Source organism: Pseudomonas putida (genome assembly GCF_050990305.1).
In the GTDB taxonomy this organism is placed as follows: domain Bacteria; phylum Pseudomonadota; class Gammaproteobacteria; order Pseudomonadales; family Pseudomonadaceae; genus Aquipseudomonas; species Aquipseudomonas putida_AH.
In genome coordinates this window covers 230,344-343,733 of the sequence record NZ_CP158817.1, presented here as the reverse complement: position 1 = coordinate 343,733, position 113,390 = coordinate 230,344, and the positions used below count along the sequence as shown (strand labels likewise).

At 58.4% G+C, this 113,390-nt stretch carries 109 protein-coding genes, 2 tRNA genes and 3 pseudogenes (2 of these 114 only partly in view); 66 read left to right on the top strand and 48 right to left on the bottom strand.

The features are described from left to right. The 5 genes from ABTV22_RS01630 to hutC form a co-directional block, all read right to left on the bottom strand. A protein-coding gene (locus tag ABTV22_RS01630) for an ABC transporter substrate-binding protein (RefSeq protein WP_433738253.1) crosses the window boundary here: on the bottom strand, positions 1–21 show its start. The gene continues 948 nt to the left of window position 1, outside the view; 21 of the gene's 969 nt are visible here — the first part of the coding sequence; it begins with the start codon at positions 19–21; its stop codon lies beyond the left edge, outside the window. 69 nt (positions 22–90) lie between these two features. Further along, positions 91–1,563: a purine-cytosine permease family protein gene (locus tag ABTV22_RS01625; protein WP_433738252.1), complete on the bottom strand. Its 1,473-nt coding sequence runs from the start codon at positions 1,561–1,563 to the stop codon at positions 91–93. A 150-nt stretch (positions 1,564–1,713) separates the two neighbouring features. After that, complete coding sequence (hutU, locus tag ABTV22_RS01620; protein WP_433738251.1) at positions 1,714–3,396, bottom strand: urocanate hydratase; 1,683 nt, start codon at positions 3,394–3,396, stop codon at positions 1,714–1,716. 472 nt (positions 3,397–3,868) lie between these two features. Further along, on the bottom strand, positions 3,869–4,438 hold the full coding sequence (locus tag ABTV22_RS01615; RefSeq protein ID WP_433738250.1) for a HutD/Ves family protein: 570 nt from the start codon (positions 4,436–4,438) through the stop codon (positions 3,869–3,871). Further along, positions 4,435–5,145: a histidine utilization repressor gene (hutC, locus tag ABTV22_RS01610; protein ID WP_173677901.1), complete on the bottom strand. Its 711-nt coding sequence runs from the start codon at positions 5,143–5,145 to the stop codon at positions 4,435–4,437. Before hutC ends, ABTV22_RS01615 begins: the two co-directional genes overlap by 4 nt. Positions 5,146–5,291: 146 nt before the next feature. Between hutC and ABTV22_RS01605 the strand changes: the two genes are divergently transcribed. Next, positions 5,292–6,656, top strand: coding sequence for a formimidoylglutamate deiminase (locus tag ABTV22_RS01605; protein ID WP_433738249.1), 1,365 nt, complete (start codon positions 5,292–5,294; stop codon positions 6,654–6,656). Between the two features lie 114 nt (positions 6,657–6,770). Here ABTV22_RS01605 and ABTV22_RS01600 read toward each other — a convergent pair whose 3' ends face one another. Both ABTV22_RS01600 and ABTV22_RS01595 read right to left on the bottom strand, forming a co-directional pair. Next, on the bottom strand, positions 6,771–7,340 hold the full coding sequence (locus ABTV22_RS01600; protein WP_433738248.1) for a lipocalin family protein: 570 nt from the start codon (positions 7,338–7,340) through the stop codon (positions 6,771–6,773). Between the two features lie 31 nt (positions 7,341–7,371). After that, the gene (locus tag ABTV22_RS01595; protein WP_433738247.1) at positions 7,372–7,626 is read right to left on the bottom strand and encodes a hypothetical protein; all 255 of its coding nucleotides are present in this window, start codon (positions 7,624–7,626) and stop codon (positions 7,372–7,374) included. A gap of 221 nt (positions 7,627–7,847) precedes the next feature. Between ABTV22_RS01595 and ABTV22_RS01590 the strand changes: the two are divergent. The 4 genes and pseudogenes from ABTV22_RS01590 to ABTV22_RS01575 form a co-directional block, all read left to right on the top strand. Then, a pseudogene (locus tag ABTV22_RS01590) lies at positions 7,848–8,894 on the top strand (cache domain-containing protein); the annotation flags it as partial. Positions 8,895–9,035: 141 nt separating this feature from the next. Continuing rightward, on the top strand, positions 9,036–9,800 hold the full coding sequence (locus ABTV22_RS01585; protein WP_433741267.1) for a methyl-accepting chemotaxis protein: 765 nt from the start codon (positions 9,036–9,038) through the stop codon (positions 9,798–9,800). 209 nt (positions 9,801–10,009) lie between these two features. Beyond that, the gene (locus ABTV22_RS01580) at positions 10,010–10,282 is read left to right on the top strand and encodes a type II toxin-antitoxin system Phd/YefM family antitoxin (RefSeq protein ID WP_433738246.1); all 273 of its coding nucleotides are present in this window, start codon (positions 10,010–10,012) and stop codon (positions 10,280–10,282) included. Next, positions 10,279–10,611, top strand: coding sequence for a type II toxin-antitoxin system RelE/ParE family toxin (locus tag ABTV22_RS01575; protein ID WP_433738245.1), 333 nt, complete (start codon positions 10,279–10,281; stop codon positions 10,609–10,611). The genes ABTV22_RS01580 and ABTV22_RS01575 overlap by 4 nt, the downstream gene beginning before the upstream one ends. Here ABTV22_RS01575 and ABTV22_RS01570 read toward each other — a convergent pair whose 3' ends face one another. The 5 genes from ABTV22_RS01570 to ABTV22_RS01550 form a co-directional block, all read right to left on the bottom strand. Continuing rightward, positions 10,612–11,214: a DUF924 family protein gene (locus ABTV22_RS01570; RefSeq protein ID WP_433738244.1), complete on the bottom strand. Its 603-nt coding sequence runs from the start codon at positions 11,212–11,214 to the stop codon at positions 10,612–10,614. A 3-nt stretch (positions 11,215–11,217) separates the two neighbouring features. Then, positions 11,218–12,228 carry a class 1 fructose-bisphosphatase gene (locus tag ABTV22_RS01565; RefSeq protein ID WP_433738243.1) on the bottom strand — a complete coding sequence of 337 codons (1,011 nt, stop codon included), beginning with the start codon at positions 12,226–12,228 and terminating at the stop codon, positions 11,218–11,220. Positions 12,229–12,516: 288 nt separating this feature from the next. After that, complete coding sequence (locus ABTV22_RS01560) at positions 12,517–13,887, bottom strand: DUF3999 domain-containing protein (RefSeq protein ID WP_433738242.1); 1,371 nt, start codon at positions 13,885–13,887, stop codon at positions 12,517–12,519. Further along, positions 13,884–17,072, bottom strand: coding sequence for a DUF2339 domain-containing protein (locus ABTV22_RS01555; RefSeq protein WP_433738241.1), 3,189 nt, complete (start codon positions 17,070–17,072; stop codon positions 13,884–13,886). Before ABTV22_RS01555 ends, ABTV22_RS01560 begins: the two co-directional genes overlap by 4 nt. A 159-nt stretch (positions 17,073–17,231) precedes the next feature. Then, a complete protein-coding gene (locus tag ABTV22_RS01550) occupies positions 17,232–19,682 on the bottom strand; it encodes a glycogen/starch/alpha-glucan phosphorylase (protein ID WP_433738240.1) in 2,451 nt (816 codons plus the stop codon). 257 nt (positions 19,683–19,939) lie between these two features. Between ABTV22_RS01550 and ABTV22_RS01545 the strand changes: the two genes are divergently transcribed. Next, the gene (locus tag ABTV22_RS01545; RefSeq protein ID WP_433738239.1) at positions 19,940–20,377 is read left to right on the top strand and encodes a YkgJ family cysteine cluster protein; all 438 of its coding nucleotides are present in this window, start codon (positions 19,940–19,942) and stop codon (positions 20,375–20,377) included. A 186-nt stretch (positions 20,378–20,563) separates the two neighbouring features. Here ABTV22_RS01545 and typA read toward each other — a convergent pair whose 3' ends face one another. Then, complete coding sequence (gene typA, locus ABTV22_RS01540) at positions 20,564–22,384, bottom strand: translational GTPase TypA (protein ID WP_433738238.1); 1,821 nt, start codon at positions 22,382–22,384, stop codon at positions 20,564–20,566. 139 nt (positions 22,385–22,523) lie between these two features. After that, positions 22,524–23,978: a tRNA uracil 4-sulfurtransferase ThiI gene (thiI, locus tag ABTV22_RS01535; RefSeq protein ID WP_433738237.1), complete on the bottom strand. Its 1,455-nt coding sequence runs from the start codon at positions 23,976–23,978 to the stop codon at positions 22,524–22,526. Between the two features lie 329 nt (positions 23,979–24,307). Here thiI and glnA point away from each other — a divergent pair, with 329 nt between their 5' ends. The 5 genes from glnA (at position 24,308) to ntrC (ending at position 29,807) form a co-directional block, all read left to right on the top strand. Continuing rightward, positions 24,308–25,714 (top strand): type I glutamate--ammonia ligase, encoded by a 1,407-nt coding sequence (glnA, locus tag ABTV22_RS01530; protein ID WP_433738236.1) that lies wholly within the window; start codon positions 24,308–24,310, stop codon positions 25,712–25,714. Between the two features lie 233 nt (positions 25,715–25,947). Further along, complete coding sequence (locus ABTV22_RS01525; RefSeq protein WP_433738235.1) at positions 25,948–26,457, top strand: DUF4124 domain-containing protein; 510 nt, start codon at positions 25,948–25,950, stop codon at positions 26,455–26,457. Continuing rightward, positions 26,454–27,068 carry a DUF4124 domain-containing protein gene (locus ABTV22_RS01520; RefSeq protein ID WP_433738234.1) on the top strand — a complete coding sequence of 205 codons (615 nt, stop codon included), beginning with the start codon at positions 26,454–26,456 and terminating at the stop codon, positions 27,066–27,068. The genes ABTV22_RS01525 and ABTV22_RS01520 overlap by 4 nt, the downstream gene beginning before the upstream one ends. 220 nt (positions 27,069–27,288) lie before the next feature. Then, positions 27,289–28,374 (top strand): nitrogen regulation protein NR(II), encoded by a 1,086-nt coding sequence (glnL, locus tag ABTV22_RS01515; protein ID WP_433738233.1) that lies wholly within the window; start codon positions 27,289–27,291, stop codon positions 28,372–28,374. After that, positions 28,371–29,807, top strand: a complete 1,437-nt coding sequence (gene ntrC, locus ABTV22_RS01510) for a nitrogen regulation protein NR(I) (protein WP_433738232.1) — start codon at positions 28,371–28,373, stop codon at positions 29,805–29,807. The genes glnL and ntrC overlap by 4 nt, the downstream gene beginning before the upstream one ends. A 535-nt stretch (positions 29,808–30,342) precedes the next feature. Here ntrC and ABTV22_RS01505 read toward each other — a convergent pair. Next, complete coding sequence (locus ABTV22_RS01505) at positions 30,343–30,783, bottom strand: hypothetical protein (RefSeq protein ID WP_433738231.1); 441 nt, start codon at positions 30,781–30,783, stop codon at positions 30,343–30,345. On the opposite strand from ABTV22_RS01505, the gene trmL reads away from it, so the two are divergent. Then, positions 30,782–31,237, top strand: a complete 456-nt coding sequence (gene trmL / locus ABTV22_RS01500; RefSeq protein WP_433738230.1) for a tRNA (uridine(34)/cytosine(34)/5-carboxymethylaminomethyluridine(34)-2'-O)-methyltransferase TrmL — start codon at positions 30,782–30,784, stop codon at positions 31,235–31,237. The two genes, ABTV22_RS01505 and trmL, sit on opposite strands and share 2 nt — an antisense overlap. A gap of 171 nt (positions 31,238–31,408) precedes the next feature. Here the strand turns inward: trmL and secB are convergent, their stop codons facing one another. From secB to ABTV22_RS01485, 3 genes are read right to left on the bottom strand one after another with little or no spacing between them, the layout of a single operon-like run. Further along, the gene (gene secB / locus ABTV22_RS01495; protein WP_433738229.1) at positions 31,409–31,894 is read right to left on the bottom strand and encodes a protein-export chaperone SecB; all 486 of its coding nucleotides are present in this window, start codon (positions 31,892–31,894) and stop codon (positions 31,409–31,411) included. Positions 31,895–31,936: 42 nt separating this feature from the next. Next, positions 31,937–32,191 (bottom strand): glutaredoxin 3, encoded by a 255-nt coding sequence (gene grxC, locus ABTV22_RS01490; RefSeq protein ID WP_053153180.1) that lies wholly within the window; start codon positions 32,189–32,191, stop codon positions 31,937–31,939. A gap of 1 nt (position 32,192) precedes the next feature. Beyond that, positions 32,193–32,606 (bottom strand): rhodanese-like domain-containing protein, encoded by a 414-nt coding sequence (locus tag ABTV22_RS01485; RefSeq protein WP_110965898.1) that lies wholly within the window; start codon positions 32,604–32,606, stop codon positions 32,193–32,195. 152 nt (positions 32,607–32,758) lie between these two features. On the opposite strand from ABTV22_RS01485, the gene gpmI reads away from it, so the two are divergent. From gpmI to ABTV22_RS01460, 5 genes are all read left to right on the top strand, one after another. Next, positions 32,759–34,288, top strand: coding sequence for a 2,3-bisphosphoglycerate-independent phosphoglycerate mutase (gene gpmI, locus ABTV22_RS01480; protein ID WP_433738228.1), 1,530 nt, complete (start codon positions 32,759–32,761; stop codon positions 34,286–34,288). 288 nt (positions 34,289–34,576) lie between these two features. Further along, positions 34,577–35,872 carry a murein hydrolase activator EnvC family protein gene (locus ABTV22_RS01475; RefSeq protein WP_433738227.1) on the top strand — a complete coding sequence of 432 codons (1,296 nt, stop codon included), beginning with the start codon at positions 34,577–34,579 and terminating at the stop codon, positions 35,870–35,872. Between the two features lie 31 nt (positions 35,873–35,903). After that, positions 35,904–37,223 (top strand): S41 family peptidase, encoded by a 1,320-nt coding sequence (locus ABTV22_RS01470; protein WP_433738226.1) that lies wholly within the window; start codon positions 35,904–35,906, stop codon positions 37,221–37,223. Between the two features lie 2 nt (positions 37,224–37,225). Next, the gene (locus ABTV22_RS01465; protein ID WP_433738225.1) at positions 37,226–38,002 is read left to right on the top strand and encodes a divergent polysaccharide deacetylase family protein; all 777 of its coding nucleotides are present in this window, start codon (positions 37,226–37,228) and stop codon (positions 38,000–38,002) included. Positions 38,003–38,116: 114 nt separating this feature from the next. After that, on the top strand, positions 38,117–39,454 hold the full coding sequence (locus tag ABTV22_RS01460) for a Vps62-related protein (RefSeq protein ID WP_433738224.1): 1,338 nt from the start codon (positions 38,117–38,119) through the stop codon (positions 39,452–39,454). On the opposite strand, the gene ABTV22_RS01455 is transcribed toward ABTV22_RS01460, so the two are convergent. The 7 genes from ABTV22_RS01455 to ABTV22_RS01425 form a co-directional block, all read right to left on the bottom strand. Then, positions 39,435–40,190 (bottom strand): substrate-binding periplasmic protein, encoded by a 756-nt coding sequence (locus tag ABTV22_RS01455; RefSeq protein WP_433738223.1) that lies wholly within the window; start codon positions 40,188–40,190, stop codon positions 39,435–39,437. The genes ABTV22_RS01460 and ABTV22_RS01455 overlap by 20 nt on opposite strands. Positions 40,191–40,268: 78 nt before the next feature. After that, a complete protein-coding gene (gene hisF, locus ABTV22_RS01450; RefSeq protein WP_007897430.1) occupies positions 40,269–41,039 on the bottom strand; it encodes an imidazole glycerol phosphate synthase subunit HisF in 771 nt (256 codons plus the stop codon). 9 nt (positions 41,040–41,048) lie between these two features. Continuing rightward, positions 41,049–41,786: a 1-(5-phosphoribosyl)-5-[(5-phosphoribosylamino)methylideneamino]imidazole-4-carboxamide isomerase gene (gene hisA / locus ABTV22_RS01445; RefSeq protein ID WP_110965891.1), complete on the bottom strand. Its 738-nt coding sequence runs from the start codon at positions 41,784–41,786 to the stop codon at positions 41,049–41,051. Positions 41,787–41,828: 42 nt separating this feature from the next. After that, complete coding sequence (locus ABTV22_RS01440; protein ID WP_433738222.1) at positions 41,829–42,089, bottom strand: DUF2164 domain-containing protein; 261 nt, start codon at positions 42,087–42,089, stop codon at positions 41,829–41,831. Continuing rightward, entirely contained in the window at positions 42,090–42,728 is a 639-nt protein-coding gene (gene hisH, locus ABTV22_RS01435; RefSeq protein WP_433738221.1) for an imidazole glycerol phosphate synthase subunit HisH, read from the bottom strand. After that, complete coding sequence (gene hisB, locus ABTV22_RS01430) at positions 42,728–43,321, bottom strand: imidazoleglycerol-phosphate dehydratase HisB (protein ID WP_024778052.1); 594 nt, start codon at positions 43,319–43,321, stop codon at positions 42,728–42,730. Before hisB ends, hisH begins: the two co-directional genes overlap by 1 nt. 250 nt (positions 43,322–43,571) lie before the next feature. After that, positions 43,572–45,233 carry an OFA family MFS transporter gene (locus tag ABTV22_RS01425; protein ID WP_433738220.1) on the bottom strand — a complete coding sequence of 554 codons (1,662 nt, stop codon included), beginning with the start codon at positions 45,231–45,233 and terminating at the stop codon, positions 43,572–43,574. A 318-nt stretch (positions 45,234–45,551) separates the two neighbouring features. On the opposite strand from ABTV22_RS01425, the gene ABTV22_RS01420 reads away from it, so the two are divergent. The 23 genes from ABTV22_RS01420 (at position 45,552) to ABTV22_RS01310 (ending at position 66,642) form a co-directional block, all read left to right on the top strand. Continuing rightward, positions 45,552–45,956, top strand: a complete 405-nt coding sequence (locus ABTV22_RS01420) for an acetyl-CoA sensor PanZ family protein (RefSeq protein WP_433738219.1) — start codon at positions 45,552–45,554, stop codon at positions 45,954–45,956. A 78-nt stretch (positions 45,957–46,034) separates the two neighbouring features. Further along, a complete protein-coding gene (locus ABTV22_RS01415; RefSeq protein ID WP_433738218.1) occupies positions 46,035–48,263 on the top strand; it encodes an AsmA family protein in 2,229 nt (742 codons plus the stop codon). Next, complete coding sequence (gene mutY / locus ABTV22_RS01410; RefSeq protein ID WP_433738217.1) at positions 48,260–49,327, top strand: A/G-specific adenine glycosylase; 1,068 nt, start codon at positions 48,260–48,262, stop codon at positions 49,325–49,327. The genes ABTV22_RS01415 and mutY overlap by 4 nt, the downstream gene beginning before the upstream one ends. Continuing rightward, the gene (locus tag ABTV22_RS01405) at positions 49,324–49,596 is read left to right on the top strand and encodes an oxidative damage protection protein (protein ID WP_057397205.1); all 273 of its coding nucleotides are present in this window, start codon (positions 49,324–49,326) and stop codon (positions 49,594–49,596) included. The genes mutY and ABTV22_RS01405 overlap by 4 nt, the downstream gene beginning before the upstream one ends. A 102-nt stretch (positions 49,597–49,698) precedes the next feature. Further along, positions 49,699–49,774, top strand: a tRNA-Phe gene (locus ABTV22_RS01400). A gap of 209 nt (positions 49,775–49,983) precedes the next feature. Next, positions 49,984–51,189 carry a tyrosine-type recombinase/integrase gene (locus ABTV22_RS01395; RefSeq protein WP_433738216.1) on the top strand — a complete coding sequence of 402 codons (1,206 nt, stop codon included), beginning with the start codon at positions 49,984–49,986 and terminating at the stop codon, positions 51,187–51,189. After that, positions 51,186–51,743 (top strand): hypothetical protein, encoded by a 558-nt coding sequence (locus tag ABTV22_RS01390; protein WP_433738214.1) that lies wholly within the window; start codon positions 51,186–51,188, stop codon positions 51,741–51,743. Before ABTV22_RS01395 ends, ABTV22_RS01390 begins: the two co-directional genes overlap by 4 nt. Before the next feature lie 137 nt (positions 51,744–51,880). Beyond that, the gene (locus ABTV22_RS01385; RefSeq protein WP_433738213.1) at positions 51,881–52,132 is read left to right on the top strand and encodes a helix-turn-helix transcriptional regulator; all 252 of its coding nucleotides are present in this window, start codon (positions 51,881–51,883) and stop codon (positions 52,130–52,132) included. Position 52,133: 1 nt separating this feature from the next. Continuing rightward, on the top strand, positions 52,134–52,436 hold the full coding sequence (locus ABTV22_RS01380) for a helix-turn-helix domain-containing protein (protein ID WP_433738212.1): 303 nt from the start codon (positions 52,134–52,136) through the stop codon (positions 52,434–52,436). After that, complete coding sequence (locus ABTV22_RS01375) at positions 52,433–52,909, top strand: Rha family transcriptional regulator (protein ID WP_433738211.1); 477 nt, start codon at positions 52,433–52,435, stop codon at positions 52,907–52,909. The genes ABTV22_RS01380 and ABTV22_RS01375 overlap by 4 nt, the downstream gene beginning before the upstream one ends. After that, positions 52,906–53,451: a hypothetical protein gene (locus tag ABTV22_RS01370; RefSeq protein WP_433741551.1), complete on the top strand. Its 546-nt coding sequence runs from the start codon at positions 52,906–52,908 to the stop codon at positions 53,449–53,451. The genes ABTV22_RS01375 and ABTV22_RS01370 overlap by 4 nt, the downstream gene beginning before the upstream one ends. 2 nt (positions 53,452–53,453) lie before the next feature. After that, positions 53,454–53,741 (top strand): hypothetical protein, encoded by a 288-nt coding sequence (locus tag ABTV22_RS01365; protein WP_433738210.1) that lies wholly within the window; start codon positions 53,454–53,456, stop codon positions 53,739–53,741. Continuing rightward, positions 53,734–53,961 (top strand): hypothetical protein, encoded by a 228-nt coding sequence (locus ABTV22_RS01360; protein ID WP_433738209.1) that lies wholly within the window; start codon positions 53,734–53,736, stop codon positions 53,959–53,961. Before ABTV22_RS01365 ends, ABTV22_RS01360 begins: the two co-directional genes overlap by 8 nt. Further along, positions 53,958–54,836 (top strand): toprim domain-containing protein, encoded by an 879-nt coding sequence (locus tag ABTV22_RS01355; protein WP_433738208.1) that lies wholly within the window; start codon positions 53,958–53,960, stop codon positions 54,834–54,836. The genes ABTV22_RS01360 and ABTV22_RS01355 overlap by 4 nt, the downstream gene beginning before the upstream one ends. Next, positions 54,823–56,622, top strand: a complete 1,800-nt coding sequence (locus ABTV22_RS01350; protein ID WP_433738207.1) for a DUF927 domain-containing protein — start codon at positions 54,823–54,825, stop codon at positions 56,620–56,622. The genes ABTV22_RS01355 and ABTV22_RS01350 overlap by 14 nt, the downstream gene beginning before the upstream one ends. Before the next feature lie 336 nt (positions 56,623–56,958). Further along, positions 56,959–57,261 (top strand): hypothetical protein, encoded by a 303-nt coding sequence (locus tag ABTV22_RS01345; RefSeq protein ID WP_433738206.1) that lies wholly within the window; start codon positions 56,959–56,961, stop codon positions 57,259–57,261. A 183-nt stretch (positions 57,262–57,444) separates the two neighbouring features. After that, positions 57,445–60,369: a phage tail tape measure protein gene (locus ABTV22_RS01340; RefSeq protein WP_433738205.1), complete on the top strand. Its 2,925-nt coding sequence runs from the start codon at positions 57,445–57,447 to the stop codon at positions 60,367–60,369. Next, on the top strand, positions 60,366–60,665 hold the full coding sequence (locus ABTV22_RS01335) for a hypothetical protein (protein ID WP_433738204.1): 300 nt from the start codon (positions 60,366–60,368) through the stop codon (positions 60,663–60,665). Before ABTV22_RS01340 ends, ABTV22_RS01335 begins: the two co-directional genes overlap by 4 nt. A gap of 957 nt (positions 60,666–61,622) precedes the next feature. Beyond that, positions 61,623–62,108 carry a hypothetical protein gene (locus ABTV22_RS01330; protein WP_433738203.1) on the top strand — a complete coding sequence of 162 codons (486 nt, stop codon included), beginning with the start codon at positions 61,623–61,625 and terminating at the stop codon, positions 62,106–62,108. Between the two features lie 483 nt (positions 62,109–62,591). Further along, a complete protein-coding gene (locus ABTV22_RS01325; protein WP_433738202.1) occupies positions 62,592–63,011 on the top strand; it encodes a hypothetical protein in 420 nt (139 codons plus the stop codon). 855 nt (positions 63,012–63,866) lie between these two features. Further along, a protein-coding gene (locus ABTV22_RS01320) for an IS3 family transposase (RefSeq protein ID WP_433735520.1) occupies positions 63,867–65,086 on the top strand; the annotation gives its coding sequence in 2 pieces (ribosomal slippage) (positions 63,867–64,212 and positions 64,212–65,086; 1,221 coding nt in all). 349 nt (positions 65,087–65,435) lie between these two features. Continuing rightward, the gene (locus ABTV22_RS01315; protein ID WP_433738201.1) at positions 65,436–66,227 is read left to right on the top strand and encodes a TSUP family transporter; all 792 of its coding nucleotides are present in this window, start codon (positions 65,436–65,438) and stop codon (positions 66,225–66,227) included. Between the two features lie 214 nt (positions 66,228–66,441). After that, positions 66,442–66,642: a PLD nuclease N-terminal domain-containing protein gene (locus tag ABTV22_RS01310; RefSeq protein WP_433738200.1), complete on the top strand. Its 201-nt coding sequence runs from the start codon at positions 66,442–66,444 to the stop codon at positions 66,640–66,642. A 190-nt stretch (positions 66,643–66,832) separates the two neighbouring features. Here ABTV22_RS01310 and ABTV22_RS01305 read toward each other — a convergent pair whose 3' ends face one another. Further along, positions 66,833–67,282, bottom strand: a complete 450-nt coding sequence (locus ABTV22_RS01305) for a carboxypeptidase regulatory-like domain-containing protein (protein ID WP_433738199.1) — start codon at positions 67,280–67,282, stop codon at positions 66,833–66,835. A gap of 262 nt (positions 67,283–67,544) precedes the next feature. Here ABTV22_RS01305 and ABTV22_RS01300 point away from each other — a divergent pair. From ABTV22_RS01300 to ABTV22_RS01285, 4 genes and pseudogenes are all read left to right on the top strand, one after another. Continuing rightward, positions 67,545–68,596 (top strand): annotated as a pseudogene (locus ABTV22_RS01300) (PDDEXK nuclease domain-containing protein). Positions 68,597–68,667: 71 nt separating this feature from the next. After that, complete coding sequence (locus tag ABTV22_RS01295; RefSeq protein ID WP_433738198.1) at positions 68,668–69,642, top strand: alpha/beta hydrolase family protein; 975 nt, start codon at positions 68,668–68,670, stop codon at positions 69,640–69,642. 36 nt (positions 69,643–69,678) lie between these two features. Next, positions 69,679–70,095, top strand: a complete 417-nt coding sequence (locus tag ABTV22_RS01290; RefSeq protein WP_433738197.1) for a hypothetical protein — start codon at positions 69,679–69,681, stop codon at positions 70,093–70,095. 6 nt (positions 70,096–70,101) lie between these two features. Next, complete coding sequence (locus tag ABTV22_RS01285; RefSeq protein ID WP_433738196.1) at positions 70,102–70,551, top strand: hypothetical protein; 450 nt, start codon at positions 70,102–70,104, stop codon at positions 70,549–70,551. A 101-nt stretch (positions 70,552–70,652) separates the two neighbouring features. On the opposite strand, the gene gabP is transcribed toward ABTV22_RS01285, so the two are convergent. Beyond that, complete coding sequence (gene gabP / locus ABTV22_RS01280) at positions 70,653–72,044, bottom strand: GABA permease (RefSeq protein WP_433738195.1); 1,392 nt, start codon at positions 72,042–72,044, stop codon at positions 70,653–70,655. 554 nt (positions 72,045–72,598) lie between these two features. Between gabP and ABTV22_RS01275 the strand changes: the two genes are divergently transcribed. The 6 genes from ABTV22_RS01275 (at position 72,599) to ABTV22_RS01250 (ending at position 77,483) form a co-directional block, all read left to right on the top strand. Then, positions 72,599–73,372 carry an ABC transporter ATP-binding protein gene (locus ABTV22_RS01275; protein WP_007972784.1) on the top strand — a complete coding sequence of 258 codons (774 nt, stop codon included), beginning with the start codon at positions 72,599–72,601 and terminating at the stop codon, positions 73,370–73,372. Between the two features lie 13 nt (positions 73,373–73,385). Beyond that, a complete protein-coding gene (locus tag ABTV22_RS01270; protein ID WP_433738194.1) occupies positions 73,386–74,135 on the top strand; it encodes an ABC transporter substrate-binding protein in 750 nt (249 codons plus the stop codon). Between the two features lie 78 nt (positions 74,136–74,213). Beyond that, complete coding sequence (locus tag ABTV22_RS01265) at positions 74,214–74,909, top strand: ABC transporter permease (RefSeq protein ID WP_433738193.1); 696 nt, start codon at positions 74,214–74,216, stop codon at positions 74,907–74,909. Beyond that, a complete protein-coding gene (locus tag ABTV22_RS01260) occupies positions 74,906–75,595 on the top strand; it encodes an ABC transporter permease (protein WP_433738192.1) in 690 nt (229 codons plus the stop codon). Before ABTV22_RS01265 ends, ABTV22_RS01260 begins: the two co-directional genes overlap by 4 nt. Then, positions 75,576–76,808: a methyltransferase gene (locus ABTV22_RS01255; RefSeq protein ID WP_433738191.1), complete on the top strand. Its 1,233-nt coding sequence runs from the start codon at positions 75,576–75,578 to the stop codon at positions 76,806–76,808. Before ABTV22_RS01260 ends, ABTV22_RS01255 begins: the two co-directional genes overlap by 20 nt. 599 nt (positions 76,809–77,407) lie before the next feature. Next, positions 77,408–77,483, top strand: a tRNA-Thr gene (locus ABTV22_RS01250). A 180-nt stretch (positions 77,484–77,663) separates the two neighbouring features. On the opposite strand, the pseudogene ABTV22_RS01245 reads toward ABTV22_RS01250, so the two are convergent. Beyond that, a pseudogene (locus ABTV22_RS01245) lies at positions 77,664–77,863 on the bottom strand (phage integrase); the annotation flags it as partial. A 443-nt stretch (positions 77,864–78,306) separates the two neighbouring features. Here ABTV22_RS01245 and ABTV22_RS01240 point away from each other — a divergent pair. Next, the gene (locus tag ABTV22_RS01240; RefSeq protein ID WP_433738189.1) at positions 78,307–79,308 is read left to right on the top strand and encodes a hypothetical protein; all 1,002 of its coding nucleotides are present in this window, start codon (positions 78,307–78,309) and stop codon (positions 79,306–79,308) included. 15 nt (positions 79,309–79,323) lie between these two features. Here the strand turns inward: ABTV22_RS01240 and ABTV22_RS01235 are convergent, their stop codons facing one another. The 11 genes from ABTV22_RS01235 to ABTV22_RS01185 form a co-directional block, all read right to left on the bottom strand. Continuing rightward, positions 79,324–79,989, bottom strand: coding sequence for a hypothetical protein (locus ABTV22_RS01235; protein ID WP_433738188.1), 666 nt, complete (start codon positions 79,987–79,989; stop codon positions 79,324–79,326). Positions 79,990–80,242: 253 nt separating this feature from the next. Beyond that, positions 80,243–80,953: an SDR family NAD(P)-dependent oxidoreductase gene (locus ABTV22_RS01230; protein WP_433738187.1), complete on the bottom strand. Its 711-nt coding sequence runs from the start codon at positions 80,951–80,953 to the stop codon at positions 80,243–80,245. Positions 80,954–80,996: 43 nt separating this feature from the next. Continuing rightward, complete coding sequence (locus ABTV22_RS01225) at positions 80,997–81,653, bottom strand: DsbA family oxidoreductase (RefSeq protein ID WP_433738186.1); 657 nt, start codon at positions 81,651–81,653, stop codon at positions 80,997–80,999. Beyond that, complete coding sequence (locus tag ABTV22_RS01220; RefSeq protein WP_433738185.1) at positions 81,650–81,868, bottom strand: tautomerase family protein; 219 nt, start codon at positions 81,866–81,868, stop codon at positions 81,650–81,652. Before ABTV22_RS01220 ends, ABTV22_RS01225 begins: the two co-directional genes overlap by 4 nt. A 259-nt stretch (positions 81,869–82,127) precedes the next feature. Beyond that, on the bottom strand, positions 82,128–82,412 hold the full coding sequence (locus tag ABTV22_RS01215) for a helix-turn-helix domain-containing protein (protein ID WP_433738184.1): 285 nt from the start codon (positions 82,410–82,412) through the stop codon (positions 82,128–82,130). Next, on the bottom strand, positions 82,402–82,719 hold the full coding sequence (locus tag ABTV22_RS01210; RefSeq protein ID WP_433738183.1) for a transcriptional regulator: 318 nt from the start codon (positions 82,717–82,719) through the stop codon (positions 82,402–82,404). Before ABTV22_RS01210 ends, ABTV22_RS01215 begins: the two co-directional genes overlap by 11 nt. A gap of 267 nt (positions 82,720–82,986) precedes the next feature. Further along, positions 82,987–84,273 carry an OprD family porin gene (locus ABTV22_RS01205; RefSeq protein ID WP_433738182.1) on the bottom strand — a complete coding sequence of 429 codons (1,287 nt, stop codon included), beginning with the start codon at positions 84,271–84,273 and terminating at the stop codon, positions 82,987–82,989. Between the two features lie 475 nt (positions 84,274–84,748). Then, positions 84,749–84,961 carry a hypothetical protein gene (locus tag ABTV22_RS01200; protein ID WP_433738181.1) on the bottom strand — a complete coding sequence of 71 codons (213 nt, stop codon included), beginning with the start codon at positions 84,959–84,961 and terminating at the stop codon, positions 84,749–84,751. Positions 84,962–85,207: 246 nt separating this feature from the next. After that, the gene (aguA, locus tag ABTV22_RS01195) at positions 85,208–86,314 is read right to left on the bottom strand and encodes an agmatine deiminase (RefSeq protein ID WP_433738180.1); all 1,107 of its coding nucleotides are present in this window, start codon (positions 86,312–86,314) and stop codon (positions 85,208–85,210) included. A 5-nt stretch (positions 86,315–86,319) separates the two neighbouring features. Beyond that, complete coding sequence (gene aguB / locus ABTV22_RS01190; protein WP_433738178.1) at positions 86,320–87,198, bottom strand: N-carbamoylputrescine amidase; 879 nt, start codon at positions 87,196–87,198, stop codon at positions 86,320–86,322. A gap of 284 nt (positions 87,199–87,482) precedes the next feature. After that, entirely contained in the window at positions 87,483–90,395 is a 2,913-nt protein-coding gene (locus ABTV22_RS01185) for an aminotransferase (RefSeq protein ID WP_433738177.1), read from the bottom strand. A gap of 180 nt (positions 90,396–90,575) precedes the next feature. On the opposite strand from ABTV22_RS01185, the gene ABTV22_RS01180 reads away from it, so the two are divergent. Genes ABTV22_RS01180 through ABTV22_RS01170 form a run of 3 tightly spaced genes read left to right on the top strand, consistent with a single transcriptional unit; the run spans position 90,576 to position 94,271 of the window. After that, positions 90,576–92,384 (top strand): sensor histidine kinase, encoded by a 1,809-nt coding sequence (locus tag ABTV22_RS01180; protein ID WP_433738176.1) that lies wholly within the window; start codon positions 90,576–90,578, stop codon positions 92,382–92,384. Beyond that, positions 92,381–93,775: a sigma-54-dependent transcriptional regulator gene (locus ABTV22_RS01175; protein ID WP_433738175.1), complete on the top strand. Its 1,395-nt coding sequence runs from the start codon at positions 92,381–92,383 to the stop codon at positions 93,773–93,775. Before ABTV22_RS01180 ends, ABTV22_RS01175 begins: the two co-directional genes overlap by 4 nt. A 40-nt stretch (positions 93,776–93,815) precedes the next feature. Continuing rightward, complete coding sequence (locus ABTV22_RS01170; protein WP_433738174.1) at positions 93,816–94,271, top strand: thioesterase domain-containing protein; 456 nt, start codon at positions 93,816–93,818, stop codon at positions 94,269–94,271. A 144-nt stretch (positions 94,272–94,415) separates the two neighbouring features. Here the strand turns inward: ABTV22_RS01170 and cysQ are convergent, their stop codons facing one another. Together cysQ and nudE are read right to left on the bottom strand one after the other, a co-directional pair. Continuing rightward, entirely contained in the window at positions 94,416–95,243 is an 828-nt protein-coding gene (cysQ, locus tag ABTV22_RS01165; RefSeq protein ID WP_433738173.1) for a 3'(2'),5'-bisphosphate nucleotidase CysQ, read from the bottom strand. After that, complete coding sequence (nudE, locus tag ABTV22_RS01160) at positions 95,240–95,806, bottom strand: ADP compounds hydrolase NudE (RefSeq protein ID WP_433738172.1); 567 nt, start codon at positions 95,804–95,806, stop codon at positions 95,240–95,242. Before nudE ends, cysQ begins: the two co-directional genes overlap by 4 nt. A gap of 89 nt (positions 95,807–95,895) precedes the next feature. Between nudE and yrfG the strand changes: the two genes are divergently transcribed. Next, complete coding sequence (yrfG, locus tag ABTV22_RS01155; RefSeq protein WP_433738171.1) at positions 95,896–96,558, top strand: GMP/IMP nucleotidase; 663 nt, start codon at positions 95,896–95,898, stop codon at positions 96,556–96,558. Positions 96,559–96,673: 115 nt separating this feature from the next. Here yrfG and lysM read toward each other — a convergent pair whose 3' ends face one another. After that, entirely contained in the window at positions 96,674–97,114 is a 441-nt protein-coding gene (gene lysM, locus ABTV22_RS01150) for a peptidoglycan-binding protein LysM (protein ID WP_110965836.1), read from the bottom strand. Between the two features lie 147 nt (positions 97,115–97,261). Here lysM and ABTV22_RS01145 point away from each other — a divergent pair, with 147 nt between their 5' ends. The 4 genes from ABTV22_RS01145 (at position 97,262) to ABTV22_RS01130 (ending at position 102,215) form a co-directional block, all read left to right on the top strand. Next, a complete protein-coding gene (locus ABTV22_RS01145) occupies positions 97,262–98,149 on the top strand; it encodes a LysR family transcriptional regulator (protein WP_433738169.1) in 888 nt (295 codons plus the stop codon). A 92-nt stretch (positions 98,150–98,241) separates the two neighbouring features. Then, positions 98,242–99,081, top strand: a complete 840-nt coding sequence (gene fdhD, locus ABTV22_RS01140; protein ID WP_433738168.1) for a formate dehydrogenase accessory sulfurtransferase FdhD — start codon at positions 98,242–98,244, stop codon at positions 99,079–99,081. Further along, positions 99,078–101,426 carry an FdhF/YdeP family oxidoreductase gene (locus ABTV22_RS01135; RefSeq protein WP_433738167.1) on the top strand — a complete coding sequence of 783 codons (2,349 nt, stop codon included), beginning with the start codon at positions 99,078–99,080 and terminating at the stop codon, positions 101,424–101,426. Before fdhD ends, ABTV22_RS01135 begins: the two co-directional genes overlap by 4 nt. Positions 101,427–101,729: 303 nt before the next feature. Next, complete coding sequence (locus ABTV22_RS01130; RefSeq protein ID WP_433738166.1) at positions 101,730–102,215, top strand: glycine zipper domain-containing protein; 486 nt, start codon at positions 101,730–101,732, stop codon at positions 102,213–102,215. A gap of 64 nt (positions 102,216–102,279) precedes the next feature. On the opposite strand, the gene ABTV22_RS01125 is transcribed toward ABTV22_RS01130, so the two are convergent. After that, positions 102,280–102,699, bottom strand: coding sequence for an acyl-CoA thioesterase (locus tag ABTV22_RS01125; RefSeq protein WP_433738165.1), 420 nt, complete (start codon positions 102,697–102,699; stop codon positions 102,280–102,282). Positions 102,700–102,890: 191 nt separating this feature from the next. Further along, positions 102,891–104,819, bottom strand: coding sequence for a RecQ family ATP-dependent DNA helicase (locus tag ABTV22_RS01120; protein ID WP_433738164.1), 1,929 nt, complete (start codon positions 104,817–104,819; stop codon positions 102,891–102,893). 457 nt (positions 104,820–105,276) lie between these two features. On the opposite strand from ABTV22_RS01120, the gene ABTV22_RS01115 reads away from it, so the two are divergent. The 5 genes from ABTV22_RS01115 to ABTV22_RS01095 all read left to right on the top strand — a co-directional run bounded on the left by ABTV22_RS01115 (position 105,277) and on the right by ABTV22_RS01095 (position 107,926). Continuing rightward, a complete protein-coding gene (locus ABTV22_RS01115; protein WP_433738163.1) occupies positions 105,277–105,567 on the top strand; it encodes a hypothetical protein in 291 nt (96 codons plus the stop codon). A gap of 292 nt (positions 105,568–105,859) precedes the next feature. Beyond that, complete coding sequence (locus ABTV22_RS01110) at positions 105,860–106,030, top strand: YhfG family protein (protein WP_433738162.1); 171 nt, start codon at positions 105,860–105,862, stop codon at positions 106,028–106,030. Beyond that, the gene (locus ABTV22_RS01105; RefSeq protein ID WP_433738161.1) at positions 106,030–106,638 is read left to right on the top strand and encodes a Fic/DOC family protein; all 609 of its coding nucleotides are present in this window, start codon (positions 106,030–106,032) and stop codon (positions 106,636–106,638) included. The genes ABTV22_RS01110 and ABTV22_RS01105 overlap by 1 nt, the downstream gene beginning before the upstream one ends. Positions 106,639–106,674: 36 nt before the next feature. After that, complete coding sequence (locus ABTV22_RS01100; RefSeq protein WP_433738160.1) at positions 106,675–107,028, top strand: DUF1493 family protein; 354 nt, start codon at positions 106,675–106,677, stop codon at positions 107,026–107,028. A gap of 43 nt (positions 107,029–107,071) precedes the next feature. Then, positions 107,072–107,926 carry an EamA family transporter gene (locus ABTV22_RS01095; protein ID WP_433741265.1) on the top strand — a complete coding sequence of 285 codons (855 nt, stop codon included), beginning with the start codon at positions 107,072–107,074 and terminating at the stop codon, positions 107,924–107,926. Positions 107,927–107,985: 59 nt separating this feature from the next. Here the strand turns inward: ABTV22_RS01095 and ABTV22_RS01090 are convergent, their stop codons facing one another. From ABTV22_RS01090 to ABTV22_RS01080, 3 genes are all read right to left on the bottom strand, one after another. After that, entirely contained in the window at positions 107,986–109,527 is a 1,542-nt protein-coding gene (locus tag ABTV22_RS01090) for a phosphoenolpyruvate carboxykinase (protein WP_433738159.1), read from the bottom strand. 180 nt (positions 109,528–109,707) lie between these two features. Next, on the bottom strand, positions 109,708–110,610 hold the full coding sequence (hslO, locus tag ABTV22_RS01085) for an Hsp33 family molecular chaperone HslO (protein WP_433738158.1): 903 nt from the start codon (positions 110,608–110,610) through the stop codon (positions 109,708–109,710). A gap of 202 nt (positions 110,611–110,812) precedes the next feature. Further along, the gene (locus ABTV22_RS01080; protein WP_433738156.1) at positions 110,813–111,214 is read right to left on the bottom strand and encodes an RNA-binding S4 domain-containing protein; all 402 of its coding nucleotides are present in this window, start codon (positions 111,212–111,214) and stop codon (positions 110,813–110,815) included. Positions 111,215–111,490: 276 nt separating this feature from the next. Here ABTV22_RS01080 and ABTV22_RS01075 point away from each other — a divergent pair, with 276 nt between their 5' ends. Then, positions 111,491–111,910 carry an ATP-dependent zinc protease family protein gene (locus ABTV22_RS01075; protein ID WP_433741264.1) on the top strand — a complete coding sequence of 140 codons (420 nt, stop codon included), beginning with the start codon at positions 111,491–111,493 and terminating at the stop codon, positions 111,908–111,910. After that, the gene (rimK, locus tag ABTV22_RS01070) at positions 111,907–112,812 is read left to right on the top strand and encodes a 30S ribosomal protein S6--L-glutamate ligase (RefSeq protein WP_433738155.1); all 906 of its coding nucleotides are present in this window, start codon (positions 111,907–111,909) and stop codon (positions 112,810–112,812) included. Before ABTV22_RS01075 ends, rimK begins: the two co-directional genes overlap by 4 nt. An 88-nt stretch (positions 112,813–112,900) precedes the next feature. Here the strand turns inward: rimK and ABTV22_RS01065 are convergent, their stop codons facing one another. Continuing rightward, positions 112,901–113,390, bottom strand: the end of a protein-coding gene (locus tag ABTV22_RS01065) for an ATP-binding protein (protein WP_433738154.1). Its footprint extends 824 nt past the window's final position; only the last 490 of its 1,314 coding nucleotides appear in the window; its start codon lies beyond the right edge, outside the window — the gene reads right to left on this strand; its stop codon occupies positions 112,901–112,903.

Below are 113,390 nucleotides of genomic sequence, written 5' to 3'. Positions count from 1 at the left end.
CAGGGTCTTGTTCGATTTCATTGTTGTGACGCTCCTAATCATGAATTGGCTTACGGCAGTCAAGAGGCATCCAGCCCTGTCCACGTCCAATCAGGCCTGCGCCGCAGCGCGACCGGCCCCGCTTGTTTCTGGTTGTACAGCACTGACCTGCTCGACCGGCAGAATCAATTGATCGGGCACTGCGCTGTGCCATTTTTTTGCGCATACGTAATAGAGGGCGGCGGGAATCACCAGGCCGATGATCCAGGAAATATCCACGTCACCCAGGGAGGCCACCAGCGGACCGGTATAGAACTTAGTAGAGATGAACGGCAACTGCACCAGCACGCCGAAGACATAGACGCTGATACCCAGGACGTTCCAACGGCCGTAGCGACCGTTCGGATCAGCCAGCGCCGGCACGTCATAGCGCTCGCGGGTGATGCAGTAGTAGTCCACCAGGTTGATCGCGCTCCATGGCGTGAAGAACGCCAGCAGGAACAGGATGAAGGACTTGAACGCACCGAGGAACGAGTGCTGGCCGAGCAACGCCATCAGGGTCGCGGCACCAACGATGACCAGCACGAACACCAGACGCTGCAAGCGTGAGACCTTCAGGTCACCCCGGAAGCCGCTGATGATGGTCGCGATGCACATGAAGCTGCCGTAGGAGTTAAGCGTGGAAATGGTGACCTTGCCGAACGCGATGCTGAAGTACAGCAGCGCGGCGGTGGCACCACTGCCGGCGAATCCAACAATGTAGGCGACTTCATGGCCGGCGTATTGGCCATTGGCGGAAGCTGCGGCAAACACGCCGAGGATCATCGCCACCTGCGCGCCGATAACCGAACCTGCGCCGGCGGCGAAAAAGGTTTTCACCGAGGAGGTTTTGCTCGGCAGGTAGCGCGAATAGTCAGCCACGTAAGGGCCGAAGGCGATCTGCCAGGACGCCGCGAGCGACACCGCCAGCAGGAAGCTGCTCCAGCTGAAACTGCGGATTTGCAGCAGCGCGCTGACATCGGTCTGGCTCATCAGGCGGCTGAACAGATACACAAAGGCAATGACACCGATGATGCTGGCGACACGGCCAATCCAGTGAATCACCCGATAGCCAAGCACCGTCACCAGCACGATGACACTGGCGAAAATCAGGATACCGACGGTGTCACTGACGCCAAACAGCTGGCCCAGGGCCTGACCGGACAGCACGGTACCGGTGGCGGTGAAACCCAGGTACATCAGGCAGACCAGCACGATCGGGATCGCCGCGCCGTAAACGCCGAACTGTACCCGGCTGGAAATCATCTGCGGCAGGCCAAGCTTAGGTCCTTGCGCCGCGTGCAGTGCCATCACCCCGCCGCCGAGCAGTTGCCCGATCAGCAGACCGATCAGCGACCAGAACACATCACCGCCCAGCACCACGGCCAGGGCCCCGGTGACAATCGCGGTGATTTGCAGGTTGGCACCCATCCACAACGTGAACTGGCTGAACAGACGACCGTGTCTTTCCGCTTCCGGGATGTAGTCGATCGAGCGTTTCTCGATCAACGGTTTGTTGCCTGCACGTTCGCTGTCAGCAGCCATGGTTCAACCTCTGTGGATTGTTATTCTTGGTTTACGCAATCCCTGTAGGAGCCGGCTTGCTGGCGATGGCGGTTTGCCTGACACCTTGCGGGGTCTGAATCGCCAGCAAGCCGGCTCCTACGGGTTTGCATTGGGCCTGAGCCCGCTTTTTTATTTACCGGTAATCATCGGCAGGTTCAGCCCTTGTTCCTTGGCGCAGTCGATGGCGATCTGGTAACCGGCATCGGCGTGACGCATGACGCCAGTGGCCGGGTCGTTGTGCAGCACGCGTGCGATACGCTCGGCCGCTTCGTCAGTACCGTCGCAGACGATCACCATGCCCGAGTGCTGGGAGAAGCCCATGCCGACGCCGCCGCCGTGGTGCAGGGAGACCCAGGTCGCGCCGCTCGCGGTGTTGAGCAGGGCGTTGAGCAGTGGCCAGTCGGACACGGCGTCGGAACCGTCCTGCATCGATTCGGTTTCGCGGTTCGGGCTGGAAACCGAGCCGGAGTCCAGGTGGTCGCGACCGATCACGATTGGCGCCGACAGTTCGCCGCTGCGGACCATTTCGTTGAACGCCAGGCCGAGCTTGGCGCGCAGGCCCAGGCCAACCCAGCAGATACGTGCCGGCAGACCCTGGAAGCTGATGCGCTCGCGGGCCATGTCCAGCCAGTTGTGCAGGTGGGCGTCGTCCGGGATCAGTTCTTTGACTTTGGCGTCGGTTTTGTAGATGTCTTCAGCGTTGCCCGACAGCGCAGCCCAACGGAACGGGCCGATGCCACGGCAGAACAGCGGACGGATGTAGGCCGGTACGAAGCCTGGGAAGTCGAAAGCGTTTTCCACGCCCTCTTCCTGGGCCATCTGGCGGATGTTGTTGCCGTAGTCGAAGGTCGGCACGCCCATTTTCTGGAAGTCCAACATGGCTTTAACGTGCACGGCCATGGATTGCTTGGCGGCTTTCACCACGGCAGCCGGCTCGGTCTTGGCGCGAGCGCGGTATTCGTCCCAGGTCCAGCCGGCGGGCAGGTAGCCGTTCAATGGGTCGTGGGCGCTGGTCTGGTCGGTGACCATGTCCGGACGCACGCCGCGACGCACCAGTTCCGGCAGGATTTCCGCCGCGTTACCGCACAGGGCGATGGAGATGGCTTTGCCTTCGGCGGTGTACTTGGCGATGCGCGCCAGGGCGTCGTCCAGGTCTTTGGCTTGCTCGTCGACGTAGCGGGTTTTCAGGCGGAAATCGATGCTGATCTGCTGGCATTCGATGTTCAGCGAGCAGGCACCGGCCAGGGTCGCGGCCAGTGGCTGCGCGCCGCCCATGCCACCCAGACCTGCGGTCAGGACCCACTTGCCGGTCAGGTTGTCGTTGTAGTGCTGGCGACCGGCTTCGACGAAGGTTTCGTAGGTGCCCTGGACGATGCCCTGGCTGCCGATGTAGATCCAGCTGCCGGCGGTCATCTGGCCGTACATGGCCAGGCCCTTGGCGTCCAGTTCGTTGAAGTGCTCCCAAGTGGCCCAGTGTGGCACCAGGTTGGAGTTGGCGATCAGTACGCGCGGGGCGTTGCTGTGGGTCTTGAACACGCCGACTGGCTTGCCGGATTGCACCAGCAGGGTCTCGTCGTCATTGAGGTTGGTCAGGCTTTCGACGATCTTGTCGTAGCACTCCCAGTTACGCGCCGCACGACCGATACCACCGTAAACCACCAGTTCTTTTGGGTTCTCGGCCACTTGCGGGTCGAGGTTGTTCATCAGCATGCGCAGCGGCGCTTCGGTCAGCCAGCTCTTGGCGGTCAGCTTGTTGCCGCGTGGTGCGCGGATTTCGACGTCACGGAACTTGGTAATTTTGTTGTCAGTCACGAAAAAGACTCCTCAGCGATCAATCCAAACCAACCCTGGCGGTGGGTAAGCCAGCCTGTGCGCATCGTTGCGCGACAAGCGAATCAGTGGACGTTGCGGAAAGCCTCTCGAGCGACTCATACGCATACGTCTTTACTTGTACATACAAGCATATGCAATCAAGCGGCCAACTTGTTGGATGGGCATTCAAGAAAAATTCTGAAAAGGCTGGAGAGCGCCTGGATCAAGGGGTCTGACGAAGATGAAATTTTTCGCGGGGAATTTTTCGGGGAGGTGGGGATTGTTACTTGGGGGTGGTTTTGCGCTGTGATGGGGCGTTCGGTAACAAAGTGGTGCGCTATGGGGAACGGGTTTGATCGGAACAAAAAGCTTCGCGGGCAAGCCTCGCTCCTACAGGTTCATCGTGCGCGCAGGTGCAGGATGAACCTGTAGGAGCGAGGCTTGCCCGCGAAGGGAACGACTCGGTCTTGGATCAGCGTGCGGTCAGTTCAATCACACAGCAAGCATCGCTGACGGAGATTTCCAGCAAAACACTGTTACCGTCGAGTTGCAGGCAATCATGACGACCCAGCAGCGAAGCACTGTTACCGACCTTCACCTCAAGCTCATCACTGACGCTGAACACCAGCACAGTCCCGGCCTCACTGAAAAACCGCTGCTTGCCATCCAGCCACTGCAAGCGAGCGGCGTAACGTTGGGGCGCATAGATCAGGTTGAAATCGCGAATCGGCCCGCCAAGCAGAGTGCAGGAGACCTTGCTCTCGCCGCTGAAGGCAAACGGGTCCAGCGGTAACAGCGGTCGTGTGTCTTGGCCGTCCACTGTCAGGGTCATACCGTCGCCCTGTAGCACAGTGATGATCCGCTCGTAACCGGCGAAGGTGGAAAACCCGCCCGACTCGCCAATGTCGGCAATCGACAGGCGCCAGCCAAAGCCATCCAGGCCCTCTCCCGCGTCGCGGGTGATTTCTTCGGTGCTGCCGCCGCCGTTTTTCCACGGCATGCGTGGGTAGTCTTTGGCACGTAGAACTTTCATTTCACTCATTTGTGGAACCGACCTTCCAGACGATGACGGGAACCGGGGTGAATCAAACGGGCAGCAGTAACCGGCTGGCGACCGGACCAGGTACGCCGGCGAATCAGCAGGCACGGCTCGCCCTTTTCAATCTGTAGCAACTTGCATTCGGACGACTCGGCCAGAATCGCCTCGACCACATGCTCGCCTTCGGTCAGCGGTGCAACTTGGTTCAGGTAGGCGTAAGGCGTTTGCAGGGTGAAGTCCTGCTTAAGGTAATCCGGGGCCACCAGTGCGTTGACGAAACGGTCTTCAATTTGCACCGGAATATCGTTTTCGAAATGCACGATCAGCGAGTGGAACACCTTCTGCCCTTCGCGCATGTCCAGCGCCAACGCGCGCTCGGAACCGGCGGCCTCTTCTTCGAGGGTGATGACCTTGCAAGTGTGGCGATGGCCACGGGAGGCGATTTCGTCGGCGATGTTGTGCACTTCAAACAGCGCAGACTGGCTTTTCGGCTCGGCGACGAACGTGCCGACGCCCTGCATGCGCACCAACAGGCCGTCGGCAGTCATCTCGCGCAAGGCGCGGTTGATGGTCATGCGGCTGAAGCCCAACTGGCTGACCAGCTCACTTTCCGACGGAACGCGGTAGTGCGGCGGCCAGTTACCGCTGTCGATTTGCTGGGTGATCATTTGTTTGACGCGGGCGTACAAGGGCGCCGGACTGTCGCCCATGTTCGCGGCCAACGGAGAGACTGGAGGCGGAGTCGGCACGGTTAATCCTTGGTCGTCTGATTGATATTGCTAGCTTGCCGGAGTTTACCGAGCAGGCAAACGTCTGTATATGTATATACAAATAACACACGATGGGGTGCTGAACCATGTCCGCCTTCTTTGCCGAACGCGCGCTGCTGCCTAGTGGATGGGCCAACAATGTACGTCTTGAGGTCAACGCCGAGGGCGTCCTGACCCATATCCAGGCCGATTCCCATGCAGATGGCGCCGAGCGGTTGAACGGTCCGCTACTGCCGGGCATGCCGAATCTGCATTCCCACGCCTTCCAGCGCGCCATGGCCGGGTTGGCGGAAGTGGCGGGCAATCCGAACGACAGTTTCTGGACCTGGCGCGATTTGATGTATCGCCTCGTCGGAAAAATCAGCCCGGAGCAATTAGGCGTCATCGCCCGCCAGCTGTACATCGAAATGCTCAAGGCCGGCTACACCTCGGTCGCCGAATTTCATTACGTGCACCACGACAACAATGGCCAACCTTACGCGGACCCAGCGGAACTGGCCTTGCGCATCAGCCAGGCTGCCAGCGCCGCCGGCATTGGTCTGACCTTGCTGCCAGTGCTTTACAGCCACTCCGGCTTCGGCGGCCAGACCCCAAATGATGGCCAGCGGCGCTTTATCAACAGCACCGAGAACTACCTCAAGCTGCAATCACGCCTGCAACCTGTGCTCGCTCAGCAGCCAGCCCAGTCGCTGGGCCTGTGCTTCCACTCATTGCGCGCAGTAACGCCGCAGCAGATCAGCGAAGTGCTGGCGGCCAGCGACAAGCAATGCCCGGTGCACATCCACATCGCCGAACAGCAGAAGGAAGTCGACGACTGCCTGACCTGGAGTGGTCGCCGCCCGCTGCAATGGCTGTACGAAAACGTCGACGTCGATCAGCGTTGGTGCCTGGTTCACGCCACCCACGCCAACCCGGAAGAAGTCACGCTGATGGCCAAGAGTCGCGCCATTGCCGGCCTGTGCCTGACCACCGAAGCGAACCTGGGCGACGGGATTTTCCCGGCCGTGGACTTCCTCGCCCAAGGTGGACGCATGGGCATCGGTTCCGACAGCCATGTGTCATTGAGCGTGGTGGAAGAATTGCGCTGGCTGGAATATGGCCAGCGCCTGCGCGATCAGCGCCGCAATCGCTTGTATGGCGCCGATCAACCGATGGTCGGCCGCACGCTGTTCGATGCCGCGCTGGATGGCGGTGCTCAGGCACTGGGCCAATCGATTGGTGCATTGGAAGTTGGCAAGCGCGCCGATTGGCTGGTGCTGGACGGCAGCGATCCATACCTGGCGACGGCCAGTGGTGACGGGATTTTGAATCGTTGGCTGTTCGCCGGCGGCGATCGCCAAGTGCGCGATGTGCTGGTCAATGGCCAGTGGGTTGTGCGTGACGGGCGGCATGCCGGGGAAGAAGAAAGCAGCCGTGCGTTCACCCAGGTCCTGCGCGACTTGCTGGGCTGATACAAAACCCACTGTAGGAGCCGGCTTGTTGGCGATAAGGCCATCAGATCCAACATCAATGTTGCCTGACAGGCTGCCATCGCCAGCAAGCCGACTCCTACGAGGACCGCATGATCAGTCCGACGTCTTGGCCATCTGCGTATCCGACGCCCGCCAGATCAGCCGCGTGGTGTCATAACCTTGCTGGCGCGCCTTACTCAGCAGCTCTTCACGCACCACACCGTTGACGGTCGGGGTACGCGACAACAGCCACAGATAACGACGACTCGGGTCGCCAACGATAGCGGTCTTGTAGTCATCGCTGACGTACAACACCCAGTATTCGCCCTTCGCTGAACCCGGTATCAACCGCGAGAACCAGGTATCGAACTCGACCCACAATTTGTCGGTCTTGCCTGGCGCCTGCGGATAGGCCGTGCCCTTGACCTCCTCCCACTCCCACTGCGGCGTCAGGCAGCGATTCAGCACCCCCACATTGCCGTCAGGCTTTAACGTGTAATGGGCTTCGGATTGCGCGCAGTTGCGCTGGAAGTACATCGGCATGCGCGCCAACTCATACCAGGTGCCCTGGTAGCGCTTGAGGTTGACGCTCTTGACCGTCTTGGGCGCCAACGGATCCTGGCCAGAAGTGGCACAGCCGGCCAACACCAAGCCGGCAAAAAGTATCATCAATAACCGCTTCATTATTTTTCTCCCGCGGGCGCTTGGCCCCGGTTTACTTCAGGCCTTGGCCGGAAAACATCAGCACTTTGTCACCGGCATACTGCACGCTGATAAAGCTGTTCTTGTCGCCCCAGGTGCAACTGGACATGCCGAGTGCGCCCGAACAGTCGGCCGGTTTGCCCAGCAAGGTTTCAACCTCGGCCTTGGACATGCCGGAAGAGAGTTTCGAGTAGTTTTCCTGATTGACCTTACTGCACGCAGCCAACAACACGCAGAACGAAAGCAGGGCGATGGAACGCAGCGACATGGTGTAACTCCGGGGGACGAAGGGGATTGGCATGGCTGCCAAGCAAGACCTTAGAAGTGAAAACCCCCCGCGGGTTCCCTCCCCAACCGTCTATTTATAAGGCCGCTCGTCTGCCTTCTTCCGAATAATCAACCACTTTGTAGGGCCATTGGGTATTTCGTCGGTTTTAGCGAAAAGTGCCTAATCTTTGGCGCCACGCAGTCGACATACAAGGCAGCGCAATGCCTATACCCCAGGCGCGCTCACCTTTGTCCACGAGACTTTCCGCGGTAGCTCATTTAATGACCAGAAACATGAAGTTCAGCCACAAAATCCTGTTGGCTGCCGCCCTCGTGGTGGCCGTTGCATTCGCCTGTTTCATCCTGTTCAACGACTATCGCCAGCGCGAAACCTTGCGCAGCAACACCGAGGCCTCGATGCAGGAACTCGGCAGCCTGACCACCAGCAACATCCAGACCTGGCTGGAAAGCCGCATCCAGCTGCTGCAATCGCTGTCCCAGCAAATCGCCGTGGATGGCAGCGCCCCGGCCAGCCTCAAGCGCGCCATCGACCTGCCCGCCTACACCGGCAACTTCCAACTGAGCTACTTTGGCGGCACCGATGGCGTGATGTTCTCGATCCCGGCCGGCAACCGCGCAGCGGATTACGACCCGCGCGCCCGTGGCTGGTACAAAGCGGCCAACAGCGCACAGCAGACCATTGTCACTGAACCCTACATCGCCGCTTCCTCCGGCAAACGGGTGATTACAGTTGCCACGCCGGTGAAACAGCAGGGCCAAATGATCGGCGTGGCAGGTGCCGACATCGACCTCTCCAGCGTCAGCGCGATCATCAACTCACTGAACTTCGGCGGCCATGGCCACGCCTTCATTGTCGGCGTCGATGGCAAAATCCTGATCCACCCGGACAGCAAGCTGGTGCTCAAGAGCCTGGCCGAGGCTTACCCGGGCGACACCCCGAAAGTCAGCCCGGGCATGAAAGAAGTGGAGATCGACGGCAAACGTCAGTTCATCTCCTTCACCCACGTCAATGGCGTACCGTCGGCGGATTGGTACGTGGCGCTAGTGCTCGACAAGGACACCGCCTTCTCGATGCTCAGCCAATTCCGCACCTCGGCGATCATTGCCATGGTGATTGCGGTGGTGATCATCATCGCGTTGCTGGGCATGCTGATCAGCTTCCTGATGCAGCCGCTGCTGACCATGGGTCGGGCCATGCACGACATTGCCGAGGGCGAAGGCGACCTGACCAAACGCTTGACCATTCACGGTCACGACGAGTTCGGAGCACTGGGACTGTCGTTCAACCGTTTCGTCGAGCGTATCCACACGTCGATCACTGAAGTGTCCTCGGCCACAGGGCAAGTCAACGAAGTGGCACTGCGCGTGGTAGCGGCTTCCAACTCGTCGATGTTCAACTCCGATCAACAGGCTTCGCGCACCAGCAGTGTCGCCGCGGCGATCAATCAGCTGGGCGCCGCCGCCCAGGAAATCGCCCAGAACGCCGCCCTTGCCTCCCAGCATTCCAGCGATGCCCGCTCCCTGGCCGAAGAAGGCCAGCAGGTGGTGGATAAAACCATCTCGGCGATGCATCAGCTGTCGGCGAAGATCAGCGATTCTTGCGGCAACATCGAGACGCTCAACAGCAACACCGTCAACATCGGGCAGATTCTGGAAGTGATCACCAGCATTTCCCAGCAGACCAACCTGTTGGCCTTGAACGCCGCCATCGAAGCAGCCCGTGCCGGTGAAGCCGGACGCGGTTTTGCGGTAGTGGCCGATGAAGTGCGCAACCTCGCACACCGTACCCAGGATTCGGCGCAACAAGTGCAGAAGATGATCGAAGAGTTGCAAGTCGGCGCCCGCGAGGCGGTCACCATCATGACCGACAGCCAGCGTCAGAGCGAAAGCAGCGTCGGCATCGCCAACCAAGCCGGCGAACGCCTGGGCAGCGTGACCCAGCGCATCGGCGAAATCGACGGCATGAACCAATCCGTGGCCACCGCCACCGAGGAGCAGACTGCCGTGGTGGAATCGATCAACGTCGACATCACCGAGATCAACACGCTGAACCAGGAAGGTGTGGAGAACCTGCAATCGACATTGCGCGCGTGCGCCGATCTGGAACAGCAGGCCGCTCGGTTGAAGCAGTTGGTGGGTAGCTTCAGGATCTAAGGCGATCTCACTGGCCCCTTCGCGGGCAAACCTCGCTCCTACGATTTGCGCGTGACCTGTAGGAGCGAGGCTTGCCCGCGAAGACGGCATCAGGCGTTATGAATATTTGAAACCGAACACACCATCCAGGCAACGCCCGCCAGCTCCACCAGACAGAGGACTGAATTAAGACTAAAATCGGTCCCACTCATTCTGGCGAGGCTCCTTCCATGAAGCTTTCATCCCAAATCAAGCCGATCAGCTACCTGAAAAGTCATGCGGCTGAAATCGTCAAAACACTTACTGAAAGCCGAGAGCCCTTGGTTATCACCCAAAACGGTGAAGCCAAGTTGGTGGTCATGGACGTGAAAAGTTTTGAAGAGCAAGAGGACACAATGGCTCTTTTAAAACTATTGGCGATGGGAAATCGGGAGATTGAAGAAGGCCAGTATCGCGACGCAGAAGACGTTTTTGCCGAACTGGACAGGGCTGACGATCAATGAGTTTCAAGGTCGTTGTCCTTCACTCCGCCGAAACAGACTTGAAAGAACTTCGCACTTATCTCATCAGGCAATTCTCAAACCAAACTTGGCAAAGCACCTATGCCAGCTTGAAGGCCGCTATCCGCCACGTGGGAGCGCAACCCTATTCAGAATCATTCCCGGAAAAGATCGAGAAGCTTAATCTCAGCCAGTATCGACAGGTCATTTCAGGAATGAACCGCGTCATTTACGAGATTCGCGAACAGACCGTTTTCGTCCATATCATTGCTGATACGCGCAAAAGCTTGCCAACGCTGCTGATGAAGCGCTTGCTTCAGGGCAATCCGTGATTAGAAGCGTGACCCAGGCTTACTCAGAAACACCAACTCCTCAGCCGTACTCTCGCGCCCCAACACCTCATTGCGATGGGGAAACCGTCCAAACTGCTCAATTACCTCCTGATGCTTCTCGGCATAGTCCAAATAATCGGCAAACAGCGCCCGATCAGTTTCCGGCTGTTGCTCCAGCAGTTCGATGTAGCGCGAGATGCATTCGTTTTGCACGTCGAGGTTTTCGCAGTGCTCGAACACCAGCAGGATGAACACCCGCTGGATCGGCTGCAATTGCCGATCGAAATCCGCGGCAATACCTTGCGCCACCAGGGCCTGGGCTCTGATGTCTCCGGAAAAGGCTTTGGGGGAATCGCGAAAGAGCATGCGTGGCAGTTGATCGAGCAACAACACCAGGGCCAGCCAACCTTCGGGGCGTTGCGCCCACTCGGTCAATCCGCCGGCCAGTGCCTGTTCGACCTGGTCCCCGAAACGCTCCCGCGCTTCGAGGTCCTGGCTGTCACGCTTGCCGAACCATAACCTGCCCTTCTGCGCCGCCACTTCCCTGGAGGATTCGGCATGTCCGAACCACCAATCGAGCAACGGCTGCCAGGGCGCGTTCATGGCTTATTCCTTGTGGTACGCCGTGGCGCGGGCCACTTCTTCCTTCGAGCCGAGGAACACGGCTACACGCTGGTGCAGGCCTTCAGGCTGGATATCGAGAATACGCTGGTGGCCGTCGGTGGACGCGCCGCCCGCTTGTTCCACGAGGAACGACATCGGGTTGGCTTCGTACATCAGGCGCAGTTTGCCTGGCTTGGATGGCTCACGGGCGTCGCGCGGGTACATGAACAGACCACCACGGGTCAGGATGCGGTGCACGTCCGCCACCATCGCGGCAACCCAGCGCATGTTGTAGTTCTTTTTCAGCGGGCCTTCTTCGCCAGCCAGCAATTCGCTGACGTAGCGCTGTACCGGGGCTTCCCAGTGACGCTGGTTGGACATGTTGATGGCGAATTCCTGGGTGGATTCAGGAATGGTGATGTCTTCGTGAGTCAGCACGAAGCTGCCCATTTCGCGATCCAGAGTGAAGCCCTTGACGCCATTGCCCAAGGTCAGGATCAGCATGGTCTGCGGGCCGTAGATGGCGTAACCGGCGGCGACTTGCTGGGTGCCTGGCTGCAGGAAGGCCTTTTCATTCAAAGGCTCGTTCTGGCTCAGGTATTCGTTCGGGCAGCGCAGAACCGAGAAGATGGTGCCAACCGGTGCGTTGATGTCGATGTTCGACGAACCGTCCAGCGGGTCGAATACCAGCAGGTAGGCACCTTTCGGATATTTGCCAGGGATTTGGTAGGCGTTGTCCATTTCTTCGGACGCCATGCCGGCCAGGTGACCGCCCCATTCGTTGGCTTCGAGCAGGATTTCGTTGGACAGTACGTCGAGCTTTTTCTGCACTTCGCCCTGAACGTTTTCAGTGCCCATGCTGCCCAGAACGCCGCCCAGGGCGCCTTTGGAAACGGCGTGGCTGATCTCCTTGCAAGCACGCGCCACCACTTCGATCAGGAAGCGCAGATCGGCAGGAGTGTTGTTGCTGCGGGTCTGCTCAATCAAATAGCGACTCAAGGTAACGCGGGACATGGAAGGCTCCGAGGAATGGGGGGGGGCTAAAAACCCGCGCAGTTTAACGCGAGTCGTGGCGCATTTCCTCCTATCAGACGTGATCGGTTGAAGAGAGTTCATGCGCGGGGATTAGCGTAGATGGAAATGGCTTGGATGTGAGCCAGCCAATGGAGACAATTTCGACGGTTCAGGTGGCTGTTCCAACGCTTTCGCGGGCAAGCCCGCTCCCACAGGGAATTTGTGAGCAACACAGATCACTGTAGGAGCGCGGCTTGCCCGCGATAGGGGGCGCAGCCCCCCCTGTTTTCAGGGTTTGACAGGCGGTTTGCGCAGCAGACTGAACGCCATCGCCGCCAGAAACAGCACGCTGAGCAACAACACCGCCCACAGGCCGAATTTTTTCCAGTCCGTGTCGACAGATTCCGGCACGGTTGCAGCGGCCGGCGTTGGCACCGCCCCGACGTCGACCGAAGCCCGGCCCAAGGTCGCCAGTTTCGCCGGGCTGTAATCAGGAATCAGGGTCGACAACGGCAGGCTCGCCGCTTTTGCAGTGGCATTGCCCAGCGCCAACGTATAAGGCCCCGGACCCCGCGCCAGAAACACCAATTGTGTGGCGCGCACGGCATATTTCACGGTAGGCGCCTGCGCACCCAGGCCACCCCCGCGCTCGTCCACGGTCAGTTTCAACTGCTGCACGGGTTGCCCCGACAATTGCAATTCGTTCTGCAGCACGTCCTGGCCATTCTGGGTCAGGCGATACAGCAAGCCACTGCTCAACGGCTGCCACGGCAAGCTGGTTTCCCGACGCCCGGACAAAATCACCGGCGCCAGGCTGTTGGGCTGATCCAGTGTGACCTGCACGCGCTCGACATTCAGCGCTATCGGCAATTGCCAAGTGTACTCACCGGTTTTCACGCTACTGCCGGCCAGTGGTTGCGACCAGACCAACGGTAAAGGCAGGCTGCGGGGGCTGGCACTCTGCAGTTGCGCCGAGGTCAGGATGGGCGCCGCTTGCGACGTGCTCCACAACAATCGCAGATAACGCGCCGACTGCCCCGGCAGGCCGACTTCATGCTGTTCGACCCGCTCGTCGGCAAAGCTCAGCCGCGCCACTTGGCCTTCGCCCCAGGACTGCCAATGCTGCAAATCGTCGCTGGCCTCGATGCTGAAACGCTGGAAACCGTCACGCTCGCTGGTCCAGTCAAGAATTAATTGCTGCAGCGGCGCCTTGATGCCGCTGGCGTCGAGCAACCAGCCACGGAGCACTTCTTCACCTACCTCCAGCTGACTGGAGGGCTGAACTTCGACCAGTGCGCCGCTGGCGCTCGATTGCACCCGCACGCTCGGCGCGCGCTCGGTGTCGTCCGCCGAGTTGTACAGCGGGAACCATTTGACGTCGGTCAGCGTGCGATTGTCGTCGGTTTTCGCGGTTTCCCGCGCCAGGGCATAGGCCTGCACATCACCGACGGCGTTGAACACGCGCACGTCGCCGAGGTCGGTCTGCCGTGCATTCAGCTGGACTGCCAGAGGCAATTCGAGGCGATACCAGGGTCCTTCACCGCTTACCGACAACGGTACCTGCGTGGCGAAGTCCGCCGGTTTTTCCGAAGCGCCAGCCGCCAGCGCCATACCCATCGCAACCGCACCCCACCAGCCCAGGCTCAGTTTCTGACTCAAGAGGACACTCCTTCGGTTTCCGGAGCCGGTTTTTCAGCATCCGGCACAGCCTCAATGCGCTTGGGCGGTAATGGGGCGAAGTAGCCCACTACCAACAACAATACGCCCACGCCAATAAACGAGACGATCCTGGCGAGTCCGCCGCGATTGCTCAATTCGACAAAGAACAGTTTGGCCACGACAACGCCGATCAGCGCAGCGCCAATCAACCAGACTTCGCGACGGCCACGCAGATGGCCGCCGATCATCAGACTCAGGGCCATCAAGGTCCAGATAATGGACAGGCCGGCCTGTACCCGCATCGACTCAAGCAGCAGATCGAGTTCGAAAGGCACACCACTCCACTGGTGCGCGGTGCGCATGACCAATGCCGTGAAGAACACGAATAGCGAGACGCCTGTGATCGCTTGTATCGCGGTGATAGCGGATGCCTTGCGTACCGCCAATTGACTCATAGCGCTGCGGGACCAGACATAAATGCCGAACAACGCAAACATCAGCCCCAATTCCAATGGGTTGATCAGCGGCACGTAAGGCAACGGCTCAGCGCCACCATCACTGAAGGCGTTCGCCAGCCAGAACCAGGCGAGCATCAACAACGCCAGCGGTGCAGCGGCGTACACACGATACTCGCGGGAGTAATCCGACACCGGCCACGGCCAGGTGCGAGGCGCTGCCATCAGCACCAGATACAGGCTCGGCAGAATCGCCCAGCCGAGCCAGCGCCAGGCGTTGTATTGCTCGGACAACAGCATCAAGCCGTAGCGTAGCTCCAAGGCCAGCACGCCGATCAGCAGCCAGCAACCCAATACATGAGCGGTGCTCAAAAACCGCGCTGGCAGCATCGACGCCAGGCGCCGCAGGGAGACGAAATGCACCACGAACAGCGCCGACCAGACCAGCCAGCCGAAGTTCGCGGCGGGGTGAAAACGTGAATGCCAAGCCGCCAGCAGCACCAGCGTGGCAACCGGCGTCAAGACCGTGCAGAGCATCCCCAGCGATGGCCACTTCAGACGCAGTGCCAGAACGGTCCACAGTGCAACGCTCGCGGCGGCGACAACCAGCATCAAGGTCGCTTGTAGCGGCAACGGTGCGAAGCGCAGCACTTCACCGCCCCACGCCATCGCCCACCAAGCCGCGCCCCATACCAGCCACACCTGGGACACACGCTGCTGATTCACTCCATCAGCGTTGCTCAGGTCCAAACGCCAGGCACCGACCAATGCAGCCAACCCCAACATCAAAGGCGCCCAGAACCCACCATGGGTCAAAGGTCGCAGCGCTTCACCCGGCAGCGGCCATTGTGTGAGTAACAACGCGCCAGCCAACAACTGGATAACAAGCGCTGTGAACAGGACAGTGCGTGATTCAATGCGCAGGCCAGCCAATAACGTCACCAGACCGGCCAGGGCCCAACCGATCACCGTGCCATGGACGAAGAAAAACAGCGGTGCCAGCAAATAGAGAAACACCAGGCCCAGGCAGGCCAAAACCGGCCGATCTGCACGCTCCCAAGGTTTAAGGTGCTCAGGTAACGCGTTATGCAACTGATAGAAGCTGAACAACAGGGCAACGCCCAACATCAGTGCACCCAACGGCGTGCCGTCGAGCAAGCTTCCCTCGCCGCTGCGCAACTCGCTGAGAAATGCCAGCGCTGACCCCAGCTGCAACAGCAAGGCAAAGGCCCGGGCAAATGGCCGTTGTTGACGCAAGCCGAGCCAGAAAATCCCCGCGCCTTCCACCGCCCAAGCGGCACTCGTCCAGCGTGCATCCAGCCCCAACGGTATCGCCAGGCTGGTAAAAATCACCCCCAAGGCCAGACAGGTTTCGCCCAGCAGGATTGCACGGCCGCCCATCAGTAAACGTGCCAGCCCCATGTAGATCATGCCCAGTGCCAAGGCGCTGAAGGCCGCGGCAAATTCCAGGTGCTGCACCAGGGCGAACTGCAACCCGAAGCCCACCAATGGCGGACCGAACAACAGCGTGCCGTCGACGTAATCACCTTTGCGTGCCGACCAGCGCAACAGCGCTTCGCGACCCTCCTCCTGCGGCGCGTCACTCAACGCCTGCAACTTGCGATGGGCGTACAGCAGTCCGATGGCCAGATACATCAGGAAGAACAACACCAGAAAGGGCTCGGTGCTCCACAGCAAATCCGGCGAATAGGAGCGCAAGCCCCAAGCGAAACCGATGCCGAAGGTGCCGACAAAACCGATCACGTTGAGCAAGCGCCAGGCCTTGAACCAGGCAATGGCAAGGATGCCAGCGTTGAGCAAGGCGAAGTAGCTGAACAAGGCAACGTGGCTACCGCCGCCGGTAGAGGCCAGGATCGGCGCGGCGAATCCGCCCAGCGCGGCGGCGGCAGCCAACCCCATGGCGTCCTGAGTCACCGCGAGAATCGCCGAGAACACCGTAATAGCGACCAGAAGGCCAAACGCCGCCGAAGGATCGAGCAACGGGTGCAAACGCATCGCTGCAAACACCGTCAGGTACGACACCGCCACCCCGGCCCCTTGCAGCATCAAGGCATAATTGTTGTTGCGCGATCTCAACCACCAACCCAGCCCCAGCAGGCCCAGCGCCGCTGCCGCGACTCCGGCGTAACGCAACTCGATCGGCACCACCATGCCTTCGGTGGCGTAACGCAGCAGGAACGCCAGACCGAGAAACAACAGCACCACGCCGACCCGCAATACGGTGTTGCCGCCCAATAACCATGCGCGGGCAGCGTTGATTGCTCTTTCGATAAAGTTGGGTTCGCGAGGGGTGGCGGGGTCTTGTGCTTCGCGGGTTGTTGGTTGCGGTCTCCAGGGGTCGATCGGCAGCGGACGACTGGTTTCGCTGACCGCAGTCGACGCGGGCTCGAGCTCCGGCGGCAGTTCCCAGATCAGTTCAAGGGGCTCAGCGGCCACCGTGTCAGGGGTCTCACTGATAATAGGTTCACTGGTTTGCGCAGCGGTGGTACCTGATCCTTCCAGAGAGGCCAACCGCTGCTCGACCCCATGCAACGCCACCTGCGCCTGCTCCAGCAGTCGGCGCTGCTCGCTGGCTTGCGATGCCAACCGGCCGATGCGAATGGCCTGGCCGATCGCCAAACCGAGCAGTGCACCCAGCAGCGCAGTGCTGAACGACTCGTCGAGCATCCAGCCCAGAAACAGGCCAATCAGCATGAACATCCATTGCATGGTCGATATCCTTGAGCGCAATCCTGAAAGACTAGCGTAGCCAGTCCCTAAAAGATCGCAGCCTTCGGCAGCTCCTACATTGGAATGCGTTCCCATGTAGGAGCTGCCGAAGGCTGCGATCTTTTCCGGTGTGCCTAGTATATCGATCCGATCAGAGCGTTACCCCAACGCCTTCCAGATATCCGTGGCGTACTCACGAATCGTCCGGTCCGAGGAGAACCAACCCAACCGCGCCGTATTCAGCACCGCCGAACGCCACCATTCCTTGGAATCGTGCCAGTGCGCCTCAACGCGCATTTGTGCATGCCAGTAGGAATCGAAATCGGCGCAGACCAGGAAGCGGTCGTAGTCCACCAGCGAGTCGATCAGCCCGGTGTAGCGTGACGGATCATCCGGCGAAAACACCCCGCCGCGAATCGCCTGCAACACGTCGTTGAGCCGATGGGACGCGGCAATGTCCGGCACCGCACTGAACTCGTGATTCTGCTTGCGCGCTTCCACCTGCTGGGCACTGAGGCCGAAGATGAACATGTGCTCGGCGCCGATGCGCTCGCACATCTCCACGTTGGCACCGTCCAGCGTGCCGATGGTCAGGGCGCCATTGAGGCCGAACTTCATGTTGCTGGTGCCCGAGGCCTCGAAACCGGCGGTGGAAATCTGCTCGGACAGGTCCGCCGCCGGAATGATGCTCTCCGCCAGGCTGACGTTGTAGTTGGGCAGGAACACAACTTTGAGCAGCCCGCGTACTGTCGGGTCGTTGTTCACCACCCGGGCGATGTCATTGGTCAACTTGATGATCAGCTTGGCCTGGTGGTAACTGGCCGCCGCTTTGCCGGCAAAGATTTTCACCCGTGGAACCCAGTCGATTTCCGGTTCGGCACGAATTGCCTGGTACAACGCCACGGTGTGCATCAGGTTGAGCAACTGGCGTTTGTATTCGTGGATCCGCTTGACCTGAACGTCGAACATGGCCGCCGGATTGACCGCCACCCCCAATCGCTCGTGAATGATGTACGCCAGGGCCTTTTTGCTGTGCAGGCGCTGCTCGGCGAAGGATTTTCGGAACGCGGTCTTCTCGGCGAACGGCTCCAGATCGAGCAAGCGCTCCTCTGGCTTGTCCAGCACATCAGGCCCCAGCGCATCGACCAGCATCGAGGTCAACTCCGGGTTGGACTGATACAACCAGCGGCGGAAGGTAATGCCATTGGTTTTGTTGTTGATTCGCTCCGGGTAGAGCTTGTGCAGTTCGGAGAACACCGTTTTGCGCATCAGTTGTGTATGCAGGCCGGACACACCGTTGACACTGTGGGAACCCAGGAACGCCAGGTTGCCCATGCGCACGCGGCGGCCATTGTCCTCTTCGATCAGCGACACCGCGCGCAGCACGTCGAAGTCGTGAATGCCCTTGGCCCGCAGCGAATCGATGTGCTGGGCGTTGATCAGGTAAATGATCTGCATGTGCCGGGGCAACATGCGCTCCATCAAGCCCACCGGCCAGGTTTCCAGCGCTTCAGGCAGCAGCGTGTGGTTGGTATAGGACAGCGTATCGACCGTGATCTGCCACGCCGCATCCCACGCCACGTCATACACGTCGACCAACTGACGCATCAGCTCGGCCACGGCAATCGAGGGGTGGGTGTCGTTGAGTTGGATTGCCGCATGGTCGCCCAGGGTCAGCACCGAGGTGTGCATGTTGCGATGGCGGCGCAGCAAGTCCTGCAAGGAAGCTGCGACGAAGAAATACTCCTGGCGCAGGCGCAGTTCCTGGCCGGCTTCGGTGCTGTCCGCCGGATAGAGCACGCGGGAAATGCTTTCAGCCCGGGCCACTTCGGCAACTGCACCCAGGTGGTCACCGGCGTTGAAGCGCTCCAGGTGCAAGTCTTCCATGGCCCGGGCGCGCCACAGACGCAAGGTGTTCACGCTCGCGCCGCGCCAGCCGACCACTGGCGTGTCATAGGCAATGGCCCGTACGGTTTCAGCCGGGTGCCAGACTTGCTTGGACTTGCCTTCGCTGTCGGTCACGGTGTCGACGCTGCCACCGAAGCCGATCGGGTAAACCACCTCCGGACGTTCGAATTCCCAAGGGTTGCCGAAATCCAGCCAGTGCTCAGTCTGTTCCTGTTGCCAGCCGTCAACGATGGCCTGGCGGAACAAGCCGTGTTCATAACGAATACCGTAGCCATGCCCGGCGATACCCAGGGTCGACATACTTTCCATGAAGCACGCTGCCAGGCGACCGAGGCCGCCGTTGCCCAGCGCCGCATCAGGCTCCAACAGGCGAATACGCTCGATGTCGACGCCAAGCTCGGTCATTGCCTCCCGCGCCACATCCAGCAGGCCCAGGTTGCTCAAGCTGTCGTAGAGCAGCCGGCCGATGAGAAATTCCAGGGAGAGGTAATAAACCCGCTTCTGGCCTTTGCGATAGATCTGCCGTGTGTGGTCCATCCAGTGCTCGACCATGTGATCACGCGCGGCCAGCGCAATGGCTTCGAACCAGTCATGGTCGAAGGCGTGATCCGGGTCTTTGCCCACCGCGTAAGTGAGTTTGGTCAAGACGGCGTCGCGGAATGCGGCCACCTCTGCTTCGCGAACAAGTGGTTCTTGAGTCATCGATAGGACCTCGAGCGAGCTTGGAGTTGTCTGAGCCTAGACGGTCTGACAGGCGGTAGAGGCTCTGGTTCGGCAGTTTTTCCCGTGAATGTGAATTGGCTCGACAGTACATTGCCGTGTACGCGAATCAATGCAGGTGCCGTGCCGGATTAGCGCTTTGCTGGACAGTGTTTAAAAAATCTGGCGAAAGGTTGTTCAAAAATCCACCAGTCCCGGTATGATCGCGCGCCCTGATGCATACGCTTGGTAAACCCTCGATGATGAAGCCCAACCTGATCGCCGCAGCCGAGATCGACCGTCTCGATACCTGGGCCAAATACTCGGCCCCGATGTGCGGCTCGTGCGTCTCCAGCTGCTGCACTCTGCCAGTGGAGGTCAAGATCAAGGACCTGGTCCGTATAGGCGTGGTCGACGAGTTCGAGTTGGGTGATCCGCCGAAGAACATCGCCAAGCGCCTGCAAAAGGAAGGGTTGGTCGAGCGCTTCAACCAGAAATCGGGCATCTTCACCCTCCAGCGCATGAGCAACAACGATTGCTACTACCTGGATCGTAAGAGCCGTCTGTGCACTATTTATGAAAAGCGTCCTGATACTTGCCGCAACCACCCGAAAATCGGACCGCGTCCGGGGTATTGCGCGTACAAGCCCAAAGAAGTGGAGCGTGAGCGCAGCTCGCGCACCATTGAGCGCTTCTGACATTTTTGGCGGCTGATCGGCCGCCTTCGCGGGCAAGCCTCGCTCCTACAGGTCTGCGCGCGGCGTGAACCCGTAGGAGCGAGGCTTGCCCGCGAAGAGGCCGGCACAAACACCGCAAAAATCCCGGACAAACAAAAACGCCCCCGGTCTCTCGACCGGGGGCGTTTTTTTAAGCCTGGCTAAATCTTAAGCCTTGGCTTTCTTGGCAGCGCGGGTACGCTCGCTTTCGTCCAGGATCTTCTTGCGAAGACGGATGGACTTAGGAGTCACTTCGCACAGCTCGTCTTCCTGGATGTATTCCAGAGCCTGTTCCAGGGTGAAGCGAACAGGTGGGACCAGGGCGATGGTTTCGTCTTTACCCGAAGCACGCATGTTGTCGAGCTTCTTGCCCTTGGTAGGGTTCACGCCCAGGTCGTTGTCGCGGCTGTTCTGGCCGACGATCTGACCGTTGTAGATCTCCTGACCGTGTTCAACGAACAGCTTGCCACGTGCCTGCAGGGTTTCCAGGGAGTAAGTCAGTGCCTTGCCGGTTTCAACCGAAACCAGAACGCCGTTCTGACGGCCGGACATGTGGCCCGACTTCACTGGAGCGTAGCGATCAAAGATCGAGGTCAGGATGCCAGCACCGTTGGTCAGGGTCAGGAACTGGTTACGGAAACCGATCAGACCACGAGCAGGGATGTTGTATTCCAGACGAACACGGCCCTTGCCATCCGGCACCATGTTGCTCAGGTCGCCCTTACGCAGGCCCATCTCTTCCATGACCTTGCCCTGGGATTCTTCAGGGATGTCGATGGTGACGTTTTCGAACGGTTCCTGCTTCACGCCGTCGATTTCACGGATGATCACTTCAGGACGGCCCAGGGCCAGCTCGAAACCTTCGCGACGCATGGTTTCGATCAGTACCGAGAGGTGCAGCTCACCACGGCCGGAAACCTTGAACTTGTCAGCCGAGTCGCCTTCTTCAACGCGCAGTGCAACGTTGTACAGCAGCTCTTTGTCCAGACGGTCCTTGATGTTACGGGACGTCACGAACTTGCCTTCCTTACCGCAGAATGGCGAGTCGTTTACCTGGAAGGTCATGGATACGGTCGGCTCGTCAACGGTCAACGGCTTCATCGCTTCAACGACGGTCGGATCGCACAGGGTGTCGGAGATGAACAGCTCGTCGAAACCGCTGATGCAAACGATGTCGCCGGCAGCTGCTTCTTCAACGTCGATGCGGTGCAGACCGTGGTGACCCATCAGCTTCAGGATACGGCCGTTACGCTTCTTGCCGTCGGCGCTGATCGCCACAACCGGGGTGTTAGGCTTGACGCGACCGCGAGCGATACGGCCAACACCGATGACGCCCAGGAAGCTGTTGTAGTCCAGTGCCGAGATTTGCATCTGGAAAGCACCATCACGGTCGACTTTCGGCGCAGGGACGTGGTCGATGACCGCCTGGTACAGCGGGGTCATGTCTTCGGCCATGTCAGTGTGATCCAGACCGGCGATGCCGTTGATGGCCGAAGCGTAAACAACCTGGAAGTCCAGTTGTTCTTCGGTAGCACCCAAGTTGTCGAACAGGTCGAAAATCTGGTCCAGAACCCAGTCAGGACGCGCGCCCGGACGGTCGATCTTGTTGATGACCACGATTGGACGCAGACCAGCTTCGAAGGCCTTCTTGGTCACGAAACGGGTTTGCGGCATAGGGCCGTCTTGAGCGTCAACCAGCAGCAGAACGGAGTCGACCATCGACATTACGCGCTCTACTTCACCGCCGAAGTCGGCGTGGCCCGGGGTGTCCACGATGTTGATGTGGTAGCCGTTCCAGTTGATGGCGGTGTTTTTCGCCAGAATGGTAATACCGCGCTCTTTTTCCTGGTCGTTGGAGTCCATCACGCGCTCGTCGTTGAGCTCGTTGCGCTCCAGAGTGCCGGACTGACGCAGGAGTTTGTCTACCAGGGTGGTTTTACCATGGTCAACGTGGGCAATGATGGCGATGTTACGTAGATTTTCGATCACTTGTGTATCTCGATCAGAGGATTCGGTGTGCTGACAAGTCTTGGCAGCGATTAACAGTAGCGTCCGTGAAAGCCGTTACAGCTTGACGGCGGCATCGGGGGGCCGGTGACGCAAGCCACAGGCAAACAGCCCCGGGCACTTAGCTCGGTCGATAAACGCGCACATTGGCATGCCCCTCACTGAGCAAATGGTGGGCATGCAGGCGACTCATCACGCCTTTGTCGCAATACAACAGGTACTGGCGAGTAGGGTCCAGTTCCTTGAAACGAGCGTTCAGTGCATAAAACGGCATCGTTTGTACCTCGATACCAGCGAGCTCCAACGGGTCGTCTTCAGCGGCATCCGGGTGACGGATGTCGATGACGATCTGACCGGCCAGCGCTTCGCTGACTTCTTCAATCTGCAAATCCTGGCCCAATTCATCGATCACGCGATCGATCGGTACCAGCTTGGCGTTCTCGAGCGCACGCTCAAGGACGGCCATGTCGAATTCTTTCTCTTCGTGCTCTACGCGGTAGCGCTTGGCGGCCGTCTTCGGATTGACCGAAATGACCCCGCAGTATTCCGGCATGTGCCGGGCGAAATCGGCGGTGCCGATTTCATTGGCCGTATCAATGATGTCCTGCTTGTGGCTGGCGATCAGCGGACGCAAGACCAGCTTGTCGGTCACGCAGTCGATCACGGACAGGTTCGGCAGCGTCTGGCTGGACACCTGGGAGATCGCCTCACCAGTCACCAGTGCTTCGATGTGCAGTCGATCGGCAATCTGGGAGGAAGCGCGCAACATCATACGCTTCAATACTACGCCCATATGACTGTTATCGACTTTGCCGAGAATTTCTCCCAGCACTTCCTCGAACGGCACACTGACAAATAACACGCGTTGCGAGCTGCCGTACTTCTTCCAGATGAAATGCGCGACTTCCATCACGCCCAATTCGTGTGCACGCCCACCCAGGTTAAAGAAGCAGAAATGCGCCATCAGGCCACGACGCATGATCTGGTAGGCCGCCACCGTGGAGTCGAAGCCACCGGACATCAGCACCAGCGTCTGCTCCAGCGCGCCCAGCGGATAGCCGCCAATGCCATTGTGCTGGCTGTGGATCACGAACAACCGTTGGTCGCGAACTTCGATGCGGACTTCGATTTCAGGCTTTTTCAGGTCGATACCGGCGGCACCGCACTGACGGCGCAACTGGCTGCCGACATACTTTTCGATATCGATGGAGCTAAATGGGTGCTTGCCGGCGCGTTTGCAACGTACCGAGAAAATCTTCCCGGCCAGTGCATCACCGTAGTGCTGTTTGCACTTCTCGACGATGTCGTCGAAATCGCCCAGCGGGTATTCGTCGATTTGCAGGAAGTGCGCGACGCCTGGCATGCAACTCAGGCGCTCGCCCATCTCTTTCAGGGCCTTGGGGTCGCTGACGCGGGTTTCCAGCTCGAGGTTGTCCCATACGCCGTTCACCACCACAGCCGGGTCCAGGTCACGGAGCACGGCACGGATGTTCTTGGCCAACTGGCGGATGAAACGCATCCGGACCGGGCGGCTCTTGATGGTGATCTCTGGGAAGACTTTTACGATTAATTTCATGGAAACAGCGCGCGCGAGGCCTGCCGAAAAAGGGGGGCGCGGATTATAGCGGAAATTGCTCAAGGTTTAACCAGTTAATGTGCAGAAACCTTTTAGCGCACCAAAACGGGTCACTTTTCAATTTTGACGCTACATTAAGGGGCGGTATTTTCCGCTTTGGAGCGCTTTGCACCTCTATAAGCGTGAATTTGGGGCAAAAAACCCATGCTGGGGCACTGGCATGCAATTTGCTCCCTTGTGAGGCAGGTTGCCTTGGCAGAGTATTCGCGCCGGCATCACAAACATTTAAGGGCATCCACTACCCGCCCTAAGCCACCCCGGAGGACAGTATGTCGAAGTCGGTTCAACTCATTAAAGATCATGACGTCAAGTGGATTGATCTGCGCTTCACGGACACCAAAGGCACCCAGCACCACGTGACCATGCCGGCTCGCGACGGTCTGGATGAAGACTTCTTCGAAGTCGGCAAGATGTTCGACGGCTCCTCCATCGCTGGCTGGAAAGGCATCGAAGCTTCCGACATGATCCTGATGCCGGACGACAGCACCGCCGTTCTGGACCCATTCACCGAAGAGCCGACCCTGATCCTGGTCTGCGACATCGTCGACCCTTCGAGCATGCAAGGCTACGACCGCGACCCACGTGCGATCGCCAAGCGCGCTGAAGAACACCTGAAGGCCTCCGGCCTTGGCGACACCGTATTCTGCGGCCCGGAGCCAGAGTTCTTCATCTTCGACCAAGTGAAGTTCAAGTCCGACATCTCCGGTTCCATGTTCAAGATCTACTCCGAACAAGGTTCGTGGATGTCTGACCAGGACGTGGAAGGCGGCAACAAAGGCCACCGTCCAGGCGTCAAAGGCGGCTACTTCCCAGTTCCACCGTTCGACCACGACCACGAAATCCGTACCTCCATGTGCAACGCACTGGAAGAAATGGGCCTGACCGTCGAAGTTCACCACCACGAAGTGGCAACTGCCGGCCAGAACGAAATCGGCGTCAAGTTCAACACCCTGGTGAAGAAAGCCGACGAAACCCAAACCCTGAAGTACGTTGTACACAACGTTGCCGACGCCTACGGCCGTACCGCTACCTTCATGCCTAAGCCTCTGTACGGCGACAACGGCTCGGGTATGCACGTACACATGTCCATCTGGAAAGATGGCAAGAACACCTTCGCAGGCGAAGGCTATGCCGGCCTGTCCGATACCGCTCTGTACTTCATCGGCGGCATCATCAAGCACGGTAAGGCTCTGAACGGCTTCACCAACCCGGCGACCAACTCCTACAAGCGTCTGGTTCCAGGCTTCGAAGCGCCAGTCATGCTGGCCTACTCGGCTCGCAACCGTTCCGCTTCGATCCGCATTCCTTACGTGTCGAGCCCGAAAGCCCGCCGTATCGAAGCGCGCTTCCCGGATCCAGCTGCCAACCCATACCTGTGCTTCGCTGCACTGATGATGGCCGGCCTGGACGGTATCCAGAACAAGATCCACCCTGGCGACGCCGCTGACAAAAACCTGTACGACCTGCCGCCTGAAGAGGCCAAAGAGATCCCACAAGTTTGCGGCAGCCTGAAAGAAGCCCTGGAAGAGCTGGACAAAGGTCGTGCGTTCCTGACCAAAGGCGGCGTGTTCTCCGACGACTTCATCGACGCTTACATCGCCCTGAAAAGCGAAGAAGAAATCAAGGTGCGTACTTTCGTACACCCACTGGAATACGAGTTGTACTACAGCTGCTAATCCGGTAGCGCCTGCGCAAGCGGCGTGAACAAGAGGCCTCCTTCGGGAGGCCTTTTTTATGCCCAAAAAAGCAAAAGATCGCAGCCTGCGGCAGCTCCTATATGTGAGCGCTTTCCAATGTAGGAGCTGCCGCAGGCTGCGATCTTTTGCTCTTATCCAGAAACAAACAGGCTGGGCCGACCACCCTCCCTGACCTATGCTGCACCCCAACGCTTTCTCTTCCGGTCGATTTTATGGGTCGCTGTTTTCTGTACATGTTGCTGCTGATCGCCCTGCCCGCCGCAGCGCAGATCTACAAATACACCGACGCCGATGGCAATACCGCTTACAGCAATCAACCGCCCGATGGCGTGAAGGCTCAGCCGCTCGCACTGCCGCCGCTCAATAGCGTTGAAACGCAGTCACCCGGCAAACCTGCGCCAGACGCCAAAACCACAGAACCACTGCACGCCGCCTACGAGATACTGGAACTCACCGGCCTGCCCACCACCGAAGCCCTGCGCGCCAACAACGGTACGTTTACTGTCAATGTGCTGATCAAGCCGCGCCTGCAAGGTCTGCATCTATTCAGACTGCTGCTGGACGAACAGCCTTATGGCCAGCCAGGCAACATACCGACCTTGCAACTGGTGAACATAGACCGTGGTCAGCACAGCCTCGCCGTGCAAGTGATCGACGGCGAAACCGTAGTCCAGCAAAGCCCCACCGTGACCTTTACAGTGCAGCGAGTGCACAAGCCTTGAGGGTTTGGCTGTTGATCGCCTGCCTGTTCGCCTTGCCTGCGTCAGCGGATGTCTTCACGTACATCGATGCCCAAGGCAATCGAGTGTTTACCGACCAGCCAAAATCCGGCGGCGCCAAAGCTGTACCGCTGGCGCCGAGCAATCGGATGTCCACTACGCAGACCACTCCCATCAGCACGGCAAAGAAACCCGAGAAAAAGCCGCAACTCCGTTACGACTTGTTGCGCATATTGAGCCCGGAACCCGATGCCACCGTACGCAGCACCGCCGGCGAAATCATCGTCAGTGTCACCAGCGAGCCAGGACTGCAATCGGGTCATCGCTATCGACTATTGCTCGATGACCGCCCCGTCGGCGAGCCCGGTCCAAGCCCGGTTTTCGCGCTAAGCAATATCGACCGTGGCACTCATCAGCTGTCCATGGAGATCCTCGACGAGCAAGGCCAAACCGTCGAACGCACCGCTAATCAGCCCTTCCACATGCAACGCATGTCTTTGGCACAGAAACGCAAGGTCAAACCCTGCACCCTTGATGACTTCGGCCAACGACCGGAATGCCCGCTCACCGACAAACCCGCCGAAGAAAAAAGCAGCATCTTGCCGTTCCTCTAACGCCGTTCAGCATTGCGCACTATATTGGTGCGATAGGTTGCACCTTGCTCGAAATGCAACCCATTTTGGTTCGAAAGTACCCGCGAAAGCTGGCAGAGCGCCACGCAATCGAGCGTCAAACGCCTGTTTCAGGCGTTGAACGCTTCTTTTCGGAGCCTTGGTTTGGTTTTTGCAGTTTCCTCGCATCAGCTCTTTATTCATGCGCCAAAAGAGGTCCTGAATGACCATCAGCGACGCACTGCATCGTTTGCTACTCGACAACCTGACCACCGCCACCATCCTGCTCGATGCCGAACTGCGCCTTGAGTACATGAACCCGGCGGCGGAAATGCTCTTGGCCATCAGCGGCCAGCGCAGCCATGGTCAATTCATCAGCGAGCTGTTCACCGAATCTACCGAGGCGCTGAACTCCCTGCGCCAGGCTGTCCAGCAGGCCCACCCGTTCACCAAGCGCGAAGCCATGCTCACCGCCCTCACCGGCCAGACCCTGACAGTCGATTACGCGGTCACGCCGATCCTCAGCAGTGGCGAAACGATGTTGTTGCTCGAAGTCCATCCGCGCGACCGCCTGCTACGGATCACTAAGGAAGAAGCGCAGCTGTCGAAGCAGGAAACCAGCAAAATGCTGGTGCGCGGCCTGGCCCATGAGATCAAGAATCCGCTGGGCGGCATTCGTGGCGCGGCGCAATTGTTGGCCCGTGAGCTGCCGGAAGAAAGCCTGCGCGACTACACCAACGTCATCATCGAAGAAGCCGATCGCCTGCGTAATCTGGTGGATCGCATGCTCGGCTCCAACAAGCTGCCATCGCTGGCCATGTGCAACATCCATGAAGTGCTGGAGCGCGTCTGCCAACTGGTCGAGGCCGAAAGTCAGGGCTGCATCACCTTGGTGCGCGATTATGATCCGAGCATTCCTGACGTTTTGATCGATCGTGAACAGATGATCCAGGCCGTGCTGAACATCGTGCGCAACGCCATGCAAGCCATCAGCAGTCAGAACGAATTGCGCCTGGGCCGCATCAGCTTGCGCACCCGCGCCATGCGCCAGTTCACCATCGGCCACGTGCGCCATCGCCTGGTGACCAAAATCGAAATCATCGACAACGGACCGGGCATTCCTGCGGAACTCCAGGAAACCATCTTCTTTCCCATGGTCAGCGGCCGTCCGGACGGTACCGGGCTGGGCCTGGCCATTACCCAGAACATCATCAGCCAGCACCAGGGCCTGATCGAGTGTGACAGTCACCCCGGCCACACCACTTTCTCGATCTTTCTGCCACTGGAACAAGGAGCCACATCGACATGAGCCGTAGTGAAACCGTGTGGATCGTCGATGACGACCGTTCTATCCGTTGGGTCTTGGAAAAGGCCTTGCAACAGGAAGGCATGACCACGCAGAGCTTCGACAGTGCCGATGGCGTGATGAGTCGCCTGGCGCGTCAGCAGCCGGATGTGATCATCTCCGACATCCGCATGCCTGGCGCCAGCGGCCTGGACCTTCTGGCGCGGATTCGCGAACAGCACCCACGGCTGCCAGTGATCATCATGACGGCGCATTCCGATCTGGACAGCGCTGTCGCGTCCTACCAGGGCGGCGCGTTCGAATACCTGCCCAAGCCGTTCGACGTCGACGAAGCGGTGTCGCTGGTCAAGCGCGCCAATCAACACGCCCAGGAACAGCAAGGCCTGGAAGTCGCCCCAACCCTGACCCGCACCCCGGAAATCATTGGCGAAGCGCCAGCGATGCAGGAAGTGTTTCGCGCCATCGGTCGCTTGAGCCATTCCAACATCACCGTACTGATCAATGGCGAATCAGGGACCGGTAAAGAGCTGGTGGCCCATGCCCTGCACCGCCATAGCCCGCGTGCGGCTTCGCCGTTCATCGCGCTGAACATGGCGGCGATTCCGAAAGACTTGATGGAGTCCGAGCTGTTCGGCCATGAAAAAGGGGCCTTCACTGGCGCTGCCAACCTGCGTCGCGGGCGTTTTGAGCAGGCGGACGGCGGTACGTTGTTCCTCGACGAGATCGGCGACATGCCGGCCGACACCCAAACCCGTCTGCTGCGGGTTCTGGCCGATGGCGAGTTTTACCGGGTTGGCGGCCATGTGCCGGTGAAAGTCGATGTGCGGATCATCGCCGCGACCCACCAGAATCTGGAAACTCTGGTGCACGCCGGGAAATTCCGTGAGGACTTGTTCCATCGCCTCAACGTAATTCGCATTCATATTCCGCGGCTTTCGGACCGTCGCGAGGACATTCCGACGCTGGCCAAGCACTTCCTCAGCCGTGCCGCGCAGGAGCTGGCCGTAGAGCCGAAACTGCTGAAAAGCGAAACCGAGGAATACCTGAAAAACCTGCCTTGGCCGGGTAACGTGCGTCAGCTGGAGAATACTTGCCGCTGGATCACGGTGATGGCTTCGGGCCGTGAAGTGCACATCGGCGACCTGCCGCCAGAACTGCTGAGCCTGCCACAGGATTCGGCGCCAGTGACCAACTGGGAACAAGCCCTGCGTCAGTGGGCCGACCAGGCGTTGGCTCGCGGTCAGTCGAGTCTGCTGGACAGCGCCGTGCCGGCCTTCGAGCGGATCATGATCGAAACCGCGCTCAAGCACACAGCCGGCCGCCGTCGGGATGCCGCGGTGTTGCTGGGCTGGGGGCGCAATACACTGACTCGCAAGATCAAGGAACTGGGGATGAAGGTCGATGGTGGGGATGAGGATGAGGGGGATGAGGGTTAAGCCCATCCTTTAGATTCAGGTGCTAGCGAAAAGATCGCAGCCTTCGGCAGCTCCTACGGGTGTATGCAAAACCCTGTAGGAGCTGCCGCAGGCTGCGATCTTTTTTGCTTTCACCATACAACCCTGTGCACCGCCGCAATGCACCGTGAACCGCAATCGCGCACGGCACCTGATCCGAAATCCCGTCTGAGTTCGCAATCGAACCCCTATCGAAAAAACACGAAAGCCCCGGTTTACGGGGACTTCAGCGTCTCTACGCAGCTTTCTGTTTCAAGCTATTAAAACCTGGCACGCCCCCTGCAATAGTCTCATCAGTGATTCAGTTCACTCGCCAGTTTCGGGGACCTTGGTACAGGCAGGCCGGGGATTCCCCTCTTTACACCGGGCTCACAACGCACAAGCGACGAGCCCTGCCGTTTTGGGGTCCTTGGTACAGGCAGGCCGGGGATTCCCTCTTTACACCGGGCTCATGACGCCATGCGCGGGCCCTGCCGTTTTGGGAACCTTGGTACAGGCAGGCCGGGGATTCCCTCTTTTATTGCTCTCGGAGATGGATCTCCAGCCGCCAGCGGTCATCGACCTCGCTACCAGCCCAGTCGCCCTGCAGAGGGCGGGCCGCCACTGCCGTCAACAACAGACCTCCATCACTCAAACGCACCTTCCAGTTCACGCTCTTGTCGTTGAGCTTGAGTTGGCCCTGCTGCGCTTTACCTTGCGCCTCCAACAGCAGGGCAACGCTGCCATCGACGATCTCGCCATGGATCTTGGGTTCGTTGTTGAACCACACCACCAGCCCGTCATCCGTCACCTCGACCTGCTGCAATTCGCTGGGGTCCGGGGTGGTCAGGCGACCGATCATCAGCCCCACCATCAACCCGACAATCGCCAGTGAAGCCATTACCCGTGGGAATTGTTTCGAACGAGGGTCGGCTTGCGGCGTAGAATGCCGCTCATCTTTACCTTCGGAGCCGTGCATGTTTCACGTCATCCTTTTTCAACCGGAAATTCCGCCGAATACCGGCAACGTAATCAGGCTGTGCGCCAACAGTGGCTGCCACCTGCATTTGATCGAACCGCTGGGCTTCGAGATGGACGACAAACGCCTGCGCCGGGCCGGACTCGATTACCACGAGTATGCCACTCTGCAACGCCACGCGGACCTGGCCAGTTGCCTGGAAAGCCTGGGTCACCCACGGGTGTTCGCCTTCACCACCAAAGGCTCGCGGCCGTTCCACGACGTCAGTTTCACCCCTGGCGATGCATTCCTGTTCGGCCCGGAAAGCCGTGGACTGCCCGCCGAGGTACTGGACGCCCTGCCCGGCGAACAACGCCTGCGTCTGCCGATGCGTGAAGGCTGCCGCAGCCTGAACCTGTCCAATACCGTGGCGGTGGCCGTTTACGAAGCCTGGCGACAGAACGACTTCAAGTAGCTGCACAATTCCATGTAGGAGCTGCCGAAGGCTGCGATCTTTTGATCTTGATTTTTACAAGCAAGATCAAAAGATCGCAGCCTTCGGCAGCTCCTACACGAAGGTTTCGTTCGCCCCATGAAAAAAGCGCCTTTGAAGGCGCTTTTTTCATGGGGCAAACGAAGCTTTCTTTTACTGAACGGTCGGCGTCTCGCCAGCCGACTGCATGCGCTGCAGCTCTTGCGCGTACAGGGCGTCGAAGTTCACCGGGGCCAGCATCAGGGCCGGGAACGAACCACGGGTCACCAGGCTGTCCAGCGCTTCACGAGCGTACGGGAACAGGATGTTCGGGCAGAACGCGCCCAGGGTGTGGCTCATCGAAGCCGCGTCCAGGTTCTTGATCAGGAAGATACCGGCCTGTTGCACTTCGGCGATGAACGCCACTTCTTCGCCATTCTTCACAGTCACCGACAGGGTCAGCACGACTTCGTGGAAATCGCTTTCCAGTGCCTTCTGACGGGTGTTCAGATCCAGACCGACGCTCGGCTCCCACTGCTGGCGGAAGATCGCCGGGCTTTTCGGGGCTTCGAAGGACAGGTCACGTACGTAGATGCGCTGCAAGGAGAATTGCGGTGCGGATTCTTCTTCGCCAGCTGCAGTGTTCTGTTGGTCAGTCATCTCAGATCCTTGTGATCTTGGGTCTTTTATAAGGTACGGAATTCAGGCCTTGAGCAATGCGTCGAGCTTGCCGGCACGCTCCAATGCAAACAAATCATCACAACCACCTACATGGGTGCTGCCGATCCAGATCTGCGGCACCGATGTACGTCCTGCTTTCTGAGCCATCGCGGCACGAACCTGAGGCTTGCCATCGACCTTGATCTCTTCGAAGGCCACGCCTTTGTTCTCGAGCAAGTACTTGGCTCGCGAGCAATAAGGGCAGTAATCGCTGGAATAGACGACGACGTTGTTCATATCACTTCACCAGCGGCAGATTGTCGGCTTTCCAGCTGGAAACACCACCGGACAGCTTGGCCGCGGTAAAACCGGCTTTCATCAGCTCACGGGCGTGGGTACCGGCCGTCTGGCCCAGGGCATCGACCAGGATGATGGTCTTGGCCTTGTGTTTTTCCAGCTCGCCGATGCGGGCAGCCAGTTTGTCCTGGGGAATGTTGACGGCACCGACGATGTGACCGGCAGCGTAATCCTTGCTCGGGCGGATATCCACTACCACGCCGGCGTCCTTGTTGACCAGAGCGGTCAGTTCGCCAGTGCTCAGGCTGCGGCCGCCGCCTTGCATCTGATAGGCAATCAGCAAAGCCAGCAGTACGACGAAGATACCGACGAGAATGTAGTGGTTAGTGGCAAATTCAATCAGGTGAGCAACCATCGAAGGAGGTTCCAGGGCGTTAAAATGTCGGCCAGTATACACAGCCACTATGGTGGGCCAAACCCCGTCCGGCGGTGACGGCGCAGGAACTTCGCTTTAAACTGCCACTCCCTTTTCCATCGCCTCTTTTAACTTAAGCCAGAGTGGATTCCATGACTACCACGCCTAAACCTTTGGTCCTGATGATTCTCGACGGCTTCGGTCATAGTGAAAGCCAGGAAGCCAACGCCATCTATGCGGCCAAAAAGCCTGTGCTCGATCGCCTGTGGGCTACCGTACCGAACGGCCTGATCTCGGGCAGCGGCATGGACGTCGGCCTGCCGGACGGTCAGATGGGCAACTCCGAAGTCGGCCACATGAACCTCGGTGCCGGCCGCGTGGTGTATCAAGACTTCACTCGCGTGACCAAATCGATCCGCGACGGCGAGTTCTTCGAGAACCCGGCCATCTGCGCTGCGGTGGATAAAGCCGTTGCAGCCGGTAAAGCGGTGCACTTCATGGGCCTGCTGTCCGATGGCGGCGTGCACAGCCACCAGGACCACCTGGTCGCCATGGCCGAACTGGCCGCCAAGCGCGGTGCACAGAACATCTATCTGCACGCCTTCCTCGACGGCCGCGATACACCGCCGAAAAGCGCGCAATCTTCGATCGAACTGCTCGACGCCGCCTTCCAGGCCCTGGGCAAGGGTCGCATCGCCAGCCTGATCGGCCGTTACTTCGCGATGGACCGTGACAACCGTTGGGACCGCGTCGCCCAAGCCTACAACCTGATTGTCGACGGCCAGGGCGAATTCAATGCCGCCACGGCCCAGGAAGGCCTGCAGGCCGCCTACGAGCGCGGCGAAAGCGACGAATTCGTCAAAGCCACGTCCATCGGCGAGCCGGTGAAAGTCGAAGACGGCGATGCCGTGGTGTTCATGAACTTCCGCGCCGACCGTGCCCGCGAACTGTCCCGCGTGTTCGTTGAAGATGATTTCAAGGAATTCGAACGCAGCCGCCAGCCAAAATTGGCCGGGTTTGTGATGCTGACTCAATACGCCGCCAGCATCCCGGCTCCCGCGGCTTTCGCCCCCGGCAGCCTGGAAAACGTGCTGGGCGACTACCTGGCGAAAAACGGCAAGACCCAGCTGCGCATCGCTGAAACCGAGAAGTACGCCCATGTGACCTTCTTCTTCTCTGGCGGCCGCGAAGAGCCGTTCCCGGGCGAAGAACGCATCCTGATCCCGTCGCCAAAAGTCGCCACCTACGACTTGCAGCCGGAAATGAGCGCCCCGGAAGTCACCGACCGCATCGTCGATGCCATCGAAAACCAGCGTTACGATGTAATCGTCGTCAACTACGCCAACGGCGACATGGTGGGTCACAGCGGCGTGTTCGAAGCAGCGGTGAAAGCCGTCGAATGCCTGGACCAGTGCGTCGGCCGCATCGTCGATGCCTTGGAAAAAGTTGGCGGCGAAGCGCTGATCACCGCCGACCACGGCAACGTCGAGCAAATGTCCGACGAAACCACTGGCCAGGCGCACACCGCGCACACCACCGAGCCGGTACCGTTCATTTATGTCGGCAAGCGCGACCTCAAGGTGCGTGAAGGCGGCGTACTGGCGGACGTGGCGCCAACAATGCTGAAGCTGCTGGGCCTGGAAAAACCGGCGGAAATGACTGGGACTTCGATTCTCGTCTAAACCGGCTCGCCCAAACACTGCAAAACCCTGTGGGAGCTGGCTTTGTGGCGAGGGGATTTATCCCCGTTGGACTGCGCAGCAGTCCCCTTCTTCGGGGGGCCGCTTCGCGGCCCAGCGGGGATAAATCCCCTCGCCACAAAGCCTGCTCCCACAATGGTTTATGGGGTTTTCAAAATGATATTGACCCTATCGATTGTTCCAGTTATCACACAGCCCCAATTGGGCGTTTTTTTTGCAGCGTGGGGCGGGCATACTAGGCCGTCCCTTTCCCTGGTGCCGCCCGCCTCTATGCTTCGCGTCCTGATAGCCCTTGCTCTGACTTGCTTGCTCCAGCCGGCCTTCGCTGACGAGCGCGCGCAAACCCAACAACAGTTGGACGCCACGCGTCAGGACATTGCCGAGCTGAAAAAACTGCTGGGCAAGCTGCAGGAAGAGAAGTCCGGCGTGCAGAAAGACCTCAAGGGCACCGAGACCGAAATGGGCAAGCTCGAGAAGCAGGTCGAAGCCCTACAGAAAGAGCTGAAGAAAAGCGAATCCGAGTTGCAACGTCTCGATGCGGAGAAAAAAAAACTCCAGAGCGCGCGCACTGAACAGCAAAGACTGATCGCGATCCAGGCCCGAGCGGCCTACCAGAACGGTCGTCAGGAATACCTCAAGCTGCTGCTCAACCAGCAGAACCCCGAGAAATTCGCCCGTACCCTCACCTACTACGACTACCTGAGCCAGGCCCGCCTGGAGCAGCTGAAGAACTTCAACGAGACCCTGCGCCAGCTGGCCAATGTCGAACAGGACATCGCCAAGCAACAGGCCCAGTTGCTCGTACAGAAAAGCAGCCTCGACAGCCAGCGCGACGAGCTCGACAAAGTCCGCCAGGAGCGCCAGCAAGTTTTGGCCAAGCTCAATGACGACGTGAAGGCTCGCGACCAGAAACTGGCAGCCCGCGAGCAGGATCAGGCAGACCTGTCTAAAGTCCTTAAAACCATTGAAGAAACCCTGGCCCGCCAGGCCCGTGAGGCAGAAGAAGCGCGGCAAAAAGCGCTGATTGCCCAGCAGGAAGCCGAAAAAAAGCGTTTACGTGAGGCTCAGGCGCAGGCAGATGCCAGCGATGAAGCCCCGCGAAAACCGGTCAAATCGACACCTGGCGCGCTGGTTTCCGCCTCCGGCGAAACTTTTGGCGGCCCGTTCGCGTCTACCCGCGGCAAACTTCCATGGCCCGTGGACGGTCGACTGTTGGCACGCTTTGGTGAAAGCCGCGGCGACGACGCCCGGACCAAGTGGGACGGTGTGATGATTGGCGCATCGGCAGGCAGTGCGGTCCATGCGGTCCATGGCGGCCGGGTAGTCTTCGCCGATTGGCTGCGTGGCGCCGGGCTGCTGGTCATCCTCGACCACGGCAACGGCTTTTTGAGTCTTTACGGTCACAACCAGACGCTGCTCAAGTCTGCGGGTGACGTGGTGAAAGCCGGCGAGTCCATCTCCACTGTCGGTAACAGTGGCGGGCAGGACACGCCAGCGCTGTATTTTGCGATTCGTCAGCAGGGTCACCCGAGTGACCCGGCGCAATGGTGCCGCACGCAAGGATAAGCGTGCCACCTAATTCAGGAGTTCGTTCGACATGCTGCATTTGTCCCGCCTTACCTCGTTGGCCCTGACGATCGCCCTGGTGATCGGCGCGCCCCTGGCGTTTGCCGCTCAACCGACCCCGGCGGTCGCGCCTGCGGGCACTGCTGCGACCACCAAGGCGCCTTTGCCGCTGGAAGAGTTGCGCACTTTCGCCGAGGTCATGGACCGGATCAAAGCCGCGTATGTCGAGCCGGTGGACGACAAGACCCTGCTGGAAAACGCCATCAAGGGTATGCTCAGCAACCTTGACCCGCACTCCGCCTACTTGGGGCCGGAAGATTTCGCCGAGTTGCAGGAAAGCACCAGCGGCGAGTTTGGCGGCCTGGGCATCGAAGTCGGTGCCGAAGACGGCTTCATCAAAGTGGTGTCGCCCATCGATGACACCCCGGCCTCCAAGGCAGGCATCCAAGCGGGTGACTTCATCGTCAAGATCAACGGCCAGCCGACCCGTGGCCAGAGCATGACCGAAGCCGTGGACAAGATGCGCGGCAAGATCGGCCAGAAAATCACCCTGACCCTGGTACGCGACGGCGGCACACCCTTCGACGTGACCCTGGCCCGCGCCATCATCCAGGTGAAGAGCGTGAAGAGCCAGCTGCTGGAGTCGGGTTACGGTTACATCCGCATCACCCAGTTCCAGGTCAAGACCGGCGAAGAGGTCTCAAAGGCCCTGGCCAAGCTGCGCAAGGACAACGGCAAGAAGCTCAACGGCATCATCCTTGACCTGCGCAACAACCCGGGCGGGGTGCTGCAGGCAGCAGTAGAGGTGGTCGACCACTTCATCACCAAGGGCCTGATCGTCTACACCAAGGGCCGTATCGCCAACTCCGAACTGCGCTTCTCAGCGACCGGTAAGGACGAAAGCGAAGCCGTGCCAATGGTCACCCTGATCAATGGCGGCAGCGCCTCGGCTTCGGAAATCGTCGCCGGCGCCCTGCAGGATCAAAAACGCGCAGTGGTCATGGGCACCACCAGCTTCGGCAAAGGCTCGGTGCAAACCGTGCTGCCGCTGAACAACGAACGCGCCTTGAAGATCACCACCGCGCTGTACTACACGCCGAACGGTCGCTCCATTCAGGCCCAGGGAATTGTTCCGGATATCGAAGTGCGCAAAGCCAAGATCACCAGCGAGCAGGACAGCGACTACTTCAAGGAAGCCGACCTGCAAGGTCACCTGGGCAATGGCAACGGCGGCGCCGACAAACCGACCGGTTCCGGCAGCAAGGCCAAGGCCATGCCACAGGATGACGATTACCAATTGGCTCAGGCCCTGAGCCTGCTTAAAGGGCTGAGCATCACCTCCGGCCGTTGAGGATGATTCTGCGCGCCATCCTCGTACTGTTGTGCTGCCTGGCGGGTACGGTTCACGCCGAACCCGCTGGGTCGACACCTCGCAAGGCGTACCTGACGCTGATCATCGACGACCTGGGGCAGAGCCTGCCCAGGGATCGCCGCGTGCTGGCCCTCCCCGGCCCGGTCACGACGGCGATCATGCCCGACACGCCCCACGCCACCGAGTTTGCCCGCGAAGCCCATCGTGCCGGCAAGATTGTCATCCTGCACATGCCCATGGACCCAGCCACCGGCCCGTTCGCCTGGCACCCTGAGCTACCCATTGAAGAGCTCGAAAGGCGCCTCAACGCCGCCTTCAAAATGGTGCCCTACACCGCCGGCATCAATAACCACATGGGCAGCCGGATGACTGCGCAACCGGCAGCGATGGCGTGGTTGATGGCTGAGTTGCAACGTCGGCACAAGTTCTTCGTCGACAGCCGAACCAGTGCGCAGACTGTGGCGGCACAACAGGCACAAAAGATTGATCTGGCAAGCGTTTCACGGGATGTATTTCTCGATGACGAGCGCACCGAATCGGCGATCTACACCCAGTTGCAGACTGCGATCAGCCTGGCGCACAAGCAGGGGTCGGCGGTGATGATCGGCCATCCGTATCCACAGACATTGGCGGTGCTGGAGCGGGAATTGCCCAAACTCAAGGCGCAAGGGATTGAGTGGATCGATATCCGACAGATGATCAGTGTGCGCGGCAATCGCGCCACAGCCGCCCATGGTAAAGACGGTATCTACCGATAAGCCCTGCCAAGCATCGATAAATAATTACCGCCCGGTCCCTACCCCGACTCCTGAAAGTAAGCGCTCAACCCTCCGTGACTTCCCAAAGTCACCTTTGAGCTATCAGGAACACGTATGCAAACCAGCGAAAACGCAACATCGCCCACAGAGCAAAGGGCACCGATAAAGCTCGGTAATCTGTTGATCAACTTCACCACCGAGTTCCACCGCATTTGGGACAGCAAAGGCTCCGCTTCCGAACCTGGAAGCTTTTGGCGTCCGGCCCCCGCTCCCGATGCCTTGCCAGGGTATTTTCCACTCGGCGATTTCGCCGCCAACGGATTCGACAACATCAATGGAAACACCATCGTGGCCGTGGTTTGCGAAGACCCAACAGCGGATGAAGATAAGTCGAAAGGCAAAGCACTCAGCGCGCCCAAGGACTTTGAACGGGTCTGGAAAGATTCGAGTTCAGGTGCCGACGCTGACTGCACGATATGGCGCCCCATTCCTCCCACCGGTTATGTGGCATTGGGAATGGTCTGCTCCAATGGACGTGACAAACCGCTGTCCAATACGGTGCGATGTGTCCGGGAGGATCTGGTGATCGCGTCCAGTGTCAGCAACAGGATTTGGAGTGACAGTGGCAGTGGCGCCAAGCAGGACTTCAGCGCCTGGGGTATCGAACCGCCAAGCGCCGAAGCGGGGGAGATCTACTTTTCACCGGGCACCTTTATCGGCACCAATAGCCATCGCAGGCCCGCAGCCGATACCATCGTCTACTCATTGCGAATGCAAATACCGTTTCAAATCTCTACCCCGCCCGCGCCACCCGCTCTCTCCGGGCATGAATTGCCCGGAACCGAGTTGGCCACCATCACTCAAACGGCCGGACTTCCCTGGTTCACGGTCATTGATCCCAACCTGTCGCCTCTCGATCAATTCCAGACATCACGGCACTACCGACTGGAAAGATCGGATCGCTACGTGCTTGTCGGGCATGGCCACAATACCGGCACAGCCGGTCGGACCTTCAAATGGACTGCACCACGCGTGCAGAGGGCTGAATCGCTGGAAGGGTTCACTGACGCCACCACCATCAGGGTCGTGTCCGAGTGGCCGCTCTACGTGTCAAACCCAATGAACCTGCATGTGCTGCTGTCCTCTTCACTGCACTTCTCGGCGAAACTGAGCAAGGCGTTCACGCACACTGAAACCTCGCACATCGGCTGGACAACCTCCGCTGCCGTGGAAGTCATCACTCGCATCGCGAAAAAAACCAGTCTGGCGGTTTATGTGATGGAAAGTGACTACAAGCTGTTGCGCGAGGACGGCACCCAAGTGGCCAACAACGTCCTTTACACCGACATCGACAGCCTGCACCTGACCGAGTACACGACGGAAACAGACTGCAGCAGCCCCACTTCTACGCAGCAGCCAGTAGAACCTGTCGTTACAGATACCGCGCCATGATGTCGTCCACGCCACCTTCCTTGCGCAGCTGATCCAGAGCCGCCTGTAGCTTGGCAACGACTTCATCCGGCACTTCCTTGTTCAACGCCAGATAGAGTTCAGCGCTGTTGAAGCGCAACACCGTCTTGAGCCCGGTCACGCCGTCCTGCCTTGCCAGGTAACGGCCGGCCGGGTCACCGGTGGCCCACAGGTCAATCTGCCCGTTGACCAGTTTCTTGGCGTTGTCCTGATCGCGCAGCACAACCACCGGGTTCAAGCCCTGTTTGGTCAACGTCTCGGCAATCGCGTCGCCCTTATAGGCGCCGATCTTGTATTTGCGCGCATCGTCCAGGGTTTCGAGGGTGATCTTGCTGTCAGCCTTGGCCAGCATGATCCAGTCGTCCGGGCCAATCGGGCCGACCCATTTGAACAATTTCTCACGATCAGGCAGCCGCGCCATGACAAACACGCCATAACCGGGTTTTTCCAGGGTGAGTTTGTAGATTCGCTCCCAAGGGAAACGCAGCGTCAGGCTGTAGGAAATGTCGGCGCGCTTGAAGATCTCACGGACGATGTCCGTGGCGATGCCATTGATGTTCTCGTCCTGAGCGAAGTTCTTGCCGTTCTTCGCCATGTTGTACGGTGGGAAATTTTCAGTCAGCAACACCATGTCGGTGTCGGGACTGTCTTTAGCGTGAGCTCCATTGATCAATAACAGAGAAGCGCTGGCAAGGACGAGAAGAAAGCGTTTAAGCATGTCTGGCTACCGAAATCCATGGCGTACCCAAGAGTGCCTTGAGCCCGCCATGATGTCCACTGGCCTGCATCGGAATGATTAACGCATCACGATTCCGCGATGGGCCATATAAGCCTTGGCTTCCTGAACGGTGTATTCGCCGAAGTGGAAAATACTGGCCGCCAGCACTGCGCTCGCGTGCCCTTCGAGGATACCGTCAGCCAGATGCTGCAGATTGCCGACGCCGCCGGAAGCGATCACCGGAATGCCCAGCGCATCGCTGATGGCACGGGTGACGCCCAAGTCAAAGCCGTTTTTCATGCCGTCCTGATCCATGCTGGTCAGCAGGATTTCGCCGGCGCCCAAGCCTTCCATCTTCTTCGCCCACTCGACAGCGTCGAGACCGGTCGGCTTGCGCCCGCCATGGGTGAAGATTTCCCAGCGAGGGGTTTCGCCTGGACCGGAAACCTTCTTCGCGTCGATAGCGACAACGATGCACTGCGAACCAAAATGCTGCGCCGCTTCGCCGACGAATTCCGGGTTGAACACGGCAGCGGTGTTGATCGACACCTTGTCCGCCCCCGCATTGAGCAGGTTACGAATGTCCTGCACGGTGCGCACACCACCGCCAACGGTCAGCGGAATGAACACCTGGCTGGCCATGCGCTCGACGGTGTGCAGCGTGGTGTCGCGACCGTCGACGCTGGCGGTGATGTCGAGAAAGGTAATCTCGTCAGCACCCTGCTCGTCATAACGACGGGCAATTTCCACCGGGTCACCGGCATCGCGGATGTTTTCGAATTTCACACCCTTGACCACCCGGCCGTTGTCCACGTCCAGGCAAGGGATGATGCGTTTGGCCAGCGCCATGGTCAGTCCTCAGCCTTTGTACGAATCGCAGAAAGCTTGCGCTTCGGCGACGTCGAGGGTGCCTTCGTAGATCGCGCGCCCGGTGATCGCGCCGATGATGCCTGGCGCCTTGGCGTCGAGCAGCGTCTTGATGTCACCCAGATTGTGGATGCCGCCGGAAGCGATCACCGGGATCGACGTTGCGGCAGCAAGCGCTGCGGTGAACGGAACGTTGCAGCCCTGCATCATGCCGTCTTTGGCGATGTCGGTATAAACAATAGCGGACACACCGTCTGCTTCGAACTGCTTGGCCAGGTCGATCACTTGCACGGTGCTGATTTCAGCCCAGCCGTCGGTGGCGACGAAACCGTCCTTGGCGTCCAGGCCGACAATCACTTTGCCCGGGAACGCACGGCAGGCTTCGGCGACGAAGGCCGGATCTTTAACAGCCTTGGTGCCGATGATCACGTAGCTCACGCCCGCTTTCACATAGTGCTCGATGGTTTCCAGCGAACGGATACCGCCGCCGATCTGGATCGGCAGGTTTGGATAACGCTTGGCGATGGCGGTGACCACTTCGCCATTGACCGGCTGGCCTTCGAATGCGCCGTTCAGGTCGACCAGATGCAGACGACGGCAACCGCCCTCCACCCACTTGGCAGCCATGCTCACCGGATCATCGGAGAACACTGTGGAATCTTCCATGCGGCCCTGGCGCAGACGAACACAGGCACCGTCTTTAAGATCGATAGCGGGAATAATCAGCATCTGGCAAACCTTCAAATTTGAATGTTCAGCTTGGCTCGGAAATCAGTTTTTCTCGAGCGCCCACAGGTCGCTTTCGATGCTTTCGAACCTCTCCTTGAGGTGCGCCTGCACATCGAAAATCGCCCTGTTGTAATAGTGCGGAGCAATTTCGCGGGTAAACAGCTCAAGAATTTCCCCCGCCTCGAACGAACCCAGGTCCAGTTCGAAACGGTCCTCCATGAACCGCTGAATTTTCTGATTGGCCTCACGTTCCTGTTCAGGAGTGAGGGTCAGGATCGGCGGTTTGGATTTCTTGACGGCCATTTACCAGCGACCATCCCACGCCGCGAAGTTCTGCAAGAGTTGCAGGCCATGGGTATGGCTCTTCTCGGGGTGAAACTGCACGGCGAAACGCGAGCCATCGGCCAGCGCTGCGGCGAAATCGACGCCGTAATGGCCGCCGCCCACCACCTGACGCGCGTTGGCGGCAGCGATGTAGTAGCTGTGCACGAAGTAGAAGCGCGCCATGTCCGGAATGTCGTGCCACAGCGGGTGTTTGACCGTCTGCTTCACTTCGTTCCAGCCCATGTGCGGGACCTTCAGATGCTCGCCATCCTCGACCAGATCCTTGCCGAAGAACTTCACAGCCCCCGGAAACAGACCGATGCAGTCAACGCCATCGTTCTCTTCGCTGGTGTCGAGCAAGGCTTGCATGCCGACGCAAATGCCAAGGAATGGACGATCCTGACTCACTTCACGTACCAACGAATCGAAACCCAGGCGACGAATCTCCGCCATGCAATCGCGAATCGCACCGACGCCGGGGAAAACCACCCGGTCGGCTTCGCGAATCACGTTCGCATCGCTGGTGATCAGGACCTTGCCGGCGCCAACGTGCTCGAGGGCCTTGGCCACCGAGTGCAGGTTGCCCATGCCGTAATCGATAACCGCGACTGTCTGCATTACAGAACGCCCTTGGTCGATGGCATTTGCCCGGCCATGCGGTCATCAAGCTCCACAGCCATGCGCAGCGCGCGGCCAAAAGCCTTGAACACGGTTTCGATCTGATGGTGGGTGTTGTGGCCACGCAGGTTATCGATGTGCAGGGTAACGTTGGCGTGGTTGACGAAGCCCTGGAAGAACTCCTGGAACAGGTCAACGTCGAAGCCGCCAACGGTGGCACGGGTATAGGGAACGTGCATCTGCAGGCCGGGACGGCCGGAGAAGTCGATCACGACGCGCGACAACGCCTCATCGAGCGGCACGTAGGCATGACCGTAGCGACGGATACCTTTCTTGTCGCCGATGGCCTGGGTGAATGCCTGGCCGAGGGTGATACCGACATCTTCCACGGTGTGGTGGTCATCGATATGCAGGTCGCCTTTGCTGACGATATCCAGGTCGATCAACCCATGACGGGCGATCTGGTCAAGCATGTGCTCAAGAAAAGGAACACCGATATCAAATCGGGCCTTTCCGGTGCCATCCAGGTTGATCGAGGCTTTGATCTGGGTTTCCAGAGTGTCGCGCTCGACAGACGCCTTACGTTCGGCCATCACCAGCTCCGCAAAATCATTGGGCGAAAAAGGCAGCCATTATAGGCGTGCGGGCGCCAAACAGAAACACGGGAGGTGATATCGCTGACGGAGTGAATCCTTGGATACCGACGATAGACCTGTAAAGACATGTAGGAGCAAAGCTTGCTCGCGATGAACGATTACGCGGTGAGTCAGACACACCGCCATCGCTGGCAAGCCATGCTCCTACAGGAGAGCGCCGTGCCCGAGTGATCGGGCACGGCGTGTTTTAGTGAAACAGCACCGCCGTCTTCTGCAGCGTCACCCACACACCCCACGCCAACGGAATACCCACCACCAGCCAGGCAGCCACCGCCAGCGGTTTGGTACCCGCTGCCGCTTTCCACTCCAGCACAGTGCTGCTGTCAGCACCTTTGTCATGGCCCAGCGCCTGTTCGGCAGCCAGCTCAGCTTCGGTCATGAAGTACTTGTCGGCCACCGGCCGCACCAACAGGTTGCAGAGGAAGCCCAGCACCAGCAGGCCCGCGAGGATGTACAAGGTGATGTCGTAAGCCGCAGCACGTTCAACGCCGATGCTCAGCTGATATTCACGCAGGTAGTTCACCAGCACCGGCCCCAACACACCCGCCGCCGCCCATGCGGTCAACAGACGACCGTGGATCGCGCCGACCATTTGTGTGCCGAACAGGTCCGCCAGGTACGCTGGAACGGTCGCGAAACCACCGCCGTACATCGACAAGATGATGCAGAACGCCGCCACGAACAGCGCGATGTTGCCCAGATGACCGAGGTTCGGAATCAGTGCGTACAGTGCAAAACCCAAGGCGAAGAACACGAAGTAGGTGTTTTTGCGACCCAGATAATCCGAGAACGATGCCCAGAAGAACCGGCCACCGATGTTGAACAGACTCAGCAAACCGGTGAAGCCCGCAGCGATCGCCGCGATCGACGCCAGTTGCGAAGCGTCCAATTGACCGAAAGCGAGGTCATTGCCCAGCAACTTGCCGCCGAAGACTTCCTGCAACAGCGGCGAAGCCATGCCGAGGATGCCGATACCGGCCGATACGTTCAGGCACAGCACCAGCCAGACCAAACGGAACTGCGGCGTCTTCCATGCAACGTTCACGTGCACGTGACGATGGGTGATCATCGCGTTCGAAGCTTTCTTCGCCGGCGCAGTCCAGCCCTCAGGCTTCCAGCCGGTTGGTGGAACGCGGTAAGACAGCGCGCCACCGATCATGAACACGAAATAAATCGCAGCCATGGCCACGAAGCTTTGCCATACGCCGACACCTTCCGGCGAACCGAAATGGTTCATCAATGCAGCCGCCAGCGGCGCACCGACCATTGCACCACCGCCAAAGCCCATGATCGCCATCCCGGTCGCCATGCCGCGCTTGTCCGGGAACCACTTGATCAGGGTCGACACCGGCGAGATGTAACCCAGGCCCAGGCCGATCCCGCCAATGACGCCGGAACCGATCCACATCAGCCAGATCTGGTGGGTATAGATTCCCAGCGCCGAAATCAGCAAACCGCCACACCAGCACAGGGCAGACACGACGCCAGCCTTGCGCGGCCCGGCATGCTCAAGCCAGCCGCCCCAAATGGCTGCCGAGCAGCCCAGGAAGATGAAGAACAGGGTGTAGATCCAGCCGAGCATCGAGATCGGCCAGTCACATTGCGAAGAAAAGACTTGGGCGATGAAGCTCATGTCCGGCGCGCAGGCCAGCGGCTTGGTGATACCCAACGCCTTGGACAGTGGCAGCCAGAACACCGAGAAGCCGTAGGCCATGCCGATACAGAGGTGGATGGCCAGAGCGGCCGGTGGCACCAGCCAACGGTTAAAACCGGGCTTGGCGATGATCCGCTCCTTGGACAGGAACGAGGGCTGGTCGGCATAGCCGTCCGCCGCGATACTCGTGGTCATTGTGTATCCCCCAATTATTAGTATGGTTCGCCAGCCAATCCTCACCCTCAGCCTTGATGCACGCAGGCATGACCGTTCTTTTTCAGGGTGAAGCTCCATTTTGGTGCGACATCGGATCACAGAAGGACCGACGAACGGTTGAAGGTTACCATTTGCACGTGACAGAAAAGCCAAAGTGACATCACGTTTTGTACGTCATCTGATCTCTTAAACTTGTAGGAGCTGCCGAAGGCTGCGATCTTTTGATTTTGAATTGTTAAAGCAAGATCAAAAGATTGCAGTCTTCGGCAGCTCCTACACGCACCCACAGGACGCCCCATGCCCATCGTTGTTGAATGGCTGAAAGAAGCCACCGATCAGGATCAGCAAGATCTTCAGAAAATCTATCGCGACGCTCCAGAATGGCTGTTTGCACCGTTCACAGGGGACGTGCAACTGATTGAAACAAGTTTGATGGAAGGCTCGCTGATCGCAGGACGCTTCAATGATCGGTTGCTCGGCGCCGCTCGCCTGCAACGGCAAGCGGACGTCTGGCACCTGTCCCAATTATGCGTACGAAAAGTTACCCGACACCGTGGCGTAGCGGAGCGCCTGGTGCGAGAAGCTCAGACCATGGCCGCGCAATCCGGCGCCAAGTTGCGCCTGCTGGCGCCCGCCGGGCACCTGGAAGCCCAAGCATTGGCAGCCAAGTTACACGTGCCACTGGACACGCTGCCCGAGTGATCGCTGACCGAACGTTCGTTTCGGGGCGCTATACTCGTCGGCTAAATTTCGAATTCGACTAACTACAAGGACTCGCCCATGAAAGCGTTCGGCAAAATCCTGGGTCTGCTACTTCTCGGGTTGTTGCTGATCATTGTGGCGCTGGGCTTCGCCCTGACCCACCTCTTCGATCCCAATGACTACAAAGACGAGATCCGCCAGATTGCCCGCGACAAGGCCCACATCGAGCTGACGCTCAATGGCGATATCGGCTGGAGCCTATTCCCGTGGCTGGGCCTGGAGCTGCACGACGCTGCTGTGGCGACCCTGGCCAAGCCTGCCGAGCCGTTCGCCGATCTGCAGATGCTCGGCCTGTCGGTCCGCGTGCTACCGCTGTTGCGTCGTGAAGTGCAGATGAGCGACGTGCGCGTCGAAGGCCTGAACCTGCGCCTGAACCGCGACAAGGACGGCCACGGCAATTGGGAAGACATCGGCAAGGTCCCGGCCCCTGCCAACACCGCAGGCACCCCTGCGGCCGCCACCGGCGAGCCTCAACCGTCGACCACCGTTCAAGTAGAAAAACCGGCTCAACCCGTTCGCCTGGACATCGACAGCCTGACGATCAACAACGCCCGCGTCGAATACAACGACGAGAAAACCGGCAAGCAATTCAGCGCGGAAAGCATTCAACTGAGTACTGGCCCGGTGCATGACTCCACCAATATTCCGGTCAAACTCACCGCTTTCCTGGGTACCAACCAACCGGTTCTGCGGGTACGCACCGAGCTCAACGGAGAGCTGCGTTACGAGCGTGCATTGCAGCGCTACAAGCTCGAAGACATGAAACTCTCCGGTGAAGTTGCCGGCGATCCGCTGCAAGGCAAGACCATGACCTTTGCCGCTCAGGGGCAGTTGCTGCTGGATAAGGCCGCCAACGTCGCCGAATGGACCGGCATCAAAATCTCCGCCAACCAACTGCGCGCGCTGGGAGAACTGAAGGTCAATGACCTCGACAAGACCCCGCAAGTCAGCGGCGGCCTGTCGATTGCCCAGTTCGACCTGGCGAAATTCGTCGACAGCATCGGCCAGAAACTCCCGGCCATGGCCGAAGGCAGCCTGAGCAAAGTCGAGCTGGTAAGCCGCCTGGCCGGCACCCCCACCAGCCTTTCGCTGGATGACATCAACCTGAAGGTCGACGACAGCACTTTCAGCGGACGCATCGCCGTCGAGGACTTCGCCAAACAATCACTGCGCGCCACGCTCAAGGCCGACACCTTTAACGTCGATCGGTACTTGCCACCGAAATCAGCCGAGGCCAACAGTGCAAAACAGGTGCGCGAGGCCGAAGTCGCCAGTACCGAAGCCAACGCCATGGCGGGCGCCGGCAGTACACCACTGCCCCCAGCGCCAACCAAAGAGGCGTGGAGCAATGAGCGTCTGCTGCCAGTGGAACGCCTGAGCAAGCTGGATGTGGACGCCGACCTGACCTTCGGCCAGTTGACCCTGGAAAAACTGCCAATCCACAACGCCGCACTCAAGGCCACTGGCCAAGGCGGGCTGTTGACGCTGGCGAACCTGCGCGGCGACCTGTACGAAGGCAACTTCGAAGCCAAGGGCACCCTCGATGTGCGTCAGCAGACACCTGTGTTGAACATGCAGACGCAGATCAACCATGTTCCGGCGGAGAAAATCCTCGAAAGCCAGGGTAAAAATCCACCGGTCAAAGGCCTGGTCACGCTCAACAGCACCCTGACCGGCAGCGGCAACAGCCAGAAGGCGCTGATCGAAACCCTCAATGGCAATGCCAGCTTCGTCATCAACAACGGCGTGCTGCTCAATGCCAACCTCGAACAACAACTGTGCAAAGGCATCGCCACGCTCAACCGCAAAACCCTCAGTGGCGAACCGCGAGGCAAGGACACGCCGTTCCAGGAACTCAGGGGCAACCTTAATTTCCGTAACGGCGTGGCCAGCAACCCGGACCTGAAAGTGCGCATCCCCGGCATGACCGTCAACGGCAACGGTGATGTCGATTTGCGCGTGCTGGGCATGGACTATCGCGTAGGCATCATCGTCGAAGGCGACAAGAGCGACATGCCGGACCCGGCCTGCCAGGTGGGCGAGAAATTCGTCGGCATCGAGTGGCCATTGCGTTGCCGTGGCCCTCTGGAGCTGGGCGCCAAGGCCTGCCGACTGGATAACGAACGCATGGGCCAGGTCGCCAGCAAACTGGCTGGCGAGCGAATCAGCGAGAAAATCGACGAGAAACTTGGCGACAAGGTCAGCCCGGAACTCAAAGACGCACTCAAGGGGCTGTTCAAACGATGAGAGCCGAGCAGTTTTCAACGGCGGTGCTGGACTGGTATGACCGCCACGGCCGCCACGATTTGCCCTGGCAACAGGACATCAACCCCTACCGGGTATGGGTGTCGGAAATCATGCTGCAGCAAACCCAGGTCAGCACAGTGCTCAATTACTTCGACCGCTTCATGGCTTCGCTGCCGACGGTCGAGGCCCTGGCAGCTGCACCGGAAGACGAAGTACTGCACCTGTGGACGGGGCTGGGTTACTACACCCGCGCGCGCAATCTGCAAAAGACCGCGAAGATCGTCGTCGAGCAATACGGCGGCGAGTTTCCCCGTGACGTGGAAAAACTCACCGATCTACCGGGCATCGGACTGTCGACTGCCGGCGCCATTGCCAGTATCAGCATGGGTCTGCGCGCGCCGATCCTCGACGGCAACGTCAAACGGGTGCTGGCGCGCTTTACCGCACAAGAGGGCTATCCAGGGGAGCCGAAGGTCGCCAAACAGCTGTGGGCGAACGCTGAGCGCTTCACGCCACAAGATCGAGTCAACGCCTACACCCAAGCGATGATGGACCTGGGCGCGACGCTCTGTACGCGCAGCAAACCCAGCTGCCTGCTCTGTCCGCTGGAAAAGGGCTGCGAAGCACACATGCTGGGACTGGAAACCCGTTATCCGATTCCCAAGCCGCGCAAGGCCATCCCACAGAAACGCACGCTGATGCCAATGCTTGCCAACGGCGAAGGCGCGATCCTGCTTTACCGTCGCCCCTCCACGGGGCTGTGGGGCGGTCTCTGGAGCCTGCCGGAACTCGACGACCTCGACGACCTGCAACATCTGGCTACGCAGCACTCGCTGGAGCTGGGCGTCCAACAGGTCCTACCGAGCCTGGTACACACCTTCAGCCATTTTCAGTTGTCCATCGAACCCTGGCTGGTTCAGGTCCAGGAGACCGGCCATCACGTGGCCGAGGCCGACTGGCTCTGGTATAACCTCGCCACCCCGCCGCGCCTGGGCCTCGCCGCCCCGGTCAAAACCTTGCTCGAACGCGCGGCCGTCGTATTGAACGCAGGAGAGTCGTCATGACCCGCACCATCATGTGCCGCAAGTACAAAGAAGAATTGCCCGCCCTGGAGCGCGCGCCCTTCCCTGGCGCCAAAGGCCAGGACATTTTCGACCACGTCTCGGCCAAGGCCTGGGCCGACTGGCAAAAGCACCAGACGCTGCTGATCAACGAAAAGCGCCTGAACATGATGAACGCCGAAGACCGCAAATACCTTCAGGGCGAAATGGACAAGTACTTCTCCGGCGAGGATTACGCCAAGGCCGAAGGCTACGTACCACCTTCGGAATAACCCGCTTTTGCGGGGGTCGGATCGTAAGCGACGGTAATAATTAAATTTTTTTTGAAAACTTGCTTGACGACCCCCTGAAAAACCCGTTTAATGCGCCCCGTTGCCCAGATAGCTCAGTCGGTAGAGCAGGGGATTGAAAATCCCCGTGTCGGCGGTTCGATTCCGTCTCTGGGCACCACCTTTCGTTTTCAGGTGGTACCAACAACACCTGAAAGCCCACAGAGAACCCGCCTAGTGCGGGTTTTTTGTTGTCTATGGTTCCCCACCATTCCCTTGTAAGCCCAAACATATGTGAGTAGATTCGTGAGTAGATCCAGTTCGGTCTAGAAATCTACTCACACCACGGCGGCAAAATGCCCGCCCGGTGCGGCCTAGAAGGAGGCTGCTTTGCCACTCTCAGATACCACCATTCGCACCGCCAAGCCGAAGGACAAGCTTTACCGGCTGACGGACGCCAACGGGTTATGTTTGGAAGTGGCATCGACAGGCACCAAGCTATGGCGGTACCGGTACCGCTTTAACGGCAACGCAAAAATGTTGGCATTGGGTAAATACCCTGCTGTCACTCTGCTGAAGGCGCGTCAGCTACGCGATGAGGCCCGCCAACTGCTTACGGAAGGCACCGACCCCGGCGAACACAAAAAAGCCGCCAAACAGGCTCAGAAGGTCGACGGGCTGACTTTCGAGACGCTGGCGCGGGAGTGGTACGACTACAGCTCGCCACGATGGGCAGAGGCCACAGCCTACAAAACCAAGCTGTATCTGGATAACGACATCATCCCCGGCATCGGCGCACGCCCCATAAAAACCATCACCCGGCCCCAACTGGTTGAGCTAGTGCGCACTGTCGAGGCAAGGGGCACACTCAATGCCGCTGGTAAGATTCGCCAATGGCTACATCAGATTTTTCGCTATGGCTTGGCCAAGGGCGTCGTAGAGGTAAATCCGGCCACCGATCTGAACGTAGTGGCCGCACCAACCAAAGCCGCTCGCCATCACCCGCACGTCACCTTTGCCGAACTGCCCGAGCTACTGAGCAAGTGCGATGCCGCAAACATCCATACCCTGACCCGGCACGCCATCCGACTGTTGACGCTGACAGCCGTTCGCCCTGGCGAATTACGCCAAGCGCCATGGTCTGAGTTCGATCTAGATGCAGCTACCTGGACGATACCCGCTGAACGCATGAAGGCCCGTCGCCCGCATATCGTCCCCTTGCCCCGTCAAGCCGTTGCCATCCTGCGCCAGCTCTACGAAATCACCGGGCGTTACTCGCTGGTCTTTGCTGGCGCCAATCCTGAACGCCCCATGAGTGAGAACACCATCAACAAGGCTTTGCGGTTGGCCGGGTATGAGGGCCGACAGACCGGCCACGGCTTCCGCCACCTGCTCAGCACCGAGTTGAACGGGCGCGGGCACAACAAGGATTGGATCGAGCGTCAGCTTGCCCATGGCGACAGCGACGAGATCCGCGGCACCTACAACCATGCGGCCTATGTCGAGCAACGCCGGGAAATGATGCAAGCGTGGGCCGACTCCATCGATGCGTTATGCGGCGGCGCTAAGGTTGTTTCTATTCGGAGTGCTGTATGAGTACAAACCCCACAAAGATCGAGCGCGAGTTCATGGAGCCTTTGGATCGCCTGATTGAAGAGTTTTCGGAGGCCCAAAGCCAGCGCGACCCTTTGCGTTTCCAACAACTGAAAAGACTAATGGAGCTTTCCTTAGAAAATAAGCTCAGCGAAGCGAACGTCAAGGAGTGCCTTGATGACGCCTTTGCAACATTTGAAAAACTAATGATGATCTTTCCTGAAATCTCACTTCGCCTGACAGATGGCGTTTCTGCTCTTGTGTTTGCTGTGCTGAACAACAAAATCGCGATAGCGTGCGAGGTAGCAGAGCTCGAACGCAGTCGAGCCACCCCAAAGAAGAAATCAAGGGCTAAAGAGAGGGCTTGGGAAATTGCGAAGGATTTATGGATTGCCGATATCGACAAGAAGATCAGAATTTCCCAAATGGCTGACAAGGTTTACAAAGCGTTGCTAGAAGAAGGCTTCCACGATGCCCTTCCTGGCAAACCGGAACAGTTGGTCAAGTGGCTCAAAGAGAAAGAGGTGCCAGAGCACGCTAGTCGGCCAGGGAGATAATCCCCTCTAACGTCACGACTAACCCGTTTTTTGCGAGGAAAATCTCGTTTGACGTGACGGTAGAGGATTTTTAACAACAGGGCTTTCACTGAACATTTGACCCATCGTAACCAACAACGCCCCAGGAGGCGCAGACGATGGCAACTCAAGCCCACCCTATTCGCAAGTCCGAACACTCCACCCCCGCAATTGAACAACCCCGCCGCTTCATCAAGCTGGGCGAAGTCAAGACTCTGACTACTCTCTCCACATCTGAAATTTACCGTCGCATTGCAGCTGGGCGCTTTCCCAAGCAGGTAATGCTCGGGCCAAAGTCCGCTGTCTGGATCGAGGCCGAGGTAATTGCCTGGTGCGACTCGCTGGTCGCTCTGCGAGTGGAGGCTGCTTAACATGAGCCCAAAAAAAATGGCCGACCAACAGGCCAGCCACGAAAATACTCACGTAGAGAATACCATCGGAACAGCTCAGCGCGCTCGCCTTCTTGAGCGCCTGCAAGCCGGCCCGATTGATACCTTCACCGCCATCCGCGAACTAAATATCGTCCGCCCTGGTGCTCGCATTAATGAACTGCGCGGCCTAGGCCACAAGATCCTGACCCACCGCCTCACCTTGACTGACGATCAGGGGCGCAGTCACCAAGGCATGGCTCTCTACTACCTCAGCACCAACCCGCCGGCGGGGGTGGCAGCATGAACACAATCATGTTGACTCAAATCGGGAGCGAACCTCGTGTGGACAGCCGCCTGCTCACCAAGCAGCTGGGTAATCAACACAAGAACTCCATGGAGTTGATCGAGCGCTACCTGGCGAAATTCAAAGAGTTCGGACTTCTTCCGTTTCAAACGGAGGCAGTGAAAACGACAGGCTCTCGCGGTGCAAAACATCAGCGGTTCGCCCTACTGAACGAGGATCAAGCGTTCTTCCTGCTGTCGCTGTCTCGCAACACAAAACGAGTCGTGGATCTGAAATCCGACCTCATCATGGCCTTTCGCGAAGCCCGCTATGGTCGCGCCTGCCAGACGCTGCTGGCTCGCAAGGATGAAGCTAGCCAGAGCGGTCGCCGACTGGCCCATTGGCGCTATGACAAGCCTGGCATCCACCAGCATGTCGAGCACTTGAGAGAGCAGTTGAGGTTGCCTATCGAGCTGGAGGACGTGCGCGCATGAACACCATCACCACTCACCCAGCATCATCGTTGCTCAAACTGAAACAGGGTGTTGCATCCAAGATTGGCCGCATGTATCGTCCACCCGTCGCTGTAAATCCAGCGACCGGGATTGGCGTCCTGAATTCCAAGGCGGACACACCGCCTATTGCGCGGTTTTTTTGTGTCCGCAGCACGGCAATGCCTTTATGGGCGGGCCGTGTGGGGAGCATTCGTGCTCAGCAGCCCTTGGACTGCCACGCCAACCTGCACGGTTCCGCTCTCCATGATTGGCGTCATGGGAGCGGAGTTTTAGACCGCAATCCAAGGCACACCACAATGACCACGCGGCACATTCTCACACTCAATCCGTCCAAAGCACGCGCTGCTTTTCATCGCGCCTGTGCTATGGCCGCCCTTCATGCCGACTCATCGCTGAGCGTTCGCCTCAAGCGCTACAACACACAAATGGCAATCGCCCGAACCTTGGAAACCGCAGGCGCCCCGGACAACTGCGCCGAAGCCCACCACAACCAGCGCAACGCCGTTAACCAAGGGGCTTAACCATGACTAATTTTCAACACTGCCAAATGGCGGTGACGCCGAAGGCTTGCCTCAAGAAAACCACCGAGCTGTTTTACGTCACCCATCCTAAGGCGCCCAAAGCTTTGTTGGGGCCGTTCTTGAGCCAGGCCGACGCCGAGTGCGGGCGCGTAGTAATGCGAAGTGCTGACGCTGTTGTAATCGTCCGCCTGGTGGATTCAATCGACGATATTACCCACGGGCACGGGGCTAACAACGGTCGGGTATGCCGTGCCTTTGCTGGCGCTCGCTTGGGGGTGAATCATGGGTAACGTCACCCCCATCAAGCGCAAGTGTAACGGTGGCCAGTCCAGCGCAGACACTCACATCGACAGCGCCAGCTACGGGCTGCTGGTTGAAACCCTGATTGGCTTCCTGGAGCTGGGCATCGCAGAGGGTGATGCCGGTAGGCACTGTGATGAGCTGGTGCGCCTGACTTTCCAACTTCATCGGGTTGCCCAGCGCTTCACATCACCGAGGGACCGGGTATGACTGATGCCACGATCCTTTTCCGTGACGCACTCCAAATGGCCTACGGACCACTCGACTGGCTCCCCGTGCCCGATGGCGACATTCACCGTTTCCACGTCCCCGGCGACAAGTCCGGCACGCTCAATGGCTGGTACTGCCTGTTTGCTGACGGCATCGCCTCGGGCGCGTTCGGGAGCTGGAAGACGGGCGGTACCAGCACCTGGTGTAGCCGCGAACCGGTAGACGCTCGCGAAGCCGAGCAGGTACGCCAGCGCATCGAGCACGCCCGACGCCAGCGGGAAAACGAGCAACACAAGCGCCAGCTCAAAGCCGAGAACCTCGCTGAACGTTGGTGGCGTGACGCCCTCCGTGCTGATCCTGGCCACGCCTATTTAATCGCGAAAGGCGTCCGCCCCCACGGCTTGCGCCAGCGTGGTGACGAATTGCTGGTGCCGCTGTATGCCGGTGGCGTGCTGGTCAACCTGCAGCGGATCGCACCAGACGGCGGCAAGCGCTTCCTGTTCGGTGGTCGGATCAAGGGCACCTATTCACCGTTGGGGCGCATCACACCGGGCAAACCGCTGTGTATCTGTGAGGGCTGGGCCACGGGCGCAACGCTTCACGAAAGCGGCTACACCGTTGCCTGCGCCATGAATGCCGGGAACCTAAAGCTAGTGGCACTGACGCTTCGGGCGGAATACCCCAGCACTGAAATCATCATTGCTGGCGACGACGACCGCCAGACCGAGGGCAACCCAGGACGCACTGCTGCCAATGCCGCTGCAGCCATTTGCGGTGGCCTCGTAACGTTTCCTGAATGGCCCGCCGATGCGCCGGACACCCTCTCCGACTTCAATGATTTAGCCGCATGGAGCAAAGCCCATGGCATCGCCTGAAAACAACGTCATCAACCTGCGCCCCGAGGCGCCCATGGTCGAACCTGAGCGCCCGTGCTGGGGCGTGTACGAGCACTGGGTGACGAACGAGAAAGGCCGCAGATTGCGCCCCGGCGTGTACTGGCACGGCTTCAAACGCACCGCCGCCGATGATGAATCTGAAGACGATAAAACAGACCGTCCAATCACTGACGAATGGATCGCCACCCCCGTGACCGTCGTCGCTCGCACCACCAATAGCGACGATGGCAGCGAGGGCCGTTTTCTGCGACTTGTGACGGAAAGCGGCACCAAGGAATGGATCATCCCTATGGAGGTGTTTGGCGGCAGCGGTGAAGACGCCAGGCGGACATTGTTCGGCATGGGCGTGATTATCGCACTCAAGAAACGCGGCCAGTTCATGGAGTATTTGCTGGAGCAGCGCCCCGCTGAAGTGTTCGCCACCACCTGCCGCCCCGGCTGGCACGAATCGGGCGCCTTCGTACTGCCTGGCCGCTCCATCGGCAGCGACAAGGTGCGTTATCAAGCCAGCGGCAAAGGGCAAAACCTATTCAGCGTCCGCGGTGAATTGGAGGGTTGGAAAACCGAAGTAGCAGCCAAGTGCGAAGGCAACCCGGTGCTGACGTTAGCGATTGGTTGTTCTTTGGCTGGCCCGCTACTGAGCCTGGTGGGCGTGCTGGGTGGGGGAGTTCACCTGGTGGGTGACAGCTCTAGCGGTAAGTCACTGGCACAACTGATCGGCTCATCCGTATGGGGCGACCCCGGCATATTCGCGGCGAGCTGGGACATGACCAAGGGCGGCTTGGAGATAGAGGCATCGAGCCGCAATGACACCATGCTGCCGCTGGACGAAATCAAGCGCGCCGATCCCAAGCGTGTGCAGGAAATGGCCTACTCACTCGCCAACGGCCAGGGCAAAGGCACCATGACCCGCGACCGGGAGGCCCGCGGTAAGTTGAGCTGGCGCCTGCTTGCGCTTTCCAGCGGCGAGCGCTCCCTCTCCGAACACGCGGCCATCAGTGGCAATGCCGCCCACGCCGGCGCTGAGCTGCGCATGGTGGATATAAACGCCGGCACTCGTACCCACCGGGCCTTTGATGAACTGCATGGCCTAGAGGGTGCCGACTTTCACCGCCTGCTGACCGTCGCTGTTGGCTCCCATCACGGACACATTGGGCCAGCATTCGTGGAGAAGTTGCTCGCCAGCGACGACCGTCCCGGCCTGCTGAAAGACTTTGCCGGTATCCGCGCTCAGTTCATCGAGGACAACGCCCAAGCCGGACGTGTGGCCGATCGCTTCGCTGTCATTGCTTTGGCTGGGGAAATGGCAACCGCCTACGGCCTGCTGCCCTGGACGCCAGGTAGCGCGCTGGCCGACTGCCAGTTGCTCTATGGCGAATGGCTGAGTCGAGTAGGCAGTGGTAATGCCGAAGATCGCCAGATCCTCGCTGGCATCCTGGAATTCATCGACAAGCACGGCAGTAGCCGATTCTCCGATGTGGATGCGCCAGAAGTAGACGCCAAGGTGTTCAACCGTGCTGGCTACTGGGAAGTCGTGGCCGGAAAGCGCCTCTATCTGTTCAACAAGTCGGCGCTGACCGAAGCAGCTCACGGCCATGGCCTGACGCGAGTAGTGAAGGCGCTAGAAAGCGCTGGCGCTATTGCCAAGCACGATACCGACCGAGACAGCCGCAAAACCAAGAAATACCGCCTGCCTGCCGGTGGGTCTGCCCGCCTATATGCCATCGACCCAGACGCCATGGATGGTGAAGGGGTCAGCCAATGAGCACCACCATCACCAAACGCCGATGCCCGCATTCACAGGAACCTATAAACGTGGGGAACAGGGGGAACTGGGGAACGGCCAGTGAAACCGTGGCCTGTAGCCGTTCCCCCTTATTGAAGTGTTGGGGAACAGGGGGAACACAAACATGTTTTTGAATATAAGGCCCCGCGCAATTCCTGGCATTTGGATATCACTGTTCCCCACAATTTTCGGTGGGGTACAAGTTCCCCCTCTGGAAGCCCCGGAAACACAGGGTGTTCCCCCCGTTCCCCCGTTCCCCCGATTTTTTTTCACAGACACATTTGGGAGTAAGTGCGATCCGGATGAGGTGGCGCAATGAGCCTCCTTTCCGGCCTGCTCGGTCACATGCCGCCGAGCATCGTTGGCACCGACAAACCGACCATGGTGAATCGCACGGATCGTCCTCGCCTGGTGCTGGTCGAGCGCCCCACTCAGTTGCAGCCGAGCGCCTACACAAACGCAGCCAATGCCACGCCTGAGTGGCGCCAGGCCCGCGACCAGTACATCAACCACGTTATGACCTGTCGGGGCTGCTATGCGCCTGGGGGCCGGTATTGCCCGGTTGGCGCTGACTTGCTCGCTACCTACGACACCACGCCCATGGAGGCGACCCGATGAAGACTGAACAGAGGGTTTCTGCATGGAGAGAGTGAAACACGGGGTTGCGGATGAGCAGCGCCAGCAAGTCATCGAGCTAAGCCGTCACCAATCATTCCGCGAGGTGGCCAAAGCAATCCCCGCGACACAAAGCACCACCACCGGGCATCAGCCTACAACGTTGTTAATTGATGGAGAATCAATATGACCCAAACATCCCGGCTCGTCATTGAGCTGGACAGTCGAGACGCCGAGACAAAGGCGGCAGACACTCGAAGGGCGCTTGAGGCGCTGGAAGACGCTGGCCTGAGAACTCAGCCGGCGCTGAGCAAGGCCGGTACCGGCATGGAAAAGATGGGCAAGGGCGCCGAGAAGGCTGGCAAGTCTATCGGCGACGCCCGCACCGAGCTGGAGCAGCTGCTAGGCCAGATTGACCCAGTCACCCGTCGCCTGGGCGAACTGGACAAGCAAGAGCAAGCCCTTGCCAAGCATCGCAAGGAAGGAAAGATCGACGCAGATACTTACACCGAATATCAGGCGAAGATTACCGAGACGCGCAATGCCCTCTCCGGCTTCAGGGCGGACATGACCAAAACCGGTATATCGGCCAAGCAGACGGCGGCGGCCCTGCGCGGTGTGCCGGCGCAATTCACTGACATCGCGGTGTCGCTCCAGGGCGGCCAAAACCCGCTAACCGTGTTCCTGCAGCAGGGCGGTCAGCTCAAAGATATGTTCGGCGGCGCTGGGCCGGCGGCCAAGGCGCTGGGCGGATATGTCCTCGGCCTGGCCAACCCGTTCACCGTGACTGCCGCAGCGGTCGGCACACTGGGATTAGCCTACTACCAAGGATCAAAGGAGGCTGACGCCTACAGCCAAGCCCTGATTCTGACTGGCAATGCGGCAGGCACCAGCGCAAGCGCCATTGGCTCGATGGCCGCAAATGTCAGCAGGTCCGTAGGGACCATCGGCGCAGCATCGGTAGTTCTAGCTCAGTTGGCTGGCTCGTCGAAAATACCCGCATCGTCTTTCGAAATGATCGCGACGGCAGCGCTCAAGATGGAGGACGCAACTGGAAAGGCTGCAAGCCAAACCGTGGCGGACTTCGAGATGCTAGCGAAAGATCCAGTAAAGCACTCGGCAGAGCTAAACGAGCAGCTTGGCTACCTGACCGCATCCACTTACGCGCAAATTGAGGCTCTGGCGAAACAGGGCGACCAACAAGGTGCTGCAAATCTTGCAGAGAAAGCCTACGCCGAATCCATTAGCTCTCGGGCCGACCTCATCAAAAGCAAGCTTGGTCTTGTTGAGACGGCATGGGATGGAGTGAAGTCTGCAGCCAAAGGCGCGTGGGATGCCACTCTAGATATTGGCCGGGAAGACACGTTCGAGCAGAAGCTGGTCAAGCTTGAAGATCGGCTGAATCGAGTGCGTAACGCCAAGACGCCGACCATATTTGATGACAATCCAAACCTTGGCGAGCTTGGCGCTGGTGAAGGAGGCGCGCAGTCGGCAATCACCGATCTGTATGTCCAAAAGGCTGAATACGATCGCCGTGGTGCTGCCAAAGCCGAGGCGCTGCGTCTTGAAAAAGAATCGATCGAGAACCAAGGAAAGCTTAGCGAGGCGCTAAAGAATTCGGCCTCAAATGCTGAAAAGTTGAAAGCGCGTTACGCCGAGATCGATAAGCAGGTCGAGTCAGCAAGTCGCCGCGGCCAGGCGTATACAGAATCTCAAATCAAGCAACTGAAAGACGCAGCGGCAGAGCAGTACAAGGATACAAAAGCGGCCACGCCAAAGGCCTACACCGAAGACGCCGGCCAGAAGATGCTGGACGCAGCCCGCCAGACCAATGCCGTGTTACTTCTGCAGAATGCTTCGATCAATGGCCAAGGAATCGTCACTCAGAAGCTCGGCACCCAAGCGCAGGCGCTCGGCAAGTGGGAGCAGCAACTCGCCGATATCAAGGGCAAGCAAACGTTGACCACTGACCAGAAGTCCTTGCTGGCCAGCCATGATCTGATCACCGCTCAACTGAAAAAGAACTCGGCGCTCGAAAAGGAAGTCGAGCTGCGCAAGACCGTCAAGGAGGAAGTCGAGAAACTTGCCGCGTTCCAGGTCAACCAAGACAGTCGGCTCAGCAGCGCGAAAGAGGGGTTGGATTCCAACCTTGCTGGTATAGGCCTTGGCGACAAAGCGCGGGACCGGCTCAAGCAGGACATGGCCATCCAGCGCGACTACGCCAGGCAGTCAGCTGACCTCCTGGAGCAGCGCAACACTGGGAAGATCAGCCCCGAGCTGTACGCCCAGGAGAATGCGGTAATTCGGCAGGGCCTGGCTGACCGACTAGCCATGCAGCGACAGTATTACTCGGAGGTCGATAAGGCGCAGTCGGATTGGTCTATCGGCGCCTCATCGGCATTTCAGAACTACACCGAGCAGGCCGCTGACGTCGCCGGACAAACCCGCAACCTGTTCACCAACGCCTTCAGCAACATGGAGGACGGGATTGTCGATTTCGTGAAGACAGGGAAGCTGTCCTTCAGTGATCTGGCTGACGGAATAATCGCCGACCTTGTCAGAATTCAGGTGCGCCAGGCCGCAGTCGGGATTTTCGGGACGGTGTTCAGCGGCCTGTCTTTGGGAGCATCAGCAGGTAACGGTCTCGCGGCTGGCTCTGCTGGGGCTACGTCCTCGAGCCTCGGCGCTTCGGCGGCGGGATATTCCTCGCTCTACGGCTTCTCTGGCGGCGGCTATACCGGCGACGGCGGGAAGTATGAGCCTATGGGTGTCGTACACGGCGGCGAGGTTGTGGTCCGCAAAGAAGTGGTTCAGCAGCCAGGAATGCGCGGCTACCTGGAGCGCCTGAATAAACGCGGCTACGCAGACGGCGGCTATGTTGGCGGCGCTGCATCGACTTCCAAAGCAGTTGCTTCCTCGCCATCGGTGAGCCTTCCAACCATAGAGCAGAATTTCTATTTCCAAGGCAGCCCTGACGAAAATACCGCTCAACAACTGAAGCAGGCCGCGGATGATGGCGCGACTCGCGGGATGAGAGGGGGTTACGAGATGGTGTTGCGCGACCTCAAACAAAACGGACCAGCAATGCAACTGATAAGGAGAAACCGATGAAAATTTCCGACCTGGATGTGGGAAAGCTTATTGAGGTAATCGGCAGCGCAATCTTCCCAGTGGTATTTGAGGGCATAGGCGCTCGAACACCTCCAAGCGAGCTGCGTGATCGGGCAAATCTGAACTCTGAGATCATGGGGCGGATCTTGGGGGTTCTACTTTGCAACGATGAGATCAGTCAGGAGATATTCGGCCTGATCGACTTGAGCGTGGCTCGCATGAAAGAAAATCAATCAAAAACGCTTGGCGAGTCGGTGGGGCCAGGCGGCTCACTGAGCAAAATTCACAAGCTCTAGGCGGAATCTATCCGCGCCACGATCTGCGAAACGCGAAAACGTGGCGCGGGTGAGACAAACCATATGATCCCACTGAGACCATATGGTCTGTCTCGCCGGTTTTTGTCCGTCCGTTGTAAACACAGCGGTAACCATCAAATGTAACTACCCCACCTGGTCACTACCCCAAAATGGGTGGCGACCAAGGTGACCCGCCTTAGCGCGTTCCAAATGTCAGGTTTTGTCAGGTTTTCGCCTTCAACAGATGTTCGCTTTTGTTAGTCGCTGGCGCTCACCAGATCGCACGGTATCCACGGGTTAGTGCGTGGTGACCATGCGAGGTGACCACCATTAGTGACCACTTTTTCTGGTCACAAAACCATCAACGACCCCATTTGCGAAAACAACCCCATGAATGAGCCGCGTCAAGCCCTCATATCTGTCTTTTCTGAGCGTTTCTACGCAGCATTTCGCGCACCACCTTCACGCAGTCTGAGTGCGCGAAAACCTTCAAAGTACGCAGCCAGTACGCACCATTGGTACGCATTCACTGATGTGTACTAGGCAAGTTCGCACTTCTGGTTCGCACCCTCTTACGCGAGGCTGGCGCGAACCTGGCTGGCGGTTACCAGCGCGGTTACCACGAAAAGTTACCATTCCACGCAGTTTCCAAACGTGAGGTTTCCACCGTGGTTGCCACGGTATTGCAGTGTTTTCAGGAGCAACCGCGTTCATTGCGAAAACCAACCCCATGAATGAGGCCGAAAGCGGCCCGAATGGCCCAGCTGTGGAAACACCCCATGAATGGCCTACGATTACAGCGCGGCATCCGTCACGAATAGTCCGAAGACAGAACTAGCCTAGTCCCCAGGAGGTGGGTTGAGCATGACATTCAAGGGGTGAAGCGCGGGCACTGGAGATTTCAATGGTCCAGTATTTCTACAAGATTTAGGCCGTCAACCAAGAGAAAAGCGACGCATGAGCGAACCCAGCGAGGAAAACAAGCGACCACGGCGTTTGACCTTTGTTATTCCCGACCATGCATACTGGGATTACAGGCGTGAGGCGGACCGCCTTGACCTGTCCATTACGAATTATTTTCTTTCACTGTGGGCGGCAAGCGGCATTGGGGAAAAGTGCCTTTGTAACTGGACCTACTCTGTAATGAGCAACAACGGAGAAAAGCTGGTCGTGTTGGTAGATCTCATGAGCGGACGGCTTAGCCTGGAAGCTGACATCCAGTATGTTTTCCGTGATCTATGCGAAAAGATGGATGTGGATGACCAAACCTTTGTTGTCTTCCAACAAGCTGATGGGCGCTATGCCGAAATAACCTTCAATGAGAAAGGCTTCGTCAAGTATGCGAGCGCGTACGAAGCTATTTCGTATGAGGAAATCATTCGCACATTTTTCCAGAGGGCCGAGCTCCCCGTTGATCCGGTGGCGCAATCTGATCCATCGTAATTTTGAAGGTTTCGCCATCAGGGGACGTGTAGATCACAACACGCTGGGACCGGCCCTGACTTTGACCACACTTTGACGAAATGTTAGACAGGCATGAGACGAAGCCCACGCCGGGCGTGAGTCTGGGGCTTATTCCATGCGGGGGGCCGTCAAACAAGCAGGCGTGATCGTCTCAGACCCCTGACAGCCCCCTGACGGAATCTGGACAGGCTCTGGACGGATCAGTGCCAGCACCAGCAGACGGAGTGCCGGGAAAGCAGCGGCACACCACGTACGCGGGCGCCTGGATTGCTCCCAGCCAGCCCGGCCCGTCCAGAATGCCAAAACCCTGACCAGCCTTGACGAAATTTTTGACAGGGCGTGACGTATTTCCCCAACGACGCCACCGGCTGACGCGCTGCCTACATGACAAAAGGACTTCCCTTTATATGTCGCCCTCCCTGCCGATAGTGGTAAATTGCCGCTATCTAAAGGGAGTGGCGCATGAAGGTCTTTCAAGGAATATTTCTGGGGATCATTGTTGTTTCTTCCGCAGTCAATGCGGAACCGCTTTTGGATAAACCGGAGTGGCAGTTCGCAAATCTGCTATATGAGGGTGCCTTCACCTGCGAGTCAAAGAGCAAAACATATCAGGCAGCCATAAGGCTTCGATCCGCCGAGGAGCTAACGCTGCGCGATAATTACATGGCATGTATCAAAGAATTCTCGGAAAAGGCTAGGTCTGGATTCCCTATCGCAATGAAAAAGGCTCGATCCGACGCTGTAAAGTCCGACCTGAAAGAGCTGTATGCCTCATGGAATGCCTACTTTGGTGACTTTAGCGGGCCAGGTTCAGCGATATTGAAAAGCAAGTACACAAGCGCAAGGTCTGCCTTGGAAGTGGAATTATCCTCATCTGAATAACGACCACTGACTCGACGACGTAAGCTTGAGAAAGCAGGTGGAGCACTCCCCCAGTTTTGGGGAGCCAAGAGGCCGCGCCAATTGCGATACCGTCTCAACGGGCCGAATAGGCCGTTCGTCCGACTGATCTAATCCTAAATGCCACCTGGCAAGCGCCACCCCAAAAGGGCAAAAAAAGGGGGGCACCACCGAGAAAAGTGAGTAGATTTGTGAGTAGAAAAATAATCATCAAGTTAAAAACCCTTTAAATACTTAGCCTGTAGCCATTGGTTCGATTCCGTCTCTGGCACCAAATACCGAAAACCCTGAATCGCAAGATTCAGGGTTTTTTTATGCCTGCGATTCGATCATGCATACTCCAGGCGCTATCGAATCCTCCTGCAAAACATCGACTCTCACCTCCCCATCACCACGCCAGCCTGCAAGCGCCTGCAAAACCTCCTGAGTTTAAGGCGGAGCCTGAGTACCCACCCAATGCAGGTCAGCCCCTCCTGGCGACCTTCAAGGCTGTCAGAACGCTCCTAAAGCGTTACCGGAAACGTACGACATACGCTCATCCGAGGAATAAGCAGAATCAGCGGAGGATCTGCCCCAAATCCGGAAAGCAGAGTAAAAACAGGGAAGCAGGTATTGAACGACACCATCAGACCAGACGCCGAAACCATCGAGCTTTCGGCTAACCACGAAATTAAAAATTTCAGCTTTGATGATTGGCAAGCAACATTACTCCACAAGCTATCCCACGAGCTGGCCCTATCGCCGGAACGCAGGCACCAGAAGCCAAGTGAACGAGCCCCATGAAAGACAGGACACCGTTTCCCCCTTACGATAAGGGATAGGCAAACGGTTATGTTTATGACTAACAGCAACTATAAGAGTGGGGAGCTTTTGGGTCAGGAGCGGCGGCGCCGCTGGAGCCCAGAGCAAAAGCTGGCCATGGTTCGCGAGAGCCTTGAGCCAGGGCAAAGTGTGTCGGTCGTCGCTCGGCGCAACGGCATCAATGCCAATCAGCTGTTCCTGTGGCGCAAGCTGTATCAGGACGGCAGCCTGTCGGCAGTCAGCGCCGGTGAAGCCGTGGTGCCGGCCTCTGAGCTGAGCGATGCGCTCAAGCAGATCCGTGAACTGCAACGGATGCTGGGCAAGAAAACGATGGAAGCAGAAATCCTCAAAGAGGCCGTGGAGATCGCCCAGTCGCGAAAATGGATTGCGCACTCACCCTTGTTGCCGGGGGACGACCAGTGAAGCTGGTCAGCGAATGTCTCGGTGTGGCGCGCTCGCAATTAACGGTTCGAATCAAGCAATCGGTATCGCCCAAAGCACGGCGAATCAGACCTGTGAACGACGCTGAGCTGGTAGTTGAAATCCAGCGACAGGTCAGTGAGCTGCCCAGCTATGGCTACCGTCGAGTCTGGGGATTGCTGCGTCGCGCCCGTGAAAGCCAGTCGCTACCCGCGATCAACGTGAAGCGGGTTTACCGGGTGATGCGTGATCACAACCTGCTGCTTGAACGCCGGATCAAACAACCCGGCGTGCCGCGTCGACACGAAGGCCGTATTGCGGTGCAAACCAGCGATACACGTTGGTGCTCGGACGGCTTTGAGTTCCGTTGCGAGGACGGCGCCAAACTGAGCGTAACCTTCGCCCTGGACTGCTGTGATCGCGAAGCCATCGGCTGGGTCGCAAGCCCGACCGGGTACAGCGGCGATGATATCCGCGACCTGATGCTGGAAAGCGTGGAAAAGCGCTTCGGTGATCAACTGCCCGCCACACCGGTGCAATGGCTCAGCGACAACGGCTCGGCGTACACCGCCGAACAGACACGCCTGTTTGCTCGGCAGATTGGCTTGCAGCCGGTGACCACTCCAGTGCGCAGTCCACAGAGCAACGGCATGGCCGAGAGCTTCGTAAAGACAATCAAGCGTGATTACGTAGCGCATATGCCCAAGCCGGATCGAGAAACGGCGCTGCGTAACCTGGCAATTGCCTTCGAGCATTACAATGAGCAGCATCCGCACAGCGCTTTGAACTATCGCTCACCGAGGGAGTTCAGGCGCTTGGCAGCGGCATCAATTTAACGGGGAGTTGGTGTCCGGTTTTGTAGGGGCAAGTCCACCAAGTCAAAAGCCTCTCTGGCAGCCACCGAACTAAAGTCCGCGTTCTCTAGACCGCAATGCGAACGGCTGGCCTCCTACGCCCTGACGCAAGAGTCGGCCATAGTCATCAATAACGTTCGGGCACTGCACTGTCGAGATGCAATAAGAGACAACAGGCGTGTTCTGGTTCGACTTTTCGGCCTGTCGAAGTTTTCTTCTGCGATTGTTATTTCAGAGGATCCACTACAGCTGCAGGGCTGATTTTTGCACGCTGCTATGAACGACAAGTCACGTCGTTGGCCTACCTATAATTATAAAAGAGGGAGATGTAATGTCTTGGGATGTGATTGCAATATTATCGCTCGTCGCGTTTTGCGCCGGTTTTTTTGATGCCATTGCCGGGGGCGGCGGGTTGATTACATTACCTGCTTTGTTTTTGGCCGGGGTTGATCCAATCAGCGCAATCGCTACAAATAAGTTCCAGGCTGCTTCGGCAACCGTTTCGGCCACTGCAACCTTTGCTCGCAAAGGAATGATCGAGTGGCGCGAGGGTCGATTCCTGATTATCTGCGGATTTGTTGGCGGGGCCAGTGGGGCATTGCTGGTCAGCTCTGTTGATAAGCGTTATCTGGAAGTTTGCGTGCCGATCATGCTGATTCTGGTAGCCATCTATTTTGCACTCTCTCCAAAGTTAGCGAATGAAGACAGACGCAAGAGAATCGGCATTCTGCTTTTTTCATTTACCGTGGCTCCCCTACTTGGTTTTTACGACGGCATATTTGGCCCTGGTGTGGGCTCATTCTTCATTGTGGGATTTGTACTTCTCTGCGGTTTTGGAATGATGCGGGCAATGGGCTTTACCAAACTTGCCAATGCTTCATGCAATCTGGGCTCTCTTTCTGTGTTCATCTTCAAAGGGGTGATTATCTGGCCGGCAGCCATCGCCATGGCATTGGCTGCCTTCGTCGGCGCTCAATTGGGCGCACGAGCCGCTGTTCGAGTCGGACCTCGGTTGATCAAACCTATGCTGATCGTGGTCTGCTGTGCCCTGGCCATCAAGCTTCTGAGCGTAGAGGCTAACCCGTTGCGAGTAGCGGTCCTCCAATCATTGACTTCGTCATGATCTACCCGACCTTGTGGAACAATATTTTTCAAGTTCGGGGGCTGACCACAAAGGGGGACACCCATTAACCTTGAGTCGAAACCGGTCAATGGATGCCCCCTTTTCCCCGTTGGAAATTTCTCTGCCGAAATGACCATCAAGAACATCACAAAGGGGACTTGGGCCAACGGAGCAGCTATCCTGAGCGGCAACCTCATCACGCTGGAGTGTTTTCATGGGCTCTTTCTTGTACGACCTTATCGCCTTCGTCATTTTTGTCCTGGATATCTGGGCGATCATCAATGTGGTGAAAAGCCATGCAGAAACCTTAAAGAAAGTTCTTTGGGTGGCGCTGATAGCATTTCTCCCGGTACTCGGCCTGATTATCTGGGCCATGGCGGGTCCACGCAAATTGCAGCAACTGTCAAAAACCTGAACAAATTATTTGCCTCACCCTCACGCATAACGGTATTTACAAGGCCTGCAGACAGATGTTTGATTTTTCCTCTGGCACTAAAAACCGAAAACCCTGAATCGCAAGATTCAGGGTTTTTTATGCCTGCCGTTTAGCCGAATGCTGTTGCGCGGCAGACTCGCAACGCGGCTAACCTCCCTTTCCCAGCAGCCTAGCTTTCTGCATTCCAGTGAAAAACCAGGTTACGGGCTGCGCCACTTCCTATGTTCGCCGTATCGCGCCGCTCCTCGCCGTTACGCGTCGCCACGACGGTGTATTTGCCAGCTGGCAACTGCACGTAGACCAACGGACCTGCCTGACTCAACGTAAACACCGTCTGCCCTGGCGCTTTCTGAATGAGCAGATTTACATCGGGAATGTATTCGTTCTGCGATCCGACAGAAAAAGTCATATGCAGGTTGTAGCCGGTGGTTTGCTGGATGGCTTTCGACTCGTCCTCGCCGATACCACCTGACAAGTAGGCAATTCCGTTTTGCTCCTGCCGCTGAACCTGCACGCCAGCGCTGTCGACAGGGTCAAGACTGGCGGCTTGCAGCAGGGCGGGAAACATCAAAATGCCGACCGTGGCGAGGGGGAACATCAGTGAATGGAAACGCTTCATGATGACGACTCCCGGGCTCCACAGAACCCAATCGTTACTTAATTTGGATGTCGGGTGCAGTAGTCGGGTTTTAGATCGATTCGTGATTGAGACCAGTACGAAACGTACTACATGAAGTCCCCCAGAAACCTCACACATGATCGGGCCGCTCCCGCCAGCAAGTCCGGCGGTTTCCTTCCGGTTTCTCGGCCGCGCCCTGCATCCTCGGCCAACACTCTTTCGTCATCCTTTTCTGCCTGATCAGCCAACGGCGGAAATCTTGATGAGCGTCCTCAAACCCAATGACACACATGACCCACAGATCGCATCACTGCTTGGCAATATTGGTGAGTTGATTCGCCAGGCACGACAGAGAGCGCTGCGAGCGGTCGATACCGTTCAAGTGCAGACCTACTGGCAGATCGGTCGATACATTGTTGAGTTCGAGCAAGCAGGAGCGCGGCGGGCGGGATATGGCAAGCAATTGCTGGCCAAATTGGCGAAAGTTCTTTCTGCCGATTTTGGAAAAGGTTTTGATGCATCCAACCTTCGCTACATGCGCCTGTTTTATCAGGCCTTCCCGATTTGTGACGCACTGCGTCACGAATTGAGCTGGACCCACTATCGCAGGCTACTGAGAGTAGACAGCGAAAGTGCTCGCCTTTGGTACATGAACGAATCAGCCATTCAAAACTGGTCAAGTCGAGCGCTGGAGCGCCAGATCAATACCTTTTACTACGAGCGACTCCTGGCGAGCAGGGACCGTATACCTGTCATGCAGGAAGCCAGCACCAACATCCAGCAAATGAAAGTAAGCCCCGGGACTTCATCCGCGACCCGGTGGTGCTGGAATTTCTCGGCCTGCCCAATGCGGGCAAGCTCCAGGAAAGCGAGATCGAACAGGCGCTGATCGATCAACTGCGAGGTTTCCTGCTTGAGCTGGGTAAAGGCTTTGCCTTCATTGCCCGTCAACAACGCATCAGTACCGACAGCAAGGACTTCTACATCGACCTGGTGTTTTACAACTACCTGCTCAAGTGCTTTGTCGTCTTCGATATCAAGCGTGGTGAATTGACCCATCAGGATGTAGGCCAAATGGACATGTATGTGCGCATATATGACGACCTGAAACGCGGACCAGAAGATGGGCCTACCGTTGGCATCATTCTCTGCGCGAAAAAGGACGAGTCCGTTGTGCGCTATTCGGTACTGAAGGGCAATGAACAATTGTTCGCCAGCAAGTACCAGCTCGTACTTCCCAGCGAAGATGAACTGCGAGCGGAGCTGGACCGATTGCAAGCATTACTTGAAGAGCGGCTTCATCAGGAACCGTGATAGTGGCGATGGATTGTTCAAACACGACCTGAAGACTATCGTTGGCAGCTACCCGCAAAGGATCAGCGCCCATGAATTTGCAGGACATGCCACCCCTGGCACCCACTCAAATCGAGTTGCCGTTGACGGCGGACGTCATTGCGCAGCCCTTCAAGCAAGCTGCCGCCGACGGTTTCATGCTCGGCGGCTATACCTGGCGTCACGCGGTTACGGACATTACCCGGCCGGTCGTCATCATCAACGCCGCCACCTCGGTTCGCTGCCGGCACTACTCGCGCTTCGCCGATTTCATGTTTGCCAACGATTTCGATGTCATCACCTTCGACTATCGAGGAATCGGCGAATCGCGTCAGGCATCCATCAAAGGACTTCAAGCGTCATGGACCGATTGGGGCGCGCTGGATTTCGAAGCGATGCTCCAGCGGGTACAGCGGGAATTCCCCGGCCAGCCTGTCGACGTGGTCGGTCACAGCTTTGGAGGCTGTGCAGCGGGGCTGGGAGCCTCCGGTAAGGTGATCCGGCGCCTGGTGACGGTCGGGGCGCAGTTCGCTTACTGGCGCGATTACGCGCCTGCTCACCGCTGGCGCATGTTCGGCAAATGGCATGTGGTGATGCCGATCGTGACGCTGCTGTGCGGTTTCTTTCCCGGCAAGCGACTCGGCTGGCTTGAGGACACTCCCGCCGGCGTGGTCCGTGACTGGGCGACTCCCACGCCGCGCTACGAAAAACGCCCTAGCGGCCGCCTCCTGCTGGCAACCACCGGTCGCCTGCCCTTCGCTGCGATCAACGCGAAAATCCTCGCGATCAGCATCAGCGATGACCCTTACGGCACCATCGCCGCCATCGAACGCCTGCTGGGCTACTTCAGTGGCAGCGACAATACCCACCTGCGCATCAGCCCCGAAGACATCGGCGAAAAAGAAGTCGGACATTTCGCCTTTTTTCGTAGCGCATACCAAGCCACACTATGGCCCATTGCACTGTCCTGGCTGCAACACGGTGAACTGGCCCCCGGCACACCCGGGCAGACCGTGCCACGCTCCTGAGCCACTGCCCTTTCAACGAATAACGGAACGACGCCCATGGCCTCCGCCAACAAGCAGCAAAAACGCGCCTCTCGCGCCAAGGCCAAAGCCAAGCAGAACCGCACCCAACGCGCCGCCGCACCAGTCGAGCTAGACCCGAACGACGATCGCATCGACTTCGAATCGGTGGACCTGACCGATATGTTCAAAGAAATGATCGACGCGCAAAAGATCAGCCAACAGGCCATGTGCATGGCGTTTCTGGAGCATCCACTGCTCGCATTGGTACTGGAGCAGGAAGGCGAAGAAACCGCGACTGACTTCATCATCGGCGCGCTGATCGAATATCGCCAATGGTCCACTGAAACCGACGAAGCCGGTGCGATGGCGTGGATCGAATCCCCGGAATTCCAAGCGGACTACGTGGCTGCATCCAAAGTCATCCAAGACCAAAATCAACAGAAACCGAACTGAGTTCCCATGGCCTCCCTGAACAAGCAACAGAAACGCGCCAAACGCGCAAAAGCCAAAGCCAAGCAAATCCGTATGGTCGGCCGCAAGCCAATGGCACTCGACGATGACCGGGATTTCCCGGAGCCCATCCCGGAATACACGCTGGCGATGTTCAGCAAAATGCGCGATGCGGAAGCCACCAGCCGTAGCGAAATGCTCTCCGTGCTGCTGTCGGATCTGGCCTTTATCATCATCGATCATCCAGAACTGCTGGACATGGAAAACGCCGACGACGAAGGCATGGCCGCTACACACCTGGCCGCCGACATGCTGATCGACTACCGCATGTGGGCCGACGGCATGGACCGCGACGCCGCCCAGACATGGCTGTCCGATCCACAATTCATTGCTGATTTCGGCGATGCACTGGACGCCTACCGCCAGTCGCAGGATGCGCCGGAAGAAAAAACCGAGTAAGGGTTGCGGCCCACGCCTTATCCTCAAAAACAAAACGGCCGCTTGTCATCACTGACAGCGGCCGTTTTTTACTTCAACAACGCTAACTCAAGCCAAAAGGCTCAGCGTGCAATTGCGGCAACACCACCTTCGTTGCGACGACGGCGAGCCACCAGCATGCCCGCTGCAACCACCATAAGGCTGAGCAGGCCGGTCGCGATGATTTCCACGCGATGGGCTTCCTGGAACAGCATGATGGTCAGGGCGCCCACGATGAATACAATCACCGCGTAGGTCAGGCCCGGGAACAGCCACATGCTGAAGACGATCTTCTCACCACGAGCCATGCGCTGTTTGCGCATACGCAGTTGCGAGAACGCGATCACCAGGTACACCAGCAGCGCGATGGCGCCGGAGCTGGCCAGCAGGAACTCGAACACGGCAGCCGGAGCCACGTAGTTGGCGAAAGTACACAGGAACGCTGCGCCGGTGGACAGCATCACCGCCCAGTAAGGCGTGCCGCTCTTGTTGGTGCGGGTGGACATGGCCGGTGCATCACCGCGCTTGCCCAAGGAGAACAACATACGCGACGAGGTGTAGAGCGCCGAGTTAAGGCAGCTGGTTACAGCAACCAGTACCACGATGTCGACGATCATCTTGGCGTTAGGGATGCCCATGCGCTCAAGAACGGTCTGGTAGGAACCCAGGCTGGCCAGTACCGGGTCGTTCCATGGCACCAGGGCCACAACGATGAAGATCGATACGAGGTAGAACAAACCGATCCGCCAGATCACCGAGTTGGTGGCCTTGGAGATTTGCTTGCCAGGGTCCTTCGATTCCGCGGCCGCGATGGTCACGATCTCGGTGCCCATGAAGGAGAACATGGTGGTCAGGATGGCACCCAACACCGCGCCCATGCCGTTTGGCAGGAAGCCCTGGGTGTCGAACAGGTGTGAAACACCACTGACCTGGCTGCCCGGCAGGAAGCCGAAGATCGCCATGACGCCCAGCACGATGAAACCGATGATTGCCAGAACCTTGATCAGGGCGAACCAGAACTCGAACTCACCGTAGTTCTTCACGCTGAACAGGTTGGTCACGGTCAGCAGCATGGTGATGACCAAGGCGAAGGCCCAGATGTCCACGCCCGGGAACCAGGCATGCAGGATAGTCGCGGCGGCGTTGGCCTCCAGCGGGATTACCAGAACCCAGAACCACCAGTACAACCAGCCGATGGTGAAACCGGCCCAGTGCCCGATCGCGCGATCGGCATAAGTAGAGAAGGAACCTGTATCAGGCGAAGCAACGGCCATCTCGCCGAGCATACGCATCACCAACACCACCAGCATACCGGCGGCGGCGTAAGCCAACAGTACGGCCGGGCCGGCCGCAGCGATAGCGTGGCCCGAGCCAACGAACAAGCCAGCGCCGATAACCCCGGCAATCGACAGCATGGTCACGTGACGCGGTTTAAGCCCCTGTTCGAGGCCGTTAGAGCTTTGGGTACTGCTCATTGAAACTACCTTTGTAAGGAAAAGCGAATGCATGCATCCCGTTCGGATTTCCCTTCTGTAAAAAGAAACCAACGGAGCGTTCCGGAATCTGCACGCAATAATTGCGCCAAAATGTTTCAAAACCCTCTAGGCCGGCGATCTCGTCCAGACCGGATAGTCATCGCAAGTCATTGAAACTAATGGCACTTTGCCAGAACGTTACCCTGTGACCCACTTGAGGAAACGAAATAGCGCACCGGAAACACACTCAAAAAATGCTCAACGCACATTAAACGTGCGTTTGGCCGGTTAGCGCTTCCAACACCCCGCCAAAGCTGGCACCATCGCGCCCTTTTTTACGCGACAGCCACCGCGCTCTTACCTGCAAACAGGGTTCAAACGGCTGTTCGGTTGTTGATGGGGCGACAGTCTGCTGTGCCGATGCGACAACCGGCTACATGCCACCTGTTTACTACCCGTAGCGCTGTTGGCTGCCTTTGAAACGCTATGCTAGCTTGGCCGCCTCGCCAGGAAGGCCGCCAACAGCAGGAGCGCAACATATATGAGGAACGCACATGGCTGAGGCCACGCCCGCGCTTGAAATCCGCAACTTGCACAAACGCTACGGTTCGCTGGAGGTGCTCAAAGGCATCTCGCTGACCGCCCGCGACGGCGATGTGATCTCGATCCTGGGTTCCTCCGGCTCCGGCAAGTCCACGTTCCTGCGTTGCATCAACCTGCTGGAAAACCCGCACCAGGGACAGATCCTGGTGGCCGGCGAAGAACTCAAGCTCAAGGCCGCGAAGAACGGCGAACTGGTCGCCGCCGATGGCAAGCAGATCAATCGCCTGCGCAGCGAAATTGGTTTTGTATTTCAAAACTTTAATCTGTGGCCGCACATGAGCGTGCTCGACAACATCATCGAAGCCCCACGCCGCGTGCTTGGCCAGAGCAAGGCCGAAGCCATCGAAGTGGCCGAAGCCTTGCTGGCCAAGGTCGGTATCGCCGACAAGCGCCACGCTTACCCTGCACAACTGTCCGGCGGCCAGCAGCAACGCGCGGCCATTGCCCGCACCCTGGCCATGCAGCCCAAGGTCATCCTGTTCGACGAACCGACCTCGGCCCTTGACCCGGAAATGGTCCAGGAAGTACTTAATGTCATCCGCGCACTGGCCGAAGAAGGCCGCACCATGCTGCTGGTCACCCATGAAATGGGCTTCGCCCGTCAGGTTTCCAGCGAAGTGGTGTTCCTCCACCAGGGCCTGGTAGAAGAGCAAGGATCGCCACAGCAGGTGTTTGAAAACCCGCTTTCGGCGCGCTGCAAACAATTCATGTCCAGCAACCGCTAACGGAGCTACCCACATGCAGAACTATAAAAAGGTCTTCCTGGCCGCCGCAGTCACCCTGGCCTTCAGCGCCGGTGCCATGGCTGAAAACTTGAAGATGGGCATCGAAGCGGCCTACCCGCCGTTCAACAACAAAGATGCCAGTGGCCAGGTCGTTGGCTTCGACAGGGAAATCGGCGACGCCCTGTGCGCCAAGATGAAAGTCGAATGCTCCGTGGTCACCTCCGACTGGGACGGCATCATCCCGGCCCTGAACGCCAAGAAGTTCGACTTCCTGATCTCCTCGATGTCGATCACTGACGAGCGCAAGCAAGCAGTGGACTTCACCGACCCCTACTACTCCAACAAGCTGCAATTCATCGCGCCGAAAAACGTCGACTTCAAAACCGACAAGGCCGCGTTGAAAGGCAAAGTGATCGGCGCCCAGCGCGCAACGCTGGCCGGTACCTTCCTGGAAGACACCTATGGTGACGACATCACCATCAAGCTCTACGACACCCAGGAAAACGCCTACCTCGACCTGACTTCCGGTCGCCTGGACGGCATTCTGGCCGACAAGTACGTCAACTATGAGTGGCTGAAAAGCGACGCCGGCCGTTCCTACGAGTTCAAGGGCGACCCGGTAGAAGAAAGTGACAAGATCGGTATTGCCGTACGCAAGAACGACCCGATCCGCGAGAAGCTGAACGCGGCACTGAAAGAAATCGTCGCTGATGGCACTTACAAGAAGATCAACGACAAGTACTTCCCGTTCAGCATCTATTGATACTGACCTGCCGGACCGACGTCACCTTGTGACGGCGTCGGTCCCCGGCCTTGCCTGCCGCGATTTGAAAAGAAATCCATGATTATCGACCTCTACGGATTCGGCCCGGCGCTCGCCGCTGGCGCGCTGATGACTGTGAAACTGGCACTCTCGGCCCTGTGCCTGGGGCTGGTGCTCGGTCTGCTTGGCGCCTTGGCCAAGACTTCCCCGTACAAGCCGCTGCAATGGCTTGGCGGTACTTATTCGACCCTGGTTCGCGGAATCCCGGAATTGCTCTGGGTGCTGCTGATCTACTTCGGTACGGTCAACCTGATGCGCGCCCTGGGTGAGTTCTTCGGCAATCCCGAACTGGAACTCAACGCCTTCGCCGCCGGTGTGATTGCACTGGGCTTGTGCTTCGGCGCCTACGCCACGGAAGTGTTTCGCGGCGCGATTCTCGCCATTCCCAAAGGCCACCGTGAGGCCGGCGTGGCCCTGGGCCTGTCGAAATGGCGCATCTTTACCAAGTTGATCATGCCGCAGATGTGGCGCATCGCCCTGCCCGGCCTGGGCAACCTGTTCATGATCCTGATGAAAGACACCGCGCTGGTGTCAGTGATCGGCCTGGAAGAAATCATGCGCCACGCGCAAATCGGCGTGACCGTGTCCAAGCAACCGTTCACCTTCTATATGGTGGCTGCATTCATGTACCTGGGCCTGACCATTCTGGCCATGACCGGTATGCACTTCCTGGAAAAACGCGCCGCTCGCGGCTTCGCGAGGAGCAACCAATGAACTGGGAAGTCATCATCAAATGGCTGCCGAAATTGGCCCAGGGTGCAACCCTGACCCTGGAACTGGTGGCCATCGCCGTGATTGCCGGTTTGTTGCTGGCCATTCCGCTGGGTATCGCTCGCTCATCTCGCCTGTGGTGGGTACGGGCATTTCCCTACGGCTACATCTTCTTTTTCCGTGGCACGCCGTTGCTGGTGCAACTGTTCCTCGTCTACTACGGATTGGCGCAGTTCGACGTGATCCGTAACAGCTCAATGTGGCCTTACTTGCGCGATCCGTTCTGGTGCGCCACCGCCACCATGACCCTGCACACAGCAGCCTACATTGCCGAAATCCTGCGCGGCGCCATTCAGGCGATTCCACCGGGCGAGATCGAAGCGGCACGAGCGCTGGGCATGTCCAAGGCCAAGGCGCTGTTCTATATCATGCTGCCACGGGCGGCGCGCATCGGCCTTCCGGCCTACAGCAACGAAGTGATCCTGATGCTCAAGGCCAGCGCCCTGGCCAGCACCGTGACCCTGCTGGAGCTGACCGGCATGGCCCGCACCATCATTGCCCGGACTTACTTGCCGGTGGAGATCTTCTTCGCGGCCGGGATGTTCTATTTGCTGATGGCTTTTGTGCTCGTGCGCGGCTTCAAGCTGCTGGAGCGCTGGCTGCGCGTCGATGCCTGCCAAGGGCGTTGATCCTCAAGTGCTGACGGGCGAGGCACTGCTCGCCCGTTTCACCGCGCTGGATGCGTTTTTGAGTCAACATCAAGCGCTCTGGAAGCCACGGCCATTCACTCATTTACAGCTCCCTTGGGAAACCGCCTACCCCGAGTTAGCCGCCTGGCTACGCGGAAGGTCCCTTGAGGATGCGGAAAGTACTCACAATCAGCCGGCCGAACTCGCGGATGCGCCGGAGCCGTTCGCCTCGTTGGCGGGATTGTCGCTTGAGCTGAGTGCGGTAGGTGAATTGCCGGCGCATTGGCTGAGCGCGGCGACTCATCGGCTGAATGTCGATGTGCCAGGGCGCAAGTGGCAGCAGATCGAAGCCTTTGCCAGTCGTTTGCAGTTTGCCAACGTGCCGAAACATTGGCTGGACTGGTGTTCGGGCAAGGGGCACCTGGGGCGACGCTTGCTGCAAACCGACCAACAGCTGACTTGCCTGGAATACGACCCGGCATTGGTCGCCAGTGGTCAAGTCCTCAGCCAGCGCCATCAATTGCATGCACTGCACGTCGAGCAGGATGTGCTCGCGGCGAACGCCGTGGATTTATTGCAAGCCGAGCACACGCCTGTCGCGCTCCATGCCTGCGGCGATCTCCACGTGCGCTTAATTCAGCTCGCCACTGCGGCAGGCTGCAAACAACTCGCCATCGCTCCTTGCTGTTACAACCGGATCAGCCTTGCCCATTACTCGCCGATTTCCTCGGTCGCCAAAGTATCCGACCTGCAGCTGTCTCTCGACGACCTGTCGTTACCGATGAATGAAACTGTTACCGCTGGTGCTCGCGTGCGGCGGCAACGCGACACCTCCATGGCCCGACGCCTGGCCTTCGACCTGCTGCAACGGCAGCTGCGTGGCGTTGACGAATACCTGCCGACACCGTCCCTGCCCAGCGCCTGGCTGGACAAACCCTTCGCCGACTACTGCCATCACTTGGCCGAGCTTAAAGAGTTATCCACAATCGCCCCGCAGGATTGGCCAACACTGGAATCTGCCGGCTGGCAGCGCTTGGCACAAGTGCGCAATTTGGAGCTGCTGCGCGGACTTTTCCGACGCCCCTTGGAGCTTTGGCTGGTGCTCGATCGAGCACTTTTCCTTGTCGAGAAGGGCTATACGGTTCGCCTCGGCACCTTCTGCGAAACGCCGCTCACGCCACGTAATTTCCTGATGCTGGCGGAACGCGCTTAAAGTGCCACAGCCTGTGGATAACTCTGTTGATGAAAATTCTCGGATCCAATATTTATAGCTGTTTCAAGGGTGAAACTGCACTGTTCAGTTTTCGTACACCGGAATAAAAAACCCGAAAAACAGTGATTTGCACACAGATGAGAACAAGTCCGCAAATTCGTCATGTAGCCCGTGCATTACAAATCCCGTTGTGCATAAGCATTTGCACAAAAGGGCATAACTGCTGGAACTGGGCTTCGCCCACTTGCCTGGCGAAGTGATCCCTGGAGAAGTCAAAATCGGTCGTGATTTTTTCATCCGCCAAAACACCACAATCGGCATCAAACCCTCGAGCTGGTCAGCTACGACCTGGTTATTGGCGATAATTTCAGCGCGGACGTCAACGGTTGCATCATCGCGGACACACCGAAGTTCGGGGACAACATCACGATCGGTGCCATGACGTTCGTTAATATAGACATCGCTTTCGGTACCAGGTTTTTCAACGTTTGATGACGCTCAAAGAGCGCCAGAATTCCTCGACAGCAAGCTGCATAAAAATAGTCAGAATTCAGGGGTTTACAGAACCTGTCCAATCGCTATAATCGTCGCCCTGACACGCCGGTATAGCTCAGATGGTAGAGCAACTGACTTGTAATCAGTAGGTCCCGGGTTCGATTCCTGGTGCCGGCACCACATTCAAAGCCCCGCAATGCGGGGCTTTGTCGTTTGTGGCCAACGGAAACTCCTCACTTCAAAAAGTGAAAAACATCCACAAAGTGCCCACCCCCCAATCCAGAATCGCTTTGAACAGCTCTTGGGCTTCCTCGCCGGAAATGTGGATCGCGCTAGCCATACCACTATTCCTTTTAGCTGTTACCCAGGCAAAGACGACAATGGGTTGAGGTGAACCACTTCAGCCAAGTGCCCCGAACTGAAATGGGCATAACGCATCGTCATCGCCAGGGACGAGCGCTCCAAGACTATCGAAAGGTCAGGATGTCCCCGCCATTCATCATGTAATGACTGGCGAAGGTTTGCCGAAAAACGTGAGTCAATTGCCCGGCTGGCAGCTCACCCTTGAGCACACTGGCCAGGCTATCCGAGATCGGCACAACCCGACTTTCCAGTTTTTCGCCCAATGAAACCTGGCTCTCCAGCGCTCCCCTTCTGTGACCGCACCCTGCGCGTCTATGCAACCGCGCTGCTTTTCCTTTCAAAATTTTGCACTCTATGAAATCGCAGATCACCTGCAGAGCCCCACGCCCCGCCTGGGCTGCAGGTTCGTTTCTCTACATCCAGATTTGCATAAAAAAGGACACCAACCCCGTCAGCGAGTGATAAGTGTTTTTTGAGTCGCTTTATTTCACCGCGTCAGTTTTCTGTTCAGCCGGCCTCCTCAATGCGCTAAATTGTCGGCCGCCGTCAGGGATATGATTTGAATGCCTATCCCGATCAAACCGCTTCAGGTCGATTCTTATAGCCCTGACTCTGTGAATTTCCGACTCGGATGAGCTGTATGACAATCTACTTTCTTGGCTGGACAGCCCAATACGAAAAACTTTTCATTGCCGACTTGGCAGAGAAATTTGACGTAGTTCACCTTCCAGAACCCAAAAAGTTAAATCGTTTAAATCGAATCGCATCCAAGCTGGCTGGGAATTCGGCTGCAACCCTCTTGGGTAAAGTTTACGGCCGGAGCTTTAAATTCCAGCCCAAAGATCTATTGATATGTAATGAAGGCCAGATTCATCGCAAACTAAACCCAGCAATCATTGATTCATTTCCGGGCCAAAGAATATTACTGGTGAGAGACCTGGTCACTTCTGACTTTCTAAAAAAATGGGCAAGTCTTTTCCATGCTATTTATAGCTTCGACCAGAATCAGTGCGATGAATTGGGGATGACGTATTTAAGCCAGTTTTTCCCGATGGGTTACACCCGTGCCTCGACTGCCGCTGCCGTTGCAAACTCGACGCGGCCTAATGCTCTGTTCATCGGGCGAGAGAAGGGGCGTGGCGAGATTTTGCTGCAACTTGCAGACGTGCTGGCCCAATGCGGTTGTGAGCTGGATTTCCGTATACTGGTCGATGAGGGCCAGCCGAAAAGAAACAAATATCACATCACCGAACGGGTGGACTATCGAGATTCAATAGCAGCCAGTCTAAGCGCGAAAATCCTTATTGAAATAAATCAACTTGGGCAGACAGGATTAACGTTGCGCACATTAGAAGCGGCCTACTTTGGAAAAAAACTAATTACAAATAATCGGGCAATTACCGAGTCAAATCTATACAACGCTAAGAACATCTACATTCTTGATGATCAGCCAAGCTGGGATGTCGAGGCAATAAAAGAGTTTTTGTCACTGGAGGTCGAGCCTGTGACTCAGACCGAAGTGTATAAGTACTCCCCTGAGTTCATGCTGGAATCACTGCTGCATCGACATGGCGGTTCACCCGATGCAGAGCGCCGTTCACCTCTGAACAACGCTAACCCTGAACACAAAAAAACCGCATAGGGCTGCGGTTGAATCTCAAAACCTAAGCCGCAGTACCGTCCGCCAGATGTTCTTGAGCAACGATCGCTGGTGCTTCTTCCAGTTGCGCTCCCACCAATCATCCTCATTGATGGCAACCTTCAGGATATTGCTGCCTGCAACGGCGGCTCCGTGCTGACGGAAGAGCATGGGGAACACGCAGTGTTGCTTGATCTGCTGTTTGAAAACGACATCGACCGGTGTACCGGAATAAGGCGTTGCGGCCAGGACCTGACAACCTTCACGAGAAATGATGTAAGCATGGAGTGCCACAACCTCACCTCGAGCAATGAATGGAAACCATGTCAGCCACGTACGGCCCATGCTGTATCCGAGATGCAGCGATTGAAATTTTTGCCCCCGGACAAATCGATTCACCCATCGCACTTGCAGGGCGCAAAGCTTGTAGGGTTTGGCATCGTCTTCGAAGATCAGAATCCGCTGCCAGTTTTCAGCCAGCGCGATGTTGGCGAGCGCCTGATGCGACTCATAACAACCCCGGACTGGATCGCTGCAGCGCTCTGCGATGAAGAACTCAATCGGATTGGTAATCTGGGTAACGACTGCCTGCTGAAACAGTACCCGCCTGTCCTCACGCTCACTCAATGAAATGCAGAAAACGCGATCAACTTCGAAAGTAACTTTATTCGCCGTGAGCCCCATCAATGACGGTCCATATTTGGCAGACGGGGACTCAAACTTTCGTGAGCCTGATTGCGATTCAGCTTCGAATACTCCACTCGAAATCCTTCAGTGACCTTCGCGCGGCCCCTGCCACGCAAAGATCAATGATCGCCATGAACTCACTGCTGCGTATGTCAGACGCTTCCGAAAATGATGTTCTTCACGGCCCTAAAACAAAGCCCTCGTAACAGTACGAGGGCTTTGTTGTTTCTGCCACTGAGGACGTCGGGCCTTAGTGACCCGCGCTCTGGCCACCATCGACATGCAGGATTTCACCGGTGACGAACTTGGCACCGTCCAGGTACACCACAGCATTGGCGATGTCATCGATCTCGCCCATGTGTCCAACCGGGTGCAGTGCGCCCAGCGCGGCGTGGGCTTCTTCGCCGTGCATCGGGGTTTTGATGATGCCTGGCGACACGGCGTTCACCCGAATGCCGCGTTTGGCGTATTCGATGGCCAGGGAGCGAGTCGCCGCATTCAGGCCACCTTTAGTCAGCGAAGCCAACACCGATGGCACCCCGTCGATGGCGTGATCGACCAGACTGGTGGTGATATTGACGACGTGGCCGCTGCCGTTTTTTTCCATCTCAGCGATGGCCAGTTGCGTGATGTAGAAGAAGCCATTGAGGTTCACCGACAACACATTGGCGTAGTCTTCGACGGTGTATTGGGTGAACGGTTTGGCGATAAAGATTCCGGCGTTGTTGACCAGGGTGTCGATACGACCGAACCGTGCGATGGCTTCACGAATCACGCGTTGTGCGGTCGCAGGCTCGCCGATGTCGCCGGCCACGGTGAGGATGTCCGGATCCGTGGACGGCTTGATCGAGCGCGAAGTGGCGACGATCTGGTAACCAAGCTCACGGAAGGCCTTGACCATGCCGTCGCCGAGACCTTGAGATGCGCCAGTGATGACGATGACTTTTTTCGAATGGCTCATGATGCTTACCTCTAACAAATAATAGGATTTGAAATTCGGTGAATCAGGCTTCGGCGGCGGTCGTCGCCATTTGTCTCAACATTTGTTCGTAGTACTCGACCGATTGCGAACCGGACACCAAGTGACGGCCGTTCAACACCAGAGCAGGAACTGAATTGATGCCGCGCTGCTGGTAGAACGCCTCAAGCTCGCGCACTTCCTCGGCAAAAGCTCCAGACACCAACACCTCCCGTGCGCGGGCCTCATCCAGTCCGGCCTCTCCTGCCAATCGCACCAGCGTCTGCAAGTCACTGGGGTTCTGGCCTTCGCTGAAGTAAGCGCGCAGCAGGATCTTCTTCAGCGCCACCTGACGCCCCTCTTCCAGCGCCCACAGCAACAACCGGTGAGCGTCGAAGGTGTTGTAGAAGTGAGTGCGCTTCTCCAGGTCGAACTTGAAACCGATGGCTGCACCGCGTTCGATTTGCATCTTCTTGCCGGCGGCGACGTCTTCGGCGGTGCGTCCGTACTTGCGCATCAAGTGCTCGACGGCTTTCTCGCCCTCGGGCGGCATGCTCGGGTTCAGTTCAAACGGCTTGTAAGTCAGCTCGACAGACACCTCACCCGCCACGTTCTCTATCGCCTGCTCCAGCGCGGTCGCGCCCAGGGCGCACCAAGGGCACACCACATCGGAGACGAAATCGATGGTCACCGACCTCGTCATGACTGCCCCTCCTCCGCCAGCTGCTTGCGGTACTGGGTGGTGGTGATTCCGGCGTAACCCCAGTTATCGGTGTCGACTTCCTCGATCACGATGTGGGTCAGGTCTGGGCGTTTGTTGAGGACGCGCTCCAGTGTTTCAGTGATTTCGGCGATCACCTGGGCTTTCTGCTCAGAGGTCACGCCGTCGCGAGTGATGCGGACGCTTACGAATGGCATTGAAAAATCTCCAGTGACCTTCCCGTCGGGATGAGGGGAGAGGCGTTGGAGCTCAATGTAGGGAGTTCGCTGGAGGGGATAAAGGTGGAGGCGGGAACATCATTAGTTACGTGGTGTAATTTATTCGAGCGCACTTTGGATTTGCTGACTACGCATCCCTATACATGCGGATTGCTAATTGCTTCATGGTTTCGAGACGAAACGGGCGACATGCACACTGAATTCAGTGAGCAGGTCGCCATGAATCTTTCTTTACATCCTAAACTGCCTGCAAATCACGCAACGCCTCAGGATGCTGACTCGCCACACGCAACAATGTTTGCGCCGCTCCCGTCGGCTGCCTCCGCCCTTGCTCCCAATCTTGCAATGTCCGCAAACTGACTCCAATCAGTTTGGCGAACGCACTTTGAGAAACACCCACTTTGGCCCGTGCTTCTGCCGCCGCGGACAGCGGTACCTCTGTCACACGAACAGCTTTACCGGCTTTCATTTGCCGCACAGACTCCAGCAAGTCCTGCTGGAATTGCTCCAGTTCATTGACCATTGCTGATTTCCTCCTTCAGTTGCTTGAGGAAGGCTGCGGGTAAATTGTCGAATTTCGCCTTGACGTAGGCGATCAGCAACCAAATAGAGCCTTCTGAAAGCGTGTTGTAGTAAATGACACGTGTACCACCTCGTTTGCCCATCCCGCTCCGGGACCAACGAACCTTGCGCAGGCCGCCGCTGCCAGGAACCACATCACCAGCCAACGGATTGGCCGCCAACCAGGTTATGAATTCATGACGTTCGCCATCTTCCCAGATGGACTCAGCATAGCGCTTGAAAATTTCGGTTTCGATGATTGTGAACATAGGCCCGACTATACGGCCTTGCCGTATAGCCGAGCAATGCACGTTTGTCCGTCCGCGTACCCATCGCAGGCTTAACGTGTCGCCATTTTCCACTTTTTGCGACACGTATCCGGAAAATGTCGCCACGGACGACACGTTTCAGAACATGTTCCCGAAATCGACTTTTGACGACACGACCCATTCAGCACGCGAAAAAAAGCCCCGAACCAGTCGGGGCTTTCTCTATGTGCTCAACCTTGAATCAGGCCTCAACACCACATCCCATCATCAAAAAACATTGATCGGGTAATCCACAAACACACGCACTTCGTTACCACTGACGTTGTACTCGCTCGACTTCTGCGACACACGCAGGATCGAACTGCGCAGTTTCACGCTGAGGTCTTTGGCCGGGCCGCTTTGCACGACGTATTTGAACTGGTTGAAGATTTCGCGCTCGGTACCGCCTTCGCTGGTGGAGGTGGTGATGTTGTCACCGCGCACGTAGGCGAAGTTGTAGCTCAGACCCGGTACACCGAAGGTGCTGAAATCCAGGCCGTAGCCCAGTTGCCAGCTGCGTTCGTCTTCAGCGTTGAAGTCGGACCAGTAGGAGTTGGCCAGGTAGATGGTGTTGCCACCGTCGCCGACGCGGTTCTGGTCTTTCTGGTAACCGCCGTACGGGTAGCCCAAGTTGCTGTCGCCGGTGCTGCGCTGGTGCGCGAGGGTGAACGAGTGCGGGCCGGTGACGAAGGTGGCAGCCAGGCTCCAGATCTTGTTGTCGTCGCCGGTGGCGCCAACTTCTTGCTCGTAAGCATCGTCCAGCTTGGTGCGGTAGCCGTTGAAGTCCAGGGTCAGGGACTGATCCTTGTCCATTGGGAATATGTAGTTGGCATTGACGTATTGCTTCTTCAGCACATCTTCAACGTCGGATGCGTAAAGCGCAGCCTTGAACTGTTCGGTGAACTGGTAACTGCCGCCCAACACGTTGATCGACTTCAGGCCACCGCTGTCATGGCCTTCGGCGCTTTTGCGCGATTCGGCGGTGAAGCGTCCGGCATTCAGCTCCAGGCCCCTGATTTCCTTGGAGGTGACCAACGTACCGGTAAAGCTTTCCGGCAGCAGGCGCCCGTTGTCGTAGCTCAGCACCGGCAGGGCTGGCATCTGGTCGCCGTAGGTCAGCGTGGTGCTGGAGAGACGGAATTTGACGGCGGCGCCAGCCTTGGCGAGGTCGTCAGCCGGCTCGCCGCTATCGCCTTGTTTGAAGAAGTCGATACCTTGTGCGCCGCTGCGGCCTTCGTTGCGCTCCAGATTGAGTGCGTACAAACCGAAAGCATCCACGCCCACACCGATGGTGCCTTGGGTGAAACCAGATGAGAACGTACCGATGGCGGCTTGGCCCCACTCGGATTTATCGTCTTTACCGTTCTTGTAATCACGGTTCATGTAGGCATTGCGCAGCAGCACCTTGAGGCTGCTGTCTTCGACAAAACCCTTGGATTCGGCCTGGTCGTTAGCCATGGCCTGTGAAGCGCTCAAAATCCCCAGAGCGATCAGGCTGATTCGCGTGTTCAACATTTTGTTTTCCTTATTACGGGTTGAAACGCGCTGTGTCGCACGACTGAAACGGCGCTATCGCGCTCTTTTTTCATTCCGCAAACAAAAAGGCCCGCCCACGAATTATCGCGGCGGGCCTTTTTATTATTTTGGGGTCGTGGCGGTCTGCCACAGGCGTTGGCCGAATCGTAGCCGCGCCCTGAACGATGTGTCAATTTCATGAATCGTCTGTAATCAGGCAAAAAACATCTAAGAAAAACTTTTCCGTGGCAGAAATATTCAACTTTTCAGGCATCGGGACAGAAGTCCAATAGATCAAAATCTGTCATCGGGGATGACGGATTCGGCCCACTCTAAAAGCAAAAGATCGCAGCCTGCGGCAGCTCCTACAGGGGGGATGTAGGAGCTGCCGCAGGCTGCGATCTTTTGATCTGCAAAAAAAAGCGCCGCCATCCCGGCAGCGCTTTCGTTTGATCAGTCCATTGTTTTTCTTCTTTTATCCTTCCATCACATCCCACAACGCTTCCAGTTCCGCTTCGCTGAATAAACCAGCGGGGTAGCGCTCGATCATCGTCCGGCGCGGATCAGTCTCGCTGATCTGACGCGTTCCATTGGACTTGAACCAGTGCGCCAAGATCTGGAGCGATTCACCATTGACTGCCAGGGGATGCAACGCCCGCTCGCTCACCACATTCACTTCGGCGTTCATTTCAGCGCTCTCTCCTGGTTTGTGAGCGGCCTAACTTATCCAAGGTTTATGACAGAACAACTAAGTTCTCCCCCTCCCTGTATTGCGCCCGATGCAATACAAGAGCTATGCCAACGTGTCTGAGTTGTTGGGAAAACGATACAAAAAAGCCCGCAATCCTTACGGAATGCGGGCTGTATGCAAGGTGATGAGCGAAAACGTTTGCCTGATTTTTTTCGCAATCAACTCAAGCTGTTACGGGCTCACTCATTGCTTGTGCGGCGCAGGCTGCTGTTGAGTAAGACAGTGAATGTTACCGCCACCCAGTAACAGTTCGCGGCCGGGAACCATAACCACTTCGTGTTGCGGGAACAGTGACTGCAGGATCTCTTTGGCCGGACCATCCAACGGATCGTCGAAGCTTGGCGCAATAATCCCGCCGTTAACGATCAGGAAGTTCACGTAGGAACCGGCCAGACGCACCGATGGGTTACGCTCTTGCGTGCCATCCACCGGATCGACACCGGCACATTCTTCCTCGGTCGCGTACAGCGGCCCCGGAATCGGCATTTTGTGCACCGTAAACGGGCGTCCCTTGGCATCAGTGCTGCCTTGCAGCACTTTCATCGCTGCCTGGCAGCGCGGGTAGTTCGGGTCCTGCGGGTCGTCGGTCCACGCCAGCAGCACTTCGCCCGGACGCACGTAGCAGCAGAAGTTATCCACATGGCCGTCGGTTTCATCGTTGAACAGACCGTCCGGCAGCCAGATGATCTTATCCACAGCCAGATTGTCTTTGAGCACCGCTTCGATTTCCGCGCGATTCAGGTGCGGATTTCGATTGCGGTTGAGCAGGCATTCTTCGGTGGTGATCAGCGTGCCTTCACCGTCGACGTGGATCGAACCGCCTTCGAGCACGAAGCCCTCGGTGCGGTAGCGCGAGCTACGTTCAATTTCGAGAATCTTGCCGCCCACCTGAGAGTCACGGTTCCACGGCGAGTACAACCCACCGTCGAAACCGCCCCAGGAATTGAAGTCCCAGTTCACGCCACGGACTTCGCCGCTGTTATTGATGACGAACGTCGGACCGGTGTCGCGAACCCAGGCGTCATCGCTGGACATTTCCACCACGCGGATGTTCGGCACATCCAGGCGGGCACGGGCATTTTCGTACTGGCCGGCGGACACCGCCACGGTGACCGGTTCGAAACGGGCAATGGCCTTGGCCACCGCCACGTGGGCGGCTTGCGCTGGTTTGCCGCCCAGGCGCCAGTTGTCTGGACGTTCAGGCCAGATCATCCAGGTCTGGGTCTGGGGTGCCCACTCGGCCGGCATGTAGAAGCCATCTGCGCGAGGGGTGCTTTTCAAAGTGGTCATGTCGATCAGGACTCCAGGGTGCCGTCGAGGGTTTTCAGCGCGCCGTACAGGTTCGGACGACGGTCACGGAACGAGCCCCACGCGCTGCGGATGTGTTCGAGTTGGTCGAGGTCGAAGGTGTGAACCAGAATGCCCTCTTCGGTTTCATTGAGTTCCTGCACCTTCTCGCCGAACTGGTTGGCGATGAACGACGAACCATAAAAAGTAATGTCGTAGCCGTCTTGTTCTTCATTGCCGATGCGGTTACTGGCGATCAGCGGCATCAGGTTAGCGCCCGCATGGCCTTGTTGCACGCGTTGCCAGTGATCGCGGGACGAAATGGTCTTGTCGTGAGGTTCGCTGCCGATAGCGGTCGGGTAAAACAGGATTTCCGCGCCTTGCAGCGCCATGCTGCGCGCGGCCTCAGGGAACCACTGATCCCAGCAGATGCCCACGCCGATTTTTGCGTAACGGGTGTTCCATACCTTGAAGCCGGTATCGCCCGGGTTGAAGTAGTACTTCTCGTGGTAGCCAGGACCGTCCGGGATGTGGCTTTTCCGATAAATCCCGAGATTGCTGCCGTCGGCGTCGATGATTGCGATGCTGTTGAAACGCGCACGGCCCGCCAGTTCGTAGAAGCTGATCGGCAAGACGACTTGCAGCTCCTTTGCGACTTTCTGGAAGTGCTTGATCGCCACGTTGTTTTCTACGCTCGTGGCCAGTTGCAGGTAGTCCGGATTCGGCTTCTGGCAGAAGTACGGCGCCTCGAACAGCTCCTGGATCAGGATGATCTGCGCGCCTTTGGCGGCGGCTTCACGGACCAGTCTTTCAGCGACCTCGATGTTGCCTTCAAGGTCCCAGGAACAGGCCATCTGGGTGGCGGCAACGGTAACGATACGGCTCATTGATCATCTCCGGGCAAGTGCGTGACGGTTGGGCATGGCTTATCCGCGCCCTGGCGTTGACGACTTTATATCCGATAAATATCGGCATTTGAAGTGACTAAATTGCCTTTCGTCTATATTTGCGCACTTAAACCCGATAAGAATCGATTTTAACCGTTTTCTTGATGACACCTTCGCGGGCAAGCCTCGCTCCTACGGGATCAGCGTCATCTTCGCGAACGACATAGATCCGTAGGAGCGAGCGATGCGGCGACCCGACTTGCCCGCGAAAGCGATATCAAGACTTACAAATCTTCGGCCAACACCTTCGAAAGCATATCGACAAAGAAGTCCACGCTCTGGCGCGACGTCACCATTGGCGGCTTGATCTTGAGCACGTTCAGGTAATCACCGGTCGGCTGCATGAAAATGCCCAGGTCGCGCAAGCGATTGCACAGCGCCGTGGTTTCCTCGGTCGCCGGTTCCAAGGTTTCACGGTTGCGGATCAGCTCCACGCCCAGATAGAAGCCGGAACCATGCACCGCGCCTACCAACGGATGAATATCGATCAACGCTTCAAGACGCTCTTTGAAATACCCGCCAACGACCTGAGCGTTTTCCCAGAGCTTTTCTTCCTCCATCACATCCAGCACCGCCATGCCGATCTGGCAACTGACCGGACTGCCGCCAGCCGAGGAGAAGAAGTAACCCTCGGCCTCCAGCGCTTCGGCGATTTCCCGGCGGGTGATCACCGCACCCAGCGGCTGGCCATTACCCATGCCCTTGGCCATGGTGATGATGTCCGGTACCACGCCTTGCTCTTCGAAGCCCCAGAAGAAATGGCCCATGCGCCCGTAGCCCACCTGCACCTCGTCGGCGATGCACACGCCACCCTGGGCGCGCACCTTGGCATAGACCTCTTTCAGGTACCCCGCTGGCAGCGAGATACCGCCGGCATTGCCGTACACCGGTTCGCAGATGAAACCCGCCAGCTGGCGTTTCTGTTCGGCAATTTTCGCCAGGTGGTGGTCGACGCTGCGCACATAATCCGGCGCGCTGTCCGGGCCGCGGAATTCGCCGCGATAGGTGTTTGGCGCCGTCACTGGATGCACCCAGTCCGGGCGGCTTTCCAGCGCCTTGGGGTTGTCGGCGATGGAGGTCGACACTGCATCCGCACCCACGGTCCAACCGTGATACGCCTCCAGTACGCTGACAATGTCACGCCCGCCGCTGTAGGCCCACGCCAGGCGGATCGCCAGGTCGTTGGCCTCGCTGCCGCTGTTGACCAGGAACACGCGGTCCATGGAATCCGGTGCCAGCTTCAGCAGACGCTCGGAGAACTCCGCGACGGCGGCGTAGTTGAACCGCGAGTTGGTGTTGAGCAGCGACCACTGTCGGCTGGCGACCGCAGCCATGCGCGGATGGCCGTGACCGAGCACCGCGACGTTGTTGAGCATGTCGAGGTAGGAGCGGCCCTGCATGTCAATCAGGTGATTGCGCCAGCCCCGCTCAATGCGCGGCGGGTCGACGTAATAGTGTTTTTGCGTGCGGGCGAAACTGGCGTCGCGACGGGCCAGCAAGGTGCTCGCGTCGAGCTCCTGTTCAGCATCACAGGCCAACCCCAGCAATGCCGCCGGCGAGGGGCACAGCGCTTGCCAGGCCGCTGCGCGGGTCGGTGTGCAGAACAGCGGTGCATTGAACGATGCGTCCCGACTCAGTTGCACCAGCAATGGTCCGCTGACGGTGCCCAGCACCTGTCCCTTGACCAGTGCGGCGCCTGCCTGCAGCGATGGGGTCACACCCGACAGGCGTACGCTCAGTTGTGGGCCATCGAGTTGCAGCACTCCCGGCAACGGCTGATGCAGAACGCCGGCAAACGGTGCCTCGACCGTCGTGCCATCAGGCACGCGCAACTCGACGTGCAACGGGCAGGTGTCCGGTTCGATGGCGCTGTCCGGCCGGGTGCGAGACAGGCGGTATTGTCCATAGCGGCTGGCCGCCAGACCGTGAGCTACGGCAGCTTCGTCCAACAGACGTTGATCGATGCCTTGCTGTTCCCAGTTACCGGCCTCGAAGTGCGGGCTAAGCACGCCCAGATCGATCAGGGCAAATTCACGCCCCACCAGACTTGGTAGCAGCGGCGCAAATCCTTCGCTGACGATGCCCGGCAAAGACTGACCAACAGCGCTAAGAATCGCGGCCTCCATCAGCGCCAACGGCACCGAGGTCGCCACACGGAAAATTTCCCACTCGTGGGTCAGGTTGTCGCGACTGTACTGGTTGCCCGGATCGATGCTGACCTGCTGCTCACCGCTGAGCACCAGCACCGCCGCACGAGCGACGATCAACGGCCACAGCGCCAGCAGCTCTTCATGGGTCAGCGGATTGACCGCGTGATACGCCTGCACCGCCGGCAAAATGCAGAATGGATCGCCGTCGGCATGGTGCAGTAATGCCGCGCAGGTCACCGACAAATCGGTGATGCGCCAGGTGCGGATCAAGTCGCCGAAATCGATCACGCCCTGCAACTGCCATTGCCGCTCGACGTCACGCTGCCAGACCACGTTATCGTCCGTGATGTCCATGTGGATGGCCTGGACCGGCAACTTGTCCACCAACGGCTGCAAGTGACGCTCGGCGCGTTCCGCCGCGTCGGCAATCAGCTTGCGCTGGATGTCATCCTGGATGACCGGCAACAAATGTCCGATCAGTGCCTGAGCGTGGCGCGCGTCCCACTGCAATGTACGCTCCAGCCCCGGATGATCGAAATCCGCCAGCGCCAGGTCCATTTCGCCACACAACCGGCCGAAACCGGCCACGACCGTGCGATTGAAATGATCGAGGTGGGTCAGGGACTGGCCCTCGATGTAATCCAACAGCCGCACATGCACTGCTTGGCCACCGACGTCCAGGGACAGCAGGTCCGCACCGTTTTTTGCTGGGATCACTCGCGGCACATGTACATCGGGGTGCTGCGCCAAATGCTTGAGCCCGGCGTGTTGGGCCTGCAACTCCAGCGCCGAATAATCGCCCCGGCAGATTTTCAGGACAAAACGGCCTTGATCGCTGTCGACGCGGTAGTTCAAGTCCTGTTGGCTGCCCAGCGCCTGCAACCTGCCGCTCAGCCCGTAATGCTCCTGCAACAGCTCAAGTGCTTGCTCCGCAGAAACCTGCGGGCTGGGCAAACTGGCGCGATGAATCAAGGTGGCGAGCGGCATGGAACAAACCTCTTCAAGGAAGGTGTTAAATTTATTAGGCGCCTATATCGCCACTGCGCGAGCCGATACGCAACCCCCCCTTTCACCAGCCTGATGAACAACCGACAGGTATCAACGGTTCGCAGACTGCGCCCCCAAGCCTAGGCATAATGCGTCAGTCCCCACAGGCGTTCGATGCACATGACTCCGACCCTCCCCCGCAGACCCCGCTGGCGCAGCCTGGCCCTGCTTGCGCTGTGCCTGGCGCCGTTGCTGTGGCCGTTGCAGCATCTGGCCGAGCGCTACTACCGCAGCGAGCTGGCCGGACAGAACCGCCAGACCCTCGATCTCTACGTCGCCAACCTGCTGGGCACCCTGCACCGCTATGAAGTGCTGCCGCAGATCCTCGGCGATCTGCCGGCCCTGCGCGCCGTGCTCGGCGCACCGGACGATAGCGTCACCCAGGGCAACGCCAACCGACTGTTAAAAAACATCAGCGCCCAGACCGGCGCCGAAGTCATGTACCTGATGGACACCAACGGCAAGACCCTGGCTGCCTCCAATTGGGACAAGCACGACAGTTTCGTCGGGCGAAATTTTTCGTTCAGACCGTATTTCAGCGAAGCCATGGCCGGGCAGCTGGGGCGGTTTTTCGGCCTCGGTACGACGTCCGCCAAACGGGGTTACTTCTTCGCGGCGGCCGTGCGCAATGGCGAGAAAATCACCGGTGTGCTGGTGGTCAAGGTCGACCTCGACCACACCGAAAGCCTCTGGGGAAAAACCCCGGAGCAACTACTACTGACCGATCAAAACGGCGTGGTGATCATCACTTCGCGGCCTGAATGGCGCTTCCGCTCGACCCGTCCGCTGAGCGAAGACGAGCGCAAGGCCATCAGCGCGATCCAACCCTATCCAACCCGTGAGCCGAAGCCGCTGAAGCTCAACCCCAATGCCTGGCTGACCCAGACTCAAGCCATTGCCGAAACCGGCTGGAATGTCAGCATCCTTGCCCCGCGCACCTTGATTGACCGCCCGGTGCGCACGGTGGTGGCCATCGGTGGCGCGATGTTGTTGGTGGTGATGTTGCTACTGGGCTTGATGATGCAGCGCCGACGTCATTACCTGGAACGGATCGCCTTCGAAGCCAAGGCCCGGCGCGAGCTGGAAGGGCGTGTAGCCGAGCGCACCAGCGATCTGGAAGGCCTCAACCGCCGACTCAAGCAAGAAGTGCTGGAGCGTGAACAGGCCCAGCAAGAACTGGTGCGCGCCCAGGATGATCTGGTTCAGGCCGGCAAACTGTCGGCCCTGGGGACGATGTCGGCGAGCATCAGCCACGAACTCAACCAACCGTTGGCCGCCATTCGCAGCTACGCGGAAAACGCCGAAGTATTGCTCGATCACCAGCGCACCGACGATGCTCGCGGCAACCTCAAGCTGATCAGCGAACTGACCGGGCGCATGGCCTCGATCATCGCCCATTTGCGCGCCTTCGCCCGACGCGATCGCCACGCTCCGGAAAGCGTCGCCTTGCAACCGGCGCTGGACGACGCCCTGGCACTGCTGGCCAAGCGTCGGCGCAGCATGGAAGTCGAACTGATCCGCGACCTGCCCGCCGCGACCTTGTGGGTCGAGGCTGGGGAAACCCGCCTGCGTCAGGTACTGGGTAATCTGCTGGCCAACGCCCTGGACGCCCTGACGGAAAAAGGCCCGCCGCGTAAACTCTGGTTGAGTGCCCAATCCTCGGCCGATGGCGTCAACCTGTACATTCGCGACAATGGCCCCGGTTTCTGCATGGAAGCCCTTGGCCGCGCCAGCGAGCCGTTCTACACCACCAAAACCCGAACCCAAGGGCTTGGATTGGGACTGGCGATCTGTGAAACCCTGATGCGCGCCTTCGGCGGTGAACTGTCGTTCGCCAACCACAAGGAAGGTGGCGCCCTGATTACCCTGAAACTGCGCGCAGGCGCGCCGGGTGTGAGCCTGCAACCGTCCGAGGACCGAAGTGCATGACCATCGACAATCGCATCCAGGTCGTGTTGATCGACGATGATCCCCACCTGCGCCAGGCCCTGAGCCAGACCCTCGACCTGGCCGGTCTGAAAATCCTGCCGCTGGCCGAAGCCAAGGGCCTGGCCGGGCAACTGGAGCGCGACTGGCCCGGCGTGGTGGTCAGTGACATTCGCATGCCCGGCATGGACGGTCTGGAATTGCTGACCGAACTCCACGCCCAGGACCCGGAACTACCGGTGCTGCTAATCACCGGTCATGGCGACGTACCGCTGGCGGTGCAAGCCATGCGCGCCGGCGCCTACGATTTCCTGGAAAAACCCTTCGCCAGCGATGCCCTGCTCGACAGCGTGCGCCGCGCCCTGGCCTTGCGCCGGTTGGTGTTGGATAACCGCAGCCTGCGTCTGGCCCTGAGCGATCGCAATGAGTTGAGTACCCGTCTGGTCGGGCAATCGCCCTCGATGTTGCGCCTGCGCGAGCAAATCGGCGCCTTGGCGGCGACCAAGGCCGACGTGCTGATCCTCGGCGAAACCGGGGCTGGCAAAGAAGTGGTGGCCCGGGCGCTGCACGATTTGTCGAGCCGTAGAAACGGCCCGTTCGTGGCCATCAACGCCGGGGCGCTGGCTGAGTCGGTGGTCGAGAGCGAGCTGTTCGGTCATGAACCGGGCGCATTCACAGGGGCGCAGAAACGGCGCATCGGCAAGTTTGAATTCGCCAACGGCGGCACGCTGTTCCTCGATGAAATCGAAAGCATGAGCCTGGACGTGCAAGTGAAGCTGCTGCGCTTGCTGCAAGAACGGGTGGTCGAACGCCTGGGCGGTAATCAGCTGATTGCGCTGGATATCCGAATCATCGCTGCCACCAAGGAAGACCTGCGCCAGGCCGCCGATCAGGGGCGTTTCCGCGCCGACTTGTATTACCGCCTCAACGTCGCGCCGCTGCGCATTCCTCCACTGCGCGAGCGCGGCGAAGATGCATTGGTGCTGTTCCAGCACTTTGCCGATGAGGCCAGCGCCCGCCACGGCTTGCCGCCCCATGAATTGCAACCGGGTCAACGCGCCCTGCTGCTGCGCCACACCTGGCCTGGTAACGTTCGCGAATTGCAGAATGCCGCCGAACGCTTTGCCCTCGGCCTGGAATTGGCGCTGGACAACAATGAGTCGCAAGGCGCTCACGGTACGACGGTGGAATTGGTCAGCGGGGGCTTGAGCGAGCAGGTGGAAAACTTCGAAAAAACCCTGATTGCCGCGGAGTTGGCGCGCTCCCACAGCTCGGTGCGCAGCGTCGCCGAAGCGCTCGGCATTCCGCGCAAGACCCTGCACGACAAACTGCGCAAACACGGTTTGAGTTTCGCCGACAGCGGTGCAACCAGCCATACCGACGAACTCGATTGAGTCACCCTTCAATCACCCACTGCACACAAGAGGACGCTGAATGAGCCGCGACAGTCGTCAACTGGAATCCATCCTCCACCACGACATCCCACTCACCCGAGACATGGGCCTCAAAGTGCTCGACTGGCACGACCAGCAATTGCGCCTGCACTTGCCGCTGGAGGCCAACGTCAACCACAAGAGCACCATGTTCGGCGGCAGCCTGTATTGCGGTGCAGTGCTGGCCGGTTGGGGCTGGCTGCATTTGCGCCTGAAGGAACAAGGCATCACGGACGGACACATCGTGATCCAGGAAGGACAGATCAGCTATCCGCTACCGGTGACGGGCGACGCACACGCCATTTGCCAGGCACCCGACGCGCAGCTGTGGAAGAAGTTTCTGGCGATGTATCAGCGCTATGGACGGGCACGGTTAAGTCTGCACACACGGGTGGTGAATGCGGGGAGCGATGAGGATGCGGTGAGGTTTGTCGGGCAGTATGTATTGCACCGCTAGACCTCGGAATCGACACAAAACCTGTGGCGAGGGGATTTATCCCCGTTGGACTGCGTAGCAGTCCCATTTTTTGGGGCCGCTTCGCCGCCCAACGGGGCGGTGCGACGTTTCGCTAAATCCCCTCACCACAAGGGTACAGCGAACTCAGGAACGTGCGAGTTGCAGCAGTTTCCCGCGCCAAGCCGCCTTCGCCGGCAACGCCAGGAAAAACGCGTTCAACAACGATTCCCGCGCCGGATAGCAGAACGGCGCACCGCTCAAATCCAGCACCTCGCCGCCAGCACCTTCCAGCACGCCTTGCGCGGCCGCCGTGTCCCACTGCGAAGTCGGCGCCAAGCGTGGATAACAATCCGCCGCCCCTTCGGCCAACAGGCAAAACTTCAGCGAGCTGCCGATATTGGCCAGTTCCAGCTCACCCAGGCCCGCGCTCAAGCCGGCCAGCAAACGCTCCTGTTCCGGGCTGGAATGACGGCGACTGGCGACCACGGTGAAGGCCTGACCCGCTGGCGGCACTTCGCGCACCTGAATCGACACCGGCTCGGTGCCCTTGTCGCCACGCCAGGCACCCAATCCGGCACCGCCCACGTAAAAGCGCCCGTTGGTCGGCATCGAAACGACGCCAAACACCACACGCCCTTGCTCGATCAATGCAATGTTGACGGTGAACTCTTCGCTGCCGGAGATGAATTCCTTGGTGCCGTCCAGCGGGTCCACCAGCCACCAGCGCTGCCATCCGGCGCGTACATTTTGGGGAATGTTGGCGTCTTCCTCGGACAGCACCGGGATGGTCGGATCCAGCGCCGTCAGCCCGGCCACAATCAGGTGATGGGCGGCCAGATCGGCGGCTGTGACTGGCGAATCGTCCGCCTTGGCAGTCACTTCGGTATTGATGCGCCAGAACGGCAGGATCGCATCGCCAGCCTTCAAGGCCAGTTCAACCACCGGCGCCATCAATGGATGGGGAAAATTCATGGCAGAAACACTCCACGCTGGGTCAACAGATCACGGGCCAGGTACAACGCTGCCAAGGCACGGCCTTCAGTGAATTGGGGGTTTTGCGCCAACGCCGACAACTCTCGCAGGTTGACTTTGCCCAGGCCCATCGGCTCTGGCTCGTCTCCTTCAAGGCGTTCTTCATACAGATCGGTCGCCAGCACGATCTGGATCTTCTGGCTCATGTAACCGGGCGACAGTGACAGTTCTGTCAAATGCTCAAGCTGCCGCGCGCCAAAGCCTGCCTCCTCTTTGAGCTCGCGCACCGCCGCCGCCAGTACATCTTCACCGGGTTCGATCAGGCCTTTGGGCAGCGACAATTCGTATTCATCCGTGCCGCCGCAGTACTCTTCCACCAACACCGCGTGATCAGCATCGAGCATCGCCACAATCATCACCGCGCCATAGCCTGCGCCTTTGCCGACCAGGCGCTCGTAGGTGCGCTCCACACCATTGGAAAAACGTAACTTCAACTCCTCGACGCAAAACAAGCGGCTGGTAGCGACGATCTCGCGGGTGAGTATGGTGGGTTTCTGGCGCATGAGCGGCTCCTGAGCGATAGCGGGTTACTATACCCGGCCTATCCTGATTGTTGTCCCTGGATACCTTTTTTATCGCTGGAGAAGTTTTTATGTCCCCGCTGCCTTGGCACGACATCGACACCGTTCTACTGGACATGGACGGCACGCTGTTGGACCTGCACTTCGACAATCATTTCTGGCTGGAGCATTTGCCACAGCGCTACGCCGAATTGCACGGGGTAAGCCGGGCCATGGCCGAGCTGGAGTTGCAGCCGTTGTTCGAACGCAACGCCGGTCAGTTGCAGTGGTATTGCCTGGATTTCTGGAGTGCCGAGCTGAAGTTGCCGGTGCGTGAACTGAAACTGGAAACCGCACACCTGATTGCCTTGCGTCCAGATGCGGACACCTTTCTGGCCGCCATCAAACGGGCCGGCAAACGCGTGGTGCTGATCACCAACGCGCACCGTGACTCGCTGTCGTTGAAACTGGAAAAGATCGAACTGGCGCCTTACTTCGAGCGCTTGATCAGCTCTCACGATTACGGTTTCCCCAAGGAAAACCCACAGTTTTGGGAAGCGTTACAAATGGACATCGATTTCGACCCGGCGCGCAGCCTGTTCATCGACGACACCTTGCCGATACTGCGCAGTGCTCGGGATTTCGGTGTAGCGCATTTGCTGGCCGTGAGCGAACCCGACAGTCGCAAAGGACCGAAGGACACCGCAGAATTTGCGGCGGTGGGGGATTATCGGGATTTGATTGCTGGGCTTTAGATCGAGTCGCCTGCTTCGCGGGCAAGCCTCGCTCCTACGGGATTTATGTCGTTAACAAATGACGATCCTGTAGGTGCGAGGCTTGCCCGCGAAGGCCATCACGCGGTCTTGAACCTTACTCGGGAATCCGCAACGACTGCCCCGGATAAATCTTGTCCGGATGGGACAACATCGGTTTGTTGGCTTCAAAGATTTTGTTGTACAGGTTGGCATCACCATACACACGCTTGGAAATGGCGCTGAGGGTGTCGCCCTTCACAACGGTGACAAACACGGCGGCCTTCACGACTGGCCCAGTCACGGTGATCTGATCATCCACGCTGCCGACACCGGCAATATTGCCCACGGCCAGCAGAATTTTTTCTTTCTCCTCCTGACTGCCTACCTCGCCGGTCACAGTGACTTTGTCGCCATCAACCGTCGCCTGTACATTCGGATTACCCAGGCCAACTTTACTGATGTGATCTTTCAACTGCTCACTGGCATTGGCATTACCGGGCGTCAACAAATCCAGCAGTTTTTCGCCTGCCTCTTTCACAAAGCTTAAAAGACTCATCGTTTGCTCTCCCTGGAAAGTTAGTTGTCCAGACGTCAAAGCCTAGACCACCATTGCAAAACCCGGCCTTAACCCGACCAATGACGCCGCTTGGCGCCAAGCGATAGAATCCGCCCCTGTTTACCCCCGAATCCTCCTGGAGCGAAGATGGACATCAAGCAGCTGAAATTCCTCATCGCTCTGGACGAAACCCGGCACTTCGGCCAAGCCGCCGCGCGTTGCCACATCACCCAGCCAACGCTGTCCATGCGCCTGCGCAACCTCGAAGAAGAACTCGAGCTGCCACTGGTCAATCGTGGGCAGCGTTTCGAAGGCTTCACCGCACCGGGTGAACGGGTGCTGGCCTGGGCGCGTACCGTGTTGGCGGCTTACGACGGCTTGTACGCCGAAGCAGCGGCCTGTCGCGGCAACCTGGTCGGCACCTTGCGCCTGGGAGTCGTGCCGCTGTCGAGTTTCGACCCATTACCGCTGTTGCAGCGTCTGCATGCACAACACCCCAACCTGCGCTTCGAGCTCTCGTCATTGAGTTCGGAGCAAATCCTCGAACAGTTGGCGAACAACCGCCTGGATCTCGGTGTGTCGTACCTCGAACGCCTGGATACCGACCACTTCGAATCGTTCGCCTTCAGCGAAACCCGCATGGGCCTGCTTTACGATCAACGCTTCTTCACCTTTGGCCAGGCGCCACTGAGCTGGGAATCGTTGATCGAGCTGCCGCTGGGCATGCTCACCAGCGGCATGCACTTCCGTCAGTCCATCGACCACAACTTCCACAGCCGCGGCCTGACCCCTCAGCCTCTCTTGCAGACCGATGCCGTGCATCAGCTGCTACAAGCCGTGCACGGCGGCTTGTGCTGTGCCGTGATGCCATTGGACAGCAGCCTGGAAGGCCTGACGGAGGATTTGCGCCTGCAACCGATCGAAAACGCACAAACCCTGGGCCGGCTGGGCCTGATCATGCGCCGCAGCGCACCGCGCTCAGCACTGGCAGAAGCCTGTTTTGCGATTTATCAGCAATCGCTGGCGGGCAGTTGATCGACGGCATCTATCGGCAGATCAGTAATAGCGATTAGACGCGACACTTTGCCGCGCCTAGTCTTAAGGCTGATCAAACCGTCGGTGATGCCATGAACGACAAGCGCCCTGCCTGCCCGGCGCCTGCCCTCGAAACGCCAGCGCCTGCTGCCAGCCAGACTTACAGCTACAGCAATATTGAACACTCCGAATCGGCCAGCACCGCGCTGGCCGAGGAAGTGGCGTTGGCGATTGCCTATAACGGCATCAGCCAGGCCGTCATGCTGGTAACGCCCTCGGACCTTGAAGACTTCATCGTCGGCTTCAGCCTGGGCAGCGGCATCATCCAGGACGCCACTGACATTTATGACCTGCAGCTCAGTGGTGCAGGCTCGGCGCAGTACGCGCAGGTGACCATCGCCAACCGTGCGTTCTGGAACCTCAAACAGCAGCGTCGACAACTGGCCGGCACCAGCGGTTGCGGGCTCTGCGGTGTCGAAGCGGTCGAACAGGCACTGCCGGATCTGAAGGTGTTGCCGGGTGCGCCGCTGCCACCGATCGAATGGCTGGACGGTTTGCGCCAGCGCATCGGTGCGTTCCAGCCCCTGGGTCAGTACAGCGGGGCGGTGCACGCAGCCGTGTTCATGAACGACAAGGGTGAGTTGTTGCTAGGTCGTGAAGACATCGGCCGGCACAACGCCCTCGACAAGCTGATCGGCGGCTTGATTCGTCGCAATATTGCGCTCACCGGCGGCCTGGTGATTGTCACCAGCCGGTGCAGCCTCGAATTGATCCAGAAAGTGTTGCGCGCAGGCATCCAGACCCTGGTCAGCCTGTCGTCGCCCACAGGCCTGGCCGTGCAATGGGCCCGTCGCCACAACCTCAATCTCATCCATCTGCCACAAAAGAATGCGCCACGGGTCTACAGCCCGGCTTTGGAGAACCAAGCGTGAGTCAACACCGTCAAGCCGACCAGACACCCGTTCCCCGCTACAAACCCTACAAAGGCGCCGCCGGAGGCTGGGGCGCACTGATCAGCGTCGCCCAGGCCTGGCTGACCAGCGACAACGCGCTGAAGAACCTGCGCATGATGCTCAAGACCAACAAGAACGGTGGCTTCGACTGCCCCGGTTGCGCCTGGGGCGATTCGCTGGAAGGCGGCATGGTGGCGTTCTGCGAGAACGGCGCTAAAGCGGTGAACTGGGAAGCGACCAAGCGTCGTGTCGACGGTAAGTTCTTCGCCAAACACAGCGTCACCTCGTTGCTGGAGCAAAGTGATTACTGGCTCGAATACCAGGGCCGACTGACTGAGCCACTGGTGTACAACGCCGAAACCGATCGCTACCAGCCCATCAGTTGGGACGATGCCTTTGCCTTGATCGCCAAGCATTTACGTGGCCTGTCGAGCCCCGATCAGGCCGAGTTCTACACCTCGGGACGTGCCAGTAACGAAGCGGCCTTCCTGTATCAATTGTTCGTGCGTGCTTACGGCACCAACAACTTCCCTGATTGCTCGAACATGTGCCATGAGGCCAGCGGTGTCGCGTTGTCGCAGAGCGTTGGCGTCGGCAAAGGCACCGTGACCTTCGACGACTTCGAACACGCCGATGCGATTTTCGTCTGGGGCCAGAACCCCGGTACCAACCACCCACGGATGCTCGAGCCGCTGCGTGAAGCGGTGAAACGTGGTGCGCAAGTGGTGTGCATCAACCCGCTCAAGGAGCGGGGCCTGGAGCGCTTCCAGCACCCGCAACACCCGATCGAAATGCTCACCAACGGCGACAAGCCGACCAACACCGCTTACTTCCGCCCGGCACTGGGCGGTGACATGGCGATCATGCGCGGCATGGCCAAGTTCCTGCTGCAATGGGAGCGCGAAGCACAGAAGGCTGGTGCCCCGGCGGTGTTCGATCACGCCTTCCTCAACGAACACAGCGTCAACGTACTGGATTACCTGGCGGTCATCGACGATACGCCTTGGGAGCAGATCGTCGAGCAATCGGGCCTGACCCTGGTTGAAATCGAGCAAGCGGCGCGTATGTACGTCAAAGGCAAGAACGTCATCATGTGCTGGGCCATGGGCATTACCCAGCATCGCCACTCGGTGGCGACCATCCAGGAAATCGCCAACTTGCAGCTGCTGCGCGGCAACATTGGCCGCCCAGGCGCCGGCCTGTGCCCGGTGCGTGGCCACAGCAACGTGCAGGGCGATCGGACCATGGGCATCAACGAGCGCCCGCCTGTAGCCTTCCTCGATGCGCTGGAGCGTCGTTTCCAGTTCAAGGTGCCCCGTGAGAATGGCCACAATGTGGTCGAAGCGATTCACGCCATGGCCGAAGGTCGGGCAAAAGTGTTTATCGCCCTGGGCGGCAACTTCGCCCAAGCCACCCCCGACAGCCCACGCACTTTCCAGGCCCTGCGCAACTGCGACCTGACCGTACAGATCAGCACCAAGCTCAACCGCAGCCATCTGACCCACGGTAAAGACGCGCTGATTCTGCCGTGCCTGGGCCGCACCGATATCGACCGGCAAGCCGAAGGTCCCCAAGCAGTGACTGTCGAGGACTCGTTCAGCATGGTCCACGCCTCCAATGGCCAGTTGGAACCGCTGTCGAATCAGATGCGCTCGGAGCCAGCGATTCTTGCAGGTATTGCCGCTGCCACGCTGGGCAACCACCCGGTGGACTGGAACTGGCTGGTGGCGGACTACAGGCGCATTCGCGACCTGATTGCCGAGACCATCCCCAACTTCAAGGACTTCAACGAGAAGATCAAAAACAAGGGCGGGTTTTACCTCGGCAACACGGCCGGCGCGCGCAAGTGGAGCACCGCTTCAGGCCGGGCCAATTTCCGTCCCAACGCACTGCCAAAGGACCTGGTGCACGAACGCACCCGCGCCACCGGCAAATTGCCAGACCTGATCCTGCAATCGATGCGCTCCCACGATCAGTACAACACGACGATCTATGGCCTCAATGACCGCTATCGCGGGGTGAAAGGTCAGCGTGACGTGTTGTTCGTCAATGAAGCTGACATCATTCGCCTAGGCTTCAAGCCAGGGCAAAAGGCTGACATCGTTTCGCTATGGGATGACGGCGTTGAGCGTCGAGTGAAAGGCTTTACTCTGCTAGCGTTCGATATCCCGGCCGGGCAAGCGGCGGCGTACTATCCGGAAGTGAATCCGCTGGTACCGTTGGAAAGCACTGGGGATGGTAGTCATACGCCAACGTCAAAATTCGTGGCGATCCGGTTGGAAGCGGCGAGTGAGACGGGGTTGATCATGGCCCGGTCGGCCTGACGCAAAATCAAAAGATCGCAGCCTTCGGCAGCTCCTACACCGATCACTGTAGGAGCTGCCGAAGGCTGCGATCTTTTGGCATCATGGCTGCCACAACAACTTTCCAAACGCCCACAAAAAAGGCCGTTTTTTCACAAAAACGGCCAGTCCGAAGTAGCTAAAGACCGGCGAAAATCACTAAAGTTCCGTCTAAAAAACAGTAACTTATAGAAATGTGCTGAAGTCGTGTTACTCGTCGGATTTCGATTGTCACGCCCATGCCACAGCCTCAGGATCGCGGCGTCATCCCCTTGAGGTTCCTCCATGAAGTACTCCTCGATTCTCTTGTTGTCCCTTGGCTTGATCAGTGGCGTTGCCTCTGCTGGCGGCAATACCGAAGCAGGTGTGGGCGGCGCATTGGGCGGGGTTCTAGGCTCGGTCGTCGGCCAGTCGCTTGGCGGCAACACTGGTTCCACTATCGGCGCGGCCTTGGGCGGTGCGGGTGGTAGTGCCGTCGGCGCAAACAAACACAGCCGTGGCGAAGCGGCCATTGGCGGTGCGTTGGGCGCAGCAGGCGGTAACGTGGTCGGCCGCAGCATGGGCGGTACCACCGGTAGCCTGATCGGCTCCGCGGCAGGCGGCGGTGCAGGCGGCGCGCTGGGTAACTACATGGGCAACAAGGCCGATGATGAAGACGACAACGATAGCCACCACGGTGGCCGTCGCTACTACCGTGATGACTATCGTCATGACCGTGGCCACCACTACGGCCACCGCAAGCACCACAGATACTGGCGCGATCGCGACTAACCCTAGTGGTTTCGCGCACTGCTAAAAAATCGCAGCCCGAGGGCTGCGATTTTTTTTGTCCGGACTAAACCACCAAACGCTCCAGGGCGTTGCGCAATCCCGTTGGAATCGCCACCGGTTGGTTTGAGGCACGATCGACAAACACATGAACAAAACGCCCTGCTGCGCAGGCCTCGTCCTCCCCTTGCTTGAACACCGCCAACTCATACTGCACTGAGCTATTGCCCAATTTGCCGACCCGCAGACCGATCTCGATCCGGTCCGGGAAGGCGATGGAAGCAAAGTAATCGCACGCCGAACTCACCACGAAACCCACCACCTCGCCATCGTGAATATCCAGACCGCCGACCTCGATCAGGTAGGTGTTCACCGCCGTGTCGAAGAAGCTGTAGTAGGTGACGTTGTTGACGTGGCCGTAGGCGTCATTGTCATGCCAGCGCGTGGTGATGGGTTGGAAGTGCGGGTAGTCGGTGCGTTGGGGCATTGTGTTGGTTCCTGGGATGGGTCGCCAGTTCCGGGCGAAGTTCCTGTTGTAATTATCGCGGCCAGACGCGAAATCTGCGTTCTCCGCATCCCCTGTAGGAGCTGCCGTAGGCTGCGATCTTTTGATTTGCCTTTGAAAAGTACAAAAGATCGTCCGAACGCGGCCAGAACCTTCGGCAGCGCCTACATAGATCAGAGGTGCGCTTTAGCCCACGACCTTACTTCGGCATAAGGGTAATCTTCCAGCACGGCAAACCCCGTAATCGTCCGCGCCTTGAGCTTGGTAAACAACGGCACGCTAATCCCGCACAAAAACCGCGTCACGCGCTCGGCAGATGGCACATTCCCCGTGTGTTGTTCATGCCTGTGGATAAAGTCACCACACAACGCGGCGAAGTTTTTATCCACAAGGGCTGGCAAAGCCGGTGGCTCTGGCAGCCGCGCCACTTGCCCATGGCACACCGAACAATGTCCGCACTGCATGGGCGCATTTTCATCGCCGAAGTACTCAGCCAAGCGATACCCCAGGCAACGGTCAGTGGCGAAAAGATCCAGCATGGCGTGAATTCGTGCGATTTCGGTTTGCTCATGCCGAACGAAGTAAGCATGCAGCTCCTCACTCAGCACGGGGCTATCAAAGTCCGTTTGCAGCAGGTTGTAGACCTCGGTCATCAGCTTGCTTTCAAGCTCGACCCAGCCCTTCTCCTGGAAGTAATCCAGCGCCTTGACCACCCTTTCGCGTTCTGCCTGATGCTGCTCGTACAACGCCTGGAAATTCACCGTGGCCCAGGTACGGGCACGGCTCGAAGTCTGGATGATCGCCGCAACGAAATCCCTGCGCTCGCCTTCAAAACGGGCCAGCAGTGCCTCGGGCTCCAGCAAATACTTGAAACGGTACTCGGCGTAATACGCGTAACGAGGGGCGATGATTGCACGCAGCTCCAGCTGCACCAGCAAGGTCTTGAGTGGAAGCTGGCGAATGTTGCTGTTGTCTGCCAGCGGCCCCAAAAGAAACTCCCACTGCCCTTCGGGCGCGCAGGCTTGCAACTCATCGAGTACACGACGTATGCCATCGCGCTCAGGCGTATCGCCGTAGACGAAGTTTTCCAGCACGTTGAGGCTGTCGCGGTTAGCCAGTACCAGGCAATCGGACGGTTGCCCGTCTCGCCCGGCGCGGCCGATTTCCTGGCTGTAGTTTTCGATGGATTTGGGCAGGTCGAAATGCACCACGTTGCGGATGTCGCTCTTATCGATACCCATGCCAAACGCGATGGTGGCGACGATGCAATTGGACTGCCCGGCCATGAAGCGCTTCTGGATGTCTTCGCGCTGATCATTGGGCAAACCGGCATGATAGGCCTCGGCCTGAATGCCGTTGCGCGTCAGATGTTCGGCGATGTGTTCGGCGGTTTTTTGCAGGGTGACGTAGACGATGCTCGGCTGGTCCGGGCGTTTACTCATCCACTCGACGAGGCGTCGGCGCTTGTCTTGTCCCCGCACCGGCTCCACCCATAGATTCAGATTCGGCCGGTAAAAGCCGGTGGTCACCACGTCTTCGGCAGCGATGGCGAATTTGGTCTGCATGTCGGCGATCACCTTGGGTGTCGCGGTGGCCGTCAGCAATAGAACCTGAGGGATGTTGAACTGGTGTTGGTAGTCCGGAAGCTTGAGGTAATCAGGACGGAAGTTATGACCCCACTCCGAAATGCAGTGCGCCTCGTCCACGACAAGCAACGAAATGGGCACTTGCTGCAAAAAGTGTCGGAAGCGTTCGTTCTTCAGACGCTCCACGGAAATCATCAGGATCTTCAACTCGCCGGACCTGGCACGGGCCATTACATTGCTGGCGTCATCGCGGCTCTGGGTCGAATCGATACTGCCCGCGGCAATGCCATGGCGTTGCAGGAACGCCAACTGATCCTGCATTAACGCCAACAGCGGCGAGACCACCAGCGTCAGGTGCGGCAGCATTACCGCCGATAACTGGTAGCACAAGGATTTGCCGGAGCCGGTGGGGAAAATCGCCGCCGCCGAGCGACCGGCCAGCACCGCGCTGATGGCCGTTTCTTGACCGGGTCGAAACTGTGGATAACCGAAAACCTGTTCCAGGGTGTTGTGCATAAGCTGTCACTCCATTGACCGCTGCGGTGAGCAAAGCCTAGTCGGCGATGGCAGCGAGTCGAGAAAAGGTCGGGGGCAAAACGATACGGGATGATACAGCGGATGGCTTGAGTGCATGGCAAGGCTTGGGCAAGCGATTGACTGGAAAATCGCTATCGCAATGACGTCAGCACTTTCACGAAATAAAAGCCCTACGACTTCTGAGGCACCCTCAACCGAGACCTCTCGCGCCCTGACTGACAACCCCGTAGGTATTTTTACCCTTGGCAGTTACACGGTAAAAACCTGCCATCAACACGTAGTCCTTTTCCTCAAAAACCGACAAAAACCCTACAAAACCTGTCCATCACGGCCGTCTTGTCGCACGGGAACACACCCCTCTATAGTCTCCGCCGCGGCTGAAAACAGTGTCTCGGCCTGCCGGGAACACTTGCCGATTTCGCTCAGGACCCACTCGATGAACAACGCCGATCCACTGACCGACCGCTACCGCCCGCTCAAGTCCAGTTACAGCGAAACACCCGTGCTGGTCGTCGATACCGAGGCCGATCCCTTCGAGATCCTCGACGCCGCCCGCCAACGCATCCGCGCCGCCAGCGATCTGCTCGAAACCCTGTATTGCTTGTGCTTCAAACAAGCCGACGCCAGCGACATTCCCAACATTGTCAGCGCGCTGTACCTGCTCACCCAAGACGGCAACGACCTACTGGACATAGCCCACCAGCGCCTGCCCAAAACCACCCGCTGACCCCATTCCCCTGTAGGAGCGAGCGATGCGGCGACCCGACTTGTCCGCGAAGTATGCTGCCAACGCTTTTTTGTATCGGTACGCTCTAAGGCGGCAATGAAGTAGATAAGTGGCATATTCTGGCTGTTAAAGCGTATTACAGCTGGAATAATGGCAGTTCATACATGGCAATCGCGGTCTTGTTCCCATGTTGCGCGCGGAAATGATCAACCTCCGCGAAACATCAAAAATACCGGTCTGTCGATCAAGCCCTTTGAGCTACGCTGGTTCATTGCACCAAGAGACAGATGTCATGAGCGAACTGACTTTTCAGCAAAAGCAGGATTATTACGACAAAGTGCGCCGCTCAAACTATCTGGCGAGTTTGCGCCTTGAAGGCTTCGACACTTCCCGTGCAGACGCGGAAAAACCGCTGCCAACGCGGGAGTCGGTGCTCGAAAAATACCGTCAAAATCCACGTTAATGGTGGACAAATATGGGGTTGGACAAGACCCCTATTGCTACCCAAATAGCGGCGTTCTGCGTAACCTGCTGAATATTCAAGACGAAGAACAGCTGCAAAAAGCGGAACGAGAACTCTCAGAAATCGCAGTAAGCAATTTTCGTCTCCTCCCCCCTCCGTACGACCTTAACCTTTTACAGCACATTCATAAGACACTGTTTGCAGATGTCTACGAATGGGCGGGATTACGGCGAACAGTCAACAACCGTAAAGACGACACCCTCTTTTGCGCTGCAGAGCGCATCGACCCTGAAGCCGGGAAAATTTTTAAGATTATGGAGCGTGCTTCATGGTTTGTTGGAACCAACAAAGCAGAACTAGTAAAAAACATTGCTGAGTCGTACGGTGACCTGAATGTCGTTCACCCTTTTCGCGAAGGCAATGGTCGCGCTCAGCGAATTCTGTTCGAACAAATCATCATCAACGCTGGGTTTGCAGTTGATTGGTGGTTGATAAAAGATGCTGCCTGGGTTCCTGCGAACATAGCTGCGGTGGCCTGCGACTACCGTGGTCTCGAAGCTATTTTCGAGCATTGCATTGGTGACCCTTTGAACGCTCCACTCTCCTGAACTAACCCGTTCCGCTCCAGCATCGGACTCCCCGCAATGAACCTCGCCCCAGACTTCCCCGACGACCCCACCATGCGCCAGCTCATGCAGCTGCTCCACGAAGTAATCGGCCTGCCCGAACGTAAAACCATCCGCCTCACCACCTCGATCAATTTCGACCTCGGCTGCAATGGTGCCGATGCGCAACATCTGATCGAAATCCTGGAAGAGCAGTTCGCCATCGATTTCGTGGATTACGACTGTTATCGCTATTTCCAACCCGACAGCTACGATATGTATCTAAAGCGTAAAGCCAAGGGTCGTGGAGAGAAGGAACCATTGACCATCGGCATGCTCTACCGGGCTTTCAAGGCCCAACGCTGGGACACTCGGGAGCTTGAAGGCCTGTAACGTCCCAGATACATCATGATAAGGACATTGCGTGGACGTTCTGATGGGTTTGCTGGCTGCCTTGCTGTGGGGCGGTACGGATTTTCTGGTGGGCTTGAATGCTCGCGCTGTCGGCGTCAAACGCGCCGTTTACTTCGGTCAAGCGCTGGGCTTCACCATCATGAGCCTGCTGCTGATCGCCTTCCCGGTATTCATTCTGCGATCCATGGCAGCACCTCTGGATATCTGGCTGTTCGGGATTGTCGCTGCAGTACTGACCGTATCTGGCGCCCTGGCCTTATCCAAGGCCTTCGCCCTCGGCAAAGCCTCGATTGTGGCGCCGCTGGTGACCTCATACGGCGTGGTAACCACGCTGCTGTCCTGGGCCGGTGGCGAACAGATCAGCCAGCTGCAGCTGGCGTGTATTGCGTTGTGCGTAGTGGGCGTGGTCCTTTCCAGCATTCATTCCGACCCAGAAGTGCCACACACCACTTCGGCGAACAGTTCCGTTGCCTACGCGCTGTTGGCGGCCTTTTTCTATGGCTCCAGTTTCTGGCTGCAAGGCCAATTCGTCCTGCCAAAACTTGGCCCGGTGACCATGCTATGGCTCGCCTATCTGGTGGGCCTGATCGTATTGGTAGCGATTGTCCTGCGGATCGACGACGGTCTGAAAATTCCACCGCTGAAAAACTGCATGACATTGACCGGCGCGAGCCTGATGAACCTCGGTGGTTTTTCAGCGTTCGCCTGGGGTGCGGTGGCCGGCTCGGTGTCGGTGGTGACGGTGATCAGCACCTTGTCCGGCGGCATCGCGGCCATTCTGGGTTACATGTTTTTCAAGGAGCGGTTGGGCAAGGTGCAGGTACTGGGGGTGGTGCTGGTGTTGGCCGGAGCGTTTGTACTGCACCTCAAAACCTGAATCTGGCCCACAAAAAAACCGCCCCTGAGGGCGGTTTTTTCATTGCGTCAAACCAACGCTTACAACTTAGGACCCGCAGCCTTGATCGCGTCGCTCACGTCGAACTTCTTGAAGTTCTCGATGAACAGGCCGGCCAGTGCTTTGGCGGCTTCGTCGTAGGCGGCTTTGTCGGCCCAGGTGTTGCGTGGGTTCAGCAGGCCAGTCTCAACGCCCGGTACGGCCTTCGGCACGTCGAGGTTGATGGTGTCCAGGTGCTCGGTCTCGGCACCGATCAGAGCACCGCTCTGGATCGCTGCGATCACGCCACGGGTGGTCGGGATGTTGAAGCGCTTGCCGACGCCGTAGCCACCACCAGTCCAGCCAGTGTTGACCAGGTAAACCTTGGAACCGAAGCCATTGATGCGCTTGATCAGCAGCTCAGCGTACTCACCAGCCGGACGCGGGAAGAACGGTGCACCGAAGCAGGTGGAGAAGGTCGACTTGATGCCGCCGCCCGAGCCCATTTCGGTCGAACCGACCAGTGCGGTGTAGCCGGACAGGAAGTGATAGGCCGCCTGCTCGTTGTTCAGGATCGACACAGGCGGCAGTACGCCGGTCAGGTCGCAGGTCAGGAAGATCACAGCGTTAGGCTCGCCACCGAGGTTCGCTTCAGAACGCTTGGCAACGTGCTCCAGCGGGTAGGCGGCGCGGCTGTTCTGGGTCAGGCTGACATCGGCGTAGTCGGCGTGCTTGGCGTCGTCGATCACGACGTTTTCCAAGACTGCGCCGTGCTTGATGGCTTTCCAGATGACCGGCTCGTTTTTCTCGGACAGGTCGATGCACTTGGCGTAGCAGCCGCCTTCCATGTTGAAGACAACGCCTTCGCCCCAACCGTGTTCGTCGTCACCGATCAGGTAACGGCTTTCGTCGGCGGACAGGGTGGTTTTACCAGTACCCGACAGACCGAAGAACAGGGTTACGTCGCCAGCTTCGCCGATGTTGGCGGCGCAGTGCATTGGCAGCACGTCAGCGGCCGGCAGCAGGAAGTTCTGCACCGAGAACATGGCTTTCTTCATTTCACCGGCATAACGCATGCCGGCGATCAGCACTTTCTTCTGGGCGAAGTTGATGATCACGCAACCATCGGAGTTGGTGCCATCACGCTCAGGTACGCACTCGAAGTTGGCAACGTTCAGGACCTGCCATTCTTCGCGGCCAGCCGGGTTGTACTGCTCAGGGTTGATGAACAGGCAACGGCCGAACAGGTTCTGCCAAGCGGTCTGGGTGGTCATCTTCACGGCCAGGTAGTGCTCGGAAGCCGCACCTACATGCACGTGGGAAACGAAATGCTCTTGCGCGTTGTTGAATGCCTCAACGCGAGCCCACAGGGCGTCGAACTTGTCGGCCGGGAACTTGCGGTTGATCGGGCCCCAGGCAATAGCAGCCTGGGTGCTTGGCTCTTCAACAATGAAACGGTCAACTGGCGAACGGCCGGTACGGTGACCGGTACGAACAACCAGTGCGCCGGTATCGGCAAGCTCGCCTTCACCGCGGTTGAGGGCTTCTTTAACCAGATCATCAACACTCAGATCGGTGTACACGGCGTTATTGGCTTGCGTCATGAGGTTCCCCGTCGGCCAGTGGCCGAGTGCTCCAAACGTTTTTGTAGTAGAAAGTCGTGCACTACTACCGCGAAAAAAGTGGGCCGGATTATGCCAGAAAAGCCCAAAAAGAGTAGGCCCCTCCTGTCGTAACGGCGTTAATCCGGCGCCAGCCAGTGAATTTACCTGCGCTGAACCGTTTTAGTGACGGGTATCTGACGGCGAATCGACACCCGCACCGGCGAACAATTGAGCCACATCGGCAGCGTCGAACAGGTACTGCTGGTTGCAGAATTGGCAGTCGATCTCGATGTTGCCACCGTGCTCAATCACCAGTTGTTGCGCGTCTTCCTTACCCAGACTGACCAGTGCATTGGCAGAACGTTCGCGTGAGCAGCTGCAACGGAAGCGCAGTTTTTGTACATCGAACAGACGCACCTGCTCTTCGTGGTAGAGGCGATGGAGCACGGTTTCGTTGTCCAGGCCGAGCAGTTCATCGGCGGTCAGCGTACCGGCCAGCGCGGTGAGGTGCTGCCAGTTGGCGGCGCGTTCTTCTTCGTCTTTCAGGCGGTCGGTGGGCAATTGCTGCAGCAACATGCCACGGGCGCGACGACCATCGGCGCTGAGCTTGATTCGCGTGCCAATCTGCTGAGACATGACGAAGTAGTTGGTGAAGCACTCAGACAGGTTTTCGCCGTCGAGATCGACGACACCCTGGTAGCGCTGGCCTTGCCGAGGGTCGATGGTCAATGTCAGCGAGCCACCGGGCATCAAGTCGGACAGTGTCGCGTCGGCAGCGATCCGGTCCGCCTCGTAACGAGCCAGGCCACGGATGTCACGCTCGCTGGAGCACTCGATCATCAGCAGTGGAATCGGGCCTTCGGAGCGAGCCTGAAGGATCAGCAATCCGTCGAACTTCAAGGTGCCGACCAGCAACGCCGCGGCCGCCATCAGTTCGCCGAGCAATTGCGCGACCGGCTCCGGATAGGCGTGTTTGGCCAGGACTTCGGCGTAGCTGAGCTCCAGCGAGACCATCTCGCCACGGGTGTCGCTGTCATCGAAGATGAAGCGTTGGGTGAAGTCGGTATCCGGTAGGTCGGTCATAAGTCTGGGTATCTGAATTGTAAAAAATGAGGTTGAACGCCGCTGACGCCATAGGCCCTCTATATGGCCCAAGGGGTCGGATGCTGTAGTGATTTTCGACGAGCGGCTATTTGTTAGCTCGCTACGTTGTCGGGGAATCCCCCGATATGGTTACTCATCCGGACAATTGCAAGTAGAACTCGGACAAAGGTTTAAATTAGGACTACTCGTTGCTGCCACGAAACTTGAACAGATCTCGCCGCTGTTTTTTGCTCGGCTTGCCATCAGTGCTCACGCCGAGGGCGCCTGCCTTGCGCTGGGCCGCGGCATTTTCGCGCTTGGCGATACTGGCTTCGGTTTCGGTGTACAGCGCCTGCGCCTCCGGGGCACCACGGCGTACGATCGACAGTGCCTGAACCACCACTGTGCGCTCATCGAAGCCGGTGCGAATCACGAACTCATCGCCGATGTGCGGCTCCTTGCCTGGTTTGCAGCGCTCACCCCGACAATGCACCTTGCCGCTTTCAATCGCCGCCTTGGCCAAGGAGCGAGTCTTGTAAAAACGCGCGGCCCATAACCATTTATCGAGTCGGACTTTATCGTCCTCATCGTTTTTTTGTGCCATGGGATTTCCTCGTTCTGAAATATTGGTCAACTGTACTACCGTTTCTGTCGTACCAAGAATTCCACCGTCCCGGATTACAATGCTGACATTCCATAACCTCCCTGTGGGGCTGGAAATCCGGGCCGTAGATATCTGTCGCCTTTTAACCATTATTCTGCGTGAATACCGCGAATTCGGTCGCCTGCGGCCACCGCGGTTTCTACCGGTTGAGTAACTTTGAAGACATTTGATCATTTGACCGTTATCGGTCTGCGCGAGTGGGTGGCGCTCCCTGATCTGGGAGTCGCGGGCCTTCGGGCAAAAATCGATACCGGCGCCAGTACGTCCAGCCTGCATGCCACGGACATCGAGCCGTTCGACCGTGACGGCGAGCAGTGGGTGCGCTTCACCGCTCACTTGGGCACGGTGGTGCAACTGCGTCACCGTCGCTGTGAAGCACCGCTGGTAACGATGAAAACCATTAAAAGCTCTAACGGTCACGCGCAGGTGCGATACGTGATCAGCACCACCCTGGCCCTCGGTGATCGGGTTTGGCGAGTCCAGTTCACGCTCGCCTGCCGCAAGTCCATGCGCTATCGATTGTTACTCGGTTCCAAAGCCCTGATCGACGGCCAATTGGTGGTCAATCCAGGCATTAAGTATGTACAAGACAAGCCGGTGTTCCCGGTATCTACCCTCTCCACAGGTGTTGCATGAAGATCGCTGTGCTGTCGCGGAACCCGCGTCTGTATTCCACCCGCCGCCTGGTCGAAGCCGGTATCGAACGCGGCCATGAAATGGTGGTAGTCGATACCTTGCGCGCCTACATGAACATTGCCAGCCACAAGCCGCAGATCCACTATCGCGGCAAGCCGCTGGAAGGTTTTGACGCGGTTATCCCGCGAATCGGCGCCTCGGTCACCTTTTATGGCTGCGCGGTATTACGCCAGTTTGAAATGATGGGGGTTTTTCCACTCAACGAATCGGTGGCCATCGCCCGCTCGCGGGACAAACTGCGTTCGCTGCAATTGCTGTCGCGTCGCGGGATCGGTTTGCCGGTCACCGGATTCGCCCACTCGCCGGACGACATTCCCGACCTGATCGAAATGGTCAACGGCGCACCGTTGGTGATCAAGGTGCTGGAAGGCACCCAGGGCATCGGCGTGGTGCTGTGCGAAACCGCTACGGCGGCGGAGTCGGTGATCGAGGCGTTCATGGGCCTCAAGCAAAACATCATGGTTCAGGAGTACATCAAGGAGGCCGGCGGAGCCGACATTCGCTGCTTCGTGGTGGGCGACAAGGTGATTGCGGCGATGAAGCGCCAGGCCAAGCCCGGCGAATTTCGCTCCAACCTGCATCGCGGCGGCAGCGCCAGCCTGATCAAGATCACCCCGGAAGAACGCATGACCGCCTTGCGCGCAGCGAAAGTCATGGGCCTGGCGGTAGCGGGCGTGGATATCCTGCGTTCCAATCACGGGCCGTTGGTGATGGAAGTGAATTCGTCGCCAGGGCTGGAAGGGATCGAGACCACCACCGGCAAGAACGTGGCGGGGATCATCATCGAGCACCTGGAGAAAAATGGCGGACCGAACATGACCCGCACCAAAGGGAAGGGATAAAGCAAAAAGATCGCAGCCTGCGGCAGCTCCTACAGTGGAATTTGCCTTTCACTGTAGGAGCTGCCGCAGGCTGCGATCTTTTTAGTGTTTAAACCGCATCCCTCGGCAGCATCAAACCCAGTGGCAACCGAACCCGAGCCTCCAGCCCACCACCCTCGCGGTTTCGCAGCTCGACGTTACCGCCATGCATCGAAGCAATCCGCTTCACGATCGCCAATCCCAGCCCGGTGCCCTTGCCACCACGGGCGCGGTCGCCACGGGTAAACGGATTGAAGATCGCTTCCAGCTCCGATGGATCAATCCCGGCGCCACGGTCCATGACGCTCAGCACCACGTACGGCGCGCTGGTATCTCCCGACACATACGCCGCCACTTCGACTCCATTGCCAGCATGATGCAGAGCATTGCCAATCAGGTTGTTCAGCAGCCGTTTCATCGACACCCGACGTAATGGAAATGGCTGGATCGGCTCCAGGCGCAAGCGCACTTTCTCTTCGTTCTGGTTGTACGGTGCAGCGACTTCGCGGACCAAATCGCTTAGGTCCACCTCCTCTACCGACTCATCACGGCCGTCGCGG

Excerpts from the sequence above, each read along its gene's own strand:
- ABTV22_RS01625 (WP_433738252.1), bottom strand. The coding sequence starts at position 1,563 with ATGGCTGCTGACAGCGAACGTGCAGGCAACAAACCGTTGATCGAGAAA.
- ABTV22_RS01615 (WP_433738250.1), bottom strand. The coding sequence starts at position 4,438 with ATGAGTGAAATGAAAGTTCTACGTGCCAAAGACTACCCACGCATGCCG.
- hutC (WP_173677901.1), bottom strand. The coding sequence starts at position 5,145 with ATGGGCGACAGTCCGGCGCCCTTGTACGCCCGCGTCAAACAAATGATC.
- ABTV22_RS01605 (WP_433738249.1), top strand. The coding sequence starts at position 5,292 with ATGTCCGCCTTCTTTGCCGAACGCGCGCTGCTGCCTAGTGGATGGGCC.
- ABTV22_RS01600 (WP_433738248.1), bottom strand. The coding sequence starts at position 7,340 with ATGAAGCGGTTATTGATGATACTTTTTGCCGGCTTGGTGTTGGCCGGC.
- ABTV22_RS01595 (WP_433738247.1), bottom strand. The coding sequence starts at position 7,626 with ATGTCGCTGCGTTCCATCGCCCTGCTTTCGTTCTGCGTGTTGTTGGCT.
- ABTV22_RS01585 (WP_433741267.1), top strand. The coding sequence starts at position 9,036 with ATGTTCAACTCCGATCAACAGGCTTCGCGCACCAGCAGTGTCGCCGCG.
- ABTV22_RS01580 (WP_433738246.1), top strand. The coding sequence starts at position 10,010 with ATGAAGCTTTCATCCCAAATCAAGCCGATCAGCTACCTGAAAAGTCAT.
- ABTV22_RS01575 (WP_433738245.1), top strand. The coding sequence starts at position 10,279 with ATGAGTTTCAAGGTCGTTGTCCTTCACTCCGCCGAAACAGACTTGAAA.
- ABTV22_RS01570 (WP_433738244.1), bottom strand. The coding sequence starts at position 11,214 with ATGAACGCGCCCTGGCAGCCGTTGCTCGATTGGTGGTTCGGACATGCC.
- ABTV22_RS01565 (WP_433738243.1), bottom strand. The coding sequence starts at position 12,228 with ATGTCCCGCGTTACCTTGAGTCGCTATTTGATTGAGCAGACCCGCAGC.
- ABTV22_RS01555 (WP_433738241.1), bottom strand. The coding sequence starts at position 17,072 with ATGCAATGGATGTTCATGCTGATTGGCCTGTTTCTGGGCTGGATGCTC.
- ABTV22_RS01550 (WP_433738240.1), bottom strand. The coding sequence starts at position 19,682 with ATGACTCAAGAACCACTTGTTCGCGAAGCAGAGGTGGCCGCATTCCGC.
- ABTV22_RS01545 (WP_433738239.1), top strand. The coding sequence starts at position 19,940 with ATGATGAAGCCCAACCTGATCGCCGCAGCCGAGATCGACCGTCTCGAT.
- thiI (WP_433738237.1), bottom strand. The coding sequence starts at position 23,978 with ATGAAATTAATCGTAAAAGTCTTCCCAGAGATCACCATCAAGAGCCGC.
- glnA (WP_433738236.1), top strand. The coding sequence starts at position 24,308 with ATGTCGAAGTCGGTTCAACTCATTAAAGATCATGACGTCAAGTGGATT.
- ABTV22_RS01525 (WP_433738235.1), top strand. The coding sequence starts at position 25,948 with ATGGGTCGCTGTTTTCTGTACATGTTGCTGCTGATCGCCCTGCCCGCC.
- glnL (WP_433738233.1), top strand. The coding sequence starts at position 27,289 with ATGACCATCAGCGACGCACTGCATCGTTTGCTACTCGACAACCTGACC.
- ntrC (WP_433738232.1), top strand. The coding sequence starts at position 28,371 with ATGAGCCGTAGTGAAACCGTGTGGATCGTCGATGACGACCGTTCTATC.
- trmL (WP_433738230.1), top strand. The coding sequence starts at position 30,782 with ATGTTTCACGTCATCCTTTTTCAACCGGAAATTCCGCCGAATACCGGC.
- ABTV22_RS01505 (WP_433738231.1), bottom strand. The coding sequence starts at position 30,783 with ATGCACGGCTCCGAAGGTAAAGATGAGCGGCATTCTACGCCGCAAGCC.
- secB (WP_433738229.1), bottom strand. The coding sequence starts at position 31,894 with ATGACTGACCAACAGAACACTGCAGCTGGCGAAGAAGAATCCGCACCG.
- grxC (WP_053153180.1), bottom strand. The coding sequence starts at position 32,191 with ATGAACAACGTCGTCGTCTATTCCAGCGATTACTGCCCTTATTGCTCG.
- ABTV22_RS01485 (WP_110965898.1), bottom strand. The coding sequence starts at position 32,606 with ATGGTTGCTCACCTGATTGAATTTGCCACTAACCACTACATTCTCGTC.
- gpmI (WP_433738228.1), top strand. The coding sequence starts at position 32,759 with ATGACTACCACGCCTAAACCTTTGGTCCTGATGATTCTCGACGGCTTC.
- ABTV22_RS01475 (WP_433738227.1), top strand. The coding sequence starts at position 34,577 with ATGCTTCGCGTCCTGATAGCCCTTGCTCTGACTTGCTTGCTCCAGCCG.
- ABTV22_RS01470 (WP_433738226.1), top strand. The coding sequence starts at position 35,904 with ATGCTGCATTTGTCCCGCCTTACCTCGTTGGCCCTGACGATCGCCCTG.
- ABTV22_RS01465 (WP_433738225.1), top strand. The coding sequence starts at position 37,226 with ATGATTCTGCGCGCCATCCTCGTACTGTTGTGCTGCCTGGCGGGTACG.
- ABTV22_RS01460 (WP_433738224.1), top strand. The coding sequence starts at position 38,117 with ATGCAAACCAGCGAAAACGCAACATCGCCCACAGAGCAAAGGGCACCG.
- ABTV22_RS01455 (WP_433738223.1), bottom strand. The coding sequence starts at position 40,190 with ATGCTTAAACGCTTTCTTCTCGTCCTTGCCAGCGCTTCTCTGTTATTG.
- hisF (WP_007897430.1), bottom strand. The coding sequence starts at position 41,039 with ATGGCGCTGGCCAAACGCATCATCCCTTGCCTGGACGTGGACAACGGC.
- hisA (WP_110965891.1), bottom strand. The coding sequence starts at position 41,786 with ATGCTGATTATTCCCGCTATCGATCTTAAAGACGGTGCCTGTGTTCGT.
- ABTV22_RS01440 (WP_433738222.1), bottom strand. The coding sequence starts at position 42,089 with ATGGCCGTCAAGAAATCCAAACCGCCGATCCTGACCCTCACTCCTGAA.
- hisH (WP_433738221.1), bottom strand. The coding sequence starts at position 42,728 with ATGCAGACAGTCGCGGTTATCGATTACGGCATGGGCAACCTGCACTCG.
- hisB (WP_024778052.1), bottom strand. The coding sequence starts at position 43,321 with ATGGCCGAACGTAAGGCGTCTGTCGAGCGCGACACTCTGGAAACCCAG.
- ABTV22_RS01425 (WP_433738220.1), bottom strand. The coding sequence starts at position 45,233 with ATGACCACGAGTATCGCGGCGGACGGCTATGCCGACCAGCCCTCGTTC.
- ABTV22_RS01420 (WP_433738219.1), top strand. The coding sequence starts at position 45,552 with ATGCCCATCGTTGTTGAATGGCTGAAAGAAGCCACCGATCAGGATCAG.
- ABTV22_RS01415 (WP_433738218.1), top strand. The coding sequence starts at position 46,035 with ATGAAAGCGTTCGGCAAAATCCTGGGTCTGCTACTTCTCGGGTTGTTG.
- mutY (WP_433738217.1), top strand. The coding sequence starts at position 48,260 with ATGAGAGCCGAGCAGTTTTCAACGGCGGTGCTGGACTGGTATGACCGC.
- ABTV22_RS01405 (WP_057397205.1), top strand. The coding sequence starts at position 49,324 with ATGACCCGCACCATCATGTGCCGCAAGTACAAAGAAGAATTGCCCGCC.
- ABTV22_RS01390 (WP_433738214.1), top strand. The coding sequence starts at position 51,186 with ATGAGTACAAACCCCACAAAGATCGAGCGCGAGTTCATGGAGCCTTTG.
- ABTV22_RS01385 (WP_433738213.1), top strand. The coding sequence starts at position 51,881 with ATGGCAACTCAAGCCCACCCTATTCGCAAGTCCGAACACTCCACCCCC.
- ABTV22_RS01380 (WP_433738212.1), top strand. The coding sequence starts at position 52,134 with ATGAGCCCAAAAAAAATGGCCGACCAACAGGCCAGCCACGAAAATACT.
- ABTV22_RS01375 (WP_433738211.1), top strand. The coding sequence starts at position 52,433 with ATGAACACAATCATGTTGACTCAAATCGGGAGCGAACCTCGTGTGGAC.
- ABTV22_RS01370 (WP_433741551.1), top strand. The coding sequence starts at position 52,906 with ATGAACACCATCACCACTCACCCAGCATCATCGTTGCTCAAACTGAAA.
- ABTV22_RS01365 (WP_433738210.1), top strand. The coding sequence starts at position 53,454 with ATGACTAATTTTCAACACTGCCAAATGGCGGTGACGCCGAAGGCTTGC.
- ABTV22_RS01360 (WP_433738209.1), top strand. The coding sequence starts at position 53,734 with ATGGGTAACGTCACCCCCATCAAGCGCAAGTGTAACGGTGGCCAGTCC.
- ABTV22_RS01355 (WP_433738208.1), top strand. The coding sequence starts at position 53,958 with ATGACTGATGCCACGATCCTTTTCCGTGACGCACTCCAAATGGCCTAC.
- ABTV22_RS01350 (WP_433738207.1), top strand. The coding sequence starts at position 54,823 with ATGGCATCGCCTGAAAACAACGTCATCAACCTGCGCCCCGAGGCGCCC.
- ABTV22_RS01345 (WP_433738206.1), top strand. The coding sequence starts at position 56,959 with ATGAGCCTCCTTTCCGGCCTGCTCGGTCACATGCCGCCGAGCATCGTT.
- ABTV22_RS01340 (WP_433738205.1), top strand. The coding sequence starts at position 57,445 with ATGACCCAAACATCCCGGCTCGTCATTGAGCTGGACAGTCGAGACGCC.
- ABTV22_RS01335 (WP_433738204.1), top strand. The coding sequence starts at position 60,366 with ATGAAAATTTCCGACCTGGATGTGGGAAAGCTTATTGAGGTAATCGGC.
- ABTV22_RS01330 (WP_433738203.1), top strand. The coding sequence starts at position 61,623 with ATGAGCGAACCCAGCGAGGAAAACAAGCGACCACGGCGTTTGACCTTT.
- ABTV22_RS01325 (WP_433738202.1), top strand. The coding sequence starts at position 62,592 with ATGAAGGTCTTTCAAGGAATATTTCTGGGGATCATTGTTGTTTCTTCC.
- ABTV22_RS01315 (WP_433738201.1), top strand. The coding sequence starts at position 65,436 with ATGTCTTGGGATGTGATTGCAATATTATCGCTCGTCGCGTTTTGCGCC.
- ABTV22_RS01310 (WP_433738200.1), top strand. The coding sequence starts at position 66,442 with ATGGGCTCTTTCTTGTACGACCTTATCGCCTTCGTCATTTTTGTCCTG.
- ABTV22_RS01305 (WP_433738199.1), bottom strand. The coding sequence starts at position 67,282 with ATGAAGCGTTTCCATTCACTGATGTTCCCCCTCGCCACGGTCGGCATT.
- ABTV22_RS01295 (WP_433738198.1), top strand. The coding sequence starts at position 68,668 with ATGAATTTGCAGGACATGCCACCCCTGGCACCCACTCAAATCGAGTTG.
- ABTV22_RS01290 (WP_433738197.1), top strand. The coding sequence starts at position 69,679 with ATGGCCTCCGCCAACAAGCAGCAAAAACGCGCCTCTCGCGCCAAGGCC.
- ABTV22_RS01285 (WP_433738196.1), top strand. The coding sequence starts at position 70,102 with ATGGCCTCCCTGAACAAGCAACAGAAACGCGCCAAACGCGCAAAAGCC.
- gabP (WP_433738195.1), bottom strand. The coding sequence starts at position 72,044 with ATGAGCAGTACCCAAAGCTCTAACGGCCTCGAACAGGGGCTTAAACCG.
- ABTV22_RS01275 (WP_007972784.1), top strand. The coding sequence starts at position 72,599 with ATGGCTGAGGCCACGCCCGCGCTTGAAATCCGCAACTTGCACAAACGC.
- ABTV22_RS01270 (WP_433738194.1), top strand. The coding sequence starts at position 73,386 with ATGCAGAACTATAAAAAGGTCTTCCTGGCCGCCGCAGTCACCCTGGCC.
- ABTV22_RS01265 (WP_433738193.1), top strand. The coding sequence starts at position 74,214 with ATGATTATCGACCTCTACGGATTCGGCCCGGCGCTCGCCGCTGGCGCG.
- ABTV22_RS01260 (WP_433738192.1), top strand. The coding sequence starts at position 74,906 with ATGAACTGGGAAGTCATCATCAAATGGCTGCCGAAATTGGCCCAGGGT.
- ABTV22_RS01255 (WP_433738191.1), top strand. The coding sequence starts at position 75,576 with ATGCCTGCCAAGGGCGTTGATCCTCAAGTGCTGACGGGCGAGGCACTG.
- ABTV22_RS01240 (WP_433738189.1), top strand. The coding sequence starts at position 78,307 with ATGACAATCTACTTTCTTGGCTGGACAGCCCAATACGAAAAACTTTTC.
- ABTV22_RS01235 (WP_433738188.1), bottom strand. The coding sequence starts at position 79,989 with ATGGGGCTCACGGCGAATAAAGTTACTTTCGAAGTTGATCGCGTTTTC.
- ABTV22_RS01230 (WP_433738187.1), bottom strand. The coding sequence starts at position 80,953 with ATGAGCCATTCGAAAAAAGTCATCGTCATCACTGGCGCATCTCAAGGT.
- ABTV22_RS01225 (WP_433738186.1), bottom strand. The coding sequence starts at position 81,653 with ATGACGAGGTCGGTGACCATCGATTTCGTCTCCGATGTGGTGTGCCCT.
- ABTV22_RS01220 (WP_433738185.1), bottom strand. The coding sequence starts at position 81,868 with ATGCCATTCGTAAGCGTCCGCATCACTCGCGACGGCGTGACCTCTGAG.
- ABTV22_RS01215 (WP_433738184.1), bottom strand. The coding sequence starts at position 82,412 with ATGGTCAATGAACTGGAGCAATTCCAGCAGGACTTGCTGGAGTCTGTG.
- ABTV22_RS01210 (WP_433738183.1), bottom strand. The coding sequence starts at position 82,719 with ATGTTCACAATCATCGAAACCGAAATTTTCAAGCGCTATGCTGAGTCC.
- ABTV22_RS01205 (WP_433738182.1), bottom strand. The coding sequence starts at position 84,273 with ATGTTGAACACGCGAATCAGCCTGATCGCTCTGGGGATTTTGAGCGCT.
- ABTV22_RS01200 (WP_433738181.1), bottom strand. The coding sequence starts at position 84,961 with ATGAACGCCGAAGTGAATGTGGTGAGCGAGCGGGCGTTGCATCCCCTG.
- aguA (WP_433738180.1), bottom strand. The coding sequence starts at position 86,314 with ATGACCACTTTGAAAAGCACCCCTCGCGCAGATGGCTTCTACATGCCG.
- aguB (WP_433738178.1), bottom strand. The coding sequence starts at position 87,198 with ATGAGCCGTATCGTTACCGTTGCCGCCACCCAGATGGCCTGTTCCTGG.
- ABTV22_RS01185 (WP_433738177.1), bottom strand. The coding sequence starts at position 90,395 with ATGCCGCTCGCCACCTTGATTCATCGCGCCAGTTTGCCCAGCCCGCAG.
- ABTV22_RS01180 (WP_433738176.1), top strand. The coding sequence starts at position 90,576 with ATGACTCCGACCCTCCCCCGCAGACCCCGCTGGCGCAGCCTGGCCCTG.
- ABTV22_RS01175 (WP_433738175.1), top strand. The coding sequence starts at position 92,381 with ATGACCATCGACAATCGCATCCAGGTCGTGTTGATCGACGATGATCCC.
- ABTV22_RS01170 (WP_433738174.1), top strand. The coding sequence starts at position 93,816 with ATGAGCCGCGACAGTCGTCAACTGGAATCCATCCTCCACCACGACATC.
- cysQ (WP_433738173.1), bottom strand. The coding sequence starts at position 95,243 with ATGAATTTTCCCCATCCATTGATGGCGCCGGTGGTTGAACTGGCCTTG.
- nudE (WP_433738172.1), bottom strand. The coding sequence starts at position 95,806 with ATGCGCCAGAAACCCACCATACTCACCCGCGAGATCGTCGCTACCAGC.
- yrfG (WP_433738171.1), top strand. The coding sequence starts at position 95,896 with ATGTCCCCGCTGCCTTGGCACGACATCGACACCGTTCTACTGGACATG.
- lysM (WP_110965836.1), bottom strand. The coding sequence starts at position 97,114 with ATGAGTCTTTTAAGCTTTGTGAAAGAGGCAGGCGAAAAACTGCTGGAT.
- ABTV22_RS01145 (WP_433738169.1), top strand. The coding sequence starts at position 97,262 with ATGGACATCAAGCAGCTGAAATTCCTCATCGCTCTGGACGAAACCCGG.
- fdhD (WP_433738168.1), top strand. The coding sequence starts at position 98,242 with ATGAACGACAAGCGCCCTGCCTGCCCGGCGCCTGCCCTCGAAACGCCA.
- ABTV22_RS01130 (WP_433738166.1), top strand. The coding sequence starts at position 101,730 with ATGAAGTACTCCTCGATTCTCTTGTTGTCCCTTGGCTTGATCAGTGGC.
- ABTV22_RS01125 (WP_433738165.1), bottom strand. The coding sequence starts at position 102,699 with ATGCCCCAACGCACCGACTACCCGCACTTCCAACCCATCACCACGCGC.
- ABTV22_RS01120 (WP_433738164.1), bottom strand. The coding sequence starts at position 104,819 with ATGCACAACACCCTGGAACAGGTTTTCGGTTATCCACAGTTTCGACCC.
- ABTV22_RS01115 (WP_433738163.1), top strand. The coding sequence starts at position 105,277 with ATGAACAACGCCGATCCACTGACCGACCGCTACCGCCCGCTCAAGTCC.
- ABTV22_RS01110 (WP_433738162.1), top strand. The coding sequence starts at position 105,860 with ATGAGCGAACTGACTTTTCAGCAAAAGCAGGATTATTACGACAAAGTG.
- ABTV22_RS01105 (WP_433738161.1), top strand. The coding sequence starts at position 106,030 with ATGGTGGACAAATATGGGGTTGGACAAGACCCCTATTGCTACCCAAAT.
- ABTV22_RS01100 (WP_433738160.1), top strand. The coding sequence starts at position 106,675 with ATGAACCTCGCCCCAGACTTCCCCGACGACCCCACCATGCGCCAGCTC.
- ABTV22_RS01095 (WP_433741265.1), top strand. The coding sequence starts at position 107,072 with ATGGGTTTGCTGGCTGCCTTGCTGTGGGGCGGTACGGATTTTCTGGTG.
- ABTV22_RS01090 (WP_433738159.1), bottom strand. The coding sequence starts at position 109,527 with ATGACGCAAGCCAATAACGCCGTGTACACCGATCTGAGTGTTGATGAT.
- hslO (WP_433738158.1), bottom strand. The coding sequence starts at position 110,610 with ATGACCGACCTACCGGATACCGACTTCACCCAACGCTTCATCTTCGAT.
- ABTV22_RS01080 (WP_433738156.1), bottom strand. The coding sequence starts at position 111,214 with ATGGCACAAAAAAACGATGAGGACGATAAAGTCCGACTCGATAAATGG.
- rimK (WP_433738155.1), top strand. The coding sequence starts at position 111,907 with ATGAAGATCGCTGTGCTGTCGCGGAACCCGCGTCTGTATTCCACCCGC.